This is a genomic window from Pseudomonas sp. SLFW (genome assembly GCF_009905615.1).
GTDB lineage: Bacteria > Pseudomonadota > Gammaproteobacteria > Pseudomonadales > Pseudomonadaceae > Aquipseudomonas > Aquipseudomonas bambusae.
Genome location: NZ_JAAAKW010000005.1, coordinates 281957 through 397299 on the forward strand (window position 1 = coordinate 281957; position 115343 = coordinate 397299).

General features: G+C 61.2%; 103 protein-coding genes (2 of these 103 running past the window's edge). 63 read left to right on the forward strand and 40 right to left on the reverse strand.

Annotated features, from left to right (window positions below; genetic code table 11):
• The 4 genes from GVN17_RS11790 to GVN17_RS11805 all read left to right on the forward strand — a co-directional run.
• On the forward strand, window positions 1-1199 hold the 3' portion of the coding sequence (locus tag GVN17_RS11790; RefSeq protein WP_166595433.1) for an MFS transporter. It extends 133 nt beyond the left edge of the window; 1199 of the gene's 1332 nt are visible here — the last part of the coding sequence; its start codon lies beyond the left edge, outside the window; its stop codon occupies window positions 1197-1199.
• Between the two features lie 18 nt (window positions 1200-1217).
• A complete protein-coding gene (locus GVN17_RS11795) occupies window positions 1218-2039 on the forward strand; it encodes an N-acyl homoserine lactonase family protein (protein WP_166595434.1) in 822 nt (273 codons plus the stop codon).
• Window positions 2040-2092: 53 nt separating this feature from the next.
• Window positions 2093-3397 (forward strand): MFS transporter, encoded by a 1305-nt coding sequence (locus GVN17_RS11800; protein WP_218576171.1) that lies wholly within the window; start codon window positions 2093-2095, stop codon window positions 3395-3397.
• 65 nt (window positions 3398-3462) lie between these two features.
• Window positions 3463-4356: an NAD(P)-dependent oxidoreductase gene (locus GVN17_RS11805; protein ID WP_166595435.1), complete on the forward strand. Its 894-nt coding sequence runs from the start codon at window positions 3463-3465 to the stop codon at window positions 4354-4356.
• A gap of 271 nt (window positions 4357-4627) precedes the next feature.
• Here the strand turns inward: GVN17_RS11805 and GVN17_RS11810 are convergent, their stop codons facing one another.
• Window positions 4628-6367 (reverse strand): dipeptidase, encoded by a 1740-nt coding sequence (locus tag GVN17_RS11810; RefSeq protein WP_166595436.1) that lies wholly within the window; start codon window positions 6365-6367, stop codon window positions 4628-4630.
• 169 nt (window positions 6368-6536) lie between these two features.
• Window positions 6537-7448 carry a LysR family transcriptional regulator gene (locus tag GVN17_RS11815; RefSeq protein WP_166595437.1) on the reverse strand — a complete coding sequence of 304 codons (912 nt, stop codon included), beginning with the start codon at window positions 7446-7448 and terminating at the stop codon, window positions 6537-6539.
• 104 nt (window positions 7449-7552) lie between these two features.
• Here GVN17_RS11815 and GVN17_RS11820 point away from each other — a divergent pair, with 104 nt between their 5' ends.
• From GVN17_RS11820 to GVN17_RS11840, 5 genes are all read left to right on the forward strand, one after another.
• Window positions 7553-8017 (forward strand): MaoC/PaaZ C-terminal domain-containing protein, encoded by a 465-nt coding sequence (locus tag GVN17_RS11820; RefSeq protein ID WP_166595438.1) that lies wholly within the window; start codon window positions 7553-7555, stop codon window positions 8015-8017.
• A gap of 10 nt (window positions 8018-8027) precedes the next feature.
• The gene (locus GVN17_RS11825) at window positions 8028-9170 is read left to right on the forward strand and encodes an acyl-CoA dehydrogenase family protein (RefSeq protein WP_166595439.1); all 1143 of its coding nucleotides are present in this window, start codon (window positions 8028-8030) and stop codon (window positions 9168-9170) included.
• 9 nt (window positions 9171-9179) lie between these two features.
• Complete coding sequence (locus tag GVN17_RS11830) at window positions 9180-10169, forward strand: acyl-CoA dehydrogenase family protein (RefSeq protein WP_166595440.1); 990 nt, start codon at window positions 9180-9182, stop codon at window positions 10167-10169.
• Between the two features lie 70 nt (window positions 10170-10239).
• Window positions 10240-11556, forward strand: a complete 1317-nt coding sequence (locus GVN17_RS11835) for an MFS transporter (RefSeq protein WP_166595441.1) — start codon at window positions 10240-10242, stop codon at window positions 11554-11556.
• A 19-nt stretch (window positions 11557-11575) separates the two neighbouring features.
• Complete coding sequence (locus GVN17_RS11840; protein ID WP_166595442.1) at window positions 11576-12817, forward strand: CaiB/BaiF CoA-transferase family protein; 1242 nt, start codon at window positions 11576-11578, stop codon at window positions 12815-12817.
• Window positions 12818-12827: 10 nt separating this feature from the next.
• On the opposite strand, the gene proP is transcribed toward GVN17_RS11840, so the two are convergent.
• The 3 genes from proP to GVN17_RS11855 all read right to left on the reverse strand — a co-directional run bounded on the left by proP (window position 12828) and on the right by GVN17_RS11855 (window position 16602).
• The gene (gene proP, locus GVN17_RS11845) at window positions 12828-14333 is read right to left on the reverse strand and encodes a glycine betaine/L-proline transporter ProP (protein ID WP_166595443.1); all 1506 of its coding nucleotides are present in this window, start codon (window positions 14331-14333) and stop codon (window positions 12828-12830) included.
• A gap of 524 nt (window positions 14334-14857) precedes the next feature.
• The gene (locus GVN17_RS11850) at window positions 14858-15715 is read right to left on the reverse strand and encodes a transporter substrate-binding domain-containing protein (RefSeq protein WP_166595444.1); all 858 of its coding nucleotides are present in this window, start codon (window positions 15713-15715) and stop codon (window positions 14858-14860) included.
• Between the two features lie 71 nt (window positions 15716-15786).
• A complete protein-coding gene (locus tag GVN17_RS11855) occupies window positions 15787-16602 on the reverse strand; it encodes a 2OG-Fe(II) oxygenase (RefSeq protein ID WP_166595445.1) in 816 nt (271 codons plus the stop codon).
• A 135-nt stretch (window positions 16603-16737) separates the two neighbouring features.
• Here GVN17_RS11855 and GVN17_RS11860 point away from each other — a divergent pair, with 135 nt between their 5' ends.
• The 5 genes from GVN17_RS11860 to greB all read left to right on the forward strand — a co-directional run bounded on the left by GVN17_RS11860 (window position 16738) and on the right by greB (window position 20755).
• Window positions 16738-17634, forward strand: a complete 897-nt coding sequence (locus GVN17_RS11860; RefSeq protein WP_166595446.1) for a LysR substrate-binding domain-containing protein — start codon at window positions 16738-16740, stop codon at window positions 17632-17634.
• Between the two features lie 282 nt (window positions 17635-17916).
• The gene (locus tag GVN17_RS11865) at window positions 17917-18636 is read left to right on the forward strand and encodes an ABC transporter permease (protein ID WP_166595447.1); all 720 of its coding nucleotides are present in this window, start codon (window positions 17917-17919) and stop codon (window positions 18634-18636) included.
• Between the two features lie 13 nt (window positions 18637-18649).
• Window positions 18650-19387: an ABC transporter permease gene (locus tag GVN17_RS11870; protein ID WP_166595448.1), complete on the forward strand. Its 738-nt coding sequence runs from the start codon at window positions 18650-18652 to the stop codon at window positions 19385-19387.
• A 17-nt stretch (window positions 19388-19404) separates the two neighbouring features.
• Window positions 19405-20196 carry an ABC transporter ATP-binding protein gene (locus GVN17_RS11875; protein ID WP_166595449.1) on the forward strand — a complete coding sequence of 264 codons (792 nt, stop codon included), beginning with the start codon at window positions 19405-19407 and terminating at the stop codon, window positions 20194-20196.
• 79 nt (window positions 20197-20275) lie between these two features.
• The gene (gene greB / locus GVN17_RS11880) at window positions 20276-20755 is read left to right on the forward strand and encodes a transcription elongation factor GreB (RefSeq protein ID WP_166595450.1); all 480 of its coding nucleotides are present in this window, start codon (window positions 20276-20278) and stop codon (window positions 20753-20755) included.
• Between the two features lie 275 nt (window positions 20756-21030).
• On the opposite strand, the gene GVN17_RS11885 is transcribed toward greB, so the two are convergent.
• The gene (locus tag GVN17_RS11885) at window positions 21031-21966 is read right to left on the reverse strand and encodes an AraC family transcriptional regulator (protein ID WP_371928536.1); all 936 of its coding nucleotides are present in this window, start codon (window positions 21964-21966) and stop codon (window positions 21031-21033) included.
• An 85-nt stretch (window positions 21967-22051) separates the two neighbouring features.
• On the opposite strand from GVN17_RS11885, the gene GVN17_RS11890 reads away from it, so the two are divergent.
• Window positions 22052-23017: an oxidoreductase gene (locus tag GVN17_RS11890; protein WP_166595451.1), complete on the forward strand. Its 966-nt coding sequence runs from the start codon at window positions 22052-22054 to the stop codon at window positions 23015-23017.
• A gap of 17 nt (window positions 23018-23034) precedes the next feature.
• Here GVN17_RS11890 and GVN17_RS11895 read toward each other — a convergent pair whose 3' ends face one another.
• Window positions 23035-23934, reverse strand: a complete 900-nt coding sequence (locus GVN17_RS11895) for an AraC family transcriptional regulator (RefSeq protein ID WP_166595452.1) — start codon at window positions 23932-23934, stop codon at window positions 23035-23037.
• 132 nt (window positions 23935-24066) lie between these two features.
• Here GVN17_RS11895 and GVN17_RS11900 point away from each other — a divergent pair, with 132 nt between their 5' ends.
• The 8 genes from GVN17_RS11900 to GVN17_RS11935 all read left to right on the forward strand — a co-directional run bounded on the left by GVN17_RS11900 (window position 24067) and on the right by GVN17_RS11935 (window position 30370).
• Window positions 24067-24594 (forward strand): hypothetical protein, encoded by a 528-nt coding sequence (locus GVN17_RS11900; protein WP_166595453.1) that lies wholly within the window; start codon window positions 24067-24069, stop codon window positions 24592-24594.
• A 151-nt stretch (window positions 24595-24745) separates the two neighbouring features.
• Complete coding sequence (locus tag GVN17_RS11905; RefSeq protein WP_218576172.1) at window positions 24746-25522, forward strand: amino acid ABC transporter ATP-binding protein; 777 nt, start codon at window positions 24746-24748, stop codon at window positions 25520-25522.
• A 41-nt stretch (window positions 25523-25563) separates the two neighbouring features.
• Window positions 25564-26373 (forward strand): transporter substrate-binding domain-containing protein, encoded by an 810-nt coding sequence (locus tag GVN17_RS11910; protein WP_166595454.1) that lies wholly within the window; start codon window positions 25564-25566, stop codon window positions 26371-26373.
• 74 nt (window positions 26374-26447) lie between these two features.
• A complete protein-coding gene (locus GVN17_RS11915) occupies window positions 26448-27161 on the forward strand; it encodes an ABC transporter permease subunit (protein ID WP_166595455.1) in 714 nt (237 codons plus the stop codon).
• The gene (locus tag GVN17_RS11920; RefSeq protein WP_166595456.1) at window positions 27161-27865 is read left to right on the forward strand and encodes an ABC transporter permease; all 705 of its coding nucleotides are present in this window, start codon (window positions 27161-27163) and stop codon (window positions 27863-27865) included. The genes GVN17_RS11915 and GVN17_RS11920 overlap by 1 nt, the downstream gene beginning before the upstream one ends.
• Before the next feature lie 66 nt (window positions 27866-27931).
• A complete protein-coding gene (locus tag GVN17_RS11925; protein WP_166595457.1) occupies window positions 27932-29032 on the forward strand; it encodes an FAD-binding oxidoreductase in 1101 nt (366 codons plus the stop codon).
• 52 nt (window positions 29033-29084) lie between these two features.
• Window positions 29085-29438, forward strand: a complete 354-nt coding sequence (locus GVN17_RS11930; RefSeq protein ID WP_166595458.1) for a cupin domain-containing protein — start codon at window positions 29085-29087, stop codon at window positions 29436-29438.
• Between the two features lie 5 nt (window positions 29439-29443).
• A complete protein-coding gene (locus GVN17_RS11935; RefSeq protein ID WP_166595459.1) occupies window positions 29444-30370 on the forward strand; it encodes a glyoxylate/hydroxypyruvate reductase A in 927 nt (308 codons plus the stop codon).
• On the opposite strand, the gene GVN17_RS11940 is transcribed toward GVN17_RS11935, so the two are convergent.
• The gene (locus GVN17_RS11940; RefSeq protein WP_166595460.1) at window positions 30364-31275 is read right to left on the reverse strand and encodes a LysR family transcriptional regulator; all 912 of its coding nucleotides are present in this window, start codon (window positions 31273-31275) and stop codon (window positions 30364-30366) included. The two genes, GVN17_RS11935 and GVN17_RS11940, sit on opposite strands and share 7 nt — an antisense overlap.
• Window positions 31276-31398: 123 nt before the next feature.
• On the opposite strand from GVN17_RS11940, the gene GVN17_RS11945 reads away from it, so the two are divergent.
• From GVN17_RS11945 to GVN17_RS11960, 4 genes are read left to right on the forward strand one after another with little or no spacing between them, the layout of a single operon-like run.
• Window positions 31399-32505, forward strand: a complete 1107-nt coding sequence (locus tag GVN17_RS11945) for an FAD-dependent oxidoreductase (RefSeq protein WP_166595461.1) — start codon at window positions 31399-31401, stop codon at window positions 32503-32505.
• Window positions 32495-32800 (forward strand): (2Fe-2S)-binding protein, encoded by a 306-nt coding sequence (locus GVN17_RS29655; protein WP_166595462.1) that lies wholly within the window; start codon window positions 32495-32497, stop codon window positions 32798-32800. Before GVN17_RS11945 ends, GVN17_RS29655 begins: the two co-directional genes overlap by 11 nt.
• Window positions 32797-34314 (forward strand): FAD/NAD(P)-binding oxidoreductase, encoded by a 1518-nt coding sequence (locus GVN17_RS29810; RefSeq protein WP_166595188.1) that lies wholly within the window; start codon window positions 32797-32799, stop codon window positions 34312-34314. Before GVN17_RS29655 ends, GVN17_RS29810 begins: the two co-directional genes overlap by 4 nt.
• Window positions 34304-34648 carry a RidA family protein gene (locus GVN17_RS11960; protein ID WP_166595463.1) on the forward strand — a complete coding sequence of 115 codons (345 nt, stop codon included), beginning with the start codon at window positions 34304-34306 and terminating at the stop codon, window positions 34646-34648. The genes GVN17_RS29810 and GVN17_RS11960 overlap by 11 nt, the downstream gene beginning before the upstream one ends.
• Before the next feature lie 64 nt (window positions 34649-34712).
• On the opposite strand, the gene GVN17_RS11965 is transcribed toward GVN17_RS11960, so the two are convergent.
• Together GVN17_RS11965 and GVN17_RS11970 are read right to left on the reverse strand one after the other, a co-directional pair.
• Complete coding sequence (locus GVN17_RS11965) at window positions 34713-37223, reverse strand: ABC transporter permease (RefSeq protein WP_166595464.1); 2511 nt, start codon at window positions 37221-37223, stop codon at window positions 34713-34715.
• Window positions 37223-37906, reverse strand: a complete 684-nt coding sequence (locus GVN17_RS11970; protein ID WP_166595465.1) for an ABC transporter ATP-binding protein — start codon at window positions 37904-37906, stop codon at window positions 37223-37225. Before GVN17_RS11970 ends, GVN17_RS11965 begins: the two co-directional genes overlap by 1 nt.
• A 10-nt stretch (window positions 37907-37916) precedes the next feature.
• Between GVN17_RS11970 and GVN17_RS11975 the strand changes: the two genes are divergently transcribed.
• The 3 genes from GVN17_RS11975 to GVN17_RS11985 all read left to right on the forward strand — a co-directional run bounded on the left by GVN17_RS11975 (window position 37917) and on the right by GVN17_RS11985 (window position 40002).
• The gene (locus GVN17_RS11975) at window positions 37917-38522 is read left to right on the forward strand and encodes an arylesterase (RefSeq protein ID WP_166595466.1); all 606 of its coding nucleotides are present in this window, start codon (window positions 37917-37919) and stop codon (window positions 38520-38522) included.
• 114 nt (window positions 38523-38636) lie between these two features.
• Complete coding sequence (locus tag GVN17_RS11980; protein ID WP_166595467.1) at window positions 38637-38930, forward strand: hypothetical protein; 294 nt, start codon at window positions 38637-38639, stop codon at window positions 38928-38930.
• 103 nt (window positions 38931-39033) lie between these two features.
• Window positions 39034-40002 carry a L,D-transpeptidase family protein gene (locus GVN17_RS11985; RefSeq protein WP_166595468.1) on the forward strand — a complete coding sequence of 323 codons (969 nt, stop codon included), beginning with the start codon at window positions 39034-39036 and terminating at the stop codon, window positions 40000-40002.
• Between the two features lie 161 nt (window positions 40003-40163).
• Here GVN17_RS11985 and oprI read toward each other — a convergent pair whose 3' ends face one another.
• Window positions 40164-40415 carry an outer membrane lipoprotei OprI gene (gene oprI, locus GVN17_RS11990; protein ID WP_003199355.1) on the reverse strand — a complete coding sequence of 84 codons (252 nt, stop codon included), beginning with the start codon at window positions 40413-40415 and terminating at the stop codon, window positions 40164-40166.
• A gap of 644 nt (window positions 40416-41059) precedes the next feature.
• Between oprI and GVN17_RS11995 the strand changes: the two genes are divergently transcribed.
• The gene (locus tag GVN17_RS11995) at window positions 41060-41341 is read left to right on the forward strand and encodes a GNAT family N-acetyltransferase (RefSeq protein ID WP_166595469.1); all 282 of its coding nucleotides are present in this window, start codon (window positions 41060-41062) and stop codon (window positions 41339-41341) included.
• A 72-nt stretch (window positions 41342-41413) separates the two neighbouring features.
• Here GVN17_RS11995 and GVN17_RS12000 read toward each other — a convergent pair whose 3' ends face one another.
• Entirely contained in the window at window positions 41414-42490 is a 1077-nt protein-coding gene (locus GVN17_RS12000; protein ID WP_166595470.1) for a 3-deoxy-7-phosphoheptulonate synthase, read from the reverse strand.
• A 213-nt stretch (window positions 42491-42703) separates the two neighbouring features.
• Here GVN17_RS12000 and GVN17_RS12005 point away from each other — a divergent pair, with 213 nt between their 5' ends.
• The 5 genes from GVN17_RS12005 (at window position 42704) to cysB (ending at window position 46751) form a co-directional block, all read left to right on the forward strand.
• Entirely contained in the window at window positions 42704-43039 is a 336-nt protein-coding gene (locus GVN17_RS12005; protein ID WP_178115722.1) for a thioredoxin family protein, read from the forward strand.
• 52 nt (window positions 43040-43091) lie between these two features.
• Window positions 43092-44048, forward strand: a complete 957-nt coding sequence (locus GVN17_RS12010) for a putative 2-dehydropantoate 2-reductase (RefSeq protein WP_166595471.1) — start codon at window positions 43092-43094, stop codon at window positions 44046-44048.
• Window positions 44049-44113: 65 nt separating this feature from the next.
• A complete protein-coding gene (locus GVN17_RS12015) occupies window positions 44114-45034 on the forward strand; it encodes a 5'-nucleotidase (protein ID WP_166595472.1) in 921 nt (306 codons plus the stop codon).
• A gap of 96 nt (window positions 45035-45130) precedes the next feature.
• Window positions 45131-45625 carry a universal stress protein gene (locus GVN17_RS12020; protein ID WP_166595473.1) on the forward strand — a complete coding sequence of 165 codons (495 nt, stop codon included), beginning with the start codon at window positions 45131-45133 and terminating at the stop codon, window positions 45623-45625.
• Between the two features lie 151 nt (window positions 45626-45776).
• On the forward strand, window positions 45777-46751 hold the full coding sequence (gene cysB, locus GVN17_RS12025) for an HTH-type transcriptional regulator CysB (protein WP_081566102.1): 975 nt from the start codon (window positions 45777-45779) through the stop codon (window positions 46749-46751).
• Between the two features lie 115 nt (window positions 46752-46866).
• Here the strand turns inward: cysB and GVN17_RS12030 are convergent, their stop codons facing one another.
• The 5 genes from GVN17_RS12030 to GVN17_RS12050 all read right to left on the reverse strand — a co-directional run bounded on the left by GVN17_RS12030 (window position 46867) and on the right by GVN17_RS12050 (window position 52413).
• Window positions 46867-47601: a phosphoadenylyl-sulfate reductase gene (locus GVN17_RS12030; protein ID WP_166595474.1), complete on the reverse strand. Its 735-nt coding sequence runs from the start codon at window positions 47599-47601 to the stop codon at window positions 46867-46869.
• Between the two features lie 160 nt (window positions 47602-47761).
• Window positions 47762-49105, reverse strand: a complete 1344-nt coding sequence (pabB, locus tag GVN17_RS12035; protein WP_166595475.1) for an aminodeoxychorismate synthase component I — start codon at window positions 49103-49105, stop codon at window positions 47762-47764.
• Window positions 49106-49341: 236 nt separating this feature from the next.
• Complete coding sequence (locus tag GVN17_RS12040; protein ID WP_166595565.1) at window positions 49342-50310, reverse strand: alpha-L-glutamate ligase-like protein; 969 nt, start codon at window positions 50308-50310, stop codon at window positions 49342-49344.
• Window positions 50310-51860, reverse strand: coding sequence for an inactive transglutaminase family protein (locus GVN17_RS12045; protein ID WP_166595476.1), 1551 nt, complete (start codon window positions 51858-51860; stop codon window positions 50310-50312). Before GVN17_RS12045 ends, GVN17_RS12040 begins: the two co-directional genes overlap by 1 nt.
• Before the next feature lie 4 nt (window positions 51861-51864).
• Entirely contained in the window at window positions 51865-52413 is a 549-nt protein-coding gene (locus GVN17_RS12050) for an ATP-dependent zinc protease (RefSeq protein WP_166595477.1), read from the reverse strand.
• 294 nt (window positions 52414-52707) lie between these two features.
• Between GVN17_RS12050 and GVN17_RS12055 the strand changes: the two genes are divergently transcribed.
• The 5 genes from GVN17_RS12055 to prpF all read left to right on the forward strand — a co-directional run bounded on the left by GVN17_RS12055 (window position 52708) and on the right by prpF (window position 59702).
• Window positions 52708-53430: a GntR family transcriptional regulator gene (locus GVN17_RS12055; RefSeq protein ID WP_166595478.1), complete on the forward strand. Its 723-nt coding sequence runs from the start codon at window positions 52708-52710 to the stop codon at window positions 53428-53430.
• The gene (gene prpB / locus GVN17_RS12060; protein ID WP_166595479.1) at window positions 53427-54317 is read left to right on the forward strand and encodes a methylisocitrate lyase; all 891 of its coding nucleotides are present in this window, start codon (window positions 53427-53429) and stop codon (window positions 54315-54317) included. Before GVN17_RS12055 ends, prpB begins: the two co-directional genes overlap by 4 nt.
• 171 nt (window positions 54318-54488) lie before the next feature.
• Window positions 54489-55616, forward strand: a complete 1128-nt coding sequence (gene prpC / locus GVN17_RS12065) for a 2-methylcitrate synthase (protein ID WP_166595480.1) — start codon at window positions 54489-54491, stop codon at window positions 55614-55616.
• Between the two features lie 196 nt (window positions 55617-55812).
• A complete protein-coding gene (gene acnD, locus GVN17_RS12070) occupies window positions 55813-58404 on the forward strand; it encodes a Fe/S-dependent 2-methylisocitrate dehydratase AcnD (RefSeq protein WP_166595481.1) in 2592 nt (863 codons plus the stop codon).
• Window positions 58405-58514: 110 nt separating this feature from the next.
• On the forward strand, window positions 58515-59702 hold the full coding sequence (gene prpF, locus GVN17_RS12075) for a 2-methylaconitate cis-trans isomerase PrpF (RefSeq protein WP_166595482.1): 1188 nt from the start codon (window positions 58515-58517) through the stop codon (window positions 59700-59702).
• A gap of 104 nt (window positions 59703-59806) precedes the next feature.
• On the opposite strand, the gene GVN17_RS12080 is transcribed toward prpF, so the two are convergent.
• Entirely contained in the window at window positions 59807-60625 is an 819-nt protein-coding gene (locus tag GVN17_RS12080) for a pyruvate, water dikinase regulatory protein (protein WP_166595483.1), read from the reverse strand.
• 181 nt (window positions 60626-60806) lie between these two features.
• Here GVN17_RS12080 and ppsA point away from each other — a divergent pair, with 181 nt between their 5' ends.
• The 8 genes from ppsA (at window position 60807) to GVN17_RS12120 (ending at window position 69095) form a co-directional block, all read left to right on the forward strand.
• Complete coding sequence (gene ppsA, locus GVN17_RS12085; RefSeq protein ID WP_166595484.1) at window positions 60807-63182, forward strand: phosphoenolpyruvate synthase; 2376 nt, start codon at window positions 60807-60809, stop codon at window positions 63180-63182.
• Between the two features lie 180 nt (window positions 63183-63362).
• Window positions 63363-64355, forward strand: coding sequence for an alpha/beta fold hydrolase (locus GVN17_RS12090; RefSeq protein WP_166595485.1), 993 nt, complete (start codon window positions 63363-63365; stop codon window positions 64353-64355).
• Between the two features lie 219 nt (window positions 64356-64574).
• Window positions 64575-65063: a ribonuclease E activity regulator RraA gene (gene rraA, locus GVN17_RS12095; RefSeq protein WP_166595486.1), complete on the forward strand. Its 489-nt coding sequence runs from the start codon at window positions 64575-64577 to the stop codon at window positions 65061-65063.
• A 37-nt stretch (window positions 65064-65100) separates the two neighbouring features.
• The gene (locus GVN17_RS12100) at window positions 65101-66096 is read left to right on the forward strand and encodes a zinc transporter ZntB (RefSeq protein ID WP_166595487.1); all 996 of its coding nucleotides are present in this window, start codon (window positions 65101-65103) and stop codon (window positions 66094-66096) included.
• 87 nt (window positions 66097-66183) lie between these two features.
• Window positions 66184-66447 carry a CrfX protein gene (locus tag GVN17_RS12105; RefSeq protein WP_166595488.1) on the forward strand — a complete coding sequence of 88 codons (264 nt, stop codon included), beginning with the start codon at window positions 66184-66186 and terminating at the stop codon, window positions 66445-66447.
• Between the two features lie 2 nt (window positions 66448-66449).
• Window positions 66450-67274, forward strand: coding sequence for a mechanosensitive ion channel domain-containing protein (locus GVN17_RS12110; RefSeq protein ID WP_166595489.1), 825 nt, complete (start codon window positions 66450-66452; stop codon window positions 67272-67274).
• Between the two features lie 88 nt (window positions 67275-67362).
• Window positions 67363-67953 (forward strand): RNA polymerase sigma factor SigX, encoded by a 591-nt coding sequence (gene sigX, locus GVN17_RS12115; protein WP_166595490.1) that lies wholly within the window; start codon window positions 67363-67365, stop codon window positions 67951-67953.
• A gap of 107 nt (window positions 67954-68060) precedes the next feature.
• Window positions 68061-69095 carry an OmpA family protein gene (locus tag GVN17_RS12120; RefSeq protein ID WP_166595491.1) on the forward strand — a complete coding sequence of 345 codons (1035 nt, stop codon included), beginning with the start codon at window positions 68061-68063 and terminating at the stop codon, window positions 69093-69095.
• A 135-nt stretch (window positions 69096-69230) separates the two neighbouring features.
• Here GVN17_RS12120 and GVN17_RS12125 read toward each other — a convergent pair whose 3' ends face one another.
• The 3 genes from GVN17_RS12125 to GVN17_RS12135 all read right to left on the reverse strand — a co-directional run bounded on the left by GVN17_RS12125 (window position 69231) and on the right by GVN17_RS12135 (window position 72646).
• Window positions 69231-69623, reverse strand: a complete 393-nt coding sequence (locus tag GVN17_RS12125; RefSeq protein WP_166595492.1) for an ABC transporter permease subunit — start codon at window positions 69621-69623, stop codon at window positions 69231-69233.
• A 96-nt stretch (window positions 69624-69719) separates the two neighbouring features.
• Window positions 69720-71414: a bifunctional protein-serine/threonine kinase/phosphatase gene (locus tag GVN17_RS12130; protein WP_256665195.1), complete on the reverse strand. Its 1695-nt coding sequence runs from the start codon at window positions 71412-71414 to the stop codon at window positions 69720-69722.
• A gap of 20 nt (window positions 71415-71434) precedes the next feature.
• Window positions 71435-72646: a NarK/NasA family nitrate transporter gene (locus GVN17_RS12135; protein WP_166595493.1), complete on the reverse strand. Its 1212-nt coding sequence runs from the start codon at window positions 72644-72646 to the stop codon at window positions 71435-71437.
• A 441-nt stretch (window positions 72647-73087) separates the two neighbouring features.
• Here GVN17_RS12135 and GVN17_RS12140 point away from each other — a divergent pair, with 441 nt between their 5' ends.
• Entirely contained in the window at window positions 73088-74110 is a 1023-nt protein-coding gene (locus GVN17_RS12140) for a quinone-dependent dihydroorotate dehydrogenase (protein WP_166595494.1), read from the forward strand.
• Between the two features lie 172 nt (window positions 74111-74282).
• Here GVN17_RS12140 and rmf read toward each other — a convergent pair whose 3' ends face one another.
• On the reverse strand, window positions 74283-74498 hold the full coding sequence (rmf, locus tag GVN17_RS12145) for a ribosome modulation factor (protein ID WP_010223328.1): 216 nt from the start codon (window positions 74496-74498) through the stop codon (window positions 74283-74285).
• Between the two features lie 571 nt (window positions 74499-75069).
• Here rmf and rlmKL point away from each other — a divergent pair.
• Window positions 75070-77340 (forward strand): bifunctional 23S rRNA (guanine(2069)-N(7))-methyltransferase RlmK/23S rRNA (guanine(2445)-N(2))-methyltransferase RlmL, encoded by a 2271-nt coding sequence (gene rlmKL / locus GVN17_RS12150; RefSeq protein WP_166595495.1) that lies wholly within the window; start codon window positions 75070-75072, stop codon window positions 77338-77340.
• Between the two features lie 157 nt (window positions 77341-77497).
• Window positions 77498-79507 (forward strand): diguanylate cyclase, encoded by a 2010-nt coding sequence (locus GVN17_RS12155; protein WP_166595496.1) that lies wholly within the window; start codon window positions 77498-77500, stop codon window positions 79505-79507.
• Window positions 79508-79703: 196 nt separating this feature from the next.
• On the opposite strand, the gene GVN17_RS12160 is transcribed toward GVN17_RS12155, so the two are convergent.
• From GVN17_RS12160 to GVN17_RS12175, 4 genes are all read right to left on the reverse strand, one after another.
• Window positions 79704-81938 (reverse strand): xanthine dehydrogenase family protein molybdopterin-binding subunit, encoded by a 2235-nt coding sequence (locus tag GVN17_RS12160; protein WP_166595497.1) that lies wholly within the window; start codon window positions 81936-81938, stop codon window positions 79704-79706.
• 16 nt (window positions 81939-81954) lie between these two features.
• Complete coding sequence (locus GVN17_RS12165) at window positions 81955-82938, reverse strand: xanthine dehydrogenase family protein subunit M (RefSeq protein ID WP_166595498.1); 984 nt, start codon at window positions 82936-82938, stop codon at window positions 81955-81957.
• Window positions 82938-83600 carry a (2Fe-2S)-binding protein gene (locus GVN17_RS12170; RefSeq protein ID WP_166595499.1) on the reverse strand — a complete coding sequence of 221 codons (663 nt, stop codon included), beginning with the start codon at window positions 83598-83600 and terminating at the stop codon, window positions 82938-82940. The genes GVN17_RS12165 and GVN17_RS12170 overlap by 1 nt, the downstream gene beginning before the upstream one ends.
• Before the next feature lie 360 nt (window positions 83601-83960).
• Window positions 83961-85025, reverse strand: coding sequence for an NAD(P)-dependent alcohol dehydrogenase (locus tag GVN17_RS12175; protein ID WP_166595500.1), 1065 nt, complete (start codon window positions 85023-85025; stop codon window positions 83961-83963).
• Window positions 85026-85334: 309 nt separating this feature from the next.
• Between GVN17_RS12175 and GVN17_RS12180 the strand changes: the two genes are divergently transcribed.
• The 3 genes from GVN17_RS12180 to GVN17_RS12190 all read left to right on the forward strand — a co-directional run bounded on the left by GVN17_RS12180 (window position 85335) and on the right by GVN17_RS12190 (window position 89557).
• On the forward strand, window positions 85335-88217 hold the full coding sequence (locus GVN17_RS12180) for an EAL domain-containing protein (protein WP_166595501.1): 2883 nt from the start codon (window positions 85335-85337) through the stop codon (window positions 88215-88217).
• Window positions 88218-88405: 188 nt separating this feature from the next.
• Window positions 88406-88765, forward strand: coding sequence for a helix-turn-helix domain-containing protein (locus GVN17_RS12185; RefSeq protein WP_166595502.1), 360 nt, complete (start codon window positions 88406-88408; stop codon window positions 88763-88765).
• Between the two features lie 180 nt (window positions 88766-88945).
• Window positions 88946-89557, forward strand: a complete 612-nt coding sequence (locus GVN17_RS12190) for a hypothetical protein (RefSeq protein WP_166595503.1) — start codon at window positions 88946-88948, stop codon at window positions 89555-89557.
• Window positions 89558-89655: 98 nt separating this feature from the next.
• Here GVN17_RS12190 and GVN17_RS12195 read toward each other — a convergent pair whose 3' ends face one another.
• From GVN17_RS12195 to GVN17_RS12240, 10 genes are all read right to left on the reverse strand, one after another.
• Window positions 89656-90060, reverse strand: a complete 405-nt coding sequence (locus GVN17_RS12195; protein ID WP_166595504.1) for a type II toxin-antitoxin system HicB family antitoxin — start codon at window positions 90058-90060, stop codon at window positions 89656-89658.
• 20 nt (window positions 90061-90080) lie between these two features.
• Complete coding sequence (locus GVN17_RS12200) at window positions 90081-90278, reverse strand: type II toxin-antitoxin system HicA family toxin (protein WP_166595505.1); 198 nt, start codon at window positions 90276-90278, stop codon at window positions 90081-90083.
• 219 nt (window positions 90279-90497) lie between these two features.
• The gene (locus GVN17_RS12205; protein ID WP_166595506.1) at window positions 90498-91433 is read right to left on the reverse strand and encodes a carbohydrate kinase; all 936 of its coding nucleotides are present in this window, start codon (window positions 91431-91433) and stop codon (window positions 90498-90500) included.
• Window positions 91434-91456: 23 nt separating this feature from the next.
• Window positions 91457-92938, reverse strand: coding sequence for a xylulokinase (xylB, locus tag GVN17_RS12210; protein ID WP_166595507.1), 1482 nt, complete (start codon window positions 92936-92938; stop codon window positions 91457-91459).
• 23 nt (window positions 92939-92961) lie between these two features.
• Window positions 92962-94479, reverse strand: coding sequence for a mannitol dehydrogenase family protein (locus GVN17_RS12215; RefSeq protein ID WP_166595508.1), 1518 nt, complete (start codon window positions 94477-94479; stop codon window positions 92962-92964).
• 33 nt (window positions 94480-94512) lie between these two features.
• Window positions 94513-95616, reverse strand: coding sequence for an ABC transporter ATP-binding protein (locus tag GVN17_RS12220; RefSeq protein ID WP_166595509.1), 1104 nt, complete (start codon window positions 95614-95616; stop codon window positions 94513-94515).
• A 133-nt stretch (window positions 95617-95749) separates the two neighbouring features.
• Entirely contained in the window at window positions 95750-96583 is an 834-nt protein-coding gene (locus GVN17_RS12225; protein ID WP_166595510.1) for a carbohydrate ABC transporter permease, read from the reverse strand.
• Between the two features lie 10 nt (window positions 96584-96593).
• Window positions 96594-97526, reverse strand: coding sequence for a carbohydrate ABC transporter permease (locus tag GVN17_RS12230; protein ID WP_166595511.1), 933 nt, complete (start codon window positions 97524-97526; stop codon window positions 96594-96596).
• A gap of 77 nt (window positions 97527-97603) precedes the next feature.
• Window positions 97604-98929 carry a sugar ABC transporter substrate-binding protein gene (locus GVN17_RS12235; RefSeq protein ID WP_166595512.1) on the reverse strand — a complete coding sequence of 442 codons (1326 nt, stop codon included), beginning with the start codon at window positions 98927-98929 and terminating at the stop codon, window positions 97604-97606.
• A 239-nt stretch (window positions 98930-99168) separates the two neighbouring features.
• A complete protein-coding gene (locus tag GVN17_RS12240) occupies window positions 99169-100074 on the reverse strand; it encodes an AraC family transcriptional regulator (protein WP_166595513.1) in 906 nt (301 codons plus the stop codon).
• 154 nt (window positions 100075-100228) lie between these two features.
• Here GVN17_RS12240 and cobF point away from each other — a divergent pair, with 154 nt between their 5' ends.
• Window positions 100229-100990: a precorrin-6A synthase (deacetylating) gene (gene cobF / locus GVN17_RS12245; protein WP_166595514.1), complete on the forward strand. Its 762-nt coding sequence runs from the start codon at window positions 100229-100231 to the stop codon at window positions 100988-100990.
• A 223-nt stretch (window positions 100991-101213) separates the two neighbouring features.
• Here the strand turns inward: cobF and GVN17_RS12250 are convergent, their stop codons facing one another.
• A complete protein-coding gene (locus GVN17_RS12250) occupies window positions 101214-102416 on the reverse strand; it encodes a glycosyltransferase family 4 protein (protein WP_166595515.1) in 1203 nt (400 codons plus the stop codon).
• 91 nt (window positions 102417-102507) lie between these two features.
• Window positions 102508-102870, reverse strand: coding sequence for a response regulator (locus tag GVN17_RS12255; protein ID WP_166595516.1), 363 nt, complete (start codon window positions 102868-102870; stop codon window positions 102508-102510).
• 272 nt (window positions 102871-103142) lie between these two features.
• On the opposite strand from GVN17_RS12255, the gene GVN17_RS12260 reads away from it, so the two are divergent.
• The 5 genes from GVN17_RS12260 to GVN17_RS12280 all read left to right on the forward strand — a co-directional run bounded on the left by GVN17_RS12260 (window position 103143) and on the right by GVN17_RS12280 (window position 109841).
• Window positions 103143-106637 (forward strand): response regulator, encoded by a 3495-nt coding sequence (locus GVN17_RS12260; RefSeq protein ID WP_166595517.1) that lies wholly within the window; start codon window positions 103143-103145, stop codon window positions 106635-106637.
• 48 nt (window positions 106638-106685) lie between these two features.
• Entirely contained in the window at window positions 106686-107507 is an 822-nt protein-coding gene (locus GVN17_RS12265; RefSeq protein ID WP_166595518.1) for a protein-glutamate O-methyltransferase CheR, read from the forward strand.
• The gene (locus tag GVN17_RS12270) at window positions 107504-108121 is read left to right on the forward strand and encodes a chemotaxis protein CheB (protein WP_166595519.1); all 618 of its coding nucleotides are present in this window, start codon (window positions 107504-107506) and stop codon (window positions 108119-108121) included. Before GVN17_RS12265 ends, GVN17_RS12270 begins: the two co-directional genes overlap by 4 nt.
• Window positions 108115-109296, forward strand: a complete 1182-nt coding sequence (locus GVN17_RS12275) for a hybrid sensor histidine kinase/response regulator (RefSeq protein WP_166595520.1) — start codon at window positions 108115-108117, stop codon at window positions 109294-109296. Before GVN17_RS12270 ends, GVN17_RS12275 begins: the two co-directional genes overlap by 7 nt.
• 167 nt (window positions 109297-109463) lie before the next feature.
• Window positions 109464-109841 carry a response regulator gene (locus tag GVN17_RS12280; RefSeq protein ID WP_166595521.1) on the forward strand — a complete coding sequence of 126 codons (378 nt, stop codon included), beginning with the start codon at window positions 109464-109466 and terminating at the stop codon, window positions 109839-109841.
• Between the two features lie 94 nt (window positions 109842-109935).
• Here the strand turns inward: GVN17_RS12280 and GVN17_RS12285 are convergent, their stop codons facing one another.
• Window positions 109936-111966: a PAS domain-containing hybrid sensor histidine kinase/response regulator gene (locus tag GVN17_RS12285; RefSeq protein ID WP_166595522.1), complete on the reverse strand. Its 2031-nt coding sequence runs from the start codon at window positions 111964-111966 to the stop codon at window positions 109936-109938.
• Window positions 111963-113447, reverse strand: a complete 1485-nt coding sequence (locus GVN17_RS12290) for an ATPase domain-containing protein (RefSeq protein WP_166595523.1) — start codon at window positions 113445-113447, stop codon at window positions 111963-111965. Before GVN17_RS12290 ends, GVN17_RS12285 begins: the two co-directional genes overlap by 4 nt.
• A gap of 297 nt (window positions 113448-113744) precedes the next feature.
• Here GVN17_RS12290 and GVN17_RS12295 point away from each other — a divergent pair, with 297 nt between their 5' ends.
• A complete protein-coding gene (locus GVN17_RS12295; protein WP_166595567.1) occupies window positions 113745-114557 on the forward strand; it encodes a crotonase/enoyl-CoA hydratase family protein in 813 nt (270 codons plus the stop codon).
• A 102-nt stretch (window positions 114558-114659) separates the two neighbouring features.
• Window positions 114660-115343: the 5' portion of an NAD(+) diphosphatase gene (gene nudC / locus GVN17_RS12300; RefSeq protein ID WP_166595524.1), read on the forward strand. It continues 171 nt past the right edge of the window; only the first 684 of its 855 coding nucleotides appear in the window; the start codon lies at window positions 114660-114662; its stop codon lies beyond the right edge, outside the window.

A 115343-nucleotide genomic window follows, 5' to 3' on the forward strand; every position in this document is an offset into this window, starting at 1 on the left:
TGAACCAGGAACTGGGTTTTTCTTCGGCGGTGTACGGGCTGGGGGCGGGGATTTTCTTCCTGACGTATTTCCTGTTCGAAGTGCCGTCGAACCTGATGCTGCACCGCTTCGGCGCCCGTCGCTGGATCGCCCGCATCATGTTCACCTGGGGCATCTTGTCGGGAGCGATGGGGCTGATCCCGCAAATCTCCCACGCCACCGGCCTGAGCACTGAAACCGTGTTCTACACCCTGCGCCTGTTGCTCGGCGCGGCGGAAGCCGGGTTCTTTCCCGGTGTGATTTTCTTCCTCACGCTGTGGTTTCCCAGCGCGTATCGGGCGCGGGTCGTGGGCTATTTCATGACCGCGTTGCCGTTCTCCAGTGTGATCGGCGCGCCGCTGTCCGGCTGGTTGCTGGGCATGGGCAGCCACGACGGGCTGTCGGGCTGGCAGTTGATGTTTCTTCTGGAAGCGATCCCGGCGCTGATCCTCACGGTCGTGGTGCTGAAGTGCCTGACCGATCACCCTCATCAAGCGACCTGGCTCGCCCCTGAACAGCGCGACTGGCTGACTCAGCGTCTGGCCGACGAAGAACGCGCCGGTCCGCAGGACAGCAAACCGGGCGTGTGGAAGACCCTGTCCCACCCGATGGTGCTGCTGCTCGGGCTGGTGTATTTCAGCGTGGTGTACATGAACTACACCCTGGGCTTCTTCCTGCCGACGATCATTCGTGACTTCGGCCTGACCACCTTGCAGACCGGTCTGGTCGCAGCGATCCCACCCATTGTCGGCACCCTGAGCATGGTCTTCTGGGGCCGTCGTTCAGACCGCCATGGCGAGCGCAAATGGCATCTGGTCTTCGCATTGGCCGTCGGCGCCAGTTGCTTCGCGGCAGCGGCGCTGGTGAGTTCGCCGGTGCTGATGATGATCTGCTTCGCCGTCGCCGCGTTCGGCATTTACGGTTGCCAGCCGGTGTTCTGGACCTTGCCGGGCACGTTCCTTTCGGGCGGCGCGGCCGCCGCAGGGATCGCCACCATCAACGCATTGGCCAACCTGTCCGGTTTCATGGGGCCGTCGGTGATGGGCTGGATCAAGACCACGACTGGCGCCTACAGCGGCGGGCTGTTGCTGGCCGCTGGCATGGCGGCACTGGCGACGTTGGTGGTGGCCAGTTTCGGTCGCGAACGCTTCCCCGTGCGCACCGTCGTCACCGGTCAATAAAACAAAAAGGAGCGCTTCATGAAGTGGGAAATCTACGCGTTGCGTTATGGCATGCAGAACCGACAGGCCGGGGACAATTTCTTGCATGCCCCGGACCCCCATGACGCCGACATGCCCCTTGATTATTTCGTCTGGCTGTTGCGCGCCGAGGGGCGGGAGATTCTGGTGGACACCGGGTTCAGCATCGAGACCGCGCAGCAGCGCGCGGCCAAGGCGCCCAACGACCGCCGCACCCGGACTATCCTGCGCCCGGTGGGCGAGGCGTTGCGCGCCATGGATTGCGACCCGGCCTCGATTCGCGACGTGGTGATCACGCACCTGCATTACGACCACGCCGGGAACCTGAACCTGTTCCCCAACGCGCGCTTCCATTTGCAGGACCGTGAGATGCAATTCGCCACGGGCCGGCACATGTGCATGGGCTGCATGCGCGGTGCATTCGACGTCGAGGACGTCGTGACCATGGTCCGCGCCGTGTACGCCGAGCGGGTGGAATTTCACGGCGGCGACGCGACCATCGCCCCCGGCGTCAGCCTGCACCACGTCGGGGGTCATACCGATGGCCTGCAGGTGGTGCGGGTCGAAACGGCGCGTGGCCCGGTGGTGCTGGCCAGTGATGCCGCGCATTTCTACGGCAACCTGGAGCGCAAGGACCCGTTCCCGATCTACTTCGACCTGGGGGCCATGACCCAAGGCTGGCGCGTGGCGCGGGCGCTGGCAGGCGGTGATGACAGCCGGGTGATTCCGGGCCACGACCCGCAGGTGCGGTTGTCGTTTCCACCGTTGCCCGGTTCCGACGGGGAGACCGTGCAGCTGCACTTGCCGCCGCTGAAACCCTGAAGGCTGGCGCTGTAGGGCCTGAGTCCGAATCGACCATAAGAAGGATAAAAACCATGACCACTCTGTCTGCCACGCTGGCCGCCGAGGACAACTCGGCGATGAAGTCGGCGGTGCGCAAGTTCTACCAGCGCATGGTGCCGCTGACCGTGCTAATGCTGCTGATCAACCAGATTGACCGCACGAACCTGGGTTTCGTCCAGGATGCACTCAAGGCCGATCTTGGCGTCGGTGCGGCGGCGTTCGGCCTGGGCGCCGGGCTGTTTTTCATCGGCTACGCGCTGTTCGAAGTGCCGAGCAACCTCTACCTGAAAAAGCTCGGCGCACGAGTGTGGCTGACACGGATCATGATTTCCTGGGGCCTGGTTACGCTGCTCATGGCGTTTACCCAGGGCGAGACCAGCTTCTATGTGCTGCGTTTTCTGCTGGGGGCGATGGAGGCCGGGTTTTTTCCGGGGGTGATTTACTACTTCAGCGTCTGGCTGCCGGACGCCCATCGCGGGCGGGCCGTGGCAATTTTTCTCAGTGCGTCGGCGCTGGCCTACATCGTCACTGGCCCGGTCAGCGGCGCGCTGCTGGAGATGCACGGCTGGCTGAACCTGGCGGGCTGGCGCTGGATGTTTCTGATCGAAGGCGGCGTGTCGATCCTCATCGGGCTGGTGAGTATTTTGTGGCTGGTGTCGAACATCAAGGACGCCAAATGGCTGAGCGCGGAAGAGAAGGACGCCCTGCAAACGGCGGTCGATGCTGATGACGCGGCGCGGGTCACGGAACAGCAGCACCAGTCGCAGCTCAAGCTGCTGATGCAGCCCACGGTGCTGAAACTGTGCGCGATCTACTTCACCTCGACCATGACCGGCTACACCGTGACGTTCTGGCTTCCGGGGATTCTGCGTCAGATCGATGGCATCAATAATTTCCAGGTGGGGCTGCTGTCGGCGGTGCCGTGGATCTTCGCGGTGATCGCGATGTACACCCTCGCCAAGCTCACCGATAACAAGGGCCATCGCAAGTTGCTGGTGGCCGGGGCCTTGCTGCTGATGGCGATCGGCATGCTGCTCGCCACCTTTGGCAGCCCGTGGTTTGCGCTGTTTGCGCTGACCATCGCGGCGGTCGGTTACAAGTCCTGTAACTCGGTGTTCTGGTCCATGACCGCAGTGTCGCTGGAGCCGAAAGCGCTGGCCGCAGGCATCGCGCTGATCAACTCATTGGGCAACCTCGGTGGGTTTGCCGCGCCCGCCACGTTGGGCGCCATCAAGGAACAGACCGGTTCCATTCAGGGCGGCTTGCTGGGCCTGACGGCGTGCTCGTTGATCGGTCTGGCGCTGGTGCTTTCCCTGAAGACGCGCAAGGGCGTCTGACTGTTTTCCCGGCGCCGTCAGGTTCGAACCGGCGCCGATTTTTTTTACATTCGTTGGAGATCGATATGCAAAACGCAGTAGCCGTCTATGGCTTGGGCAACATGGGGTTTTTGATTGCCGAGCGCATCGCCAAGGCGTTCCCGGTGAAAGTCGCCGATCTGGATCAGGGGCTGATCGCTCGCGCCGCCGAGCAGTTTTCCGCCGTGGCCATTGGTGGGCCGGAGACCCTGAGCGAGACGTCGGTGATCGTCTTGTCGCTGCCCAGCCCGAGCATTTCCCAAGCCGTGGTCAAGCAGATCGCGCCGCACCTGAGCGCGGGCACCGTGGTGGTCGAAACCAGCACCGTCAACCCGGAAGACATGCACGCCTTGCAGCGCCTGCTCAAACCCCACGGTATTGAAGTGATCGACGCGTCGGTGCTGGCCGGTGTGGGGCAAATGGCGGCGGGCACGGCCTCGCTCGCCATCGGCGGTTCCGCTCAGGCGGTGGAAGCCGCGAAGCCGGTGCTGGATGCGATTGCCGACAAACAGATTTATTTCGGTGAGACCGGGGCGGGCGCCGCCGCGAAGGTCATCAACAACGCCGTCGCCCACGCGGTGATGGTGGTGATTGCCGAAGCGGGTTCGATGGCCACGGCGGCGGGGGTCGATACGCAAAAACTGATCGCCATGCTGTCCGACGCGCAAATGGGCATCCAGCGCCCGCTGACCCACCGCTATGCCGAGCGCATCGTCGACGGCAATTACAACGGCGGCATGCCACTGGATGCCGCGCGCAAAGACTCGGTCCTCGCCCTGCAACTGGCGCAAAACCTGGGCGTGCCGCTGTTCGCCATTCAGGGTTCACATTCGGTTTACGAGATGGCCGCGAATGCCGGTTACGGGCGTGAAGACTACGCCGCCATCGCCAAGCTCTGGGCCGATTGGGGGCGTCCGGCGGTGCCGGGTTCGAAGGGCTAAGCCCGATTTGCAAATGACATCTGTGGGATTCTGAGGTGTTCACACGTGTTCGGCACGCCACCAATCCCTGTGGGAGCGAATTCATTCGCGAAAGGATTTGGCAGGCAACACATGTGCGTCGGATGTACCATCTTCGTGAATGAATTCGCTCCCACAGGGTGATGTGAATTGCCAGGATTTCGTGACCGACGCCATGCCTCTGTAGCGGCACGGCTTGCCGGCGGTGGCGCACTCAAGATCGCTGCCGCCGGCAAACAGGACGTTTACGGAATCACAACTTCGGCAATTGCCCGATCCGTCCAAACATCTCGGTCACGATCTGTAAGTCCAACAAAAACTGCTCGGTGGTCTTGAACTCGCTGTCGGTGTGGCCGGTGTATTTGACGTCGGGGCGGGCGAGGCCGAATTGCACGCCGTTGGGCAGTTCATGGACCGAGGTCGCGCCCGCCGACGTGCCAAATGTATGCGCCATGTTCAGGTTTTCACTGGCCACGGTCAGCAGCGCTTTGACCCATTCACCTTCCGGATTGCGGTACATCGGCTCGGCAATCGACACGTCGAACGCCGGAGTGATGTGCGCTTTCTCGGTCCAGGCATCGAGCTTTTTACCGATCTCGGCCTTGAGGCTTTCCGGCGACTTGCCCTTCGGCACGCGCAGGTTGACCGCCAGTTTGAACGCTTTGTCGTCCTGCGCCACGTAGGTCAGCGAAGCCGTCAGCGGGCCCATGAAGGCATCCGAAAAACCAATGTCCAACTTCTCGCCCAGATAACCGAGCCCCCAGTTGTCCGTCGCATAACGGGCCGCGTCGGTGATCGCGTTGTGTTTGAGCGCGACCTTGCCGTCGAGGCTGTTGAGGAAACCCAGCATCCGCGCCACCGGATTCACACCCGATTCCGGCTCGGAGGAATGCGCCGACACGCCGGTCACGGTCAGGCTGACACCCTTGCCCTCGACCTTGGCATTGATGTTGAAATTGCCGCCGTTGTGCTGCACGTAATCGATCCCGGCTTTTTGCAGGTCAGCCGCCAGCGCTTCGGGTGTGTCGGTGACGAAGGTGGCCACCGAACGCGACGGAATCTGGTTCGTCGCCATGCCGCCGGTCATCGACGTCACCTCGGCGCCTTGACCTTCAGCAGCACGGCGAGGAAAGGTCGCCATGACCGTCCCGTAACCTTTCTCGGTGATCACCACCGGGTAGCTGCCGTCCAGCGCGAGGTTGTATTCCGGCACCGGGTTGCGCTCGAAATAATAGGGAATCGCGTCGCCTGCGGTTTCTTCCGTGGTGTCCACCAGCAGCTTGAACGTGCGGGCCAGCGGCAGCTTTTCTTCCTTGATAATCTTCATCGCGTACAGCGCCACGACGATGCCGTTCTTGTCGTCCTCGGTGCCCCGGCCGTACATGCGGTCGCCGATCAGCGTGACCTTGAACGGGTCGAGGTGCGTGCCGTCTTCCAGCACCCAGTTCTCCGGGGTCACCGGCACCACGTCGGCGTGGGCGTGAATCCCGACCACTTCCTTGCCCGCGCCTTCGAGGGAAATCTCGTAGACCCGGTTGTCGATGTTACGGAAGTTCAGGTGGAAGGATTCGGCGAGGCTTTTGATCTTCGCCGCGATCTCGATGAACGCCGGGTTCTCGTGCTGTGGCACGCCGTCCTGGCGAACGGTGGGGATTGCCACCAGCTCACGCAACGTCTCGGTCGCCGCCGCGCCGTATTTCACGCGGGCATAGAGGCCGAGCAGACGGTGAATTTCGTTCTGCTGTTCAGCGGTCAGAGGCTTGTTGGCGAGAAACCCAGTGATGGCGGGCGTGAGTGTGTCGGTTTTTGCGAGGTCGCTCTTGCCGACACGGTCGAGGAACTGCCTGAAGTCCTTGACCGATGCATCGTTGAATGAGGAGAGAATCGCAGTGCCCTGTTGGGCGGTGAGATTGGCAAATGCAGCAGGGCTGAATGACGAAAAACTTGCCAGCACCAACGTGGCCGCAGCCAGGTGCTTGAGGGAAACATTCATGAGGTAAGGCATTCCTTTGCAGGCAGTCTTGAGAGATTCCTGATCGTTCGATCAGAACGGCCTGCACGCTAACATCGCGGGGCGGGAGGGGAAACCTTTGTTAAAGGATGTGTCGCGAGGACGAGGGGAAGTGGCGCAGATTTGAAAACCGAGTGCCAGTAGCGAACCCCTAAACGCCTTGCGGGGCCTCTTTGCCCATGACCTCCAGACAGGTTTGCCGGAACGCCAGTGCGATCCGTGTTTCGGTCTGCGCATTGAAGATCAATGACAGGCCGATATCCGGCCCCAGATTCGCATCGGTGAGGCCCAGGAAGTGCGCACCGTCCACGCTTCGTCGCCCATGAAGAGAAGGCACCAGCGCTACGCCCAGTCCTGCGGCGACCAGGCTGATCGTCGCTTGAATCTGAGTGGTTTCCTGCACGACCCTCGGCAGAAATCCTGCTGCCTGGCAGGCGCTGCTCACGGCGTAATGCAAGCCGGTCGCCTCTTCCCGGGAATACGAAACAAACGCGGCATCACGCAGTTCAGCCAACGCCACCTGATCTTGAGACGCGAGCCGGTGGTTGGCGGGGACCACGGCGATCAGGCGATCGGCTTCCAGCAATTCACTGGACACGTGGTAACGGTCGATGATCGGCGACCGGACCAGACCGATGTCGAGCACGCCACGTTCCACTTCTTCGACGATGCGATTGGACGGGTAGTCCCGCAGCACCAACTCGACGCCGGGGTAGCGCTCGCGGAAGTCTGGAAGAATGCGCGGGATGAGCGACAGGGTTGCTGAACCCACGCACCCGACGGTGAGCAGTCCGCGTACCCCGTCCACCGTTTCGCGGGCGTGTCGCTGAGCCTGATCGAGATGAAACAGCGCCTTGCGCACGTCCTCCAGCGCCGCGACGCCCGCTTCGGTCAGCCTGACGTGTCGGGTCGAGCGCTCGAACAGCGCGGTGCCAAAGCTTTCTTCCAGCTTGCGGATGGCCACGGAGAGCGGTGGTTGAGAGATGTGCAGCAGCTCGGCGGCCCTGCGGAAATTAAGGGTTTCTGCGAGCACAACAAACTGACGCAGCTGACGGATATCCATATTGATACCGATTCACTATCAATTGACTGGAAAACAATATTAGAAAAGGAAAGGGTGCATCGCTAGTCTCGTTTCTCAATAAAAACGACATCGAGACGCCACTCATGCATGACGACATACCGTTGCTTGGCCAAGGTCCGTTCTGGCAGGAACTGGACAAGGGCCAACGTTTCCGAACCTTCCGCCGCACGCTGACCGAAGCCGATCTGGTGCATTTCATCGGCGTCACCGGCCAGACCGAAGTGATTTTCATCGACGCCGAATACCCCGGCGCCATCAAAGGCGGGCGGCCGGTTCCCTCTGCGCTGACCTACAGCCTGATCGAAGGCATCCTCATGCAGACGCTGTTGCAGAACGTCGGCCTGGCCCTGCTGGAAGTCCAACAAGTGATCAAGGCACCAGTGTTGGTGGGCGACAGCGTGCATGCCGTGGTGGAAATCACTGATATTCGCCCGACGTCCAAATCACAACGGGCAGTGGTCACGCAGCAGGTCACGGTGATCAACCAGCATGCCGTGGTGGTGATGGAGTATTCGGTCAAGCGTTTGCTGGCCGGTCGCCCGGACTGAGGAATCAGCGATGCTCGAACCTTTGGATTTTTGCGCCGAACCTTCCGTTCACGAGCCGCTGCGGCAAGACGTGCGGCGTTTTTTGCTGGACCGCATGGCGGCGTACCCGACCGATCTGCGCGCTCGCACATGGCAGGGCTTCGATGCCGATTTCAGTCGCGCACTGGCCGCCCGAGGCTGGGTGGGGCTGACGCTGCCCAACGCCTACGGCGGTGCAGAACTGGATGCCTTCGCGCGCTTCGTCGTGGTCGAAGAATTGTTGTGCGCGGGTGCGCCGGTCGCCGCTCATTGGATCGCCGACCGCCAGAGCGGACCGTTGATCGTGCGCTACGGGACCGAGGCGCAGAAAGCGTTTTACCTGCCGCGCATCTGCCAGGGACAGGCGTTCTTCTGTATCGGGATGAGCGAGCCTGGGGCCGGGTCCGACCTCGCCAGCGTGCGCAGCCGTGCCCAGCCGGATGGCGAGGGTTGGCGGCTCAACGGGCAGAAGATCTGGACCACCTACGCCCAGCACAGCGATTTCATGATCGCCCTGGTGCGCACCTCTGGAACGCCTGAGGATCGCCATCGGGGATTGTCCCAAGTGGTCATTGACTTGACGTTGCCCGGCATCGATATCCGACCGATTCGTGACCTCACGGGCAGTTCGCACTTCGCCGAAGTGTTCTTCAACGATGTACATCTGTCGGCCGACGCGTTGATCGGGGCCGAAGGGCAGGGTTGGGAGCAAGTGACGGCGGAACTCGCATTCGAGCGCAGCGGGCCGGAGCGGCTGTATTCCAGTCTGGTGTTGCTGGACGCGTGGCTGGCCTGGCTGCGGGAGCGGGGCAGGCGAGAAGACGCGGTTTTATTGGGGCGTTTTGTCGCCGAACTCACGACCCTGCGGGGTTTGTCTCTGGCGGTCACCGGGCGTCTCGCGGCGGGGCACAGCCCGGTGATCGAGGCCGCGCTGGTCAAGGACTTAGGCACCAGCTTCGAACAGTCGGTGCCGCTGTTGATTGCCGACGCCATCGGTGCCGACACCCAACCCCCACCCGCGTTGCTCAGACGCACGCTGGATTACTTATGCCAGGTGGCTCCCGCGTTTTCACTGCGCGGCGGCACTCGGGAAATCTTGCGCGGCGTGATCGCGCGCGGCCTGGATTTGCGTTAGGAGCCTGACATGAGTATCGATCGTTTTATCACCGATACCTTCGGCGAGTGGCTGGAGGCAACGTTCGACGGCCAGCGGGTACGAGGCATCGAGCAGGGGCAGGGCACTGAAGCCGGTTGGCAAGCGGTGCTCGACAGCGGCTTTGCCGACTTGATGGTCGCTGAATCCCAGGGCGGCGCGGGTGCCGGGCTGGAAACCGTCGCCGAAGTCCTGCAGACCTGCGGCCAGTGTGCCTTGCCGTTGCCCCTGCCCACCACGATGTGGGTGCGGGCGGCCTTGGCCGAGGAAGGGCATGACCTGCCAATGGGCGGCATTGCATTGGCCCGAGGGTATCGCCAAGGGCAATCCGTCAGCTGTCCCAATGTCGCCTTCGGTGACACGGCGGAATCGGCGCTGGTGCTGCTGGACGATGGCGCATGGGTGTTGCCGATCACGGATGCCGAGCGCTCCGGCTCGGGGCTCAGCGTCGACCTGCTGTGGACCTCATTCCCGACCGACGCCCGGAAGCTGGGAGGCGGGCATGACTGGGAGGCCATGGGGGCCGTGATCTTTGCTGCGTTGATCGCCGGTGCGGCCAGCCGTGTCCTGAAACTGTCCTTGGCGTACGCCGCTGAACGCACTCAATTCGGCAAGCCCATCGGGCGATTCCAGGCCGTTCAACAGCAGCTGTCGGTGCTGGCCGAGGAAGTGTATGCCGCGCGGATGGCCGTGCAGTTGGCTCTGCGGGGCAGCGGGTTGGCGGTCGATCCTGACCTGGCGGCGCTGGCCAAGGCGCGGGCGAGCCAGGCGGTGGTGACCCTTGGCGGGATCGGTCACATGGTCCACGGCGCCATCGGCATCACCGAAGAGTACGACCTGCAACTGTACACGCGACGCCTGCATGACTGGCGCCTGCAATTCGGCAGCGAGCGCTATTGGCAACAGCGTTTGGGGCAGCGCCTGCTCGACAGCGACCTGTCGATGCTCGACTTCATGCGCGCACTGACCGGGACCGGCTGACTATCTCGGTGCGCCGCTGCATCCGCTTTATGAAAGACGCCTGATAACAATCACAATTGAGGCTCATCACATGGCACATGACGCATCCACCGTGTTGAACGCGACGGGCGATACCGACGCTCCGTTGACCGTGGCGACCGCCTGGCGACCCATCGTCGCGGGCAGCATCGGCAACACCATCGAGTGGTTCGACTGGTCGATCTACACCGCCTTCGCGCTGTATTTCGGCCCACAGTTTTTTCCTTCCGACAATGAAACAGCGGCGTTGCTGGCCACGTTCGGGGTGTTCGCGGTGGGCTTTGGCATGCGTCCGGTCGGCGGGTTGCTGATCGGCCTGTTCAACGATCGGGTCGGGCGTCGCGCGGCACTCACGCTGACGATTTTGATGATGGCGCTGCCGTCATTGCTGATTGGACTGCTGCCCACCTACGCGAGCATCGGCATCGCGGCGCCGATTCTGATGGTGCTGGCGCGCATGGTTCAGGGCGTCTCGGTGGGCGGGGAATATGGCGCTGCGGCGACCTTTCTCGCTGAATCCGCACCGGCGGCCCGACGGGGTTTCTATTCGGGCTTCATGTTTTTCAGCATCGCGTTGGGGCTGTTGTTCGCTTCGGCATTGGCCTGGTTCCTGACGTCGGTATTGAGCAAGGAGCAGATGATTGATTACGGCTGGCGCATCCCGTTTCTGATCGGTTCCCTTGGCAGCTTCGTCGGGCTCTGGTTGCGTCGCTCGGTCGCGGAGCCTGAGGCTTTCCAACAACAGAAAAAACAGGGACACGTGGTGCGTCACCCACTGCGTACGCTGTGGCGTGAACACCCGCAGGCCCTTCGGCGCATGGTCGGCATCAGCCTGCTGGGGGCGTTCGCATTCTACCTGTTCGTCAGCTACATCCCGGTGCATGCCATCCGCACCTCGGGCGCGGCGCCGACGGTGGCCTACGCCGCCAGCACCCTGGCACTGGCGATCTTCATGCTGTCGCAGCCGCTGTTCGGGCTGCTTTCCGACCGGATCGGCAGACGACCGCAATTGATCCTGTTTGCCCTCGGCTACCTGCTGTTGCTGTACCCGGTGGTGTCGATGATCAACGCGTCGTTCGTCACGATTCTTGCCGTGGAGCTGTTCGGGTTGCTGTTCTACGGCCTGTACTCCGCGATTGCACCGGCAGTGAAAGCCGAGCTGTTCAGCACCGATGTCCGTGCCTTGGGGATTGGGCTGCCGTACAACCTAGTGGTGGCGATTTTCGGCGGCACCACCCCCTATTTGATGACCTGGCTGCAAAGCGTAGGGCATGGCGACTGGTTCCTGTTTTATGTCTCGGCGGCTGCACTGGTCAGCCTCGTCGCGTTCTGGCGCATGCCGGAAACCAAAGGCCAACGCCTGCGCTGAACTTTTCAAGGAAAACATGATGACTGATGCTTCGCTGTTTGCACCGGGTGCCCTTGATGGTTTGCGGGTACTCGATCTGTCCCGCGTGTTGGCGGGTCCGTGGTCCACGCAAATCCTCGGCGACCTGGGCGCCGAGGTGATTAAGGTGGAAAACCCCGCTCGGGGCGACGACACCCGTGGCTGGGGCCCGCCCTTCCTGGAAAGTGGCGACAAGCCGTGGGATGCCGCTTATTACTTCTGCACCAATCGAAACAAGCAGGCCATCGCCGTGGATTTCGCGCAGCCTGAAGGCGCGCAGATCCTTCGCGATCTGGCCGCCAAGGCCGATATCGTCATCGAAAACTTCAAGGTCGGCACGCTCGCCCGGTACGGCCTGGATTATCAGAGCCTCAAGGTGCTCAACCCCCGGTTGATTTACTGTTCCATCACCGGGTTCGGTCAGACCGGACCGTATGCACCTCGGGGCGGCTATGACTTTCTGGTGCAGGGCATGAGCGGGCTGATGAGCGTGATTGGTCGTCGCGATGACGAGCCCGGCGCGGGCCCCTTGAAAGTCGGCATACCGGCCAGCGATCTGTTTTGCGGTCTGTACGCGACGGTCTCGATTTTGGCCGCGGTGCATCACCGAACACGAACCGGGGAGGGTCAAGCGATCGATTGTGCATTGCTCGATTGCCAAGTGTCGTTGCTGGCGAATCAGGGCATGAATTACCTGGTCGGTGGGCAAGTACCCGGTCGATTGGGCAACGCTCATCCCAACGTCGTGCCGTATCGCGACTTTGCCGCCGCTGACGATTACATTCTGGTCGCATGCGGGGGCGACGGGCAATTTCAGGCGTTGTGCCAGCTACTCGAACGCCCCGATCTGGGGGAAGACCCCCGTTACCGCAACAACGCCGGGCGCAGTCAGCATCGCAAGGAGCTGGAACTGCAGTTGGCCCACAGCATCGCGACGTGGCCTGCGGCTGAACTGTTGGCTCGGATGGCCCAGAGCGGGGTGCCGGGTGGGCCGATCAACAGCGTGGCCCAAGCGCTCGCCGACCCGCACGTCCAGGCCCGCGACATGTTGCACACGATGCGTCGCGATGACGGTTCCGAGGTGACAGTGATCGGCTTTCCGGCGAAGCTTTCGGCCACACCGGCGAGTTATCGGCGCGCGCCGCCCGGTTTCGCACGAGACACCCACGATGTGTTACGCCGGACGCTGGAGCTGGATGACCCAACCCTCGCGCGGCTGGCACGCGAGGGGGTCGTGGGCTAGCGGAGGGACTTTACTCGTTGATCCGCGGATGCTGCTGCACCAGCTCTTTACGCTTGGCTTCCAGCTCCGCGATCTGCTGATCGAGGTCTTCGATCTTCTGTTCGATGTTGTCGTGGTAGTCCTCCAGCAGCTCTTTGGCTTCTTCAAGGTTGGAGGCTGCCGGGGCGGCGCCGCGCAGGGGTTTGTTGGCGGTTTCTTTCATGGTCAGGCCGGTCACCAGACCGATCACCGCGACCACCATCAGGTAGTACGCCGGCATGTACAGGTTGTTGGTGGTTTCCACCAGCCAGGCGGCGAGGGTGGGGGTGACGCCCGCGATCAGCACCGAGACGTTGAACGCACTGGCCAGCGCGCTGTAACGGATGTGCGTGGGGAACATCGCGGGAAGGGTGGACGCCATCACGCCGATGAAGAAGTTGAGCACCACAGCAAGGATCAGTAATCCGGCGAAGATGAGGCCGATCTTGCCGCTGATGATCAACATGAACGCTGGAATCGCCAGGATGAACAGCGCGATGCTGCCGACGATGATAAAGGGCTTGCGGCCGATTTTGTCGCTGATGAAACCGATCAGGGGCTGCACGAACAGCATGCCGACCATGATCGCGATGATGATCAGCACACCACGGTTTTCGCTGTAATGCAGGTTGTGGGACAGATAGCTCGGCATGTACGTCAGTAGCATGTAGTACGTAACGTTGGTCGCGACCACGATGCCGATGCAGGTCAACAGGCTACGCCAGTGCTGGACGGCGACTTCCTTGAACGAGACTTTCGGGCCGTGGGACAGGCCTTCGCGATCACCCTGTTCGAGCTTTTCCACATGCTGCTGGAACGCCGGGGTTTCTTCGAGGGCGTTTCGCAGGTACAGGCCGAGCATGCCCAGCGGCAGGGCGAGGAAGAACGGCAGGCGCCAGCCCCATTCCTGGAATTTGTCTTCGCCGATGACGGCGGAAATCATCACCACAATACCCGCGCCCAGCACGAAACCGGCGATGGAACCGAAGTCCAGCCAGCTGCCGAGGAAGCCGCGTTTGCGGTCCGGGGCGTACTCGGCGACGAAGATCGACGCGCCGGTGTATTCACCACCGACCGAGAAGCCCTGGGCCATTTTCGCCAGCAACAGCAGGATCGGCGCCCAGATGCCGATGGAGGCGTAGGAGGGGATCAGGCCGATGGCCGTGGTGCTGAGCGACATGATGACGATGGTCGCGGCAAGGACTTTCTGTCGGCCGTATTTGTCACCCAACGCGCCGAAAAACAGGCCACCCAGTGGACGAATCAGGAAGGGCACCGAGAAGGTCGCCAACGCGGCAACCATTTGCACGCCAGGGGAGGCGCCGGGGAAAAACACTTTGCCGAGCACGTAGGCGACGAAGCCGTACACGCCGAAGTCGAACCATTCCATGGCGTTACCGAGGGCGGCTGCGGTGATCGCCTTACGCATTTTCGCGTCGTCGACAATCGTGATGTCCTGCAGCCCAATCGGTTTGACTTTTTTCTTGCCTAATTTCATACGGGTCACTCAGTTGCGGAATCGGTCTAGCCTGCAGATGCCATCGTAGTGGTGGCACCGCTCTAACCGATCAGATACATGAGGACACGAAATAATTCAGCGGGGGGAGTGAATTCATTCGCCAAAAGGGGCCGTAAAGCCGATACATCCCTGTCGCCTGACCTGCCTTTCGCGAATGAATTCGCTCCCACAGAAGTCCAGCGCCGCCGCGAAGCTTGGGGTCTGACACGGGTTCAAATTGTGGGAGCGAATTCATTCGCGAAGGGGCCGTAAAGCCGATACATCCCTGTCGCCTGACCTACCTTTCGCGAATGAATTCGCTCCCACAGAAGTCCAGCGCCGCCCCGAAGCTTGAGGTCTGATACGGGTTCAACTGTGGGAGCGAATTTATTCGCGAAGAGGGCCGTACAGTCGGTACATCCCTGTTGCCTGATCCATCATTCGTCGGTATGCCGCCCAGAATGAATTCGCTCCCACAGCTTTTTCACGGGACCGGCATCTTGCGCTGCCGGTCCTGCGAAGCCTCAAGGACGAATGTCAGCCTTGAACCACTTCTCGGACAGGCGTTTTACGGTGCCGTCGGCCAGTGCTTCTTTCAGCGCACCGTCGAACTTCTCGCGCAGGTCGTTATCCGCCTTGCGGAAGCCCAACGCTTCGCCCGGGCCCCAGATGTCACCGCCGATTTTCGGGCCGATCATTTTCACGGCGGCGTTATCAGGCGTGTCGAGGGCGGAGGTGAAGAAGGTCACGTCGTCGAACGCGAAGTCGATGCGACCGGCGTTCAGATCGAGCAGGTGCTCGGCGGACTTGGCGTAGGTGCGAATGTCCGCCACGCCGGTGAAGTTGTCTTCGACAAATTTGGTGTACGCCGTGCCCGTCTGGATGCCGAGGGTCTTGCCCTTGAGCATCACTTTCATTTTGTCGATGGCGGCTTTGTCTTTCGTTGGGTCGCCGCTCAGTTTGAGCACTTCGTTGCTCGGCATGCTGGCGATGATCTTCGGATCGGCGCTGACGAACACGGCCTGGGTGTTGGCGTAAGGGATGGAGAACGCGATCTCGTTCTGACGCTCGGGGGTGATGACGATGGCGTCCATCAGCACGTCGAATTTGCCCGCGTTAAGGCCGGCGATCATGCCGTCCCAGTTTTGCGCTTGCAGTTTGCATTCGAGCTTGATACGAGCGCAGACGTCTTTCAGCAACTCAGGCTCGAAACCGGAAATCTCACCGCTGGGCAGGGTGATGTTCCAAGGCTCATAGGCGCCCTCGGTCGCAACGCGAACCGAAGTCCATTCCTTGGCGGAAGCCGCTCCGCCGAAAACCAGGCTGCCGCCCAGTGCTGCACACGCGAGGATTTTTTTAGTGACGTTATAGGTGTGGCCCATGTGTTTCCCCATCTGGTTGAAAGGACTGGCAGGGTCAAGCTAGATCAAAAGCCGCGAATCGTCTGTTTTTATTATGCTGCTGTGGTTTCGGTGTTTGGCTGGGCCGCACGCCCATAAAAACCGATCTGCTCTTCGGCGCTGAACATCACGCCAGGCTTTTCGTAGTAAGAGAACACCGCGACCATCCGTTCGCGTTGACCCTGTACCGGCGTCACCCGGTGCGCGGTATTTTTCCCACGAAACACATTGAGAGTGCCAGCGCTGAGACGCAGTTTCTGCACCTCGGGGTCGTTTCCACGCAACAAGTCGGCCACGCCGTCGTAATTGGGATCGTCCGCCGTGCGCAGGTCGGTGCGGTATTCGAACTCGCCTCCGGCTTCCGGCGCCTGGAGCATCAAAGTGGTGGTGAACTCCGAACGGTCGAAGTGCCAGTTCAGGGTTTCGCCTTCGCGGTAGCTCATCACATTGACCCGCGCCAGAGGGTCGGCCATGACGTACAGCGCCGGTTTTTCCATCACCGCGCTGAGGAATGCCACCAGCGGTGGGTATTCGTAAACCTCGGTGACGACCGTGCTGGCAAGCTGATCGCCGCACAGGGTGTGGCTGACCGTCTCGACCTTTTTCAACGCCGGGTGATCGGCGGGCAATTCCGGGATCTCCGGCTTGAAGTAGATGTTGTGCGAGCGTTTGTGCGTGTGGGATTCGGCGTCCATGGTCGGTTGAATCTGCCGTGCGGCCAGTCCGACGTGTTCGTCCTGAATGAAGCCTTCAAGGCTGAACATGCCGTTGCGGGCCAGTTCGGCGCGGGCCTTGTCGACCAGTGCGTTCCATTCCTCGCTGCCGACGCGGTCGAGCGGGTAGCGCTGAAGATTGATGACAGTGTTCATGTCGGCACTCCTTGTTGAAGGGCGGCCTGTTCACGCGAGGCCGCTGAGGTATGGCCTAAAGCTAACGTGGGGAAATCTTCGCAACAACGGCAAAAATTGTTAGCCTCCCCCTAGAAAAACTTGGGGAAGACGCACATGAAACGATTGCCACCCTTGAATGCCGTGCGCACCTTCGAAGTGGCGGCGCGGTTGGCGAGCTTCGTCGCGGCCGGGAAGGAGCTCGGGGTTTCCGCCGCAGCGGTGAGCCAACAGGTGCGCCATCTGGAGGAATACTTCGGCAAGAAGCTCTTCGTGCGCAGCGGCAATCGCTTGTCGCTGACCGACGCCGGGCTGGCCATTTTCCCGCAGACCTCACGGGCGCTGGATGACATCGCCGCCATGACCGTTCGCCTCCTGGAAGGGGAAATGCGCACACGATTGATCGTCAGCGTGCCGTTCTCCCTGGCCGAAGTGTGGCTGGCGCCGAAGCTCGCGGCCTTGCTCGAAGGCTACCCCCAGTTGTCGGTGGACGTGCGGGTCGAAGACGATCCCGTGGACCTGGCCCGGCACGATGTCGATATCCGTGTCAGCTATGGCGACTATCACTACCCTGGCCTTGAAGCGATTCCCTTGGTGCATGATCACGTCGTGCCGCTGTGTGCACCGGAATGGTGGTATCGCCACGGCAACAGCGAATTCGACCTCACGCGCATTCACGAAAGCCTGTTCATTCACACGCAATGGGGGCCGAATTACGCGTCCCATCCGACGTGGAGCGACTGGTACGCGAGTGAAGTCGGGCAGCCATCGCCGGACCCGGCACTGGGCCGACGCTCCGGGCTGTCGAGCCTGTCGATCACCTTGGCAAAGCTCGGGTGCGGGATTGCGCTGGGGCAAAAGCTCATCGCCCAGCCTGATCTGGCGGCGGGGCGGTTGATCGTGTTGTCTGCGCGTTCTCTGCCGCTGGGGCACCCGTACTGCGCGTTTGTGCCGACCGAGAAACGCAAGCGAGCGAATGTGCAGAGTTTTTTGGGGGTGTTGGGGGAGGGGTGATGGGCCAACCCATCTGTTACACCCCGACGCACTTCAATGGCGCCAGATGTTTCCCACCGCCCCAAACCGATGCGTCCTACGCAGCCGGAAGAAAATACCCACATACCCTGTCATGGAACCTTATCCCCCTTCAAACGCCTGAACAGAGGGGTCGCAGCCCGATCGGCAACGACCCCAAACGATCTGGCAATCAAATTGCATATGCTTGTAAAGACAAGTATGTATGAGTTGGGGGTGTCGCCAGACACCGGACCTTGAACTGTTTGCGGCGGGAATGACGCTATGGATCTCTTACAGCTGCTCAGCTTCGGTAACGGCGGGTGGGGCGCGGCCTTGCTCAAGGCCGCAGGCATGACGGTGGTGCTGACATTGGCGGCGTTGCTGGTGGGGGCGGTGGCCGGGAGTGCCGTTGCGGCGGCCAAGCTCTCGCGCCGTCGCCCGTTGCGTTACCTCGGCGACGCTTATTCGATCCTGTTTCGCGGGATTCCCGAATTGCTGGTCATCTACCTGTTCTACTTCGGCGGCGCCACCGTGATGGGGGCCGTCAACCATTGGTTCGGCGGCGAAGGGTTCGTCGACACGCCACCGTTTCTGGTCGGCGCGCTGGCGGTCGGGCTGATCTCCGGCTCCTATCAGGCGGAAGTCTACCGGGGCGCCTACCTCGCCATTGTGAAGGGCGAACTTGAAGCCGCGCTGGCCATCGGCATGACCAAGGGCATGCGCATCCGTCGCGTGCTGATCCCGCAAGTGTGGCGTTACGCGCTGCCGGGGCTGGGCAACGTCTGGCAGATGACCCTCAAGGATTCGGCGCTGATTTCGGTGATCGGCCTCGTCGAACTGATGCGCGCCAGTCAGGTGGCAGCCGGTTCCACGCGCCAATACTTCACGTTCTACATCGTCGGCGGCGCGTGTTACCTGATCCTCACCGGGCTGTCAGGACGCCTGTTCAACATTGCCGAAAACCGCGTGCAGCGCACCCAGCGCCGCAACCCGAACGCCTGAGAGGGGAACCACGATGATCGATTTTGCCTTTCTCAGTGACACGATGCTCAAGCTGCTGGCGGCGTTGCCCACCACCCTGAGCCTGTTCTTCGCCAGCCTGTCCATCGGCCTGTTGCTCGCCGTGGGCGTGGTCTCGTTGCGCGTCAGCCGCTGGCCATTTCTGAGCTACCCGGCACGCTTTTACATCTGGCTGTTTCGCGGCACGCCGCTGCTGATCCAGATGTTCCTCATCTATTACGGCCTGGGCCAGTTCTCGGCCATCCGCAGCAGCTTCATGTGGGAAATCCTGCGCTCGCCCTATGGTTGCGCGGTGGTCTCGCTGGCGATGTGCACGGCGGGTTACACCGCTGAAATCCTGCGCGGCGGACTGCTCGCCGTGCCTCAGGGCCAGATCGAAGCGGGCAAGGCCGTGGGCATGAGCCGCTGGACCTTGCTGTACCGGGTGATTGGTCCGGTCACCTTGCGTCAGGCCTTGCCGGCCTATTCGACCGAAGCGGTGTTGATGGTCAAATCCACGGCCATTGCCAGCCTGGTGACGGTGTGGGACGTGACCGGCGTCGCGCAGCAAATCATTCAGCGCACCTACCGCACGATGGAAGTGTTCCTCTGCGCGGCGGTGATTTATCTGGTGCTGAACTTCCTCATCGTTCGCTTCATGTCGTGGATCGAGTACCAACTCTCGCCGCACCTGCGCGAACGCCCTGTACAGCCGGTGGCCACCCCGGCCGCTGAAACGCCTCCATCCCTTTGAACACTGCGGAGCCCGTCATGAACTCAACCATCGAGACCGCGCTGTCGGTCACCAACATCTGCAAATCGTTCGGCTCGGTTCAGGTGCTCAAGGGGATTTCGCTGGACGCCCATCGCGGCGACGTGATTTCCATTCTGGGGGCCAGCGGCTCGGGCAAGAGCACTTTCCTGCGCTGCATCAACCTGCTGGAATCTCCTGACGAAGGCCGGATCGTGCTGGGCGGTGAAGTCATCGAGATGAAGCAGAACGGCAGCGGGCGACTGATGCCCAGCAACACCAAGCAGGTCGAGGCGATGCGCAGCAAACTGGGCATGGTCTTTCAGAGCTTCAACCTGTGGTCGCACATGACCGTGATGCAGAACATCATCGAAGGCCCGATGCGCGTGCTCAAACGCTCCCGCGCCGAGTGCGTCGAAGAAGCCGAACAACTGCTGCACAAGGTCGGCCTGTACGATCGCCGCGATTATTACCCGGCGCACCTGTCGGGCGGTCAGCAGCAACGGGTGGCGATCGCCCGCGCGCTGGCGATGAACCCGCAGGTGATGCTGTTTGACGAGCCGACTTCGGCGCTGGATCCTGAACTGGTGGGCGAGGTGTTACGGGTCATGCGCTCGCTGGCGGAAGAGGGCCGCACGATGCTGGTCGTGACCCATGAAATGGGCTTCGCTCGGCACGTGTCGAATCGGGTGGTGTTCATGGCCCAGGGCCTGATTGATGCCCAGGGCACGCCGGATGAATTGTTCGAAGGTTTGCCCACCGAGCGTTTCCGCCAGTTTGTCGCCAGCCACAACCAGCGCGCCGCCGAGTGATCGCTGCCTGGCGCCCCGCGCATTTGCTGGGGCGCCAGGAGCGCCGTAAGCTAGCGCCTTTCCCACGCGAGGCCCGGCCATGGCGACGAACATCATTACCAGAGAAGGCCACACTGCCTTGAAGGCGGAGTTGGACCATCTGTGGCGGGTGCATCGCCCGGAAATCACGCAGAAGGTGGCCTGGGCGGCGTCCCTCGGCGACCGCAGTGAAAACGCCGATTACCAGTACAACAAAAAGCTGCTGCGCGAGATCGACCGCCGCGTGCGCTACCTACGCAAGCGGCTGGAAGACGTTAAGGTCGTGGACTATTCGCCGGAACAGGAAGGGCGGGTGTTCTTCGGCGCGTGGGTCGAGATCGAGAACGACGACGGTGAAGCCAAACGCTTTCGCATCGTCGGGCATGACGAGATTTACGGGCGTCTGGATTACATCTCCATCGACGCGCCCATGGCCCGCGCGTTGTTGAAAAAGGAAGAGGGGGATGAGGTCACGGTTCAGACGCCGAGTGGCGAGGCGATCTGGTATGTGAGTGGGATCAGGTATGGCGCGGAGGGATAAAGCTGCGAACCCTTCTGACCGACTGCAGCTCGATAACGGGTGCGGCCGCGGCTCTTCATCGCCTGACCCACCTTCGCGAATGAATTCGCTCCCACAGAGGTCAGGGTCGTCGCGAAGCTTGAGGTCTAACGCGGACTCAACTGTGGGAGCGAATTCATTCGCGAAGGGAACGGTCCAGTCGATACATCTCCAGCGTCTGACCCCCTTTTCGCGAATGAATTCGCTCCCACAGGACTTAGTGTCGCCGGTGAGTTCTGGGCCTGGCTCCACCAGGTTCAATCTCGGCGCTCAGCCTGCAAAACCTCCCGCCGATACTGCCCCGGCGATTTCCCATGCACTCGCCGAAACGCCACCCCGAATGCCGCGTCGGAAAGGTAACCCAAGGACGCCGCAACGGTGGCGACACTTCCGGTGCCAGCGGCCAATCGTGCAGCGGCCACGCGCATGCGCCAGCGGGTGGCGTATTCCACGGGAGGCTGGCCGACCCGTGCCTTGAACAGGGCCGCGAAGCTCGACCGCGAAAGGCCGGCGATGTCGGCCATCTCGGCCAGTTTCCAGGATTTGTCCGGGGCGTTGTGGATCGCGCGCATGACGTTGGCAACGGCCGGTTCCCGCAACCCTGCGAGCCAGGCCAGATCAGCGACATCGGCGGTGCTGATGTGATGGCGCAGCGCGTGAACGAAGATCAGCCGCAGCAGGTCGTTGCACATCGTGTACGCCCCGGCTAGCGCCGATTGCCACTCCCGGTCCAGTTCATCCAGCAGCCAGGCGAACGAAGATGCTCCCCCCGACTCGGCGCGGATGACGATAGCCGGTGGCAACAGCGCCAGCAAATCGCTCGCGCCGGGGCTGACCAGCGAGACGCTGCCACCTAACAGCTCCACCTCATCCCCGACGCCAAAACTCGCCGACGCACCCGACGGCCCGAAAACCTCGGACGCATTCACGGCTTCAAGTTCGGGGGCGCTCGCCAGCACGAACGGCGTGCGGGACACCACAAAACAATCCCCCGCCTGCAAGCGGCGGGGCGGCTGATCCGGCAGGCACAGCCAGCATTCGCCCCGACGCACCACGTTGAATTTCAGCTCGATGGGCCGGAAGCGCAACGCCCATTTGCCACCGGCTTGCAGCCGCACCGAACACGCGGCGCGCAGGCCCGCCAGGGAAAGGATGTCGGAGAGAGGATCGGATACAGGGCTTTGGATGATCACGACAGAAAACCGGATGATATGAACTGGTTCGTCCCGCCAGCTTAAAGAAGAATTGAACGCTCCGATACACACCAAGGACATACCCATGACGACCCTTCAACAACCGCTCCCTTCACCGTTCAACGCCGCGAGCACTGCCGACGACGTGATGACAGGCATCAACCTGAGCGGGCGCCTTGCCATCGTTACCGGCGGGTATTCCGGCCTGGGCTTGATCACCACGAAAAGTCTCGCGAACGCCGGGGCGCAGGTCATCGTGCCTGCCAGAGACGTCGAACGTGCCCACGCTGCATTGGCGGGCATCACGGGTGTCAGCGTTCAGCCCATGGACCTGATGGCCCCGGCGTCCATTCGGACCTTCTGCGAGCGCATCGTCCAGCAGGGCCACCCGCTTTCTCTGCTGATCAACTGCGCGGGCGTCATGGCATCGCCTCCTGTCCGGGACGCCGACGGCCATGAAAGCCAGTTCGCCACCAATCACCTCGGCCACTTCCGCCTGACCTGCGGCCTCTGGCCGGTGTTGAGGGCAGCAGGTTCGGCGCGGGTGGTGTCCGTTTCATCCCGAGGCCATCAGATCGCGGGCATCGATTTCGAGGACATCGATTTCAACCGTCGCCCGTATGACAAGTGGGTCGCCTACGGCCAGTCAAAAACCGCCAACGCGCTGTTCGCCCTGGCGCTGGATACTCGCGGTCGTGACCTTGGCATTCGCGCGTTTTCGCTGCATCCGGGCCAGATTCTGACCGACCTCGGGCGCCATTTGAGCCGCGCCGAGATCGACGCATTTGACGTATTCGATGAAAACGGCCAGCAGAAAATCGCCCCTGAACGCGGCCTCAAAACCCTTGAACAGGGCGCGGCGACCGGACTGTGGTGCGCGACCAGTCCACTGCTGGACGGCAAGGGGGGTGTGTATTGCGAAGACTGCAACATTGCCCCGGTGAACGATCCCGCGTCAGGCCGCAAAGGCGTTGCGCAATGGGCGGCCGATCCCGAACTCGCGGCGCGCTTGTGGCACGTGTCGGAGCAGTGGACAGGCGTGACGCTCTGACGCCCGACACGCGTACCTCACCGCGATTCCGACGCCCCTCGGCCACTGTCATCCCGAGGCGTGCGGCCGAAGAACGCCTTGTACGCCCGGCTGAACGCGGCTTCGGATTCGTAGCCGATGGCGAAGCCGATTTCCCCGATGCGGCTGTCGTGTCGGGCCAGCATGGTCTTGGCCAGCGTCAGCCGCCATTCGTTCTGATAACGCAGCGGTGAGCGGCCCACCAGCGCGGTGAAGCGGTCGCAGAAACTGGAGCGCGACATACCGGCCACATCGGCGAGCACGTCGATGCGCCACTGTTGGCCGGGTTTTTCGTGAATCGCGCGAAGGGCGCGGGCGATGCGTTCATCCGACAATCCGCCGAGCCAGCCCGACGCCAGGCCTTGTTGAACCCAGGTGCGCAGGATGCGAATGACCACCAGGTCGATCAGGCGCGAGATCATCAGTGCGCCGCCCGGTTGAGTGTCGTTGGCCTCCAGCAGCATGAAATGCAGGATGCCTTCCGACCACGGCGCGGCGTCAGCGTGGCGGATGTGAATCAGCCAGGGCATGGCGAACAGCATCGCCTGAAAGCTGCCCGCGTCGAACCAGAACCGGCAAATGACCAGCGTCGCGGGGCCGTTCGTTGCCGTGATGGTCAACGGCGACGGATCATGGGGCAGCAGCAGAATGTCGCCCTGTTCGACGACGATGGCCTGTCGATCCGTCCCCTCGATGCGCAACTGCCCGGTTTGCAGCACGCAGACGTGGGCACTTTTTTCATCCAGATCCAGATGCTCTCCCTGCGCCACGCTGGACGAATAGACCCGATCCCCGGTGAGGCGAATCTGCGCCAATACCTGAGACAGCAAGTCACCCGCCGCCAACCCCTCCAGTTGCATTTCCGGAAGAATGATCAAATTTCCCAGTAAATCCGTCATGTTCGTTCGACCACGCCTTCAATAACCTGAACGCCGAATCATAACGCTTCAGCGCCGACAAACCGAAACGCTCTCGTCGTCTTTCGGTGTCGAGCCGTTGTGCACATCATCCAATAAAACAGGACGCACCCCATGTTCGGCATTTCTCCCCTCGGCTGGGTACACACCCTCGGCAGCCTGCCCGCCATTCCGTTGGCGGCGTACATGTTCATCAAGCACGGGCGCATCGTGCCGAGGTCAGGACCGGGCCTGGCGTACTTCCTCTTCATGCTGCTCGGCGGCAGCACGGTGTTCCTTGTGGCGAAACAACCCGTCAGCCCGGTGATTGGCGCGATCACGCTGGTGTTGCTGTTCGCGGGGTACGGTGTTGGCTTCGTCAGCGCACTGGGCAGGGCACGTGTGTACCTCGAAACCGTCCTGCTGAGCCTGACCGCGTTTTTCCTCATGGTGCCCAGCGTCTCCGAAACCTTGCGCCGTGTGCCGGACGGCCATCCCATCGTCACCGACCCTGAGTCGCCGCTGCTGAAAGGCGCGCTGGGGTTTATCGCCCTCGCGCTGGTAGTGGGCGTCGTCGGGCAGATGATTCATCTGCGCCGGGAAGGCAAGCGCAATGTCCAGGCTGCTCAGGCCACCCCAGCGGGCGCCACCAAGGTTCTCTAATCGCCTCGCGACACATCGGGCGTACCCCCTGCGCCCGGTGAATAACATTTGGTTATGCACGGCGATATTTCTCTCATTTGACAGTATGGTCGCCACGTTCCAAATTGAGGCCACGACCACCGGCCGCTTCGGCTGACACTGGAGCCTCGATTTGAACGCGCAGCCATCACCCGTAGTGCTCAGAGTCGATGCCCTGCACAAGCAATTTGGCGACGTGGCGGTGCTCAAGGGCATCGACCTGAAAGTCCGCCAGGGCGAAGTGATTTCCCTGATCGGCTCCTCGGGCTCCGGCAAAAGCACGTTTCTGCGCTGCCTCAATTTCCTGGAAATGCCCACCTCGGGCGCCATCGAAGTCAACGGCCGCGGGCTGCACATCGAGACCCGCAGCAACGGCAGCGTGCACCTCAGCAACCCGCGTCTGGTGGATGATTTTCGCGCCGAACTGGGCATGGTGTTTCAGAGCTTCAACCTCTGGCCGCACCGCACGGTGCTGGAGAACGTCACCGAAGCGCTGATCTGGGTCAAGAAGCTGCGCCGCGACGAAGCCCGCGACCGTGCGATGCAGGTGCTGACCCGCGTCGGCATGGCCGAGAAAGCTGCGGCGTTTCCTTCGGCCTTGTCCGGCGGCCAGCAGCAACGGGTCGCCATTGCGCGGGTGTTGGCCATGCAGCCGCGCATCATGCTGTTCGATGAACCGACGTCTGCACTCGACCCCGAACTGGTGGGCGAAGTGCTGAGGGTCATCCGCGAGTTGGCGGAAGAGGGCAACACGATCTTGCTGGTCACCCACGAGATGCGGTTCGCCCGCGAAGTGTCCAGCCGGATCGTTTTTTTGCATAAAGGGGGCATCGAGGACGACGGCACCCCCGAAGAGGTCTTCAATCACTCCACGTCCGAACGTGTCAGGGCTTTCCTGTCACACCCTTGAATCGCTGCTGCCGCCACTGAAATGATCTTAGGTATCTCTCGATGAAGAAGACTTTGCTCGCGTTCGTTTGTGGCTCTGCGTTGATCGGCCTCACCTCCGGTGTCAACGCAGCGGAAGATACCTTGACGGTCGGCACCGAGGGCGATGCCCCGCCGTACAGCATGGCCGACGTCAACGGCAACGTGACCGGCTATGACGCCGACATCGCCAATGCCGTGTGCAGTGAAATGAAGGTCAAATGCCGTTTTGTCGTGCAGTCCTTCAGCACGCTGATTCCCTCCCTGAGCACCGACCGTTTCGACGTGATCGTCTCGGGCCTGGGCATCACCGAAGCGCGCAAGAAACAGATCGATTACTCGATTCCCTACGGTGGCGTGCCGCAGTACTACGTGATCGCCAAGGACTCGCCGATTGCCTCGCTGGGGTCGATCACCGAGATCGAGAAGCAGCTCGACGGCAAGACCGTGGGCGTGGTCAACGGCACCACCTACGCCAAATACGTGCAGAAGCACCTGCCCAAATCCGAGGTGAAAACCTACGACGCCACGACGCAGATGCTGGCCGACCTGGAAGCGGGCCGGATCGATTCCGCCTACAGCGATTCGCCGACCTGGACCGACTTCTTCAAAACCCCCGGCGGCGCGAAGTTCACGCGGGTGAAAGTGGCCGTGCGCCAGGCGGATGACCCGACCGTGCTCGGTTACGGCATGGGCGTGGGCATCCGCAAGGGCAACAGCGCGTTGCAGGCCAAGGTCGACAGCGCATTGTGCGACCTGTCGAAGAAAGGCCAGCTCACTGCGATCAGCAAAAAATGGTTCGACGAAGACTACGCCATCCCCTGCAAACAGTAGAACGCCAAGGGCGACGCTTCACGCGTCTGAGGCATGGGCAGCGTTCGCGCAGTATTGAATGAGTCGGGTGGTCAATGACGGACGTATGGCGGTTTTTATTCGAGCAGGGCTGGGCGGTTTCCTTGCTCAAGGGCAGTGCCGTAACACTGGGGTTGGGCCTGCTGGGCATGTGTGTGGGCCTGATCGTCGCACTGCCGCTGGCCATCGTCCGCTGGCGTGAGGTGTACCTGTTGGGCCGTCTGGTCGAGGCCTACACGATGCTGGTGCGCAGCATTCCGGGGTTGTTGATCATTTACCTGATCTTCTTCGGCTCGGTGCAGGTGGTGGATCAGATCGGCGCGTTCTTCGGGTTTCAGTCGGCGTTGCGCAACGCCTATCCGTTTCTGATGGGGGTGTTGGCGATCAGCATCATTTCCAGCGCGTATTCGGTGGAAGTGTTGCGCGGGGCGCTGGCGACAATTCCGGAAGGGCTGATTGAAGCGTCGAAGTCATTGGCCATGCCGCGCAAGGCGATCTACTTGCGGATCGTCCTGCCGTTGATGCTCAGGAGTGCGTTGTCGGGCCTCAACAACGTCTGGCAGATGACCATCAAGGACACCTCGCTGGTGTCGGTGGTGGGCCTGGGGGAATTGATGCGCACGGCGGCGTTGGCAGCGGGCATCTCCCGCAGTCCGCTGGCGTTCTACCTCATCGCCGGGCTGGTGTTTCTGTTGATCACCTGGCTCAGCCAGCGACTGTTTCGGGTGTGTGAAGTGCACCTGAATCGCGGATTTCGAGGGGCGCGTTGATGGACTTGGACTTGCTGCAAGAGGCCATCCCCTTTCTGCTCAAAGGGGCGGAGGTGACGTTGCTCATCGGCCTCTTCGGGGTGCTGGTGGGGTTGCCGTTCGGGGTGTTGCTGGCGCTGTTGCGCCTGTCGGGCCGCCCTTGGATCGTGGCGTGTTGTTCGGCGTTCAGCGGTTTTTTTCGCGGCACGCCGCTGCTCGTCCAGCTGTTCATTCTCTATTACGGGTTCGGGCAACTGGAGTTCGTGCGGCACACCCCGGTGCTGTGGTGGGTGGTCGGCAGCAGCCTCAACTGCGCGGTGCTGACTGTGGTGCTCAACACGGTGGCCTACACCTCGGAAATCTTTCGCGGAGGGTTTCAGTCAGTTCCCCACGGTCTGGTGGAAGCGGCGCAGGCGTGTGGCATGTCGAAGTGGGTGACCTTCCTGCGAGTGCGCTTTCCGCTGGCCTTGCGTCAGGCACTCCCCGCATACGGCAACGAGATTGCGATCATCGTGAAGGAGTCGAGCCTGGCCTCGACCATCACGGTGCTGGAAATCACAGGCTATGCGAAACGGCTGATGAGCGAAACCTTCGCCATCATCGAGATCTTCGTCATCGCCTCGGTGTTTTACCTGGTGATCAACCTGGTGGCGATGCTGCTGGTGCGCCAGTTCGAGCAGTACCTGTCGGGCGGCGTGAAAGCCACCCGCAAAATTCGGATCTGATTCCCGCGTCCGCGGGATGTCATTAGTGCGCGCGGCGCCTGTCGCGCTCTGCTCAAGGGTCGGTTCATGAAACACATCATTGTCGTCGGCGCTGGCGCCGTCGGGCTTTCCTGCGCGCGTGCCGCACTGAAACGCGGGCATCGCGTCACGGTTCTGGAGCAGGGAGCCTTGCCCAATCCGCAAGCGGCCTCCTACGACCAGCACCGGATGATCCGCTACCAATACGGCGATGCCGAGGGCTACACGCAGATGGTGGGCGAGGCGTTCGGTGCCTGGGAGCGGCTCTGGCAAGACATCGGTGAACAGCATTTCGTGGCCACCGGCACCTTCGGCGTGTCGATGGAAGCGAATGACGAGATTCAACTGACGCTGCCGACCTTCCGCCGTCTGGGCATCCCCCATGAAGTGATGAGCAGCGACGCGGCCGAGCGGCTCTGCCCGCAGCTGATGCTCCCGGCCTCGGCGCAAGGCTTGTATCAGGCCGACGGCGGCGTGCTGTTCGCCGATCGCATCGTGGACAGCCTGTTGGCCTGGGTGCGAACCCACGGCGCAACGCTTCAATCCCACTGCAAAGTCATGCACGTCAACACTGTCGCCAGCCGCGTGACCCTTGACGACGGCGAAGTCGTGCAGGGCGATGCGGTAATCGTGGCGGCCGGTGCCTGGTTGCCGGGCCTGATGCCGCAGATCGACGACCTGCCGATCTGGCGCCAGGCGGTCTGTTACGTCCAGGCCCCACCGGAGCAACAGGTTCATTGGGCCAGCGGTCCTTGCCTCACGGATCTGGGCGTCGGCGACAACTACGCGCTGGCCCCCGCAGGCGGGACCGGCCTGAAGTTCGGTTCGGGCCTGCATCGCCGCGCGGGCTCGCCGGAGCTGACCGGGTTCAAGGCGGACGTGACCGAAGGCTACGACGTCATCGCCCATTTCGCCCCTTACCTGCGCGACGCCGCCGAGTACCGCCCCCTGCGCATGGCGGTGGGGTATTACGTCAAGGACGCCACCGCCAAATTTCGCGTGCAACAGGATGGCCAGGCCGTGGTGGTGACCAATTGCGATGGCCAGATGTTCAAGTTTTCTTCGTTGATGGGCGAGCGCGTGCTGGCCTGTATCGACGGAGAGCTGGCTGCCGATGCGCTGACCCGCTGGGCCGCCGGTGAGCTGTGATGCCGCTTTTAATACCCGAATTTCAATCCATTCAACCGACAGGACACCGACCATGAGCTATCTGACCCATTTCAATTTTTCCGACCTCGGCGAAGGCCGCAAAGGCGAGCCATTGCCGGACCGACTGGTCGAGGGCAACCCGATATTCACCACCTGGGACATCGAAAAAAGCGCGGACGGCCGGGTCCGGACAGGCGTCTGGGAAGTGACCCCCGGTGCCTACTGGTCGATCAAGGGCGAGAGCTGGGAGTATTGTGCGATCCTCTCCGGCGTCTCCGAACTGGTGGAAGAAGGCCAGCCGGTCAAACGCATTCAGGCCGGGGACACCTTTATCATGCGCCCGGGCTTCAAAGGCATCTGGCGCGTGCTCGAAACCACCCGCAAAGTCTGGGTCCAACTGGATTGACGACCATGAGTTTTGTCTACAAGGCCGAGCCGGAACGCGGCGAAGAATGGCGCGCGCTGTTTCGACAGCTCGCACCGGACATGCCGTTTTATGTCTGGCCTGAAACCGGCCCTGCCCACGAGGTGCGCTACCTGGCGGTGTGGGAGCCGCCTGACCGGCTGATGGAACGCTTTCCCAGCCTGGAACTGTTGTTTTCAGTGGGCGCCGGGGTCGATCAATTGGAGGGCGCGGGCATCCCCGAACACATACCGGTGGTGCGCATGACCGAGCCGGGCATCGCTCAGGACATGGCCGAATACGTCACGCTGGCGGTCCTGGCGTTGCATCGGGACTGGCCTGTGTACTTGGAGCGACAGCGGCAGAAGGTCTGGCAGGAACAGCGCAACGTGCCCGCGTCCCGGCGCCGTGTCGGGGTGCTGGGGTTGGGCATGCTGGGCCGTCAGGCGTTGCGACAGTTGCAGCCGTTCGGCTTTCCGCTTGCAGGCTGGAGTCGCTCTGGAGGCGAGATCGAAGGCGTCGAAGTGTTCGCCGGGGAAGCGCAGTTGTCGGCATTTCTGGCGCGCACCGACATTCTTGTGTGCCTGCTGCCGCTGACCGATCAGACGCGAGGCTTGCTCAATCGTCAGCTGTTCGCGCAATTGCCCGAAGGCGCCGCGCTGGTGAACGTGGGGCGAGGCGCGCAGTTGGTCAACGACGACCTGCTGACGGCGCTGGAGGAAGGGCAGTTGCGTGGTGCCGTGCTGGACGTTTGCGACCCCGAGCCGCTGCCCGAGGACCATCCGTTCTGGTACGACCCGCGCATCGTCATCACGCCCCATGTCGCCAGCATGAGCCGGCCCGAAACCGCCGCGGCGACGGTGCTGGAAGTGATCGCCCAACACCGGGCCGGTCTGCCACTGACCGGCCTGGTTGACCGACGCAAGGGCTACTGAGGCGGCGAGAGGTCCAGCCCGGTCTGTGCGATCAGGTCGTTGTGCCAGTCCATGAACTGTTTGCGGAACAGGTCAACGATGGCCGAACGGTTGCGCCCCGACTGACGAAGTTCGGCAAAACTGGCGTCGATGAAGACGCCGAATGGGCGGATGGTGATGCCTTTGTCGAGAAAATCGAGGGTGGCGGTGGGGTCCAGAATAGTGATCCCGGCCCCCGCCGCGACCATGATCAGCGCGGTGTGAGACAGCAATGCTTCGAGCGTGACGGTGCGCGGCACGCCCGCCAGCGCCACTTCGACGCGCATGGCGAACAGGCTGCCCGGCTCCAGCGCAATCATCTTCTCCCCGGCGAGATCGGCGGGGTAAATCACCTGTTTCTGCGCCAGCGGATGCCCGTCGGGCAATGCCACGACGGCGGCAATCGGCTGCATCGCCACGTCAAACCCGGAGCGGTCGATGGGGCCGTCGGCGTATCCCAGATCCGCCTGCCCGGACGCGACGGTTTCGATGACTTGCGGTGAACCGAGGCCCGTGACCGCGACGTACAGGTTCGGCTTGTCGAGCACAAATTGCGCGACGAAACGCGGCAGGATGCCACTGGCTAACGCAGGCATGGCCGAGATGCGCAGCGAGCCTGCGGAGTGACGGCCAATGTCGGCGGCCACTTGGGTCAGCCGGTCCAGCCCGACAAACGAGCGGGTGACTTCCTTGATCAAGGTGAACGCCGCCTGGGTCGGAATGATCTGGTTGCCGTGGCGTTCGAACAGCAGCAAGCGAGTGGCGGCCTCGAAATCGCGAATCAGGCGGCTGACCGCGGGTTGCGTCACCGACATCAATTCAGCGGCGGCGGTCATGCTGCCCGTGGTCATCACCGCCCGAAAGGCTTCGACCTGTCTGAAATTCATCCGGCAGCTCCATCATATTGGCTTATGCACGAGGCGTTTTTCGGCATTTGACGTCATGCTGGGCGAATCGCACATTAACCGCAACCCGCACGTTCGGTGCAGTGAATTCAAACGGGAAGCGGTGTGGAAGAACGCGAAATAGTCATCATCGGCGGCGGCCTCATGGGCGCTGCGCTCGCCTGGGGGCTGGCGGGGCTGGGCCATGACGTGCTCGTACTGGACGGCGGCGACCTCGACCCCCGTGCCTCGCGGGCCAACCTCGGCCTGGTGTGGGTCAGCGACAAGGGGTTGGATCAACCGGCTTATGCGCTGTGGTCCCGGGACGCGGCGTTGCAGTGGCCGGCTTTCGCCAAAACGCTGCAACAGGAAACCGGCATTGACCTGCAATTACAGCAGCCGGGCGGCTACAACTTCGCGTTGTCCGAGCGGGAGTTGACACAGCTCGACGCGAACATGGCGACCATCGCAGCCCAGACCCAAGGCGGTCTTGGGGACTACGAGATGCTGGATCGCGACGAGCTGCACGCCCGCTTGCCACACCTCGGCCCGGAGGTCGTCGGCGCGTCGTTTTGCCGATACGACGGTCACGTCAATTCGCTTCGGCTGTTCAACGCCTTGCACGTGGGCATGGTTAGGCGCGGCGCCGAATACCGCGCTCATTGCCCGGTCGAGCGCGTCGAGCCATTGACCCAAGGCTTCGATGTGGTGGGCAACTGGGGTGCGATTCGGGCGCGCAAGGTCGTGCTGGCGGCCGGACTGGACAACGCGCGTCTTGCGCCGATGCTGGGGATGTTGGCGCCGCTGGTGCGCTCCAAGGGGCAAGTCATCGTCACTGAAAAGTGTCAGCGGTTTTTCGATTCGGTCGCCGGATCGTTGCGCCAGACCGGCGAGGGCAGTGTGTTGATCGGCGAGAGCCAGGAAACCCACACCGGCGCGATGGCGTTGAATCACGGCATCAGCGCGGTGCTCGCCGAACGGGCTGCACAGATTTTCCCGATCATCAGGGACTTGAATGTCGTCCGCATCTGGACCGGGTTTCGGGTCAAGACACCGGACGGCATGCCGCTCTACGAACAGTCATCTGCCTATCCCGGCGCGTTCGTGATGCTGTGCCATTCCGGTGTGACCCTGACCGCGCTGCATGCGCTGCAGATCGCCCCGCAGATTGCAGCGGGAGCGCTGGACGACACCTTGCTGCCTTTTCATTCGCGGAGGTTCCATGTTTCGTAGACTCGCGCCGATTACGCAGGCCCTGTCCTTTGAATTCGAAGGCCGAACCCTCACCGCTGAACAGGGCGAAAGCGTCGCGCTTGCATTGCTCGCCTCGGGCATCGAAAGCTGCCGCGACAGTGTCGTCAACGGCAAGCCCCGTGCGCCGTATTGCCTGATGGGCGCGTGCTTCGAATGCCTGGTGGTGATCGATGGCGTGCCCAGTCGTCAGGGCTGTCAGGTCGAAGTGCGAGAAGGCATGGTGGTCGCCCGACAACGTGGCGCTCGCCCTGTGACGGGAGCGGTGCGTTCATGAGTGCGGTGTCGGTGGAACACGCGAAGGACCTGGCCGGGTTTTATGACGTGATCGTCGTGGGGGCGGGTCCGGCGGGCATGAGCGCTGCCACGCTGCTCGCCGCCGAGGGTGTGTCGGTGCTGGTGCTGGACGAAAACCCGGCGCCCGGTGGACAGATCTATCGGGCCATCACCCGCAACACGCCCGCCCGTCGGGGGTATCTGGGGGAGGCGTACTGGGCGGGCCAGCCGATCGCCGAGGGGTTCCTGCGCAGCCCTTTAACCTACGCGGCGCGCTGCCGTGTCTGGAGCCTCGACAGCGCCAACCCGGAAGCCGATGAACCGTATGCGCGGGTGGGAGTGTCATTGGGTGGCGTGGCCCGGCACATACAGGCGAGAAAAGTGATCCTGGCGACCGGCGCATTGGAGCGCCCGATGCCCCTGCCGGGCTGGACGTTGCCGGGTGTCATGACGGCTGGCGCCGCGCAAATCGCGTTGAAAACGTCGGGGTTGGTGCCCGCGGGGCGGGTGGTGCTGGCGGGGTGCGGACCGCTGCTCTATCAACTGGCGGTGCAGCTGCATGACGCCGGGGCGAACGTCGTCGCGTTGCTCGACACCGGGGCTGGGCTGCGTTCGGCATGGCGCTACTTGCCCGAGTTCGTGTTTTCTCCCTATGCCTTGAAGGGCTTGGCGTTGCTGGCTCGGGCGCGGCGTCATCTGCGGGTGATCGGTGGCGTGACGCGGTTGGACATCATTGGAGAAGACCGCGCCACGGGCATCCGTTACCAGACCGCGAAGACAGCAGATACGCTGGCGGCTGACGTGGTGTTGCTGCATCAAGGCGTGATACCCGACACGGCGCTGGCGAATTCGGCCGGGTGTGCGCTGATGTGGAACGGGGCGATTCGGGCGTTCCAGCCGCGGATCGATGCACAGGGTTGCAGCTCGCTGCCCGATATTTTCATTGCGGGGGACGGGGCTGGAATCGCGGGCGCGCTGGCGTCGGCGGAAGCGGGGCGTGCAGTGGCGTTGGCGGTGTTGCTCGATTCGACACGGGTTGATGCTCGGTCTCTCGAACAACGACGCCAACACAGCCTGGACCTTTGCGGACGCTGGCAACGCGGTCGGCATTTCATCGACGCCGCTTACCTGCCGATGCGCTCGTTTTTAGTGCCACAGGACGATTCGACCCTGGTCTGTCGCTGCGAAGAAGTCACGGCGGGCACTGTTCGCGATGCCGCCCGTCTCGGACTCACGGGGCCTAATCAATTGAAAGTCTTCACCCGCTGCGGCATGGGGCCGTGTCAGGGGCGTTTGTGTGGGCCAACGGTGGTCGAGGTGCTCGCCGACGAGTGGAGCGCCCGGCCCGCTGACGTCGGCACTTACCGCCTGCGTCCGCCGATCAAACCCCTGCGGCTGGGGGAAATCGCCGCGCTGTCTCATACCGAGAACGACACCCATGCGGTCACTGGCCTCTGGCCGGAAAAATCCGATACACCTTCCTACCTCGAACGAGAAACCCTGAATGACCACTAGACACCTGCAAACCCCGATCATGCACCGCGTCGTCGAACACAACGGCGTCGTCTACCTCGGAGGCGTGACCGCCGATGACGAAAGCCTCGACATGGAAGGGCAGACCCGTCAGGTGCTGAGCAAGATCGATGGTTACCTGGCGCAGGCGGGCACAGACAACACACGTTTGCTCAGCGCGACGATCTTCGTCACGGACCTCACGCAGAAACCGGCCATGGACACGGTCTGGAAGACGTGGGTCGAGAGGCAGGATTTGCCCGCACGGGCGACGGTCGGGGTCGCTGATCTGGGCGGAAATGCCTTGATCGAAGTGGTGATCACGGCGGCGATCTGAGGGTGGAAGCAGACCGAAGCGGGACATGATTGACCCTCCTCGGCCTGCGATCCACGAGCGGGATTTAACCCTCGCGCAACACCGTCAACGGACTGGCATTCAGCGCACGCCGGGTGCCGAACACGCCCGCGCCGCCGACCAGCAGGGCGCCGATCAACGGCAACAGCAGCAGCCACGGATGCGGCGACCATTCAAGGCTGAACGCGTAGCGATACAGCACGAAACTCACCAGTTCACACCCCAAGGCGGCCAATACTCCGCTGACTGCACCCAACAGTCCGAACTCGATGCGCCGCGCCTTGATCAGCAACGCGCGATTGGCGCCCAGCGCCCTCAGCAGCGCGCCTTGGCGAATGCGCTCGTCCAGCGTGGCCTGCAACCCCGAGAACAGCACCGACAGACCCGCCGCCAACACGAACAGCAGCACGTACTGCACCGCCAGCGTGACCTGATCGAGGATGCTGCGCAGTTGCTCCAGCAACGCTTCCACTTGCAGGATCGTCACCGCCGGAAAGGCGCGGGACAGCTCGACAATCTGCTGGTCGTGGCCAGGGGCGAGGTAGAAGCTGGTCAGGTAGGTGGTCGGGACGTCCTCCAACGTGCCGGGCTGGAAGATCACGAAGAAATTCGGCTGGAAGGTGTCCCAGTTGATGTCCCGCAGGCTGGTGACTTTCACCTCGTGGGTGGCCCCACCGATGACGAAACTCAGGGTGTCGCCGAGTTTCATGTTCAGGCTCTTGGCCAGTTTCGCCTCCACCGACACGCCGGGAACGACGTCGGCAGCAGGGGTTTGATCATCCCACCACTGGCCTTCGGTGATGCTGTTGCCTTCCGGCAAATGCGCCGACCACGTCAGGTTGAGGTAGCGCTGGGTGGCATTTTCGCCGCGGGAGTCTTTGGTCACGAACTTGCTCACCGGCTCGCCGTTGATGCTCATCAGTCGCCCCGGAATCATCGGGTACAGCGGCGCGCTGTGGGTCGAGAGCTGGCTCATGCGCTGGGCGAAGTTGTCGCGCTCGGTGGGCAGGATGTTCAGCGCGAAATAGTTCGGCGCGTCCTTGGGCAATTGGTTTTGCCACGTGTCGAGCAATTCGCCGCGCAGCAGCGCAATCAGCCCCATCGACAGCAGGATCAGACCGAACGCGAGGGATTGACCGGCCGCCGCCATCGGGTGACGCAGCAGCTGGCCCAATCCCAGCCGCCACGGCAGCGAGGCATTGGCCAGCAAGCGACGCAGGCTTTGCAGCGCCAGCAACAGCACACCGCCGAGGATCGCCGCGGCGATCAGCCCACCGCCGAGCAGGGCGAAAGTCAGTACCAGATCGAGGCTCAGGCGCCACATGATCAGGCCCAGCGCCAGCAGCGCGGCGCCGTAGACCAGCCAGGTGCTGGCGGGGATCGGCAGCATGTCGCGGCGCAACACCCGCAATGGTGGCACGCGGCCCAGCGCCGCCAACGGCGGCAGGGCGAAACCGGCCAACGCGATCAACCCGGTGCTGATCCCCGCCAGCGCGGGCAGCCAGCCACCGGGCGGAACTTGCGCGGGCAGCAGGTTCTCCAGCAGGTAGAACAGGCCGAGTTGGGCGAACCAGCCAAGGAGGGCGCCGGTCACGCTGGCCACGATCCCGAGCATCGCCAATTGCAGGCTGAACAGCACCAGCGCTTCACTGCGCGACAGACCCAGGCAACGCAACAACGCACTGGCGTCGAAGCGCCGAACCGCAAAGCGCGCCGCCGACAACGCCACCGCGACACCGGCCAGCAACACGGCGACCAGGCTCGCCATGTTCAGGTAACGCTCGGCCTTACCCAGCGCGCCACCGATCTGTTGATTGCCGTCACGGGCATCGTCGATTTTCTGGTTCGGTGCCAGGTCAGGTTCGATGGCCTTGCGGTACGCCGCCAGATTCTCGGGCGTGCCGCGCCACAGGTCACGGAAATTGACCCGGCTGCCCGGCTGCACGACTTTGGTGGCTTCTAGGTCGGCCATGTTGATCAGCACCCGAGGCGTCAGGCTATAAAAATTTCCGGCGCGGTCCGGTTCGTAGGTCAGCACGCGAGTGAGTTTCAGTGTCGTGGAGCCGACGTCGATGCTGTCGCCGACCTTGAGATTCAGCGCCGCCAAGATCCGTGATTCAGCCCAGGCTTCACCTGGCTGCGGCTCGCCGCCACTGACTTCAGGCTGATAGGGCGCTTCGGCGCTCTTCAGCTCGCCGCGCAACGGGTAGGCCGCGTCCACCGCCTTGACGCTGGCCAACTGGATGCCGTTGTCGGTGGCGACCACGCTGGAAAAAATTACGATCTGCGAATGATCCAGCTTGAGGGCGGTGCCGGCCTCGATCTGTTCGGGTTTGGCGGGGGTCGAACCGCTGAGAATCAGGTCCGCGCCGAGGAATTCGGTGGCCCGTAACAGCATCGCGCTGTTCAGTCGCGAACCGAAATAACCAATGGCGGTGCTGGCGGCGACCGCGATCACCAGGGCGAAAAACAGCACCCGCAACTCCCCGGCGCGGGTGTCGCGCATCAGTTGGCGGGCCGCGAGGCTCAGCAAACGGGCAAACGGCAAGCGTGCCATCAAGGCTCCATGGGGGTGACCAGTCGGCCACCTTCAAGACGGATCAGGCGCCGGCAGCGATGCGCCAGGCGTTCATCGTGGGTCACCAGCACCAGCGTGGTATTGCGTTCCTGGTTCAGTTCGAACAGCAGGTCGCTGATGCGCTCGCCAGTGTGGCTGTCGAGGTTGCCGGTGGGTTCGTCGGCAAACAGCACGTCGGGGTCGGCGGCAAAAGCGCGGGCGATGGCCACGCGTTGCTGTTCGCCGCCGGACAGCTGTTTCGGTGTGTGGGTCAGACGCTGGCCGAGACCGACCCGCTCCAGCAGGTGCCGCGCGCGTTCGCGGGCGTCTTTGCGGCCTTCGAGCTCCATCGGCAACATGACGTTTTCCAGGGCGTTGAGGCTGTCCAGCAATTGAAAGGACTGAAACACGAACCCGACGTGCTCGGCGCGGACGCGGGCGCGTTGGTCTTCATCCAGTTCGCTGAGGTTGCGCCCGGACAGCGTCACGGCGCCTGCACTGGGCAGGTCGAGACCGGCGAGCAGGCCGAGCAGGGTGGATTTGCCGGAACCGGACGCGCCAACGATGGCCAGGGTGTCGCCCTTGTTCAGTTCCAGAGAAAGTTCGTGCAGGATGGTCAAGTCACCTTCGGTGCTTGGGACCACTTTGCTGAGGTTCCGAGCACTGAGAATACTTTCGCTCATGGAGAATCCGATGCGTGCGTGGTTTTTAAGTGCTGGCCTGGGGTTGCTGCTGTTGTCTCAAGGAGCCATGGCAGGCACGGTGCTGATCGTGGGGGATAGTATCAGCGCGGCTTTCGGCCTGGATACCCGTGTCGGGTGGGTCAGCCTGCTGGAAAAGCGCCTGGCAGAGCAGGGCTACACAGATAAGGTGGTGAACGCGTCGGTCAGCGGCGACACCAGCGCCGGTGGCCAGGCGCGGCTGCCGGCGCTGCTTGCGCAGCACAAACCTGACCTGGTGATCCTCGAACTGGGCGGCAACGACGGCCTGCGCGGGCAGCCACCCGCGCAATTGCAACAGAATCTTTCGTCAATGATCGACAGTTCCCGGGCGGCGGGTGCAAAGGTGCTGCTGCTGGGCATGCAGATTCCGCCGAATTACGGGGCGCGTTACACCGAGGCGTTCAAGGCGGTGTATGGCAATCTCGCGACCGAGAAAAAGGTGGCGCTGGTGCCGTTCATGCTCGAAGGGGTGGGTGGGGTGCCGGAGTTTACCCAGGCCGATGGGCTGCACCCGGCGGCGAATGCGCAGCCGCGGTTGCTGGAGAACGTCTGGGCAGAGTTGAAGCCGCTTTTGTAGTGGGCTCAGGCCCACCTCGAAAATCAACCCGCATCCGCCAAAATTAAAGGCCTCCAGCCCTTTTCCGGACGAGGCCTTTCGGCTAATGTGGCGCCCCCGATTCGGAGCCCCCCGATGCGCCGCCCTGCCTGGTCCCTGTTTGCCTATCAACTGATCGAACCCGATGAGCAACTCGACCTGTTCGCGTGCCAGGAAGTGCGTGTGCACCTGGTCGCCCGGCAACTGGAGCTGGCCGGTTCCGCCGACCGTACCCTCTGCGGCACTTTGCTCCCGGCGCAGCCGCGCTGGTCCGACGTCCAGCAAGGCATTTACCAGGACGAACGTCTATGCCCCCTGTGCCGGGCGATCATCGATGCCCAACGCCGGGGCTGGCACCCGATCTGGCCCGAGCTGGACCAGACTCTGTAAATTTCGCTTCATGTTGCACACCGTCGCGCCTACTCCCGAAGGCCGTGGGGTGGGTGTACAATCGCGGCCATTCAAGCCTCCCGTTTATCCAAGGACTTCCCGGATGTTGTCGCGCATTCCAGCTTTCGCCCGCTGTCTGTCGCTTGCTGCACTGTGTGCGGCCGGCCCTGTCTCCGCTCTGGAGTTTCCGCTGCCGCCGCCCGGTGAAGACATCATCGGCCAGGTGCAAACCGTCACCGCCAAGTACGAAGACACCTTTGCCGATCTCGGCACGAAATACGATCTGGGCTATCTGGAAATGATCGCCGCCAACCCTGGCGTCGATGCGTGGCTGCCGGGCGCGGGCACGCAGGTGATCCTGCCGACCCGCTTCATCCTGCCGCCCGGTCCGCGTGAAGGCATCGTCATCAACCTGGCCGAGTACCGTTTGTACTACTACCCGAAAGGCCGGAACGTCGTGTACACCTTCCCGCTGGGCATTGGCCGCGAGGGCTGGGGCTCGCCGGTGTCGACCACCAAAGTCACCGCCAAAACCCCGAACCCGACCTGGACCCCACCGGCGTCGGTCAAGGCCGAACACGCCGCCGACGGCGACATCCTGCCCAACGTCGTGCCGGCCGGCCCGGACAATCCGCTGGGGCCGTTCAAGTTCGGTCTGGGCTTGCCGGGTTACCTGATCCACGGGTCGAACAAGAAGTTCGGCATCGGCATGCGCACCAGCCACGGCTGCTTCCGCATGTACAACAACAACGTGCTGGAAATGGCGGACATGGTGCCGGTCGGGACCACCGTGCGCATCATGAACGAGCCGTACAAGTTCGGCATCAGTGGTGGCAAGGTCTATCTGGAAGCGCACACGCCGCTGGATGAGAGCGGTAATCCGTCGGTGGTCGACAAGCACACGGCCGTGATCAATGCCTTGCTCAAGCGCGAAGACCTGGCCAACAACCTGCGGATTCAGTGGGATTCGGTGCGTGACGTGGTGGCGGCCGAAGATGGCATGCCGGTCGAGATCGCGGTGCCGGGCGTAGCAGCCCCTGCGGTGAGCCCTGCGCCGGTGACCATGCAGTAAGCCGGAGCGGTCTCTGATACCCGTTCACCGGGCCTCGCAAGGCAGGGTGAACGGGTTTTTTATTGCCTGAAACATCGCCGGTGAGGGCACCTCTAGGGACGTCAGGCAACAAAAAAGCCGATCCGAAACCGGACCGGCTTATCAATAATCCCGAGGGACTATTACTTGCGGCTTGCCTTGTCGAGCATGCGCAGAGCGCGCTCGTTGGCTTCGTCAGCAGTTTGCTGAGCTTTTTGAGCAGCAGCCAGAGCTTCATCAGCCTTGCGGTAGGCTTCGTCAGCACGGGCTTGGGAGCGAGCGGCTGCGTCTTCAGTTGCAGTCAGACGAGCTTCAGTTTCTTTGGATGCGCTGCTGCAACCGGTAGCCAGAACTGCGGCCAGGGCCAGAGCAGAGAATTTCAGAACGTTGTTCATCGTGTTCCCCTTAAAGGACTTCTATCAAAATTAGTCATCTCTCGAAAATGAGAAAATGACCGGCGTACATACTACCCATTGTTTGTAGTAAGTAAACGGACTATGCGCAAGAACCGCATAAAATTCTTTGGTTTGAACGTGTTCCGTGCAACTCCTCACGCTTTTTATACGCAAAAAATCCTTCACCGTCAGACGATTACGGTCGTGGGTGAGACCGGTTAAAACCCTCGAATCGGCGTACGTTCATGCGCGTCAAACAGGACGGGTTACCCTGGAACAACATGACGCCCGTTCGGAATCCCGCGCCTCTCAGCCTTTTTTGTATAGACGATGATTGGCAAGAGTGCTTGTTCTGACGTGCTTTAAGTGACTCAGGCGCACCGTTCGCGTCTCAATGGACATTCGTCGGCGGCGTCAGGTTCAACCCGAGTGGTGTCAGATGTGCGGCAGTGCATATTCTTCCCATTTCCTTGAGCGGATTCAGCAATCGAGCCTACTATCTGGGGGTGCTCATTTGTTTGAGAAGCCAAAGCCTTCTCGGTGTCCAAATCAGGCACGGGGTGGCGTAGAGGGTAGAGGTGTTCCTTCGCCGGACAAACATGGGTAAGGTAGGGGTCAAATTTTAAGACCCGCGAGGAGTAGTGATGAGCGAGGCGTTGTCCATACACCATGACAAGACCGGTCACCAGTTCGAAATCAACATCGACGGTCACCGCGCTTATCTGACGTACATGGATCTGGGGAAACAGACCCTGGACATTTATCGTACGTTTGTGCCGAACGCATTGCGGGGGCGGGGTATCGCTGCGGCGTTGACCGAAGTCGCGCTCGATTATGCCGAGAGCAACGGTTACACCGTCATTCCATCGTGCTCTTATGTCGAGCGCTACATGGAACGCAATCAGCGTCAGGCCGCGAAGATCTGATTGGTCTAAAAAACACAGCTGCAATAGAAAACGCCGAGCAAATGCTCGGCGTTGTCGTTTTCGGCCTTCGGATCAGCCGCGCTTACGGTTCGGCAACACGTCCTTGAGCTTGGCATGCATGCTGCGCAGGGTCTTCTCGGTGGTTTCCCAGTCGATACACGCGTCGGTGATCGACACGCCGTATTCCAGGTCCGCGAGGTCTTTTGGAATCGACTGCGCGCCCCATTTCAAGTGGCTTTCCACCATCAGGCCGATGATCGATTCGTTGCCTTCCAGAATCTGGTTGGCGACGTTTTCCATGACCAGCGGTTGCAGCGCCGGGTCTTTGTTGGAGTTGGCGTGGCTGGCATCGACCATGATGTTCGGCTTGATCTTCGCCTTGTTCAGCGCTTGTTCACACAGCGCGACGCTGACCGAGTCATAGTTCGGCTTGCCGTTGCCGCCGCGCAATACCACGTGGCCGTACGCGTTACCTTTGGTGGTGACGATGGACACGCCACCTTCCTGGTTGATGCCCAGGAAACGGTGCGGGCTGGAGACCGATTGCAGCGCGTTGATCGCCACGGTCAGGCCACCGTCGGTGCCGTTCTTGAAGCCGACTGCCGAGGACAGGCCCGAGGCCATTTCGCGGTGCGTCTGGGATTCGGTGGTGCGTGCGCCGATGGCCGACCAACTGATCAGGTCCTGCAGGTATTGCGGGGAGATCGGGTCCAGCGCTTCGGTCGCGGTCGGCAGGCCTTTCTCAGCCAGGTCCAGCAACAGCTGACGACCGATGTGCAGACCGTCCTGAATCTTGAAGGAGTCGTCCAGGTACGGGTCGTTGATCAGGCCTTTCCAGCCGACGGTGGTGCGCGGTTTTTCGAAATACACGCGCATCACCAGGTAAAGCGTGTCGGACAGCTCGGCCGACAGGGCCTTCAGGCGCTCGGCGTATTCGTGAGCCGCCTTGATGTCATGGATCGAGCACGGCCCGATCACGATGAACAGGCGGTGGTCCTTGCCATCGAGAATGTTGCGGATAACTTCGCGGCCCTTGCTCACGGTCGCCTGCGCAGCAGGGGTGAGGGGAATTTCGCGCTTGAGCTGATCCGGAGTGATCAGTGTCTCGTTGGAGGCAACGTTGAGGTCGTCAATCGGTAAATCAGCCATCGTGTTACTCATCAGGGTCACGGTGCCAGGCGCCAAGTGCGGCGGGCCCGGCAGTATTGAGGGCAGGGGGAGCGGAACCTTAGCGCGTTAACCCGTACTTCGACAATGGGTAAACGAGGCTTTTGTCCAACGGTTCCGGGATTGTGGGCCGGAAGTTTGGAAAGGGGCACGCGGGTGCGGATATAGTGTGCGGCAGACCTGGGGGACATCGGCGTGGATCAACTGCAACTGACGGATTTTGACGTCGATCAGCAACTGCTGGCATTGCCCGGCGTCTCTTTATTGATCTTTACCAGCATCGGCTGCTCCAGCTGCCGCTGGGCGCGGCATCACTTACCTGAACTGTCACTGCCCATCGACCGGCTGTGCTGGATCGACGCGGAAGAAAACGGTGGGGCCGTGCAGCGTTACGGCGTTTTTCATCTGCCGACGCTGTTCGTCATCCGTGACGGCGAGTTCTACGGGACCTTGCGTGGCACGTTGTCCCTCGACGACATCGTTGCCGGTCTCGAACAGGCGCTGGCGCAGGCGCCGGACGATCTGCCCTGAGTGAGTCACGGACAGGGTCAGTCATGAACATGCAGCCATCGACGAGGAAAGCATGAGCGAAATCACACAAAAGCCCCGCATCGGGATCATCGGCACCGGCGCCATCGGCGGTTTCTACGGCGTGATGCTGGCCCGCGCCGGCTTAGACGTGCATTTTTTACTGCGCAGCGAATTCAGCGCCGTGTCAGCAAACGGCCTGCGTATAGACAGCCAAGTGCACGGCCTCCTGACGCTGGACAACGTTCAAGCCTATTCCTCGGCCGCCGACATGCCGCCTTGCGACTGGCTGCTGGTGGGCGCGAAAAGCACCGGCACCCATGGCGTGGCTTCGGCGATCATTGAGGCGGCGGCACCTGGCGCCAAGGTGCTGATGCTGCAAAACGGCCTTGGGGTTGAAGAAGACTTACGGGCCGCGCTCCCGGACAGTCTGCACCTGCTAGGCGGCCTGTGTTTCATCTGCGTTCATCGCACGGCACCGGGCCAGATCGCTCATCAGGCGTTCGGCGCCGTCAACATCGGCTATCACAGCGGTCCAGCGCCCGACGCTAAAGCCAGCCTCGCTATCGTGCAAGAAGGCGCAGCGCTGTTTCACGCTGCCGGGATAGAGTCGGTGCCCATGGACAATCTGCACAAGGCCCGCTGGCAGAAACTGGTGTGGAACGTGCCGTACAACGGTTTGTCGGTCTTGCTCAACGCGAGCACCACCCCATTGATGGCCGATCCCGACAGCCGCGTGCTGATTCAAGGGCTGATGGACGAGGTGGTCGAGGGGGCTCTGGCCTGTGGTCATGTGTTGCCGGAAGGTTACGCGCAGCAGTTGTTCAACGTGACAGGCGGGATGCCGGATTATCGCCCGAGCATGTACCACGATTTCATCGAGAAACGCCCGCTGGAGCTGGACGCGATCTACGCCAACCCGCTGGCTGCGGCGTTGGCGGCAGGGTGCGACATGCCGAAGATTCGGGCGCTGTATCACGCGCTAGGCTTCATTGACCGCGCCAACCGATAGGCTGTTTTGCCTGGCTTCGATCAGGCTAAACACTGGGTAACCTTCGATCACGCTTGGGGAACACGATGACCACCGACCTGACGCTGAAAAACGCGGGCAACAAGCTGGTCCTGGCGATTTCTTCGCGGGCGCTGTTCGACCTTCGGGAAAGCCATGCGATCTACATGACCGACGGGGTCGCCGCGTATCGCAAGTACCAGATCGATCACGAAGACGAAGTGCTGGAGCCTGGCGATGCCTTCCGGCTCGTCGAGAAACTCCTGAGCCTCAATACCCGCCTGACGCAATCGCGGGTCGAGGTGGTGCTGGTGTCGCGCAACAGTGCAGACACCGGCTTGCGCGTCTTCAACTCCATTCAGCATTACGGGCTGGACATCTCGCGGGCCGCGTTTGTCGGCGGCCGCAGCCCGTTTCCCTATCTGGCGGCCTTTGGCAGCCACCTGTTTCTTTCGACCCACGCCGAAGACGTGCGCAGCGCACTCGACGCGGGATTTGCCGCTGCAACCATCCTGTCCGGCGGTGCCCGGCGCGCCGCCAGCGCCGAACTGCGCATCGCGTTCGACGGCGATGCCGTGCTGTTTTCCGACGAGTCCGAGCGCATTTATCAGTCGGGCGGGCTGCAAGCGTTCCAGGCCAGCGAGCGCGAGGCGGCGCGTTTGCCGCTGCCTGGCGGTCCCTTCAAGCCCTTTCTGGCCGCCTTGAATCTGTTGCAGCGGGAATTTCCCGAAGAGTCCTGCCCGATTCGCACGGCACTGGTCACGGCCCGGTCGGCCCCCGCCCATGAGCGGGTCATCCGCACCCTTCGCGAGTGGGACATCCGGCTGGACGAATCACTGTTTCTGGGCGGGCTGGAAAAAGCGGCCTTTCTGGAAGCCTTCGCCGCCGATGTGTTCTTCGACGACCAGCCGGGCCATTGCGATAAGGCGAGGGAGGTGGTCGCCACTGGCCACGTGCCTCACGGCATCAGCAATGAGCTAAAACCGTGAACCTTTAGACCGGAAAGCTGTATAGAACCGGTCGAATTTCTCATGCGCTGCTACGCTGAATCATGTCTCCACCTGTCATGGTCGCCTGGAGGTCACATGATTCGCTCGATGCTGTATGCCACGGATCTCGGTCTTTACGCGCCCTACGTCCTGCAACATGCCTTGTCACTGGCGCGAACGTTTGAGGCGGAGTTGCACGTGATTCACGTCGTTGAGCCCATGGGGCTGTTCGCTGAGTCCGTTCTGCAAAGCTACCTCGCTGAGGACGTGCTCCGGGAATTGCACAGCGAAGGCGTCAACTCTGTGATCGAGGGCATCGAGCTACGGGTGCTGGCCGGTTTTCGTGACGAACTGGGGGAAGACAATCAGGACCTGGCGTTGATTCACAGTGTGCGGGTGGTGCAAGGCGATCCGTCGAACGTCATTCTCGAGCAGGCCCAGCGCCTGGAGGTCGATCTGCTGGTGGTGGGCAGCCATAGTCACGGGGCGGAGGGGGACACGCCGATCGGGCGCACGGCGGCGCGGGTGCTGCAACTGTCCGAAGTGCCGGTGTACATGGTGCCCATGCTGCAAAACCGCTCGGGGAGATGAGCGCGGCGTGAAATTCGTCGCGCCGATGAAAAAGCAGCGTGCCATTACCGAATAAAAGTGATAAAAAGTTCTAGCTTTGCCTTTGGGACCATTAATCCAGTTATATACCGTCGCTGATGCCCGTGGCGTCTTCCGGCTTTGAGGGATACATATGAAGCTTCAACAATTGCGCTACATCTGGGAAGTGGCGCACCACGACCTCAACGTCTCGGCGACGGCGCAGAGCCTGTACACATCGCAACCGGGCATCAGTAAGCAGATCCGGTTGCTGGAAGATGAATTGGGGGTCGAGGTCTTTGCCCGCAGCGGCAAGCACCTGACTCGCGTGACCCCGGCCGGGGAACGGATCATCACCACCGCAGGCGAGATTCTGCGCAAGGTCGAGAGCATCAAGCAGATCGCTCAGGAGTTCTCCAACGAGAAGAAAGGCACGCTGTCCATCGCCACCACCCACACCCAGGCGCGATACGCCTTGCCGCCGGTGATCAGCAATTTCATCAAGCAATACCCGGATGTCGCGCTGCACATGCACCAGGGTTCGCCGATGCAGATCGCCGAGATGGCCGCTGACGGCACCGTCGATTTCGCCATTGCTACCGAAGCGCTTGAGCTGTTCGGCGATCTGGTGATGATGCCGTGCTACACGTGGAACCGCTGCGTGGTCGTGCCGCAAGGCCACCCGCTGACCAAACTGCCGAAGCTGACCCTGGAAATCCTCGCCGAATACCCGATCGTGACCTACGTGTTCGGTTTCACTGGCCGTTCCAAGCTCGACGAAGCCTTCAGCCATCGCGGCCTGACGCCGAAAGTGGTGTTCACTGCCGCCGACGCCGACGTGATCAAAACCTACGTTCGCTTGGGCCTGGGTGTCGGGATCGTCGCCAAGATGGCCGTCGACCCGAAACTGGACAGCGACCTGGTCGTGCTCGACGCCAGCGAATTGTTCGAAGCCAGCATCACCAAAATCGGCTTCCGTCGCGGCACGTTCCTGCGCGGCTTCATGTGCGACTTCATCGAAAAATTCGCCCCGCACCTGACCCGCGACGTCATGGCCAAGGCGATCCAGTGCCACAACAAGCAGGAGCTGGAAGAGCTGTTTGAAGGGGTCGTGCTTCCCGAGCATTGATTGGGCGTTTCCAACCCTGTAGGAGTGAGCTTGCTCGCGATAGCGTCGGATCTGACGCTGCAATGGTGGCTGGACGGCCGCTATCGCGAGCAAGCTCACTCCTACAGGTATTGCGTCAGGCTTTGATAATCAGATTCCCGGAATGCAACCCGCATTCTTTCTGCGTCGCTTCTTCCCACCACCAGCGACCTTCGCGTTCGTGCTGATTCGGCAGGACAGGGCGGGTGCACGGTTCGCAGCCGATGCTGATGAAGCCGCGCTCATGCAGGCTGTTGTACGGCAGTTCGAGCATGCGGATGTAGTTCCAGATGTCTGCGCTGCTCATCTGTGCCAGCGGGTTGAATTTGTAGAGCGGGCGTTCGGCGGTGGAGAAGGCACTGTCGATTTCCACCACCGCCACGCTGTTGCGCGTGCTCGGGCTCTGGTCGCGGCGCTGGCCGGTGGCCCAGGCCTTGAGGTCGGTCAGTTTGCGGCGCAGCGGCTCGATCTTGCGCACGCCGCAGCATTCGCCATGGCCGTCTTTATAAAAGCTGAACAGGCCCTTTTCCTTGACGAACGGCTCCAGTTTTTCCCGGTCCGGCGACACGATGTCGATGGCGATGTTGTACTGCTCGCGTACCTGATCGATGAAACGGTAGGTCTCTGGGTGCAGGCGACCGGTGTCGAGGCTGAATACTTTGACGTTCTTGTTGATCTTCCACGCCATGTCCACCAGCACCACGTCTTCCGCGCCGCTGAAGGAAATCCACAGCTCGTCACCGAAATGCTGGAAGGCGAATTTGAGAATGTCCTGGGCGGACTTGTTGGCGTAGGTCGCGGCGATATCGGCGACGTCGAACGGCTGGCTCATCGGGCGGTTTCCTGATCAGGGAGTGGCGCTAGGGCGCTCTTGATGGCGCGAATGTTACCAAAAAGCACCGCGCAATGGCCTGAAACCTGTGTTTGCGCCGCCCTCTGCACATTGGGTCGTACGCTGTGATAGACGTCAGCGTGGCTTCGGCGGCGCTGAGTCACAGTGTTTCCAGGGTCTGGAGCAGGACCCGCACCTTGGTCATGGATTCCTGATATTCGGCCTCCCAATCCGAGTCGGCCACGATGCCGCCGCCGCCCCAGCAGGAGATCTGGCCATCTTGCGCCAGCAGGCTGCGGATGGCGATGGAGCTATCCATCTCGCCGCGAACGTCGAGGTACAGCAGTGATCCGCAATACAGCGCCCGACGGGTCGGCTCCAGCTCATCAATGATCTGCATCGAGCGAATCTTCGGTGCACCGGTAATCGAACCCCCAGGGAAACTGCCGCCAATCAGGTCCAGCGCGTCCCGGTCGTCCGCTAGCTCGCCAGTGACCGCGCTCACCAAGTGGTGCACGTTCGGGTAGCTTTCGAGGCTGAACAACTCGGGAACCCGCACTGAACCAATGCGGCAGGTGCGGCCCAGATCGTTGCGCAGCAGGTCAACGATCATCAGGTTTTCAGCACGGTCCTTCGGGCTGGCCAGCAATTCTTCGGCGTAGGCCTTATCTTGGGCCGCGTCCTTGCCCCGAGGCCTCGTGCCTTTGATGGGCCGGGTTTCAACCTGACGCCGGCTGACCTTGACGAAGCGCTCAGGGGACAGGCTCAGCACCGCGCTTCCTTCGGGCAGGCTCAGGTAACCGGCGAAGGGCGTGGGGCAAGCAGCGCGCAGCGCTTGATAGGCGGCCCAGGGATCGCCGCTGTACGGGGCGCGGAAACGCTGGGCAAAGTTCACCTGGTAGCAATCCCCGGCCTCGATGTACGCGTGAATGTTGGCGATGGCCTGCCGATACTCGTCTGCGCGGGTGTCGGCGCTGAACGGGCGGGTCAGTCGAAAGAGGGCATGGTCGTTGACCGATGGCTGTTCGAACAGGTCGATCAGACGCTGGCGTTCTTCCGCGTTCAATGACGGGTGAAACACCAGTTGGCTGGTGCGTTGCTGGTGATCGCTGATCAATGCCCAGCCGTAGAGACCCAAGCGCGCCGACGGTAAATAAAGGTCATCGACCGCCAGGCTCGGCAAAGGCTCCAGCAAACGACCAAAATCGTAGGCCAGATAACCGATCAGTCCGCCCGCGAATGGCAATGGACTGTTTTCCGGCAACTGTGCCTCGCCAAGCGCGGCGAGTCTGTCGCGCAAGCGGTGAAGAAACGCCGTTCCGCTTTCGTCCATTTCTGGCGAAAGGGTTTCGACGGGCCAGGCACTCAGGATGTCGAACCGGCCGCGATCCGCTTCGGGGCGCCCGCTGTCGAGCAGTACGGCGCCGGGGGCATGGCGAACGAGGGAAAAATACCCGGCCGGGTTAACGTGATAGGCAAGCGGGTGTACGGAACAGATTGGCATGAGAACAGAAAACAGTCGTGGCACGCGGACGGCGATTGTAGTCCTCCGTTGATCTGGCTCCTAGGGGGGTGTCGGAATTGGATGAGTGCGCGCCGTTGTCATGGCGGCGATCAACCTTTAGGGGCGAATTTATCCGCGAAAGTCGATCAGGCGATGCAGTGTATCGTCTGGAACACCATCGCGAATGAATTCGCTCCCGCAGGAAATCACATTCGGCAGAATGTCATCGGTTGCCGTCAGACGTGTCCGAACAGCTCCTGCACGAACTTGACGCGTTCCTCCGGGCTGTCATGTCGGCCTTCCGCCGCCAGCACTTCCAGTCGTTGCTCCACGGCCTGGGTGCGATGGGTCAGCCCGCAGTCGTTGGCGATCTGGATGTTCAGGCCGGGGCGGGCGTTGAGTTCGAGGATCAACGGGCCGCGATCCTGGTCCAGCACCATGTCCACACCGATGTAGCCCAACCCGCACAGCTCGTAGCATTCCGCCGCCAGGTGCATGAAGCCGTCCCAGTTTGGCAGTTGCACCCCGTCCACGGCGTTGGCGGTGTCAGGGTGTTTGCTGATGATGTTGTTCAGCCAGGTGCCATGCAGGGTCATGCCGGTGGCGAGGTCGACGCCGACGCCAATGGCGCCCTGGTGCAGGTTGGCCTTGCCGCCGGATTGCCGTGTCGGCAGGCGCAGCATGGCCATCACCGGATAGCCCATCAGCACAATGACGCGGATGTCCGGCACGCCTTCATAGCTGATGCTTTTGAAAATCGGGTCCGGCGTGACCCGGTATTCGATCAGCGCCCGGTCGCGATGACCACCCAGGGAATACAGGCCGGTGAGGATGCTGGAAATCTGGTGCTCGATTTCATCGCGACTGATGATGCGCCCCGAAATGGTCCGGAAACGCCCCTCGAAACGGTCGGCAATCACCAGAATGCCGTCACCCCCGGCCCCCTGTGCAGGTTTGATCACGAAGTCGTCGCGGCCGCCAATGATGTCGTCGAGGCGGCTGATTTCCTTTTCGGTGGAAATGATCCCGTACATTTCCGGCACATGAATGCCGGCCGCGACAGCCCGTTCCTTGGTGATGATCTTGTCATCGACGATGGGGTACAGGCTGCGCTTGTTGTACTTGAGCACGTAATCGGCGTTACGCCGGTTGATGCCCATGATCCCTTTGGCTTCGAGGGCCTTCCAGGTTTTCCACCAGCCGATCATTTGGCGTTTTCCCGTTCGGCATCTTCCTTGGTGAAGGCCTTGAAGCGGATCAGCTCGGTGAGGCGATAGCCGCGATAACGACCCATCGCCAGCATGAAGCCCACCAGAATCAGCAGGATCGCCGGAAAGGTGAACACGAAGTAGATGAACTCCGGCACGCTCATGATGATGTGGGCCAGCGACGCAGCGAAGAGCGTGCCGATGGCGACTTTCATGGCGTGGCCGCCGCCGCGTTCTTCCCATGTGATCGATAGCCGTTCGATGGTCATGGTCAGGATCACCATCGGGAACAGTGCAACCGACAGGCCGCGTTCCAGGCCAAGCTTGTGGCTCAGCAGGCTGATCGCGGCGATCAGCACCACGACGAACGTCAGCACCACGGACAACCGGGGCAGCATTTGCAGTTTCAGGTGTTCAAGGTAGGAGCGCAGCGAAAGGCCCAGTGCCGTGATGATCGTGAACAGCACGATGCCGAATCCCAGCTGCGTCTCGCGAAACGCCAGTGCGATCAACACCGGCGTAAATGTGCCGAGTGTCTGCAGGCCAATCAGGTTGCGCAGGATCAGGATCACCAGCACGCCAATCGGGATCATCACCATGATCATGAACGTCTGCTGGGTTTGCAGCGGCAGGCCGTAGAGCGAGTATTCGAGGAAGTCGGCGTCGGTGTTCTCGTCGGTCAGCTTGGCGAGGCGGATGGCATTCATCTCGCTGTTGTTCAGGCTGAAATTCACGGTGGCCTTTTTGCCGCCCTCGACAGTAATCAGGTTGTCATCCCCCACCCACCACAACAGGCGGTCCTGGGGCAGCCCGGCTTCACCGGTTTCCGGGTTGAAATACAGCCAGTCCTTGCCGTTGAAGCTGCGCAGCCAGAGTTCCGGCATCTGCGGCTGATCGGCCACCAGGCGAATGGTGTGGACCTTTTCCACCGGGACGTGGGCGACCGACAGCAGGATTTCGGTGATGCGGGCCTTGTTCTGGACTGACGTGTCACCGGCCAGCAGCAGCTTGACGTTGTCGTCGCTCAGATTGTTGACGCGCCGAATGGCCTCGCTGACGAAGGTTTCGACGTCGGCCGAGTGTTGGCGAATGGGGGCGAGCAGGGCGTCGGCGGCGATCTTTTCCGGGCCTTCCACGGCAATGCTGTCACGGAAGATCGGGCCTTTGACCTTGGCTTTCTCACCGCTGTAGCGCTTGGTCAGCACCAGCCGGTAATACAGCGTCTGATTGCCGGTGGCGCGGCGGGCGGACCAGGTGACCTTGCGGTTGCCGTCGGCGCGGTTGACGTTCACGCCATAATTGTTGGAGATGAAGCTTTCGTTGAGGCTGATGTAGTCCCGCGACAGCGGCGGCACGTACATCTGCACCTTGACCGAGTCTTTCGGGTTGGCGACGAATTCGACCTTGGCGTCGATGTTCCACAGGTCGTCGGTTTCGTCTTCGGTCACCGGGATGCCGAGCACCAATATCTGATAAGCCGTGATGGCGATGCCCAGGGTGACCAGGGTCGCGATCAGGATTTTCAGATGGAGGGTAAGAGAGCGCATGTCATTACTCTGCGGTTTGAGCATCGGTGATGCAGGCGGGTTTGCCCGCTGCATATTTAAGGCTTGGATCGACCAGCGCATCGAAGTGCTTGAGGGCTTCGGAGCCAATCAGAAGCGGGTATTGGAATGCACTTCGGTCGGTCAAGTTCACTTCTATGGTTCGCGATGCGTTACCCATGCACACGTCGAGGCTGATGACGGGGCGTGAGGTGTATTTCTTTTCGTCGTCAGGGTCGACGTCACCCGCCCGGCGCTTGATCTTGCTGAGCCGTGCGAGCGGCCGTTCGATGGGGTGTTCGTGGGCGTCGTCGATGGCCAGGTAAAAGCGCACCCAGGATTCGCCGTCGCGCTTGAAACGCTTGATGTCGCGGGCGCTGAGGGAGGCGGTTTTCGCACCGGTGTCCAGTTTCGCCGCCACTTGCAGGTCGATCCCCGCCAGTTCGGCATACTCGTTCAGGCCATAGACGGTCTTGCCGGCCGCCATGCACAGATCGCTCAGGAACAGCCCCGGCAGGTACAGGCATAAAAGAAAGAGGAGAGGGTGGCGGCTCATAGGTCCTGGCGCGGTGAGGGAAAACAGGAGCGATTTGACGTCGGCTCGGGGTGTGAGTGGATTGCGGGCCGCGGCCAGCAGGGACGTCCGTGTAGCCCGAGACGACGGGCAGATGCGGTCGGCATTCTAGCATGAAGGTTTTATGGCGCCAGCGAAGGGCGCGCCGACAATGATCGTAGGAGCGATCCTCATACCCGTCAGTTATGAGAGGATTGTCGACAGTCTTGAAAATGTCTTTGACGAATAGGGGTTGTTTCGATAGCTTTGGCGTCATTGAGATGAAAGGTGTCGACAATGCTGGATGCCGCTGAAGTGAACATTGCCAGTCCCGTGGATTCGGAAACGCTGTCCGAAAACGTGTTTCGCCGGATTCAGGCCGCGATCGTCAAAGGCGACATCGCCCCCGGCAGCAAGATTTCAGAGCCGGAACTCGCCCGGACGTACGGCATCAGCCGTGGCCCGCTGCGCGAAGCGATCCATCGCCTGGAAGGTCAGCGTCTGTTGGTGCGGGTGCCTCACGTCGGCGCGCGCGTCGTGTCCTTGAGCCATGCCGAGCTGGTCGAACTCTATGAAATCCGAGAATCGCTGGAAGGCATGGCCTGCCGTCTGGCGGCTGAGCGCATGACCGCCGAGGAAGTCGATGAGTTGCGCCGGGTGCTGGAGACCCACGAGCGCGATCCGGCGTTTCAGGCGGGTGTCGGCTATTACCAGCAGGAGGGCGACTTCGACTTCCATTACCGGATCATTCAGGGGGCGCGTAACAGCACGCTGACCCAGATGCTCTGCGGCGAGCTGTATCAACTGGTGCGCATGTACCGCATTCAGTTCTCGACCACGCCCAATCGCCCCCGCCATGCCTTCACCGAACACCACCGCATTCTGGACGCCATCGCCGACCGTGATGGCGAACTGGCCGAACTGTTGATGCGCCGTCACATCGGCGCATCGAAACGCAACATCGAACAGCGTTATCAAGAACACGCTCATCAAGCGACTACTGCCCGAGGTGAACAATGACTTCAAGAACGACTCCCGGCCAACGTTTCCGCGATGCCGTGGCGGACGAGCATCCATTGCAGGTGGTGGGCACGATCAACGCCAACCACGCGCTGCTCGCGCAACGTGCCGGTTTCAAGGCGATTTACTTGTCCGGTGGCGGCGTGGCCGCTGGCTCGCTGGGCGTGCCGGACCTGGGCATCACCGGGCTGGATGATGTGTTGACGGACGTGCGCCGCATCACCGACGTCTGTGACCTGCCGCTGCTGGTTGACGTGGACACCGGTTTCGGCGCCTCGGCGTTCAACGTGGCGCGTACCGTGAAGTCGATGATCAAGTTCGGTGCGGCGGCTATGCACATTGAGGATCAGGTGGGCGCCAAGCGCTGCGGCCATCGTCCGGGCAAGGAAATCGTTTCGCAGCAGGAAATGGTCGATCGCATCAAGGCCGCCGTCGATGCGCGCACCGACGACAGTTTCGTGATCATGGCGCGCACCGATGCGCTGGCCGTCGAAGGCCTGGAATCGGCACTGGATCGCGCCGCCGCGTGCATCGAGGCGGGCGCTGACATGGTGTTCCCGGAAGCCATCACCGAACTGGACATGTACAAGCTCTTCGCCTCCCGCGTGAAAGCGCCGATCCTGGCGAACATTACCGAATTCGGCGCTACGCCGCTGTTCACCACAGACGAGCTGGCCTCCGCCGAAGTGGCGCTGGTGCTGTATCCGCTGTCGGCGTTCCGGGCCATGAACAAGGCGGCGGAAAACGTCTACACCGCGATCCGCCGCGACGGCACGCAGAAAAACGTGGTCGACACCATGCAGACCCGCATGGAGTTGTATGAACGCATCGATTACCACGCTTTCGAACAGAAACTGGATGCACTGTTTGCGCAGAAGAAGGGCTGAATGCATGTCCGCATTCCTGTAGGAGTGAGCTTGCTCGCGATGGCGGTTGTGCAGTTGGCATCCATGTAACCTGCCGGGACCCCATCGCGAGCAAGCTCACTCCTACAAGGGAACGTGGTCATCAAAACGGAATTGCCGATTCCCTTAAAACGACAAGATTTGGAGAGAGCAATGGCTGAAGGAAAAGTATTGAGCGGCGCTGGCCTTCGTGGCCAGGTGGCCGGACAGACTGCCCTGTCCACCGTGGGCCAGGCCGGTGCCGGTCTGACCTACCGTGGTTATGACGTACGCGAACTGGCGGCCGACGCCCGTTTCGAGGAAGTCGCCTACCTGCTGCTGTACGGCGAGCTGCCGACCCAGAGCCAGCTCGACGGCTACCTGAGCAAACTCAAGGGGCTGCGCGATCTGCCCCAGGCGCTGAAAGAAGTGTTGGAGCGCATCCCTGCCGACGCCCATCCGATGGACGTGATGCGCACCGGTTGCTCGATGCTCGGCAACCTGGAACCGGAAACCAGCTTTGAACACCAGGTCGATTCAACTGACCGCTTACTCGCCGCATTTCCGGCGATCATGTGCTACTGGTACCGCTTCAGCCACGAAGGCAAACGCATCGACTGCGTGACCGAAGAGCCTTCCATTGGCGGCCATTTCCTCAAGCTGCTGCTGGACAAGACCCCAAGCGAATTGCATCGCAAGGTCATGGACGTGTCGTTGATCCTCTACGCAGAGCACGAATTCAACGCCTCGACATTCACCGCCCGGGTCTGCGCATCAACTCTGTCGGACCTGTTCTCCTGCATCACCGCCGCCATCGGCACCCTGCGCGGCCCGTTGCACGGCGGCGCCAACGAGGCGGCGATGGACATGATCGAGAAGTTCTCGTCTGCCGAAGACGCGGTTCAGGGCACGTTGGGCATGCTGGCGCGCAAGGACAAGATCATGGGCTTCGGCCACGCAATCTATAAGGACAACGACCCGCGCAACGAGGTGATCAAGGGCTGGTCGAAAAAACTCGCCGATGAAGTGGGAGACACCGTGCTGTTTCCGGTTTCCGAAGCTATCGACAAGACCATGTGGGAACAGAAGAAGCTCTTCCCGAATGCCGACTTCTACCACGCATCGGCGTACCACTTCATGGGCATCCCGACCAAGCTGTTCACGCCGATTTTCGTCTGTTCGCGCCTGACGGGCTGGGCCTCTCACGTGTTCGAACAGCGTGGCAACAACCGCATCATCCGTCCGAGCGCCGAATACATCGGCGTCGAACAGCGCAAGTTCGTGCCAATCGAACAACGCTGAGTGGTGGGAGGACTGTACCGGATCTGGATACACCGCGGGCTCTGTAGGAGTGAGCTTGCTCGCGATGACGATCATCAGGTGACATCTCCGTCGCCTGGGAAAATGCCATCGCGAGCAAGCTCACCCCTACAAGGGCGGTGGGTGTCCGGATTCGGTGGGCCTGCCTCTTGAAACAAACCGTGACCGAGTCCCGACGATGAACACTGAATTCCGCAAATCGCTGCCCGGCACTTCGCTGGATTACTTCGACGCCCGTGAGGCAGTCGATGGGATCAAGCCGGGGGCCTACGCCACGCTGCCGTACACCTCTCGTGTTTTGGCGGAAAACCTGGTGCGCCGCTGCGACCCGGCGACCCTCAAGGCCTCGCTGACGCAACTGATCGAACGCAAGCGCGACCTCGACTTCCCCTGGTTCCCGGCCCGCGTAGTCTGCCACGACATCCTCGGCCAGACCGCGCTGGTCGACCTCGCTGGTCTGCGCGACGCCATCGCCGACATGGGCGGCGACCCGGCGCAAGTCAACCCGGTGGTGCCGGTGCAGTTGATCGTCGACCACTCGCTGGCCGTCGAATGCGGCGGGTATGACCCGGATGCATTCAACAAGAACCGCGCCATCGAAGACCGTCGTAACGAAGACCGCTTTCACTTCATTAACTGGACCAAGCAGGCGTTCAAGAATGTTGAAGTGATCCCGCCGGGCAACGGCATCATGCACCAGATCAACCTGGAGCGGATGTCGCCGGTGATCCAGACGCTGAATGGCGTGGCGTTTCCGGACACCCTGGTGGGCACCGACAGCCACACCCCCCACGTCGACGCGCTGGGTGTGATTGCCATCGGTGTGGGCGGGCTGGAAGCTGAAAACGTGATGCTGGGCCGCGCCTCGTGGATGCGCCTGCCGGACATCATCGGCGTCGAGCTGACCGGCCGGCCGCAGCCCGGCATCACCGCCACCGACGTGGTGCTGGCACTGACCGAATACCTGCGCAAACAGAAAGTCGTCGGCGCGTACCTGGAGTTCTACGGCGAAGGCGCTCGGGCCCTGACCCTGGGTGACCGGGCGACCATTTCCAACATGGCCCCGGAATACGGCGCCACCGCTGCAATGTTCGCCATTGATCAGCAGACCATCGATTACCTGACCCTGACCGGGCGCGACGATCAGCAAGTCAAGCTGGTCGAAACCTTCGCCAGGCACACCGGCCTGTGGGGCGACAGCCTCGCTACCGCCGAATACGAGCGCGTGCTGAGCTTCGATCTGTCGAGCGTCGTGCGCAACATGGCTGGCCCATCGAATCCCCATGCGCGGGTCGCGACGTCCGATCTGGCGGCCAAGGGCATCGCCAGCGCCTGGGAAGAAACCCCCGGCCTGATGCCGGACGGCGCAGTGATCATTGCGGCCATCACCAGTTGTACCAACACCAGCAACCCGCGCAACGTCATCGCGGCGGGGCTACTGGCGCGCAATGCCAACACGCTCGGCCTGACCCGCAAGCCGTGGGTGAAATCCTCGCTGGCCCCCGGTTCCAAAACCGTAGCGCTGTATCTCGACGAAGCGGGTCTGACCTCCGAACTCGAACAACTGGGTTTCGGCGTTGTGGCCTTCGCTTGCACCACCTGCAACGGCATGTCCGGCGCGCTGGACCCGGTGATTCAGCAGGAAATCATTGACCGCGACCTGTACGCCACTGCGGTGCTGTCGGGCAACCGCAACTTCGACGGACGCATCCATCCCTACGCCAAACAGGCCTTTCTCGCCTCGCCGCCGCTGGTCGTGGCCTACGCCATTGCGGGCACCATCCGCTTCGACATCGAGAAAGATGTGCTGGGCGTGGGCCCCAACGGTGAAGACATCCGCCTGAAAGACATCTGGCCGAGCGACGACGAAATCGACGCGGTGGTCAAGGCGTCGGTCAAGCCGGAACAGTTCCGTCAGGTCTACATCCCGATGTTCGCGATCCATGAAGACACCGGCCCCAAAGTCGATCCGCTGTACAACTGGCGCCCGGCGAGCACCTACATTCGTCGTCCACCGTACTGGGAAGGGGCGCTGGCCGGGGAGCGCACGCTCAAGGGCATGCGTCCGCTGGCCGTATTGCCGGACAACATCACCACCGATCACCTGTCGCCGTCCAACGCGATCATGCTCGACAGCGCGGCGGGTGAGTATCTGGCGCGCATGGGCCTGCCGGAAGAAGACTTCAACTCCTACGCCACGCACCGGGGTGACCACCTGACGGCCCAGCGGGCGACGTTCGCCAACCCGAAACTGTTCAACGAAATGGTCCAGGAAAACGGCAAGGTCAAGCAGGGTTCGCTGGCGCGGATCGAGCCGGAAGGCCAGGTGACCCGCATGTGGGAGGCGATCGAAACCTACATGGACCGCAAGCAGCCGCTGATCATCATCGCGGGGGCCGACTACGGTCAGGGTTCGTCCCGCGATTGGGCGGCGAAAGGCGTGCGTCTGGCGGGTGTCGAGGCCATCGTCGCCGAAGGCTTCGAGCGCATTCACCGCACCAACCTGGTGGGCATGGGCGTGTTGCCGTTGGAATTCAAACCCGGCACCGACCGCACCACGCTGAGCATCGACGGCACTGAAACCTTCGACGTGATCGGCGAGCGTACGCCGCGGGCCACGCTGACGCTGGTAATCCAGCGCAAGAATGGCGAACGCGTGGAAGTGCCGGTCACCTGCCGACTCGATACCGGCGAAGAAGCGTCGATCTACGAGGCAGGCGGCGTGTTGCAGCGCTTTGCCCAGGACTTCCTCGAATCCTCGGTGGCGTGAGGTTGACCCTCTGTCGCAGTACGGCTTGCCAGCGGCCGCGGTTTCTAAATCGTCACCGCCGGCAAGCCGTGCTGCAACAGAAGCGACTTATATAGAAGGAAAACGATTTCATGGCTCATTCAGCGCAAATCAAAATCCCCGCGACCTACATGCGCGGCGGCACCAGCAAGGGCGTGTTCTTCCGCCTGCAAGACCTGCCCGAAGCGGCGCAAGTCCCAGGACCGGCCCGCGATTCCCTGCTGCTGCGCGTCATCGGCAGCCCCGATCCTTACGCCAAACAGATTGACGGCATGGGCGGCGCGACGTCGAGCACCAGCAAAACCGTAATTCTGTCGAAAAGCATCAAGGCCGACCACGACGTCGATTACCTCTTCGGCCAGGTGTCCATCGATACGCCGTTCGTGGACTGGAGCGGCAACTGCGGCAACCTGTCAGCGGCGGTCGGTCCGTTTGCGATCAGCAATGGTTTGATTGATGCCAGTCGGGTGCCGCATAACGGCGTGGCAGTGGTGCGCATCTGGCAGGCCAACATCGGCAAGACCATCATTGCCCACGTGCCGATCACCGATGGCGCGGTGCAGGAAACCGGCGACTTCGAACTGGATGGCGTGACCTTTCCCGCCGCAGAAGTGCAGTTGGAGTTCATAGACCCGGCGGCAGAGGAGGAGGGCGCGGGGGGGGCGATGTTCCCCACTGGCAATCTGGTGGACGATCTGGAAGTGCCGGGTGTTGGCACGTTCAAGGCGACCCTGATCAACGCGGGCATCCCGACGATTTTCGTCAATGCCAGCGACATCGGCTACACCGGCACCGAGCTGCAGGACGCCATCAACAGCGATCCGCAGGCGCTCGCCCGCTTTGAAACGATCCGGGCCTACGGTGCCGTGCGCATGGGCTTGATCGCCAACGTCGAAGACGCCGCCAAGCGCCAGCACACCCCCAAGGTCGCTTTTGTCGCAAAACCGAGCGAGTACGTATCGTCCAGCGGCAAGCGCGTGTCGGTGAGCGACACCGATTTGCTGGTCCGGGCGATGTCCATGGGCAAGCTGCACCACGCGATGATGGGCACGGCAGCCGTGGCCATCGGCACGGCGGCGGCGATCCCGGGAACGCTGGTGAACCTGGCGGCGGGCGGTGGCGAGCGCAGTGCTGTCCGGTTCGGGCACCCGTCCGGCACGTTGCGAGTGGGGGCTGAGGCTGAAGTCGTCGGCGGGGAGTGGTCGGTCAAAAAAGCCATCATGAGCCGCAGCGCGCGGGTGCTGATGGAAGGCTTCGTAAGGGTGCCGGGAGAGCTTTAAGCTACAAGCTACAAGCTACAAGCCAGACCGCGTCGTTGCGAACACCGCGATCTGCACTGGCTTGCAGCTTGCAGCTTGCAGCTCAAGGCTTGCCGCTGCTTCCCCTATTTGAAACGCCGTTCGACCCCTTTCTCCACCAGCACTTTCGCCGAGATTTCCTCGACCGAAAAGTGCGTGGAGTTGATGTTGGGAATGTTCTCTTTGCGGAACAGATTCTCGACTTCCCGCACCTCGAACTCACACTGGGCAAAGCTCGAATAGCGGCTGTTGGGCTTGCGTTCGTGGCGAATGGCGGTGAGGCGGTCCGGGTCGATGGTCAGGCCGAACAGCTTGGCCCGGTGCTGTTTCAGTGCTGGAGGCAGAGTCAGCCGCTCCATGTCGTCTTCGGTCAGCGGGTAGTTGGCCGCGCGGATGCCGAATTGCATGGCCATGTATAGACAGGTAGGCGTCTTCCCGCAGCGCGACACCCCCACCAGAATGATGTCGGCCTTGTCGTAGTAATGGGTGCGAGCGCCGTCGTCGTTGTCCAGCGCGAAGTTCACCGCCTCGATCCGCTCCATGTAGTTGGAGTTGTGGCCGATGGAGTGCGATTTGCCCACCGAGTAGGAAGAGTGTGAACTAAGCTCCTGCTCCAGCGGGGCCAGGAAGGTCGAGAAGATGTCGATCATGAACCCGTCGGACGTCGCCAGGATCTCGCGAATGTCCTGGTTGACGATGGTGTCGAAGATGATCGGACGGACCTCGTCCTTCTCGGCCGCCTTGTTGATTTGCGCGACCATGGCCCGGGCTTTCTCGACGCTGTCGATGTAGGGGCGCGTGAACTTGTTGAACGTAATGTTTTCAAATTGCGCTAGCAGGCTCTGGCCAAGGGTTTCGGCAGTGATGCCGGTGCCGTCGGAGATAAAGAAAGCGGATCGTTTCATTTGCGCCTTGGGCCTTAAGCTGGTGACGATTCTTGGATATGATACGCGGGCTTGCGCGCCTTAACTGGCCGCATTCTAACTATTTTCAGGGTCCAGACCACAAGCGCGCAGAATCCGTTTTTCCTGTGGTTCCAGCGCCAACGCTTTTCCCAACAACAAATCGGTTAGTGGAGAGATCACCTTGGTAGAGTACGTAGTTTCCCTCGATAAGCTCGGCAAACATGATGTTGAGCATGTGGGGGGCAAGAACGCATCCCTCGGCGAGATGATCAGCAACCTGGCGGGCGCAGGCGTTTCCGTCCCCGGTGGCTTCGCCACTACAGCTCAGGCCTATCGTGATTTTCTTGAGCAGAGTGGTCTGAACGATCAGATTCACGCGGCACTCGATGCCCTCGACGTCGACGACGTCAACGCACTGGCGAAAACCGGTGCGCAGATTCGTCAGTGGATCATGGAGGCCGAATTCCCCGAGAAACTCAACGCCGAAATCCGCACTGCCTTCGCTGCCCTGTCGGCAGGCAATCCGGACATCGCCGTTGCCGTGCGTTCTTCCGCCACCGCAGAAGACCTGCCTGACGCGTCCTTCGCCGGTCAGCAGGAGACCTTCCTCAACATTCGCGGCGTGGACAACGTGATCCGCGCCGCGAAAGAAGTCTTCGCGTCGCTGTTCAACGACCGCGCCATTTCCTACCGTGTCCACCAGGGTTTCGACCACAAGCTGGTGGCCCTGTCCGCTGGCGTTCAGCGCATGGTGCGCTCCGAAACCGGCACCGCCGGTGTGATGTTCACCCTGGACACCGAGTCCGGTTTCCGTGACGTCGTATTCATCACCGGCGCCTACGGCCTGGGCGAAACCGTCGTACAAGGCGCGGTCAACCCGGACGAGTTCTACGTTCACAAAGGCACCCTCGAAGCCGGTCGCCCTGCGATCCTGCGCCGTAACCTGGGCAGCAAGGCGATCAAGATGATTTACGGCGAGGAAGCCAAGGCCGGGAAATCGGTCAAGGTCATCGACGTCGACGCGGCAGATCGCGCGCGTTTCTGCCTCAGCGATGAAGAAGTCAGCAACCTGGCGCGCCAGGCGATGATCATCGAGAAGCACTACCAGTGCCCGATGGACATCGAATGGGCCAAGGACGGTGACGACGGCAAACTCTACATCGTTCAGGCCCGGCCTGAAACCGTGAAGAGCCGGACCTCGGCCAACGTCATGGAACGCTACCTCCTGAAAGAGAAGGGTACCGTCCTCGCCGAAGGCCGTGCCATCGGTCAGCGCATCGGCGCCGGCAAGGTGCGGATCATCAAGGACGTGTCCGAGATGGACAAGGTTCAGGCAGGTGATGTGCTGGTCTCTGACATGACCGACCCGGACTGGGAACCGGTCATGAAGCGCGCCAGCGCCATCGTCACCAACCGTGGTGGCCGTACCTGCCACGCGGCGATCATCGCCCGAGAGCTGGGCATCCCCGCGGTCGTCGGTTGCGGCAACGCCACCGAACTGTTGAAAGACGGCCAGGGCGTGACCGTTTCCTGCGCCGAGGGCGACACCGGCTACATCTTCGAAGGCGAGCTGGGCTTCGATATCAAGCAAAGCTCCGTCGACGCCATGCCGGAACTGCCGTTCAAAATCATGATGAACGTCGGCAACCCTGATCGTGCCTTCGATTTTGCCCAGCTGCCAAATGCCGGTATCGGTCTGGCGCGTCTGGAATTCATCATCAACCGCATGATTGGCGTGCACCCCAAAGCGCTGCTGAATTACCCGAACCTGCCGCTGGACGTCAAGGAAAGCGTCGACAAGCGCATCGCCGGTTACAGCGATCCGGTCGGTTTTTATGTCGAGAAGTTGGTTGAGGGCATCAGTACGCTGGCGGCGGCTTTCTATCCGAAAAAGGTCATCGTGCGTCTGTCGGACTTCAAGTCCAACGAATATGCCAACCTAATCGGCGGCAAGTTGTACGAGCCGGAAGAAGAAAACCCGATGCTGGGCTTCCGTGGTGCTTCACGTTACATCAGCGAAAACTTCCGCGACTGCTTTGAGCTGGAATGCCGCGCCCTCAAACGCGTGCGCAACGAGATGGGCCTGACCAACGTCGAAATCATGGTGCCGTTCGTGCGCACCTTGGGCGAGGCGAGCCAGGTGGTCGATCTACTGGCCGAGAACGGTCTGGCCCGTGGCGACAATGGCGTCCGTGTGATCATGATGTGCGAGCTTCCATCGAACGCCTTGATGGCGGAGGAATTCCTCGAGTTCTTCGACGGTTTCTCCATCGGTTCCAACGACATGACTCAACTGACGCTGGGTCTGGACCGTGATTCCGGGACTATCGCGCACCTGTTCGACGAGCGTAATCCGGCGGTCAAGAAATTGCTGTCCAATGCCATTCAAGCCTGTCTCAAGGCTGGCAAATACGTCGGCATCTGCGGTCAGGGTCCGTCCGATCACCCCGATTTTGCGCGCTGGCTGATCGAGCAGGGCATTGAAAGCCTGTCACTGAACCCAGACACCGTCCTGGAAACCTGGTTCTTCCTGTCCGAAGAAGAAGCACCAAAATGAGGTAAGATGCGGGCCCGTTTCGGCGGGCCGGTCCAAATGGAAGAAGGGCGGTCTCGATGATTCCGCCCTTTTTTCATGACATTTTTTTCATTCGGGATTCGTCCCGGAACTTCAGCGCCGGGACAGCCTCAGCATGCTATCCCTGATGCGGCGCCATTTTTCGAGTCAAGCAAACGCAATATGCAAAGCAGCAGTCTTCTCTTTCCTGTGGCCTTGATCAGTGCCGAGCGACGTGGCGATCTGATCGAGGACGTGTACCGCCTCAAACCCGGCAACAGCGTGGATTTCACGGTCGAATTGGCCGTGACGCGCCTCGGTCGGGTGGCAACGCCCGATGTGCGCGGCGTGCCGGTCATCCTGCTGCATGGCAGCTTTTCCAACCGCCGCTTCTGGTATTCGCCGAAAGGCATCGGCTTGGGCGCTCATCTGGCTCGCGCCGGGTTCGACGTATGGATTCCGGAAATGCGCGGCCATGGCTTGTCGGCCCGCAACGAGGCATATCGCCACAACCGCGTGGCCGACTACGCTCGCTACGATCTGCCAGCCATCGCCGGGTTCGTCGCCGAACAGAGCGGGCAGGTGCCGCACTGGATCGGGCACTCGCTCGGCGGCACCACGCTGGCCGCAGCCCTCGGCGGCCATTACATGGACAGCAGCCATGCCGCGTCGGTCGCATTGTTCGGCAGCCAGATCACCCGCAGTTACTGGCCGCTCAAGGTCCCGCCGCTGACGTGGAGCGCCCGCTTGCTGCTCAAGCGCTTCGAGCATGTGTCCGGTCCCCGCTTCAAGCGCGGTCCTGAAGACGAGCCCATGGGTGTCATTCTTGAAAGCCTGCGCTGGCACGGTCTTTTCGGCCGCTTTGGCGACAAAAAGGACGACTGGTGGTCAGGCCTTCGTCATGTCGATGTGCCGACCTTGTGCGTCGCCGCCGTGGGTGATCATCAAGACCCCGAGTGGGCCTGCCGCGAGCTGTTCGAGCAGTTCGGTTCAGAAGACAAGGCGTTTCTCCTTCTGGGCCGCGAGCAGGGGTTCACCGAGGACTTCGGCCATGTGCAGATGTTGGTGAGCAAGGCTGCCCAAGCGCAGGTCTGGCCCCGGGTCGTGGAGTGGCTGAATCGTCGAATCGATGCCGTACAGCCTGAATCAACGCTGAACATGTCGGCAACTTCTTGATTAAGGAAGCGTCAGGCATTTCTATGTCGGGCTTGTGGGGCTAAGCTACACGCAGTTGAGTGGATGACAGAGGCGATGCGGTACACAGCACTCGTCGGTCAGGTTTTTGTTCTATATAAGGAAGCATTGTGATGGCGGACGCGGTCAGACGTGCTAGCCATCCGGATCTGCCTCGGCGGGTCACTTTGGTAACGATGCCTTCACTGACAGGAGCTACTCATGCACTACATCACACCGGATTTGTGCGACGCCTACCCTGAGCGGGTTCAGGTGGTCGAGCCGATGTTCAGCAACTTTGGCGGCCGCGACTCTTTCGGGGGCCAAATCGTGACCCTCAAGTGCTTCGAGGATAATTCGCTGGTGCGTGAGCAGGCCGAACAGGATGGCAAAGGCAAGGTGCTGGTGGTCGATGGCGGTGGTTCGCTTCGACGCGCCTTGCTGGGTGATCTGCTGGCAGAAAAAGCCGCGAAAAACGGCTGGGAGGGCATGATCATCTACGGCTGCGTACGTGATGTCGATGTCCTGGCGCAGACCGATCTCGGTGTGCAGGCATTGGCCAGCCACCCGCTGAAGACCGACAAGCGCGGCCTCGGTGATCTGAATGTCGTCGTGAGCTTCGGCGGTGTGACGTTCCGCCCGGGTGAATACGTGTATGCCGATAACAACGGCATCATCGTTTCGCCAAGCCCGCTGAAAATGCCGGACTGATCGAATTTTGGCGCAGTCCACCCACGCAAGGATTGGAATGTTCGACGAAGATAATGCGCAATGGGGGCTGGTACATGCGCTGGTGCTGGACGGGAAGGGCGGTGCGCGTTCAATCGCTCGGACCGATCTGGATGGCCTGCAGTTGGAGCCTCACGAAAGCGTGTGGCTCCACTGGGATCGCAGCCATCCGCAGACTCAGACGTGGTTGCGCACGGCAAGTGGTCTCACGCCGTTTGTATGCGACCTCATGCTTGAAGAGAACACACGGCCGCGACTCCTGCCACTGCCGGACAACGAATTGCTGCTGTTTTTAAGGGGCGTCAACCTGAACCCCGGGGCTGAGCCCGAAGACATGGTGTCGGTGCGCATCTTTGCCGAAGCGCAACGGGTCATTTCCCTGCGCCTTCGGTCATTGCGCGCCACCGACGAATTGATCGACTTGCTCAGAGAAGGGAAGGGGCCGAAGACCGCTTCCGAACTCCTGGTGTATTTGGCTCAGTTACTCACTGACAAGGTGCAAGCGGTGGTGAGCGAGTTGACCGAATTGGTCGACGACATGGAAGAACGCATAGACGCCGACGAACGGTACATGCCCGAACATGGCAACATGGTGCACATCCGCCGAAGGGCTGCGGGCATGCGTCGTTTCCTGGCGCCGCAGCGTGAAATCTACGCGCAGTTGACCCGCAGCAAGATGCCCTGGTTTGTCGAGGACGATGCTGATTACTGGAACGAGTTGAACAACAGCCTGACCCGGTATCTGGAAGAACTCGAATTGACCCGCGAGCGCGTGGGGCTGGTGCTGGAGGCCGAAGATAGACGCCTTAACGAGCGCATGAACCGGACCATGTACCGCTTCGGGATCGTCACCGGGATCTTTTTGCCGATGAGCTTTCTCACCGGTTTGTTGGGGATCAACGTGGGGGGTATTCCCGGGTCGGAGAACCCCCACGGCTTTATGCTGGCATGCGGTCTGATGGTCGTGGTCGCGGTGGGGCAAATGTGGTTGTTCAAGCGTCTGCGCTGGGTATGAGAGGGCAAAAAAAGGCGTTGATCCGGTTTCGTCGTGTGACTCGTGCAAAACTGCCTGCGTCTTCCAGTGACATCACGTGAGGTGCCCATGCACGACCCGTTTGAAGAATCACTGAGAGACATGCTCAATTCTTCGTCCTCCAGCCGGGACGATGACGCGGTGCTGGGGCGAGTCTTGAAGACGGCGAACCGCCAGGTCGGTGCCGGTGACCTGTTCGGCCTGCTCGGCCGTTGCACGCAAGCCCTGATGATTGCCGTGAACAACGGTTCGGCTCACGTTTCACCTGTTTCCCGTCGCAAGGCGACGATTGCCGGCACCCCGTTTGACGGTGCTCAAGACAAGGCTGATTGAATATGGAATTGGATCTCTGGACACAGAGCCTGGTCACCGCAATGACTGCGTTGTGGACCAAAGTCGCGAACTTCATCCCGAACCTGTTCGGGGCTCTGGTGGTTGTTCTGCTGGGTTTCGTGGTCGCCAAGCTGCTCGACACCCTGCTGTCCAAGTTGTTGGCAAAACTGGGGCTTGATCGCCTGATGGGCGGCACTGGCCTCACTAAACTGATCAGTCGCGCAGGGATTCAAGTCCCGATTTCGACGCTGATCGGAAAGATTGTGTATTGGTTCGTGCTGTTGATTTTTCTGGTGTCGGCGGCAGAATCCCTTGGCCTTGAGCGGGTCTCGGCGACACTGGACATGCTGGCGCTGTATCTGCCGAAAGTGTTCGGCGCGGCGCTGGTGTTGCTGGTGGGTGTTCTGCTGGCGCAGTTGGTCAACGGTATCGTCCGGGGCGCAGCGGAAGGCGTCGGTCTGGATTACGCGGCAGGGCTGGGGCGTATCGCCCAATGGCTGGTGATCATCATCAGCATTTCGGTGGCGATCAGCCAGCTGGAGGTGAAAACCGACCTGCTCAACCACGTCATCGTGATCGGATTGATTACCGTTGGTCTGGCCGTTGCGCTGGCCATGGGGCTGGGAAGCCGCGAAATCGCGAGCCAGATCCTGGCAGGAATTTACGTGAGAGAGTTGTATCAGGTAGGGCAACAAGTGTGTGTTGGAGAGGTCGAAGGGCAGATCGAAGAGATTGGCACGGTGAAAACCACGCTGCTGACCGAGGAAGGTGAACTGGTATCGTTGTCGAACCGAATCCTTCTCGAACAGCGGGTGAGCAGCCGCTGAACCGGCAAATCTGCTAATGTATGCCGCCGCAAATTCCCGGAGAACCGAGACGCGGTGCACATTTACCTGACTGTCGGCACGGCTTGTTTTGAATAAACCCCAACCGCTCTCACAGCGATACGACCCCCGCGAGCTCTCCGATGAGGAGCTGGTGGCGCGCTCGCACGCCGAGTTGTTTCACGTGACTCGGGCCTACGAGGAGCTGATGCGGCGCTACCAACGGACACTTTTTAACGTCTGTGCGCGATATTTGGGGAACGATCGCGATGCTGACGATGTCTGTCAGGAGGTGATGCTTAAGGTGTTGTATGGATTGAAAAATTTCGAGGGAAAATCGAAATTCAAAACCTGGCTCTACAGCATCACGTATAACGAATGCATTACGCAGTACAGAAAGGAGCGTCGGAAGCGTCGGTTGATGGACGCTTTGAGTCTCGACCCACTCGAGGAAGCGTCTGAAGACAAGACGCCAAAACCAGAAGAAAAGGGCGGACTCGATCGATGGCTGGTGCACGTGAACCCGATTGACCGGGAAATCCTGGTGCTGCGATTCGTCGCAGAACTGGAATTTCAGGAGATCGCAGACATAATGCACATGGGCCTGAGTGCGACGAAGATGCGCTACAAACGAGCACTTGATAAATTACGCGAGAAATTTGCAGGCGTGACCGAAACTTAACTCGGAGCAAATATCTCTAACGAGCAGGCAAGTTCTGATAGACTTGCCGATGAGTTGTCTCCTGATAAGGGAGACCGCTTTACAATCACCAGATGGGGATTTAACGGATGAAACTGAAAAACACCTTGGGCTTGGCCATTGGTACTATTGTTGCCGCAACTTCGTTCGGCGCGCTGGCACAAGGCCAAGGCGCAGTCGAAATCGAAGGCTTCGCCAAGAAAGAACAGTTCGACAGCGCTCGTAATTTCAAAAATAACGGCAACCTGTTCGGCGGTTCGGTTGGCTACTTCCTGACTGACGACGTTGAATTGCGTCTGGGCTACGACGAAGTGCACAACGTGCGCAGCGACGATGGCAAGAACATCAAGGGCGCGAACACCGCTCTGGACGCTCTGTACCACTTCAACAACCCGGGCGACATGCTGCGTCCATACGTCTCGGCTGGTTTCTCCGATCAGAGCATCGGTCAGAACGGCAGCGGCGGTCGTAACCGTTCCACCTTCGCCAACATCGGCGGCGGTGCCAAGCTGTACTTCACTGACAACTTCTACGCCCGTGCTGGCGTTGAAGCTCAGTACAACATCGACCAGGGTGACACCGAGTGGGCGCCAAGCGTCGGTATCGGTGTGAACTTCGGCGGCGGCTCGAAGAAAGTTGAAGCAGCACCGGCTCCAGTAGCTGAAGTGTGCTCCGACAGCGACAACGACGGCGTGTGCGACAACGTCGACAAGTGCCCAGACACCCCGGCCAACGTTACCGTTGACGCCAACGGTTGCCCGGCAGTTGCTGAAGTCGTACGTGTTGAGCTGGACGTGAAATTCGACTTCGACAAGTCGGTCGTCAAGCCAAACAGCTACGGTGACATCAAAAACCTGGCTGACTTCATGAAGCAGTACCCACAAACCACCACCACTGTTGAGGGTCACACTGACTCCGTTGGTCCTGACGCTTACAACCAGAAACTGTCCGAGCGTCGTGCAAACGCCGTTAAGCAAGTTCTGGTTAACCAGTACGGTGTTGGCGCTAACCGCGTGAACTCGGTTGGCTACGGCGAATCCCGTCCAGTTGCCGACAACGCAACCGAGGCTGGCCGCGCTGTTAACCGTCGCGTAGAAGCTCAAGTCGAAGCTCAAGCTAAGTAATTAGCCCCGCTTTGCAGAAGAACCCGGCCTCGGCCGGGTTTTTCTTTTCTGGGGGTATAAACGGTTTGAGATGTGGCGAATTGTCGCACCCATGTATCGGTATTGAGGCCAATGAACTGCCTGGTTAGTGGCAATTTAATAGCGGGTATTGTTGGCAAACTTCGAAAGACGCCAGAGTGGAAACGGCAGTGTCACCAGCAATAACAACCGCACCCATGCATACACCGCGTCAACGCCATCATTCTGCAAATTGACAAAGCGTTTCACCGGGATACCCTGCGGGAAGTAGGCGAACACCCTCACAATGCCAAACTCGCCAATCACCCGGTCCCAAGCGATACCAAGCCCCGTTGCCAAGGCTCGACGCGCCGTTGGTAAGGTCAGGCGGCAGAACGTTTCCCACCCTGTGCAGCCCAGACTGCGCGCCGCTTCTTCCAGTGTTCGAGGCACGCCTGCAAAGGCAGAAGTGGCCGATAACACGAAACACGCCAAGCCCCCATACTCCTGAGCCAGCACGTCGGCGAGCATCAGGCTGAAGATGATCTTCTGGCCCTGATGATCGACGCCACCACGGCGTCTTGGTACCCGGTTGATTGCTGTCCGTTGAGCGACATTCGATCGCCCTCAATGCTTGATCACCCAGACCCACAGCAGCAGGTTGAGGAGCAGCGAGACGAGCGCGACCCCGCGCCAGACTTTCAATGGCTCGCGTTCCAGCAGGGGTTTGGGGCGAGCGTCCAGCAGGCTCAGTTCTCCCCGTTCAAGTTCCAACAGCCACTGTTCGGCGGTTTCGAAACGTTTGGCTGGATCGGCTTGCAGGGCCTTTTCCAGGTGACGTTCGAGCCACTCGGGGGTGTCAGGACGATAACGGCTTGCCGGGACGGGCTGTCCGAAACGATGGCGCTGAAAGGCTTCGATTTCGCCGTGGGGGTAATGTCCGGTCAGCAGGAAATACAGCGCGACGCTGGCGGCGTACAGGTCCAGAGACGGGGCCGGGGGCGCGCCGTTTAAAGCTTCCGGCGCAATGAAACTCGGCGTGCCGGGCACATCGCCTGCGGCATCGATGGACAGGCCGGGACAGAACGCGAGGCCGAAATCCAGCACCCGCAGCTCCCCGTTCTCATCGATCAGCAGGTTTTCCGGTTTGATGTCGCGATGGAAGATATTGCGCCGATGCAGCAGGCCCAGGGCGCTTATCAAGTCCCGGGCGAGCGTGTGCCACTGCGCCCAGTCCATTGGGCCGTGTTGGGCAAAGGCGTGAGCGAGCGTCTGGCCTGAGTATTCGCGCATCACGTAATACAGGTGCTGGCGTTCGGGCAACGGATGCACGTCGGGAAAGAAGCGCCCGGCGACGCGCCGTAGAAACCACTCCTCAAGCAACAGCGCCTGTGCGGCACCGTGTTCGTCGTGGCGGGAGGTGGGTAACGTTTTCAACAGCCAGGGGCGATCGTGCGCGTCCCTCAGCCGATACAAGAGCGACTGACGCGAGTCACCCAATGCCGCTTCGACGCGCCAGCCCTCGAATGATTGCCCGGCACGCAGACTGGGTGGCAAAGGCCATTGTTGCAGCTGAATCAGCGCATCGCCCAAGGAGTCAGGCCCCAACTGGTCCACCTGAATCAACAGCGCGGTGGCGTTGTCCTGACTGCCGGTCAAATGCGCCGCGGTGACCAACGCGTTGACTGCGGCCTCCAGGTCATCCTGCTCGCTGAGTATCGAGCGGACAGTGCTGTCGCTCAACACCCCCCACACGCCGTCGCTGATCAGCAGCAGCCGCTCTCCCTGCCGCAGTTCGCCGTCGAGATAATCCATGACCACGTACTGGTCCAGCCCCAACGCCCGTTTCAGCACATGCCGCATGTCCGGTTGTTCCCAGACGTGGTCCTCGCTGATCCGTTGCAGCGTGCCGTCGAACCATCGATACACCCGGCAATCGCCGATGTGGGCGAGGGTGAAACGACATCCGCGCAGGACCAGTGCGCTGAGAGTGGTCAGCAGCCCGTTGGCTTGCAACCAGCGGTTCTGCGCCGACAGTAAGCGATCCAGGGCTTGCGCCACGCCCCATGTTTCCGGCGTGGCGTAGTAATCCAGCGCCAGGGCCTGAAGCGTGGAGCGCGAGGCCAGTCCGCCATCGGTGCACTGACTGACGCCATCGGCCACTGCAAAGAGATAGCCCTTGCTGGCGGCCAGTGACGGAACCGGGGTCACCGACCGCGTGGCGTCCTGATTCTCCGCACGAGGGCCGCAAGCGCTGAACTCGGCAAAGCGCAGTTGCAGCCCGGTGGGCACGGCGGGTGGCGGCATCGCGGGCTGATTCATCGTCCGTTCCTTTTAGCCCGTCAAACGCGCGCAGCCGTGACAGCCGCCGACCCCCAGGTGGTTCTCCAGCGGCGTTTGACATTCATCAGTCCGAACCAGGCGAGGACGCCCAACAGTGCGAACAGCCACAGGCCCAATTGGTAATCCCCCGTGTTCTGTTTGATCGCACCCAGGCCCGCTGCCAACAGAAAACCACCGATGCCACCCGCCATGCCGATCAGCCCGGTCATCACGCCGATCTCTTTGCGGAAACGTTGCGGCACCAGTTGGAAGACCGCGCCGTTGCCTGCGCCCAGGCCCAGCATCGCGGCAACGAACAGCCCGAGTGCTGCCCACGAACTTGGCAGGTTGAAGCCCACTGCAGCGATGCAAATGGCTGCCACGGCGTACATGCCGGACAACGTGCGGATGCCGCCGAAACGGTCTGCCAGCGCGCCACCCAGCGGACGCATCAGGCTGCCACCGAACACGCAGGCGGCGGTGTAGTAACCGGCCGTGACCGGGTTCAGGCCGTACTGGTCGTTGAAGTAGCCGGGCAGGGCGCTGGCCAGGCCAATGAACCCGCCGAAAGTGACGCTGTAGAAAAACATGAACCACCAGCTGTCGCGGTCGCCCAGCGCCTTGAAGTAGTCCGCCATGGCTTTGCGCGGTGGACGCTCTGGCGCATTGCGGGCCATAAGGGAGAAGGCCACCAGCGTCAGCACCAGCGGGATGGCCGCAAAGCCGAACACGTTGCTCCAGCCGAAGCTCGCAGCCAATACCGGGGCGATCAGCGCCGCGAAAACAGTCCCGGAGTTGCCAGCGCCGGCGATGCCCATCGCCTTGCCTTGGTGTTGTGGCGGATACCACTGCGATGCCAGCGGCAGGGCGACGGCGAACGACGCGCCCGCCATGCCCAGCGCAATGCCGAGGAGCAGCGCCTGTTCATAGCTATGGATGCCCAGTTGCCAGGCACAGAGCAGGGCAACGATGACGATGACCTGGCCGATGATGCCTGCGGTCTTGGGCGACAGTTGATCCGCCAGCATGCCCATCAGGAAGCGCAGAATCGCCCCGGCGAGAATCGGCGTGGCGACCATGAGTCCGCGCTGTTGGGTGGTCAGGTGCAGGTCAGCGGCGATCTGCACCGCCAACGGCCCCAGCAGATACCAGACCATGAAGCTCAGGTCGAAATAAAGAAACGCTGCAAACAGCGTAGGTTTGTGGCCGGCTTTCCAGAAGCTTGTCGTCATCTCACACCTCATTTGCGGAAATCGTCTTCGGTGCGCTTGTTGTCTGCACCGTTGCGGGTTGGTTGCGGGAGAAGCGTGTCTGGCGCTTCACCGACTTTTTCGGGCCCAAACGAAAAAACGCCGCCACCCTGTCCGCGTTGTGCGAAGGGGTGAGCGACGTCTTTGTCGAGTGTGTGGGCAACCGCCGTTGGCTACCTGTGAGATTGAGATAGCAAAACGTGGGCCATTGCCGTTTCGGTCGGTGTTTCGCGGGAATCGAAGCGGGCGGCGGAGGTTTTTGTTCCGCTTTGGTGCGCTGGCGAGGGTGTCGTGCCTCAGCTGTGATCATTGCGCAGGCTTTTGCGCCGCCCCGCGCAAAGTTCGCGACATGCCTCGCGCTGGCCCCCCGTGGACGTTTATAATCCGCGGCTGACTTCAGCCTCAAACGAGCCGCGCCCACCCATGTATAACCTGGCCCGCCAGTTACTGTTCAAACTCTCCCCGGAAGCTTCCCACGATCTGTCCATCGACCTGATCGGCGCGGGAGGGCGTCTGGGGCTCAATGGCCTGTTCAACAAGGCGCCCGCGCGGTTGCCGGTGACGGTCATGGGCTTGCAGTTCCCTAACCCGGTAGGCCTGGCGGCCGGTCTGGACAAGAACGGTGCCGCCATCGACGGCTTCGCCCAGCTGGGTTTCGGTTTCGTCGAAATCGGTACCGTGACCCCGCGTCCGCAGCCCGGCAACCCGAAGCCAAGGATTTTCCGCCTGCCCCACGCTGAAGCCATCATCAACCGCATGGGCTTCAACAACCTGGGCGTCGACAACCTCGTCAGCCGCGTGCAGGCCGCCAAATACACCGGCGTTCTAGGCATCAACATCGGCAAGAACTTCGATACGCCGGTCGAGCGCGCTGTGGACGATTACCTGATCTGTCTGGACAAGGTTTACGCCCACGCCAGTTACATCACCGTCAACGTCAGTTCGCCGAACACGCCGGGCCTGCGCAGCCTGCAATTCGGCGATTCCCTCAAGCAACTCCTCGAAGCGTTGCGCGTTCGCCAGGACGCACTGACCCAGATTCACGGCAAGCGTGTGCCGTTGGCGATCAAGATCGCGCCGGACATGAGCGATGATGAAACGGTGCTGGTGGCCAGTGCGCTGCTGGAGTCGGGCATGGACGCGGTGATCGCGACCAACACCACGCTGAGCCGTCAGGGTGTCGAGGGGCTGCCACATGGCGACGAGGCGGGCGGGCTGTCCGGCGCGCCGGTGCGCGAAAAGAGCACTCACATCGTCAAGGTGCTGGCCGGTGAGCTGGGCGGGAAGCTGCCGATCATCGCGGCGGGGGGGATCACCGAAGGCAAGCACGCTGCCGAGAAAATCGCAGCCGGGGCGAGTCTGGTGCAGGTCTATTCAGGTTTCATTTATAAAGGCCCGACGCTGATTCGCGAATCGGTGGATGCCATCGCGGCGATGCCTCGCTAAACGTTCGATACAAACCTTTTACCCAATAAAGAGGGGCTCCGTAATGGAGCCCCTCTTGGGCCTGAGCCCGCCGCCCGGATGGGGCGTGCATGGTTAGGTGTTTACGACGCAGATTGTCGATTCTTTCGAAGAAATTCTGATGAGTCGAAGTGTACCTTTGGTAATTTGAGTGTCAGCCGACCGCGTGAAGTTCGTTGAGTCTGTGTATACCCGCAGTGCCGGTCATACCGTCCCAGTTGTCGCCGCGTCCTTCCCGCCAGCCATTGATCCAGGCTTGGCGCACCGACGGTAGAGTAAATGGGCAAAGCTCACGGGATTTACCAGTTACGCCGTATTGATATCCGCGCGAAAAAGCTCTTTCCAACGGATCACGCTTAAGTCTTCTCATAGGGTGTTGCCCTCGTTTGTTGACTGTTATGTCCCTGGAGACCTCATGTCGAGGTCGGGCAGAATCTTCTGCCTTTGCATGCCCGCTGCCGGCGTCGCGGGCGATGGTGCCCTCGTCGTTGCGACGAAGGCCTGAGGTGAGTTCTAACCAATGGTTCGATAGCTGTGAATGACCGTTTTGTCATAAGAACGTAACCGTTGAGGCATTAAGACCATAAGCGCTGAATCGTTTCGAGTGGATTTTTTTTGCCAAGCCCCCTGATCCGAGGGTCTTGATGAAATTTGCGAGTCATTCTCATGGACAGCTGATGGCCGTTTGACGTCAGATTTAAAACGACGAAGGGTCAAGGATGTGACTTTTTATTACTACCGTCGTCGGGCTGAATAGCGGTTTTTTAAGAACAAACATGCCTGTTGGACATTCTGGCGGGCATAACTGCCGTACTCGAAATCATTCGACGCGGCGGAGCGGCACAACCGTGTGCCACCCGGACGTCTCCACGAAAGACGTCTGTTGAATCGGGCCGGACGATGCGTTGTCCCGCCACATAGCCGAAGGCTCTGGAAATCTCATGTCGGACCCATACGAACTCTTCCTCACCTGTCCCAAAGGCCTTGAGGGCCTGCTCGCCGAGGAAGCCACCGCACTTGGCCTCCAGGAAACCCGCGAACACACCTCGACGATTCGGGGCAGCGCCGACATGGAAACCGCCTACCGGCTGTGCCTGTGGTCGCGTCTAGCCAACCGCGTGCTGCTGGTCCTCAAACGCTTCCCGATGAAAGATGCCGAAGACCTGTACCACGGCGTGCATGACATCGAATGGGCCGACCATCTGGAACCGGACGGCACCCTGGCCGTGGAATTCAGTGGGCATGGTTCGGGCATCGACAATACCCACTTTGGCGCGTTGAAGGTCAAGGACGCCATTGTCGACCGGCTGCGCACCCCGGATGGGCTGCGTCCGTCGATCGACAAACTCAACCCTGACCTGCGCGTCCACCTGCGGCTGGACCGTGGCGAAGCGATTCTTTCGCTGGACCTGTCCGGCCACAGCCTGCACCAGCGCGGCTATCGCTTGCAGCAGGGCGCGGCGCCGCTGAAGGAAAACCTCGCGGCCGCCATTCTCATTCGTTCCGGCTGGCCACGTATTGCGGCGGACGGCGGCGCGCTGGCCGACCCCATGTGCGGCGTGGGCACCTTCCTGGTCGAAGCGGCAATGATCGCTGCCGATATTGCACCGAACCTCAAGCGTGAGCGTTGGGGTTTTTCCGCGTGGCTGGGCCATGTCCCGGCGTTGTGGCGCAAGCTGCATGACGAAGCCCAGGCCCGCGCCGAGGCCGGTCTGGCCAAGCCGCCGCTGTGGATTCGCGGCTACGAAGCCGATCCTCGACTGATCCAGCCGGGTCGCAACAACGTCGAGCGAGCCGGACTGTCGGACTGGATCAAAATTTATCAAGGCGAAGTCGCGACCTTTGAGCCGCGTCCGGACCAGAACCAGAAGGGCCTCGTGATCTGCAACCCACCGTATGGCGAACGTCTGGGTGACGAAGCGAGCCTGCTGTACCTCTACCAGAATCTGGGCGAGCGTCTGCGTCAGGCCTGTCTGAACTGGGAAGCGGCTGTGTTCACCGGTGCGCCGGACCTGGGCAAGCGCATGGGCATCCGCAGCCACAAGCAATACGCGTTCTGGAACGGCGCCTTGCCGTGCAAGCTGCTGCTGATCAAGGTGTTGCCGGATCAGTTCGTCACCGGCGAGCGTCGAACCCCCGAGCAGCGTCAGGCCGAGCGCGAACAGGCGGCCTACGACCAGACCCCGGATGAGCCGCAAGAGCGCAAGTTCAACAAAAATGGCAACCCGATCAAGCCGACGCCCGCGCCTGCGCCGGTGATCGAGCAGCCCCGCCTGAGCGAAGGCGGGCAAATGTTCGCCAACCGCCTGCAAAAGAACGTCAAGGCCATGGGCAAATGGGTCAAGCGCGAAGGCATCGACTGCTACCGCGTGTATGACGCCGACATGCCGGAATACGCGATGGCCATCGACCTGTACCACGATTGGGTGCACGTCCAGGAATACGCCGCGCCGAAGTCCATCGACCCGGAAAAAGCCTCGATCCGCATGTTCGATGCCCTGGCCGCGATTCCCCAGGCGCTGAACATCGACAAGAGCCGCGTCATCGTCAAACGCCGTGAGCGTCAGAGCGGGACCAGGCAGTACGAGCGTCAGAGCGCCCAGGGCAAGTTCAACGAGGTCAACGAAGGCGGGGTCAAGCTGCTGGTCAACCTGACCGACTACCTGGACACCGGCCTGTTCCTTGACCACCGCCCGATGCGCATGCGCATCCAGCGCGAAGCCGCGGGCAAGCGTTTCTTGAACCTGTTCTGCTACACCGCGACCGCCAGCGTGCACGCGGCCAAAGGCGGTGCGCGCAGTACCACCAGCGTCGATCTGTCAAAAACCTACCTGGACTGGGCGCGCCGCAACCTGTCGCTCAACGGCTTTTCCGACAAGAACCGTCTGGAACAGGGCGACGTGATGGCCTGGCTGGAAGCGAGTCGCGACGAATACGACCTGATCTTCATTGACCCGCCGACTTTCTCCAACTCCAAGCGCATGGAAGGGGTGTTCGACGTGCAGCGCGATCAGGTGCAGCTGATCGACCTGGCGATGGCGCGTCTGGCCAGCGGCGGCGTGCTGTATTTCTCCAACAACTTCCGCAAGTTCCAGCTGGAAGAAAACCTCGCCGAACGGTACGCGGTCGAGGAAATCACTCAGCAGACCATCGATCCGGACTTCACGCGAAACGGCAAGATCCACCGCGCCTGGAAGATCACCGCGCGCTGAATCGATACCGCGCCGGCTCCGGCACCCGCTGCAACGGCGGGCCTCCGGGGTCGGGAGATGCTGACGGACACGCAGCACTAGGCAAACTAATGGCGAATAGCTATAAGTTAACTCTGGCCACGTGCCACGGCAGCACGTGGCGCCATGAGTTCAGCCTATGTCGTCTAACCGGTCCAGCGCGAAGATCCTTGGCTTCATCAATGAAGACACGTCGTCGTGGGCGGTTGCCGCGCTTGTTTTCTCTGCCGGTGCCGTACTGACCGCGCTTCTGGCGTTGGCCAACGTCGAGGTGTATCAGCGTCAGTTGCGTCAACGCTTCGACTTGCTGGCCGCCGAGCGAGTGAGCCGCATTCAGGACCGTTTAGAGGGGCAACTGCGACGACTGGACAGCCTGCGCCGGTTCTTCGTGTACTCCGATGACGTTTCCGAACAGGAGTACAACGGCTTCGCCCGCCCTCTGTTGACCTTCACCCAAGCGTATTCATGGGCGCCAAAAGTCCTGGACAGTGATCGCGAGGCGTTCGAGAAGAGCGCTCGGGATGCCGGGGTGCGCAACTATTCCATTCGAGAGTTGGATGGGGTCAGCAGCTTGGCGGTCGCGAACAGGCGCCCGGTTTATTACCCGGTGCGTTTCTCTCAAAGCCGAAGCACCCTCGAATTGCCGTTGGGTTTTGACGTGAATTCCGAGCGTGTGCGGCAGGAGACCCTTGAGCGGGCGATCTGGACCGGCGAAATGGCCGCTTCACCGCACATGAACCTGGTAGGTCTCGAAACGGAAAACAGCAAGGGTATTTTGCTGGTGGCCCCCGTTCAGTCCCGCCCGCACCCCGAAAGCTCCTCACTGGGGGCATTGCAGGGATTTTTGGTAGCGGTCATCAGCCTTCATAAAATGATGACCGAAGGCTTGCCGTTGAGTGCCGAAGACAACCTGAACCTCAGGCTCGAAGACATCACGGGAGCGCCGGAATCCGACGTGCTGTATCAGTCAGCCGCCAACGCAGCGGCCAGCGACCTCTCCATCACCAAAACCCTGAATTTTGCGGGCCGCATCTATCAGTTGAAAGTGCGACCGACCTCCGTCTTCATCGGTGCCAACCCTTCGTCCAACGACAGCCTGGTGATCCTCGGCGCGCTGCTCAGTTTCATGCTGAGTGCGTTGCTGTACGTGTTGATCAGCCAGCGTCAGCGCGCCTTGCGGATGGTGGAGCAAAGCACGACGCGGCTGCGCCAGCGCGAACAGCAACTGCGCACCGCCCACAGTCAGTTGCGCAATGTGCTGGACGCGGCCACCCAGGTGGCAATCATTGCCACGGACATGAACGGCCTGATCACCACCTTCAACATCGGCGCCGAAAAAATGCTCGGTTACGACAGCTCGGACATCTGCGGCGTCCGGACCTTGTGTGAGCTGCACCTGCCTTCCGAGCTGGCGGCGCATGTCAATGAATTGAGCCAGCGCTATGACCGGGTGGTCGACACCGTGGAAGTCATGCTGATCGAAGCGGTGCAAGAGCACGCCCATCAGGCCAATGACTGGACGCTGGTGCGCCATGACGGCAGCCATTTGCAGGTCAACATGCAGGTCAGCCCGGTCCTCGACGAGCACGATCAATGGATCGGCTACCTGGCCGTGTGCCTGGACATCACCGAGCGCAAACGAGTAGAGGAAGAACTGCGCACCATGTCCGTGACGGATGCGCTGACGGGCGTCTACAACCGGCGTTATTTTCAGGAGCGGCTACAGGCCGAGGTGTTCCGTGTCGAGCAGTACGGTGGCCTGTTCTCCGTGGTCATGCTGGACATCGACCACTTCAAGGCCATCAACGATCAACTGGGCCATGCTGTCGGCGACCATGTGCTGCAAGCCATCTGCGAGCGGCTGTGTCATCGGCTGCGGCGCAGTGACGTCTTTTGCCGGCTCGGTGGGGAAGAGTTCATGGTCCTGTGCCCCGACACCGATAGCGATCAGGCCTACGGATTGGCGGTGGAGCTGTGGTCCGCCCTGCGCACGCAGCCAGTCGACGGCGTGGGACGGGTCACCGCGAGTTTCGGCATTGCCAGCTGGCGCGAAGGCGAGGGCGCCGACGCGCTGCTGTTGAGGGCGGATTCCGGGGTGTATGCCGCGAAGATGACGGGCCGCGACCGGATACAGCCGGAATTGGGGTGACACCCGTTGCTTTTGATTCTGTTCGCAGGCTGGCCCAAGGCGCTTTGTGATACCGCCGAACCCTGTGGGGGCGAGTTCTTTCGCGGGGCATTCATACATCCGACGCATGTGTGCCGAATGTACGATTTTTCGCGAATGAATTCGCTCCCACAGGAACAGTGGCATCCCAGGTTATTGCGGATGGCACAACCTTGCTTTACGCACTCAGCGTCGGTGGTAACTCCATCAGCTTGTCCAGTGTGATCGGCAAATCACGAATCCGCTTGCCGGTGGCATGGGCCACGGCATTCGCCACCGCAGCGGCCAGGCCCGTGATGCCGATCTCGCCAATCCCCCGCGCCCCGAACTCGTTCAGTTCATAGTCCGGGTAGTCGAGCAGAATCACGTCGATCTCCGGCTGGTCCGCATGCACCGGCACCACGTACTCGGCGTAGTTGTTGTTCACCGGCATGCCGTTGCGCTCATCGAAGTCCGTGCCTTCGAACAGCGCCATGCCGACGCCCATCACAATTGCCCCTTCGACCTGATTGAGCGCAGTCTTGTGGTTGATCACCTTGCCGACGTCGATAGCGCTGACCACCCGCGCCACCCGCAGCCGGGAAATGCCCGGGTCCCAACGCACCTCGACGAAATGCACCCCGAATGACCGAAACGAATGCTTGCTGGTGTCATTCATGCCGGTCTTGGCCTCGCCAAAGGCGCTGGATTGTTTCTGTGCCTTGAGCACGTCAGCAATCGCGAAGGTCTTGTCACCGCTCTTCAACTGACCCTGCTCGAAGCTGACCTGATCGGCCTTGGCCCCGGCAAACACGCCTTTGGGCGCCGTGGAGAGCACCTTCAATTGCTCGACCGCCTGACGCGTCGCTTCAGCAATCGCGGGGAGCACGCTGGCCGTCGCCCAGGAGCCACCGGACACCGGCGCGGGTGGAAACGACGAGTTGCCCAGTTCGACCTCGATCTTGTCCAGCGGGATGCCCGTGATGCTGCTCACCACTTGGGCGACGATGGTGTAGGTGCCGGTGCCGATGTCCTGCACGCCGCAGATCGCATAGGCCGTGCCGTCGGCGCGCAACGACACTTGCGCCTCCGCAGGCGTGCGGTAGGCGTCCCAGTTACAAGCCGCCATGCCGTAGCCGATGATCTCGTGACCGTCTTTCATCGAGCCCGGCTTCGGATCGCGCTTGCTCCAGCCAAAGCGCTCGCCGGCCTGATCAATGCACGCCTGCAAATGGTTGCTCGACCACGGCAAGTTCTGGCTTTCGTCACGCTCGGAGACATTCAGCTTGCGGAAGGCCAGCGGGTCCATGCCGACTTTATCGGCCATCTCGTCCATCGCCGACTCCAGCGCGAACAGACCCGGCGCGGCCCCCGGTGCACGCATCGACGTCGGCGTGCCGCGATTGACCTCAATGATCTTGTGGCTGGTCAGCACGTTGGCGCAGCTGTAGAGGCTTTTGGTCGAGGTCCCGCAGTTTTCCTTGTACGGGTCGGTAAACGACGTGGTGTTGATCGATTCGTGACGCACCGACACCAGCTTGCCCTTGTCATCCGTGGCGAGGCGCAAGCGTTGACGGGTTTCCGGCCGGTGCCCCGTGGTGGTGAACATCTGTTCGCGAGGCACGACCAATTGCACCGGGCGATTGAGCACTTTCGCCGCGCCACTGGCGGCGACGGAGTGGGGCCAGATCCACAGCTTGCTGCCGAAGCCCGAGCCAATGAACGGCGCCCGGACTTCGACCTTTTCCGGGATCAGACCGAAAATTTTCGCCAGCGAATTGCGATGCGCAACGACGCCCTGACTGGCCTCGTAGACGATCAACCGACCGTCTTCCCAACTGGCGACGGTCGCGTGCATTTCCATCGGGTTGTGGGTTTCGACGGGGGTGGTGTAGGTCGCATCAATGCTGTGGGCGGCGCTGTCGAATGCCGCACCCGCGTCGCCACGACTGTGGCCGGGGCTGCCGTCCTGCAGCTTGCCCGCCTTCATGCCCTGTTCGAGGTTGGCCACCGCATCGGTCTTGCTGTAGCTGACCTTGACCTTATAGGCCGCCGCTCGTGCGTGTTCGAAGGTGTCGGCCACCACCAGCGCGACGAACTGCCCGGCGTAGTAAACCGTGTCGTCTTCGAACGGCAGACGGCTTTCGTCGGACTTGGCGGCCTTGAGGATCTGTGCGAACGACATCGGCAATGTCGAGTTGTGGTACAGCTCAGGGAAATTGCCGTGGTGAAAGATGTCCAGCACGCCGGGGGATTTGCGCGCGGCGTCCAGGTCTAGCCCGGTCACCTTGCCACTGGCAATGGTACTGAATACGCCATAGCCGTAGGCCATGTTTTTCAGGTGATGGTCAGAGGCATACATCGCGGTGCCGGTGACCTTGCGTCGGCCGTCGATGCGCCGGGGCGCCGCGCCGATCATGTTTGAATCCGTCATGTCTCGATCCTCCCGATCAGGCCGTCAGCGTGCTGAGGTTGCGCACGATCGCCTGCTGCCCGAGGGCAATCTTGTAGGCGTTGTGGCGGTATGGTTTGGCGCCCTGCAACGCAAGGGCGGCGGCTTTTTCCATGTTTTGCGGGGTCAACGTCGCACCTTTCAAGGCGCGCTCCGCTTCCAGGGCACGCCACGGCTTGGTGCCGACGCCGCCCATCGCGATGCGCGCTTCACGCACGGTGTTGCCGTCCATCACCAGAATCACCGCGCTCGAAGCGAGGGCGAACTGGTACGAGGCGCGGTCACGCAATTTCAGGTAACCGGACTTGCTGTTGGCCAGCGGCGCGTCCAGCACCACGTGGGTGATCAACTCGTCATCCTGCAAGGCGTGTTCTTTCCACGGAGTCGAGCCGGGCAGCAGATGGAAGTCGAGAAAGTCGACGCTGCGTGAACCCTTCGGCCCTTGCACCTCGACCTTCGCGCCAATCGCCGCCATCGCCACGCACATGTCCGACGGGTGGGTCGCGATGCATTGATCGCTGGTGCCCAACACTGCATGCACGCTGCGGTTATGACCGTCGATGGCGGCACAGCCCGAACCGGGCTCGCGTTTATTGCAGGCCGAATGGCCGTCGCGGAAATAATTGCAGCGCACCCGCTGCATGACGTTGCCTGCGGTGGTGGCCTTGTTGCGCAACTGCGTGGTGGCGCCGGACAGCAACGCCTGGGACAGCACCGGGTAGTGCTCGACGATGTAAGGGTGGTGGGCCAGGGTGGCGTTGGTCACCAACGCGCCGACGCGCACGCTGCCGTCTTTCTGCACTTCGACCTGCTTGAGGGACAGGTGATTGACGTCGATGACCTGGTCGGCGGGCATCACGTCCAGTTTCACCAGGTCCAGCAGGGTGGTGCCGCCCGCGAGAAAGAAGGCGGTCTGGCTTTTCGAGTGGGTCGTCACGGCCTGCTCAACGCTGCTGGCGCGCACATAATCGAGGGCTCTCATCAGGTCACCTCCTGCAATTTGATCCGCGCACTTTGAATGGCGGCCAGGATGTTCTTGTAGGCGCCGCATCGGCAGATATTGCCGCTCATGGCTTCGCGTACGCTGTGGTCGTCGCTGCCAATGTTTTTGTCTTGCAACACCGCCACGGCGCTCATGATCTGGCCGCTGGTGCAGTAGCCGCACTGGTAGGCGTCGTGTTCCCAGAACGCTTCCTGCACCGGGTGCAGTTTGCCGTCCTTCGCCAGACCTTCGACGGTGGTGATCTCGTCGCCTTCGTGCATGGCCGCCAGCGACAGGCACGAATTGATGGCCGTGCCGTTGACGTGAACGGTGCACGCACCGCACTGGCCGTGGTCGCAGCCTTTCTTGGTGCCGGTCAGTTGCAGGCGATCACGCAGCACATCCAGCAGTGCGGCGTTGGCCGGGAGGTTGAGCGTATGGGCCTGGCCGTTGACCTTGAGGGTCATACGCCGTTCGTCTTTGGCGGGCGGATCGACGTCGTCGGCCACGGCGGCCTGGGCTTCGAGGGCTTGGGTCCACATCGGAGCCGTGGCTGCCGCGAGGCCGGACACACCAATGGATTTCAGGAAATTTCGTCGCGACGGCACGGTGAAGGCCGTGAGGTCGGACACAGGTTCTTTGTGATCAGGCTGATCGGTCATGGACAGGTTCCTCGTCAGCATTGAGTCAGGCCCGGCGCTGACGGTGAGCAGCGAACGGGCATCTGCGGCAGTGAAAGCGTCAAGTCACCCACGATAAACAATGAGCGAACCAAGCATTCATTCGAATAACTGCATGCACTGTTGAAGATTTCTCGCCAATCCCCCGACGTACTCGTTGCGTTCGGCATCGACGTCTTGCGGAGAAAGCGTTGCCACGGGGGGAGCAGCATCACCCCAGAGTTAATGACCTGAGGCAATGGGGTTGGTTGCGGATAATTTACGGAGGTCGAAACACAGAATGTTACGAAAGCCCCGGGCCGACGGGGTAGGTTTCCCCGACAGCCCGGTGGTCGAAACGCGTCAGGCCGCCGACGCTTCTTCTTTCAGCGTGGCCATGTCGATCACGAAACGGTACTTCACGTCACCCTTGATCATGCGCTCGTAGGCTTCGTTGATGTCTTTCATGTGGATCATTTCGATGTCGGAGACGATGCCGTGCCTGGCACAGAAATCCAGCATTTCCTGGGTCTCCTGAATGCCGCCGATCAGCGAGCCGGCGAGGCTACGACGTTTGAAGATCAGGTTGAACACCGACGGCGACGGGTGCGGGCTGTCAGGTGCGCCCACGAGGGTCATGGTGCCGTCGCGCTTGAGCAGGTTGAGGAAGGCGTCCAGATCGTGAGGTGCCGCTACGGTGTTGAGGATGAAGTCCAGGGAATTGGCTTGCTTGGCCATTTCATCGGCGTTCTTCGACACCACGACTTCGTCGGCGCCCAGTCGCTTGCCGTCTTCGCGCTTGTTTGGCGAGGTGGTGAACAGCACCACGTGAGCGCCCATGGCATGGGCGATCTTCACGGCCATGTGGCCCAGGCCGCCCAGACCCACCACACCGACTTTTTTACCCGGGCCGACTTTCCAGTGGTGCAGCGGCGAGTAGGTGGTGATACCCGCGCACAGCAGCGGTGCGACGGCGGCGAGGTTGTCGCTGTGGGAGATTTTCAGGACGAATTTCTCTTTCACCACGATCTTGTCGGAGTAGCCACCGAAGGTGTTTTCACCGCCGAACACCGGGCCGTTGTAAGTGCCGGTGAAACCGCTTTCACAATATTGCTCTTCACCTTCCGCGCAGGACGCGCAATGCTGACAGCTGTCGACCATGCAGCCGACGCCGGCGAGGTCACCGACCTTGAAGTTTTTCACGTTGGCGCCCACCGCCGTGACCTTGCCCACGATTTCATGGCCCGGCACCGACGGGTAGAGCGTGTTGTGCCATTCGTTGCGGGCCGTGTGCAGGTCGGAGTGGCAGACGCCGCAGAACAGGATGTCGATCTGCACGTCATCAGCCCCCGGCTCACGTCGCTCGATGTGCAGCGGGGCCAGTTTTTCCGAGGCTGATTTTGCGGCATAGCTGTAAGTCTTGATCATTTTTCAATCAACTCCTGAGGACGAGGTAGGTTGGAGACGCAGTAATCAGAGACAGGTAACAACAAGGGAAGGTCCGGGATCGAGACACCATCATTTAATGTGGGTCGATCTGACCAGCGTGCGCGGAAAATCTTTCATTTCAACGGTTGACTGCCGATATAGAACTGAGACTCAGGCAACTGTCACGTGAAATGTCGTGAAATCGCGTTTTTTTCGTCGTTTATAGGCAGCTGGAACGAATATGGCGCTTGCATCCCTCAGTCAGACCCCATGAAGATAGCTCAGTCCCACGCTGGCAATGGAGCGCCTATGAATTCCCACGTCACGAATCCTGTTCAGCGCTCGCCGGCGACCGAGGAAACAGCGTGTCAGGCAGATGATGGTTCGGAAAATGCGACATCGATGATCGACGAAAACTCTCTCGAAGCAGTGCTGAAAGCTGCGACCAGCGCGACCCCCGGATTGAGCTGGGCCGCCTACCGTGCCAACCGGCACATGCATTTGTTGGGGCAGGGCGATGCCGCGACCGAGTGGCCGTCACTCATTCCCCGAGAAGGCTTCGACGCTTTCTGTCGCGATCATGGATTACACCGCTGGGTGACCGGGCATGGCGAAAGCCCGTTGGGCTGGTTGCTGACCCCCGAACGCGAGTCGAGCAATCCGTTTTTACTGGTGTTGGCAAGCAAACTGGGACTGCGGTTACAGACCGATGCCCTGACCCGCGCCCAAGCCACACAACGGGTGCTGTACGAAATCACCTATCTGGCCAGTTCGACCCGTGACCGCCCGGCGTTTCTGCAAGGCGTGCACCGGCAACTGTCGACTCTGATCGACGCCGAGAACTTCTACCTGGCGCTGTACGAAGGGCACAGCGGCAAGATCACCTATCCCTATTACATCGACATCACCGATGTCGACGCGCTGGAAGCCGAGACCCAAGAGTTTCTCGATCCGGAACGGCTGTCCATGACCGGTTATGTGCTGACCACCGAGCAGCCGTTGTTCGTCGACGCGGCCGGAATCGAACGCGCCCAGTCTCAGGAACGGTTCTATTGCGTGGGGCATCGGCCCGAATTCTGGATGGGGGCGCCGCTGAAGAACGCTTCCGACGACGTGTTCGGCATGCTGGCGATGCAGGTTTACGACGTGTCACGGGTTTACAGCGTCGAGGATCAGGAGCTGTTTCTGGTGGTCGCGCGTCACGTGGCGATGGCGCTGGACCGCATCCTGCACCGCGCGCACCTGGAAGAAACCGTGGTGCGCCGCACGCTGGAGCTGTCGCGGCTCAACGACGCCCTGCGTAACGAAGTAGCCGACCGCGAGCGGGCCGAGCATTTGCAGAGCGCGCTGTTCCAGATCACCGAACTGTCCAGCCAGCCGGGGGACATGACCGACCTGTTCAAGAGCCTGCACGGGATTGTCGGCGAACTGCTGTTTGCCCTGAACTTCTACATTGCGCTGTACGACGACGCCACGGACGAGGTGACCTTTCCGTACTACGTCGACGAACGCCTGACCCGCCGCCCGGACCCCCGTCGCGGCGAGCGCGGTTTCACTGAGTACGTGATTCGCCAGCGTCGCCCTTGCCTGATCGACAGTGCCGAGGCGCGACGTCTGGAGGGCAATGGCGAAATCACGATTCAGAACGAGATCAATCGATCCTGTTCCTGGCTGGGCATTCCGCTGTTTGACGGCGACACCGTGCGCGGTGTGCTGGCGGTGCAGAGTTATTCGCCCCATGTCAGTTATTCGCTGCGTGATCAGGATTTGCTGACGTTCGTCTCGCGGCACATCGACACGGCGCTGTCCCGTCGCAGCGCCGCCGAAGCCATTCATACGGCCAACGTCCGGCTGGAAGCCCGAGTGCAGGACCGCACCCGAGAGCTGGACTACGCCAACGCCAAGTTACAGCACGAAAACGCCCACGATTCCCTGACCGGGTTGCCCAATCGCAGCCACTTGCAACAGCGCTTGCAGGGCGCCTGGCAGGCGTTTTGCGCCCATGGTCAGGACCTGGCCGTCATGTTCATCGACCTCGACCGCTTCAAGATGGTCAACGACAGCCTTGGGCATCATTCGGGCGACCTCCTGCTGATTCAGGCGGCTGATCGCTTGCGCAGTTGCATGCGTGACAGCGACCTGCTGGCGCGGCTGGGTGGCGACGAGTTCGCGGTACTGGCGTATGCAGCGCCCCCTGATGTTACGGTCGCCATTGCCGAGCGCATCCTCCTGGCGTTCGATGTGCCGTTCTACATCGACGGACATGCCGTGTTTTCGTCGTGCAGCATTGGGGTGGTCGGCGCTGATCTGCAATTCCACAAAGAGCCCGCCGACCTGTTGCGAGATGCCGACACGGCGATGTACCGGGTCAAGAACGCTGGGCGCGACAGTTACGCCGTGTTCAACCAGGAAGTGCGGCGCGAGGTGTCCGACCAGATGGAGCAAGAGGGTGCGTTGCGTAACGCCCTCAAGCGCACTGACGAATTGCTGCCGTATTTTCAGCCGATCATCGACGTTGCCACGGGCAAAATTCTGGCACTGGAAGCGCTCATCCGCTGGCGTCAGGCCGATGGCCGAGTGATCGCGCCGGGGCTGTTCCTGCCCGCGCTGGAAGGCCTGCGCCTGATTGGACGGCTGGACTATTACATGCTGCAACAGGTGGTGGCGATGTTGGCGCAGCCCAGTCATGCCCATTGGCCGACCGTTCACGTCAACTGTTCGAGCTACAGCATCAGCCGACCGGAATTCGCTGGCGAAGTGCTGGGACTGCTCGCGCAACATGGCGTGGCGCCGTCGCGCATCTGTCTGGAATTGACCGAAGGTGCGCTGGTGGCCGAACCGGAACTGGCGCGTCAGGCCATGAAGCACTTGGCGGACAACGGCGTCTCTACGGTGCTCGACGACTTCGGCGCCGGGTTCTCGTCGCTCAGTTACGTGCACCAGTACCATTTCAGCGGCCTGAAGATCGACAAATCCTTCACCCTCGAACTGACCACCAGCTCCCGCAGCCGCGCCATCGTCCGCGCCATCGTGCGCATGGCCGAATCGCTGGGGCTGACGGTGGTCGCCGAGGGTGTAGAAGACGCCGATACGTTGCAATTGCTGCGTGAAATGGGGGCAGGGCAGGCACAGGGGTATTACTTCTCGATGCCAGTGCCACAGGAGAAACTGGATTTGAGTGAGCTGCTCTGACCCATCGGTTCATGACCTCTGCGGCCGCTCACCGGGGCTGATTGGATTGGGTGAGTCACCTGCAGCAGTCCGGCTTGCCGGCGCTGGCTCTGTAATATCGCCACCGTTGGCAAGCCATGCAGATACGGCGATGGCACACAGTCAACCCAGGCTTTCCAGCCCAATACGCCCTTGCTAGACTCGCGCCCATGTCCGAATCCGATCCCGATACTCGCCCAGCCCTTCCCTACTACGCCTTCTGCCCGGTGATCACCGCGCTCGAGGTGATCGGCGAGCGCTGGGTGATCCTCATTCTGCGCGACCTGCTGCGTAACCCCTCGCGACGCTTTCAGGATTTGCAGGACTCGCTCAAGGGGTGCGCCCCAAGCACGCTGTCCACCCGGCTCAAGGCCCTGGAAGCCAACGGTCTGATCGAGCGTCGTCTTTACGAGCAGCATCCGCCGCGGCTCGAATACCTGCTGACCGCCAAGGGACGTGAAGTCGGGCCCGTGGTGGCTTCGCTGCGTGACTGGGGCCTGCGTTTGCAGGATCAACAGCCACCGCGCTGAGCGGCCAGAGCGGCGAAGGCCTGCCGTTCCCGGCAAGGCAACGCCGACATTGCCGCTTCCTTCGAAACCCTCTATGCCTTGCACCCCGCGTGGGGCGGGCCTTTCAGCGTATGTACCAGCATGTGGCATTGCTTTTGCTGCTATCGGAGGTGCATCGATAACCTGATAAGGAGGTGAAAGATGATCATTGATAACAGTACGATCCAGCACTTCGTGTCGAAGGCCGTGGCTCACACGCACTACGACACGACAGACAAGGATGCGTACACCGCCGCGACGGCCAGCGCTTCCGCGCCGGTTGCCGCACTCGCGGGCAGTACCGACAGCTCCACCCAAAGCAGCGCGGATCAGGGCTACAACGAGTCTTTCGCCAAAATGATGGTGAACCTCAAAGCCTCCCTGGCCAACGCCACGTCCAAGGTGTCGGATGAAGACAAAGCGGCTGCGGCAGCTGCTTTCGCGGCCGCCGGTGACAAACAGATCGCGTCGACAGACAGCGTGAGCAAAACCGTCGATACCGAAATGGCGGCGGTCGATAACAGCGACACCAGCACCAGCAGCAGTTCTTCGGCGAAGGCCGATTTCCTGGCGTACATGAACCAGACCGATGCCGAGAAGGTGCGTCAGCAGCTGACCGGCGTGAGCAAGGAACAGTACGACGCCATGACGCCGGAGCAGCAAGCGGCCGTGGACAAGAAAGTGGCTGACCTGCAGAAACAGAAAACCGAGCTGCAAACCGCTGAGCAAGAGGTCAAGGCCAAGATCGCCATGGCGAAGGCGGAAATGGCCTGAGTCTTGGGTGTTGGCGGTGTGGGGGATGGATGAGGAAGGGGCAGCGGTGATCACCGGCTGCCCCTTTTTTTTGGATTGAATATTTGTCCCGTCAGGGCTTAAAGCCGCGTCAGCTTTTCCAGTGCAGCGTCTGCGAGAAATGACGAGCGGCTCTTGATGTTGTGGTCACGCACATATCGGTCAATGCGTTGGATCACGAAGCCGGGCAACGTGACATTGACCTTTTCCGTTTTGCCTAGATAAGGCGTGATATCGACCTCCAGCATCCCCCAGCCCATTCCTGCATAGTCGGGATGATCATGATGCCGTTTTGCGGAGGTCGGCATGGGTACGGGATGTCCGCCGGTCACCTGCTCTTCAAGCATGATGTGAGCGATTTCGACAGCGGCGTTATAGGCCTCTTCAAACGTGTCACCTGCGGTCACTGCCCCGCAAATATCCGGGATGTGAATGCCAATGGCGGTGGTTTCGTCGCCCCATTCGATGGCGATGGGATATTGCATGATGTGCTCCTGCGAAAGAATCAGGCCTGTTCTGATGGGCCGAGCCATGCGCGCCTCCTGATGCTTTTTACGGTTCCCAAGGGTAAGTCTTTTTTCGGGTGGGGCACCGCGATGGAATAAGGGCTGCGCGGGTGGGTAAACACGTGATGACTGCCACGACTTCGTTGGAACGTCCATCCCGCCGCTTCAAGCTCTGCTATCAGTTCTCTGCTTTTCACCACCCACATCCCTTTGAGGTTCAAGGTCGTCGATGGTCGTCATAGAGCGATGGTAGATCAAGGAAGAAGATGTATCTAGAGGTATAAAAAGTGCAGGCCGTCGCGGGCGCTTTTCCACGCACGTCTTAATGCCAGACGTTAAACGAATGCGAAAAAGAGTATTCGAGAAATAGTAAAAAACCGGCGCCAGGCCGGTTTTTTGATCGGGTAGCGATTCCGTCAAACCACCTGATCCCGATACGGCAAATCCGGCCCCACCCGCGTGCACGTCACCGCCGCCGCAGCCACGGCGAAATTCAGCATGTCGGTCAGTGTCTCGCGGCTCAATCCTGGCAGGCTCGCCGGGGTGTCGAGGTGGCGTTCGGTCAGAAACGTAATGAGCGCGGCCTGGAAGGTGTCACCGGCGCCAACGGTGTCAGCGGTTTTGACGTCGCGGGCCGGGACGGACCAGTGGCCGAGTTCGCGGGTGAAGACGGTGGCGCCTTGACGGCCACGGGTCATGATCACCAGTTGGCAGTTGTGTTGCAGCCAGCCCTTGGCCACGGTTTCCGCGTCGGTGTCAGGGTAGAGCAGATGCAGGTCTTCGTCGCTGACTTTGATGAGGTGCGCGTGTTCGGCGAATTGGGCAACTTGGCTGCGCCACAGCTCGATGCTCGGTGCAGGGTTCAAGCGCACGTTGGGGTCGAAGGTGATCAGGCGCTGGCCGCTTTCGCGTCGCACCAATGCCAGCAGCGCATCGGCTACGGGCTGGACGACCAACGAGAACGATCCCACGTGCAGGCCGCGAACGCTGGTGTCCAGCACCGGGAGTTGAGCGGTCGTCAGCAAACGGTCCGCGCAGCCTTCACCCCGGAAGCTGTATTGCGGCGAGCCATCGGCGCCCACTGCGACCATCGACAGGGTGGTCGGGGCGTCGAAATGAATCAGAAAATCATCCCGCACGCCTTCTTCTTTCAGTACCGCCGCGAGGCGTTTGCCCAGATAGTCGGTGGAAATCCCGGCGAAGAAACCGGCGTCCACGCCTAGTCGGCGCAGGCCGACCGCAACGTTGAACGGCGAGCCGCCGGCGATAGCCTGGTAGCCGATTTTGTTGAGTTGGGCGCTGTCAGGTTGACTGAAAAAGTCGAACAGTGCTTCGCCACAGACCAGATACATAGGTGCTCCGTTAAGGGCAGTCGTCAGATGCCCTGCAATTGATTGCGGTAGTGCTGATAAACCGTATGGTACGCGGCCACGTGTTCAGGCAGCGGTTTCGTTTCGCTGCTGGCGTCGAGGCTGACGCAACGTTCGCACAGCGCCTGCAACGACTCGCTGCCGCCACTGGCATGTGAATGGCACCAGGCCGCCTGAATCGCCGCGCCCAGGGCGGCCGCTTCGGTCCCGGTGGTGCAGACGACCGGGGTGTCCATGATATCGGCGACGATCTGCCGCCAGACCGCGCTTTTCGCGCCGCCGCCGATCAGCCGGATGTTGGCGCTTTTGATCCCGCTCTCACGCAACAGGTCCAGCCCGTAACGCAGGCCGAAGGTGGTGCCCTCGACCACGGCGCGGCACAGGTTGGCCTGGGTCAGGTTGGTGCTGTCCAGACCGAGGATGCTGCCGGTGGCGTGGGGCAGGGCGGGAACGCGTTCGCCGTTGAGGAACGGCAGCATCAGCACGCCTTGGGCACCGATGGGCGACGAGGCGATGGCGGCGTTGAACGCACCGATGTCCAACGCGAACAGCTCGCGAATGGCGCTGGTGGCATTGGTCAGGTTCATGGTGCAGATCAACGGCAGCCAGCCGCCGGAAGACGAGCAGAACGTTGCGACCGAAGGCTGTGCGCTGACGTTGCCCGCCTCGGCGAAGGCGTACACGGTGCCCGACGAGCCGAGGCTCATCGTGATCGAACCCGGCGTGATGTTGCCGGTGCCGATGGCGCCCATCATGTTGTCACCGCCACCGCTGGAAACGATGGCCTCAGGGTTGAGGCCCAGACGTTCAGCGATGGCGGGCAAGATCTTGCCCACGGGTTCATGGGCGTCGAGCAGGGTCGGCAGCGCCTTGACCAACCGGCCCGTCGGGTCGATGTGGTTGAGGATGTCGACGTCCCATTCCCGGGTGCGCACGTTGAAATAGCCAGTGCCGGACGCATCGCCGAATTCGCTGCAGCAGCGCCCGGTCAGCCAGTAATTGAGGAAGTCGTGGGGCAGCAGGATCTTGTCGATCCGGGCGAACAGCTCCGGGAACTGCTCTTTGGTCCAGAGCAGCTTGGAGACGGTGTAGCCCGGCGCGATGGCGATACCCAGGCGTTCCAGTGAGCCGGATTCGCCCCCCAGATACGCCAGCAGACGATCGTTCTCGGGCGCCGATTCGGTATCGCACCAGAGCTTGGCCGGGCGCAACACGTGGCCCAGTTCGTCGATCATCACCAGCCCGTGCTGCTGACCGGACACGCCGATGCCTTGAATCTCGGCACCGCTGATCCCCGCTTGCGCCAGTGCCGCAGCCGTTGCCTCTTCGAAGGCGGTCAGCCATTCCTGCACGTCCTGTTCCCGACGCCCGTTGGCGCCGCTGATCATGTGGTGCGCGCCTGAGCCTTCGCCCAGAACCTTGCCGCTGGCCGCATCAAGCACGATGGCCTTGGTGCCTTGGGTGCCGCAATCGATGCCGAGAAACATGTTCACCTCTTTACCTCTGACGATCAGAGGGTTTTCGCCAACAGGTTTTCCAGGGTTTTGCTGACGCCGAGCTGCTTGAGGCTGTTCAGGTTTTTCTCGAACGAGGCCACGAATTCAGCGGATTTCGGAATCGCTGCGCCAAAGATTTCCTCGACTTCCAGCAGGCGTTGCGTCACCAGCACGTCATCGGCCACCAGCGCTTTGCAGAAGTCAGCGCGTGGATCGACAACCTTGTACTCGACGCCGTTTTCACCCTTGAAATCGCCGGTTCTGTTGCCTTGCAGGTACAAGGCCCACGCCGCGACCACCAGAGAGGCGCGGTCCATGTTGCCGTTGTCAACGATCAGGCGGTTGATGGTTGGCACCGTGAATTTCGGGAATTTCGACGAGCCATCCGAGCACACACGCTCCAGTTGGTCAGCGATGGCCTGATTGGAAAAGCGGTCGATCAGCGTCTGTTTGTAATCAGTCAGATCGATGCCAGGCACGGGCGCCAGTTGTGGCGTGACGTCCAGGTCCATGTAAGTGCGGATGTAATCGACGAACAGCGGATCGTTCATGGTTTCGTGAACGAAGCGGTAGCCTTTCAGCGCGCCGAGGTAGGTCAGGGCCAAATGGCTACCGTTAAGCAGCTTGATCTTCATTTCTTCGTACGGCGTAACGTCGTCGGTGAACTGCACGCCGACTTTTTCCCACGCCGGACGGCCGTTGACGAACTTGTCTTCCAGCACCCACTGCACAAACGGCTCGCAGACCACCGGCCAGGCGTCATCAATCCCTTTTGCATCGTGCAATTGCAGGCGGTGGGCGGTGCTGGTCATTGGCGTGATGCGGTCGACCATGGCGTTGGGGAAGCTGACGTTGGCGGCGATCCAGTCGTGCAGTTCGGCGTCGCGCAGTTTGGCGAACGCCAGCAGCGCTTTGCGGGTCACGGCGCCGTTGTGCGGCAGGTTATCGCACGACATCAGGGTGAACGCAGGCGTGCCCTCGGCGCGGCGTTTGGCCAGCGCGGCGCACAGGTAACCAAACACGGTCTTCGGCGTGGCGGGGTGCGCGAGGTCGTGCTGGATCTGCGGCAGGTGGCTCGTGAACTCGCCGGTGCTGTCGTCGATGCAATAGCCGCCTTCGGTGATGGTCAGCGAGACGATGCGAATCTCGGGGCTGGCGAGCTTGTCGATCAGCGCGAGGTCGTTGTCGGTGGACATCAGCATCTGGCTCATGGCGCCGATGATGCGGGTCTCGGTGTCGGGCGTGTCGCCCAGTTCGAACAGGGTGTAGAGGAAGTCCTGGTCTTTGAGCGCTTCGAAATTGTTACGGTCTTCTTCACGCAGGCTGACGCCGCAGATGGCCCAGTCCAGGCCTTCGCCGCTTTGGTCCTTGGCACCGAGAGACATCAGAGCGTCGGTGTAGAACGCCTGGTGCGCGCGGTGAAAGCCGCCGACGCCAATGTGGGCGATGCCCTGACGGCGGTCTTCGAGGGCGTAGGCGGGCAGGTTGACGCCATCACCCAGGTTCGACAGGTTCTGTTTGTTCAGTTTCATGACTGCATTCCCGATTCTGTGAGGGCCGCCTGCTCAGGCAGCGGCCTGCAAGGCTTTACGGATGACCTGGCCCTGTGCGTCGAACAGGTGGCAGTGGGCGCTGTCCAGGTGCAGGTTCAGGGTTTCGCCGTACTGGCTGGCGAGGTCCCCGCGAATACGCATGGTCAGCGCTTCGCCGGATTGCGTGCGGACGTGGCAATAGGTGTCGCTGCCCAGGCGTTCGCTGACGTCGGCGACGACTTGCAACTGGCAGTCACCCGCATTGGCCAGCTCCAGATGCTCCGGACGAATGCCCAGGGTCACGGCGTCGCCCACACTTTGTTGGGCGTTGGTGAACGGCAGATTGATCTTCGTCCCGGCATCGAGGGTGACTTCACAGCCGCTGGCATCCACGCGGCTGACCTTGCCCTTGAGGAAGCCCATTTTCGGCGTGCCGAGAAAGCCTGCCACGAACAGGTTGGCGGGGTGGTGATACAGCTCAAGAGGGGAGCCGACCTGTTCCACGCGGCCGCCGTTCAACACGACCACCTTGTCGGCCAGGGTCATGGCTTCGACCTGATCGTGGGTCACGTAGATCATGGTCGCTTCCAACTCTTTGTGCAGGCGCGACAACTCCAGGCGGGTCTGCACGCGCAGCGCGGCGTCGAGGTTGGAGAGCGGTTCGTCGAACAGGAAGATTTTCGGGTTGCGCACGATGGCGCGACCGATGGCCACACGCTGGCGCTGACCGCCGGACAGTTGCTTGGGTTTGCGTTCCAGCAGCGGCCCGAGTTCCAGGATGCGTGCAGCTTCGGCGACTTTCTTCTCGACTTCGGCTTTTGGCGTACCGGCCAGGTCCAGCGCGAATGAGAGGTTCTTGCCCACGGTCATGTGCGGGTACAGGGCGTAGGTCTGGAACACCATCGCCAGGTCGCGCTTGGCAGGGGTGACTTGGGTGATCTCGCGGCCATCGAGTTCGATGCTGCCGCTGGTGACGTCTTCGAGACCGGCGATCAGGCGCAGCAGGGTGGATTTGCCGCAGCCCGACGGGCCGACGAACACCACGAATTCGCGGTCTTTGACGTCCAGGTCGATGCCTTTGATGATCTGGTGGCCGTCGAAGCCTTTTTGTAGATTTCTGATTGTCAGGTTAGCCATGTGGGGCTCCAGTTTTATTCTTCAAATTCATCAGTTGTAGGAGTGAGCTTGCTCGCGATTGCGTGATGTCAGGCGATATATTCGTTTCAGATATACCGCGATCGCGAGCAAGCTCACTCCTACAGGGGTCTTGTTACTTGACTGCACCAAACGACAAACCACGGACCAGTTGTTTCTGGCTGATCCAGCCGAAGATCAGGATTGGCGCGCAGGCCAGGGTCGAGACCGCAGACAACTTGGCCCAGAACAGCCCCTCGGGACTTGAGTACGAGGCGATCAGCGCGGTCAGCGGGGCGGCGTTCGATGAGGTCAGGTTCAGCGACCAGAATGCCTCGTTCCAGCACAGGATCAGCGACAGCAGCGCCGTCGAGGCCAGGCCCCCTTTGCAGATCGGGATCAGCACCTTGAAGATTTCCTGGCGTGTGGTGGCGCCGTCCAGCCGCGAGGCTTCGAGGATTTCGCCCGGAATGTCTTTGAAGTAGGTGTAAATCATCCAGACCACGATCGGTAGGTTGATCAGCGTGTAGATCGCTATCAGTGCCAGGCGCGAATCCAGCAGGCCGAACGTCTTGGCCAGCAGGTAAATCGGCATCAGCACGCCCACCGGCGGCAGCATCTTGGTGGAGAGCATCCACAGCAGCGTGCTCTTGGTGCGTTTGGTCTCGAAGAACGCCATGGAGTAGGCGGCCGGGACCGAAATCAGCAGGCAGAGAATCGTCGCGCTAAAGGAAATCAGGATCGAGTTCCAGGCGAAGTGGAAGTAGTCGCTGCGCTCCTGGATGTGCAGATAATTTTCCAGCGTCGGCGTGAAAAAGAACTGCGGCGGGGTGGCGAACGCGTCGATCTCGGTCTTGAAGCTGGTGAGCACCATCCAGAAGATCGGGAAGAAAATCAGCGCCGCGATCGCCCATGACAAGGTGCCGAGGAGCACGCTTTGCAGGCGACGGGATTGTTTGAGCGTCATCATGACCTTGCCCTCAAGACTTGTCGGTGAGGTTTTTGCCGATCATCCGGATCAGGATGATGGCGGCAATGTTGGCAATCACCACGGCAATCAAGCCGCCCGCCGATGCCATGCCCACGTCGAATTGCAACAGCGCCTGGTTGTAGATCAGGTACGCGAGGTTGGTCGAAGCGAAGCCCGGACCGCCGTTGGTGGTGGTGAAGATTTCCGCGAACACCGACAGCAGGAAGATCGTTTCGATCATCACGACGACAGCGATGGGGCGCGCCAGGTGGGGCAGGGTCAGGTGCCAGAAGATCGCGATGGGGCCCGCGCCGTCGAGACGCGCGGCTTCTTTCTGTTCCTGGTCCAGCGACTGCATGGCGGTCATCAGGATCAGGATGGCGAACGGCAGCCACTGCCACGATACGATGATGATGATCGACAGCATCGGGTAATTGGCGAGCCAGTCCACAGGCTGCGCGCCGAACAGCTTCCAGACGGCGGCGAGAATCCCCGAGACCGGGTGGAAAATCAGGTTCTTCCAGATCAGCGCACTGACGGTGGGCATGATGAAGAACGGCGAGATCAGCAGCACACGCACGATGCCGCGACCGAGGAATTCAGTGGCTTCCAGCAGCGCGGAAATCAGCACGCCGAGGATCACGCTGATGGCCAGCACACTGCCGACCAGCAACAGGGTGTTCATCGCACCGGGGAAAAAGCCCGAGTCGGTGACGAAGTACTGAAAGTTCTCAAGACCGACGAATTCGTTCTCGCCGGGGTTGAGCAGGTTGTAGCGGATCAGCGAGAAATAGATGGTCATGCCCAGCGGGACGATCATCCAGACCAGCAGCAACAGCACCGATGGGCTGACCAGAAACCAGCCAGGCTTGGTAACGCTGCCTTTCTGTTGGTCTTTATCGCCAGCCGTGGCCGTGCGAGGGGGAAGGGTTGAGGTGTTCATGATGACTCCGAACCGGGGCAGTAGCTAAGCGGGGCAGCAGGGAGAAAATCCCCGCTGCTGCCTTGAAACAGACGGGATCAACCCTTTTTCGGGTAGCCCGCGCGTTTCATGTCACGCTCGGTCGCGCTTTGTGCCTGGGTCAGCGCAGCGTCCACGGTGGTCGAACCCACCAGTGCCGCCGAGAATTGCTGACCGACGTTGGTGCCGATCTGCTGGAACTCGGGGATGGTCACCAGTTGAATGCCCACGTACGGAACCGGCTTCAGGGTCGGCGTTTTTGGCGTCACGGCCTTGAGGGATTCCAGGGTGATGTTGGCGAACGGCGCCGCTTTCTTGTACTCGTCGGTGTAGGTCGAGGCGCGAGTGCCTGGCGGTACGTTGGACACGCCGTCGGTTTTCGCGACGAGGGCCGCGTACTCTTTCGACGTTGCCCATTCGGTAAACGCGCGGGCGTCCTTGTCGTTCTTGGCGCTGGTCGGAATCGCCAGGGCCCACGAGTACAGCCATGCCGAGCCTTTGTCGGTGACTTCGTGCGGCGCGTAAGTGAAGCCGACGCTGTCCGCGACCTTGCTCTGGGATTTGTCGGTCACGAAGGAACCGGCGACGCTGGCGTCGACCCAGATGGCGCACTTGCCGCTGTTGAACAGCGCCAGGTTTTCGTTGAAACCGTTGCTGGAGGCGCCGGGAGGGCCGTCTTTCTTCATCACGTTGGTGTAGAAGGTCAGCGCGTTTTTCCACTCGGGCTGGTCGAACTGTGGCTTCCACTGCTCGTCGAACCAACGCGCGCCAAAGGAGTTGGCGACGGTGCTGATCAGCGCCATGTTCTCACCCCAGCCCGCCTTGCCACGCAGGCAGATGCCGTACTGTTCTTTCGATTTGTCGGTGAGTTTGTCGGCGAATTCGGAAATCTGGGTCCAGGTCGGACGCTCCGGCATGGTCAGGCCAGCGGCCTGAAACAGGTCTTTGCGGTAGTAGGTGATCGAGCTTTCGGCGTAGAACGGCAGGGCGAACAGCTTGCCATCGACCGACAGACCGTCACGCACCGATGGGAATACGTCATCCAGCGCGTAGGACGCTGGCAGATCATTCATCTCTTTGAGCCAGCCCTTGGCACCCCAGAGTGAGGCTTCGTACATGCCGATGGTCAACACGTCGAACTGGCCGCCCTTGGTGGCGATGTCTGTGGTCAAGCGTTGACGCAGCACGTTCTCTTCGAGGACGACCCATTTCAGTTTGATGTCGGGATGCTGTTCTTCGAAAGTATTGGACAGCCGCTGCATGCGGATCATGTCGCTGTTGTTGACGGTGGCGATGGTGACGTCGCCCGCCGCTGCGCTGTTGCAGAGGGTCAAGCCGAGAGTGAGACAGGTGCCAGCGAGCAGAACGTTTGCAGAGGTCTTCATGTATCTCTCCTCTTCTGCGCCCAATGAACGACAGAAGCCTGGTTATTGTTGTTGTTCCTTCCGGAGTCTGGAGGAAGTCAGTTGATTACAACGGTCCGCACGGCCAATGACAAATCCTGCGGCGCACTTGAACTGATACTTTCTTGCACTGAGAGTTCAGGCAGCAATACACCAAAACTGCGTTCCGGCAGGGTGCGGCGCAGTTCCAGCGTAGTCGACGGGGGCGTAGAGGGGGCGAATCAGTACAGGTTTTGTTCGGTCAGGCGCTGCACGGCCAAACAGCGATAGTGCGACGGCGTCATGCCTTTGAGCTGCTGAAAGCGTCGGTTGAAGTTGGAAATGTTGTTGAAACCAGACTCGAAACACACGTCGGTGACCGGCTTGTCGCCGTCCGCCAGCAGCTCGCAAGACTTGCTGATCCGCAGCCGATTGACGAACTCGACGAACGTCCGCCCCGTGGCCTGTTTGAACACGCGAGAAAAATAGGTGGGTTTCATGCCGAGGTAGTCCGCTACTTCTTCCAGGGTCAGTTCCCGGGCGTAGTGGGTAAAAATGTAGTCCACGGCCTTGTTGGTGCGCTCGACGGCATGGTCGTCTGACAGTTGGGATGCCGTCGTTCCAGACAGCAGCTGGAAATCATCACTGGCCGCCAGCAGCTCGAACAGAATGAAGAAGTGGCCTAGCCGGGTCATGCCGCTGGAATCGGCAATCTTCTGCATCAGCTTCATCGCCTGACGGATCGTGCGCTTGTCACGAAACTCGATCCCGTACTGCGCGCGCTCCAGCAGCGGCGTCAGGGTTTTCAGCTCGGCAAACACCTGATTGCCGGTCTCCAGCAACTCTTCCGTGAAGTTCACCAGCATGTCGCGCTTGGGCACGACTTCGTCTTCTTCGACCTGGCTGATCCAGTTGTGCGGAAGATTGGGACCGGTGAGAAACAGCGTGCCGGGGTAAAAATTGCCGATGTAATCACCGACGAACACCTTGCCGGAACTTGCCACAATCAGGTGCAGCTCGTATTCCTTGTGAAAATGCCAGCGCACCAGCGGGCACGGAAAACCATGCTCGCGGTAGATGATCGACAGGCCATTGTGATCGTCCATCAACTCATAGGACGGATCGGTGATTCTTGTTGTTTTGGTCATGCGGTTGCCGGGGTTCGGGGACGTGCGTGGGGGTAATGTGCACTATTTGCCCTCAGGAATACAGCCATGAGCACAGGCCGCGCTTTGCAACGACAGCCCAGGCCGGTCACTATCCTGAGCCACAGCCTCTAGCGCCAATCCGGACTGTTACCCCATGAAAAAAATTCTCGTCATCGGCATCGGCGCGGGCAATCCCGAGCACATCACGGTTCAGGCGATCAAGGCGTTGAACCGGGCGGCGGTGTTTTTCATTCTCGACAAGGGCTATGCCGATGACGAGTTGCTGCGCCTGCGGCGGGAGATTTGCGAGCGCTATATCGAGGGTGACGCGTATCGACTGGTGCAGGTGCAGGACCCTCGGCGTGAGGACGATCCTGTTTCGTATCAGAACGGCATCGAGCATTGGCATGAGCAGCGCGCGGCGTTGTTCGAGCGCTTGATCGCTGATGAGGTGAAGGCGGGCGAGACCGGTGGGTTTCTGGTGTGGGGCGACCCTGGGCTGTACGACAGCACGCTGCGGATTCTCGACCGGGTGCTGGCGCGGGGGAACGAGGTGTTCGATGTTGAGGTGATTCCGGGGATCACCAGCGTGCAGACCCTGGTGGCGCAGCATGGGATTCCCTTGAACCGGATCGGCGAACCCATTCAGATCACCACAGGGCGGCGGCTGGCCCAGGCATCAGGTGATGACATTGATAACGTGGTGGTGATGCTCGATGCCCACTGCACGTTCGAGCGCTTCGTCGCGCAGGACCTTTATATCTACTGGGGCGCGTACCTTGGGACCGAGGACGAGGTCCTGATTTCGGGGCCGTTGAGAGACGTGAGCGAGCGGATCAGGCAGACGCGGGAAGCGGCGAGGGCGAGGAAGGGGTGGATCATGGACACCTATCTGCTGCGGCGTCACATGCGCTGACTTTGCCACGGGCACAGTTCTAACGTGGGAGCGAATTCATTCGCGAACAGATCGTGCAGGCGACAGGGATGTATCGTCTGTTCTCTTGATTCGCGAATGAATTCGCTCCCCCAGTCAATCTCTGGGGTGCATCCAGACCCGGCACGCCGCAGGAAGAGCCCAAGCGAGATCCACTCTGATCGAAGGCTTGCGCGTAACAACTTGCGCGTAACAAGGGGGTGTCTCACTCCCTGCGATTCTTCGCCTCGATCCACTGCGACATGTACTGCGTGCTTTTGTGCTGATGGTGCCGGAGCATCGCGCCAGTGAAGTTGGCGGCACGGTGGGCTGGCAGATCGCCCAGCAACTGTTGGATGCGCTCAATCAGCGTCTTGCAGTGCTCCTCGAACCGAAAGCGCGACTGCAGCACCTGCCAGCCCGCTGACTGCGCCTGATCCCAGGCGGCCCGATCGGTATACAGTCGAACGGCTTCAGCGGCCAACCCTTGAGCATCCCACGCCACGGCACCGGGAAACGGCAGCTCGCCATGCATACCCTCGGCCCCGATGGGGGTGGTCACCGTCGGCGTGCCGCAGGCCATCGCATCCATCACCTTGCCCTTGATGCCGGCTCCAAACCGCAGCGGAGCGAGGGACACCCGCGCCGCTGACATCACCTCAAACGCATCCTCGGCCCAATCCTTGATGTGAAACCCTTGCGCCGCATTGTGCAATGCCGTGGCCTTGGGCGGCGTGTACGCGCCATACACATGCAGCTGCGCGCTTGGCAGGCGTTGGCGAATCAGCGGCCAGATCGCGTTTTTCAGCCACAAAACGGCATCCCAGTTGGGGGCATGGCGGAAGTTGCCGATGGTCAGGAAGTGTTCGCGCTCGTCATGACCCCGGCCATGGGAGGGCACGTCGCGGAGCATCAACGGGCAGAGGTGGAGCAATTCGGCGGGCACCCGGAAATGCCGGGTCAGCAGATCGATTTCGACCTCGGACACCACCAGATTCAGGTCGCAGCGATAAAACGAGGCAACTTCCCGCTGGGCCAGATCGGACACCGCCATGCGCTTGAACATTTCGGCGTCAGGCTCGGCCAACAGCGCGTCGGAACAGTCCTCGCCCGCCTTGATCACGTCCTTGAGCATCTGGTGCCGGGCATGGCGCAAACTCTGCACATCGCAGGTTTCCATCACGCGCAGCGCGTTGGGCGCGTGTTTCTCGACTCGCCAGCCGAACTGCTCCTCCATCAGGAACTGATCGAACAGCACCACTTCAGGTTGAAGTTCGGCGACGAAGCTGTCGAAGCGGCTGTCGTTCACGGCGATGGGCACTTCATCGATGCCCAGGCTCGCCAGGTCAGCGCGGCGTTCACCTTCGGTCGCCGCGCTGGCAAACGTGATGCGCCAGCCCTGTTCGAGAAAGCAGTCGATCAGTTGCATGACATGGCCGCTGGCGGCCGAGGAGCGTGGCTCCGGCCACACGTAACCGATGATCAGGACATGTAGGGCGCGCGTGGCCGGGGAGGGAAGGTCACTTGCCAAGGATGCCGTTGACCTTGTCGCGCAGTTGATCGATGGAGAACGGCTTGCCGATCAGGTGCATCCCAGGCGGCACGTCGATGTTTTCGGCATAGCCACTGGCGAACAGCACCGGCAGCGTCGGGCGCAGCACGGCCGCCTGCTTTGCCAGTTCGGTGCCATCCATGTCCGGCAGGCCCTTGTCCGTCATCATCAAATCAATGACGTTGCCGCTGTCCTTCAGAAAGGCCAACGCTTCGCTGCCATCGGCCGCTTCGAGCACGATGTACTCAAGCTCTTCGAGAACGTCGACGATCAACATCCGGACGATGTCATCATCTTCAACCACCAGAATCGTGCTGGTTGGGTCGGACATGAAAATTTCCTTCAAATGGCGAGAGACGGACCGGGCGACTTTCACCCGGTCTGCTAAAAAATAAAGCCAGTGATTGTGACAAGTTCCAGGCGCCAAAAACACAATTCAGTTGAGTGTGATAGCGCGAGGGAATCACTCGAACGTATAGTACGCCGACTTTTGCCTTCTGACTAAAGTCAGAAAATTCAGCCGTGTATGTCAGAAACTGGAGTCTTTTTCTGAACATTGCGGCAAACTCCGTGGTTTAGCCGAATCCGCCCTGGGCCCTTGCGATGATCCAAACCTCTGCAGTCGATGAGCAACGTTTCCGCAAACTTTTAAGCCGCAACGTCAGTTTACCCCTGGCCGTCGGGGTCCTTAGCGCCGCTTTCTTCGTCATTCTGATCACTTATCTGCTTTCGGTCATCCAGTGGGTCGAGCACACGGACCGAGTGATCAACAACATCAACCGTTCGTTGAAGCTGTCGGTAGACATGGAAACCGGCATGCGCGGCTTCCTCCTGACCGGTGATGAGCGCTTCCTCGACCCCTACGAGGTCGCCAAGCCCAGCATCATCTCCGAGCTGAATGGCCTGGAAGAACTGGTCGCTGACAACCCTGATCAGGTCGACCGGTTCAAACGGCTCGCAGCCATGCAGGAGTCCTGGAACCAGTTCGCCCAAGAGATGATCACCCTGCGGCGCAACGGTGGCGATTACGCGACGCCGATCCAGAACCGGCGCGGCAAGCGGCTGACCGATGAGATTCGTGATCAATACGATCAAGCGGCAAACATCGAGCACCAACTTCGCCTGACTCGTAACACCGACGTGACCCACACGACCATCCTGTCGGTCTCGCTGTACATCGCGTTCATTCTGATCGTCAGCGGTGTTCTGGCGTGGGTCGGTCGTCGCGACATGACGGCGCTGTCCTCCACGTACGCCGCCAACCTCAAGGCCCAACAGGAGGACGCCGAGCGCCTGGCCCACGTGGCCTGGCTGCGCAACGGTCAGAGCGAGCTGGCCGAGCAGGTGATTGGCCAACTGACCCTTAACCTGTTGGGGCGCAACGTGTTGCAATTCTTCGCTCAATACCTGGGCGCGGTGGTGGCGGCGGTTTACGTGCGTCAGGAGCACGGTGGACTGGTCCGCGTGGCGTCTCATGGCTTCTCTCGCCAGCAAGAATTGCAGGAACAATCGATTTACAGCGGCGAAGGCGTTGTCGGCAAGTCCGCCGAACAGGATGAGATCATCACCCTCAACGACGTGCCGATGGACTATTTCAAGGTCTCGTCGGGTCTGGGCGAAGGCTCGCCACGCAGCGTGATCGTTGTGCCAACCAGCAACGATGATCAGGTCAACGGCGTGATCGAACTGGGCTTCTTGCGTGAGCTGACCGAGCGCGACGTCGAGTTCCTCGAACTGGTGGCCGACAACGTCGGCACGTCCATCGAGGCCGCGCGTTATCGCCAGCGTCTGCAGGAAGTGCTGGCCGAGACCCAACAGCTGAACGAAGAACTGCAAGTGCAGCAAGAAGAGCTGCGCACCGCCAACGAAGAGCTGGAAGAGCAGTCGCGGATTCTGAAGGAGTCCCAGGCGCACCTTGAAACCCAGCAAGCCGAACTGGAGCAGACCAACGAGCAACTGGCTGAGCAGGGCAAGGCTCTTGCCGAGCAACGTGACGCGCTGGACCGTAACAACGAGGAGCTGAATATCGCGCAGGTCGAGCTGGAAGCCCGCGCCGATGAATTGCAGCGTTCGAGCAAGTACAAATCCGAATTCCTCGCCAACATGTCCCACGAACTGCGCACGCCGCTGAACAGTTCGTTGATTCTGGCGAAGCTGCTGGCCGAGAACCCCCAAGACAACCTGACCGACGAGCAAGTGACCTTCGCCGAGTCGATCTACTCGGCGGGCAACGATCTGCTGAACCTGATCAACGACATCCTCGACATCTCCAAGGTCGAAGCCGGCAAGCTCGACATGCGCCCGGAAAACAGCAGCGTCAGCCGCCTGGTGGACAGCCTGCGCATGACCTTCCAGCCAATTGCTGCCGACAAACAGCTGCAATTCACTGTTGAGGTTCAGCCGGGGGCGCCGGTGTCGCTGTACACCGACCGCCAGCGTCTGGAGCAGATCCTCAAGAACCTGCTGTCCAACGCCATCAAGTTCACTGAAACCGGATCGGTCAGCCTGACCGTGTCCCGTCAGCCAGGCGAAGGCATTGCCTTCACGGTGCGCGATTCCGGCATCGGCATCGCCCCGGATCAGCAGGAAAGCATCTTCGAGGCCTTCCGTCAGGCGGACGGCACCACCAACCGGCGCTACGGCGGCACCGGCCTGGGGCTGTCGATTTCCCGGGATCTGGCGCGCCTGTTGGGCGGTTCGATTTCGGTCACCAGTGAGCCGGGGCAAGGCAGTATTTTCACCCTGGTGCTGCCGGAGGAATACGTCGAGCACGCGCAATTCGTCGAAGAGCCGCCAGCCGCTGCCCACGCCGCACCGGCTTCCGTGCCCGCGCCCACGATTGCCGCCAAGTCCGCACCGCCTGCCGAGGCCGTGCCACGCTTCGCCGACGACCGCGACAAAGCGCCGTTCAGCAAACGCTGCATTCTGGTCATCGAGGACGAAGTGCGCTTCGCCCATATCCTCTACGACCTGGCCCATGAACTGGGCTACCACTGCCTGGTCGCTCACGCTGCCGACGAAGGTTTCGACCTGGCGTCGAGTTATCTGCCGGACGCCATCCTGCTGGACATGCGCCTGCCAGACCATTCGGGTCTGACCGTGCTGCAGCGCCTGAAAGAGATGCCGACGACCCGCCACATTCCGGTCCACGTGATTTCCGTCGAAGACCGACAGGAAGCGGCGTTGCAAATGGGCGCCATCGGTTACGCCGTCAAGCCGACCACCCGCGAAGAGTTGAAAGATGTGTTCGCCCGCCTGGAAGCCAAGCTCACCCAGAAAGTGAAGCGTGTGCTGCTGGTGGAAGACGACGCCCTACAACGCGACAGCATTGCCCGTCTGATCGGCGACGACGACATCGAAATCACCGCCGTCGGCTTTGCCCAGGACGCGCTGGAACTGCTGCGCGATAACGCCTACGACTGCATGATCATCGACCTGAAACTGCCGGACATGCTGGGCAACGACCTGCTCAAGCGCATGTCCACCGATGAAATCTGTGCGTTCCCGCCGGTCATCGTCTACACCGGGCGCAACCTGACCCGGGACGAAGAAGCCGAGCTGCTCAAGTACTCGCGCACCATCATCATCAAGGGTGCGCGCTCCCCTGAGCGCCTGCTGGACGAAGTCACGCTGTTCCTGCACAAGGTCGAGTCGCAGCTGTCGAACGAACGGCAGAAGATGCTCAAGACCGCGCGCAGCCGCGACCGGGTGTTCGAAGGCCGCAAGATCCTGGTGGTAGACGACGACGTGCGCAACATCTTCGCCCTGACCAGTGCCCTGGAACACAAGGGCGCCATCGTCGAAGTGGGCCGCAATGGCTTCGAGGCGATCGAAAAGCTCAACACGGTGGATGACATCGACCTGGTGTTGATGGACGTGATGATGCCCGAGATGGATGGCTTCGAGGCCACTACGCAGATTCGCAAGGATCCGCGCTGGCGCAAGCTGCCCATCATCGCCGTGACCGCCAAGGCTATGAAGGACGATCAGGAGCGCTGCCTGCAAGCGGGCTCCAACGACTACCTGGCCAAACCGATCGACCTTGATCGCCTGTTCTCGTTGATTCGCGTGTGGCTGCCGAAAATGGAACGTATCTGAATGGATCGGATCAATTGACCACGCCCGTAGAAAGACCAGGTTTGACCGATGGCCCATGAGCGAAACACCGAGATCGAGCTGCGTTTGCTCATCGAGGCGATTTACCTGAAGTACAGCTATGATTTTCGCGATTACTCGGGCGCGTCGGTCAAACGACGCGTCGCTCATGCGTTGCGTCATTTTGAGTTGAACACCATTTCCGCGTTGCAGGAGCGCGTGCTGCATGACCCGTCGGCGTTCATGCAGCTGCTGCAATTCCTGACGATCCCGGTCAGCGAGATGTTTCGTGACCCGTCGCACTTTCTGGCAATCCGTCAGGAAGTCGTGCCGCTGCTCAAGACCTATCCCTCGCTGAAAATCTGGATTGCCGGGTGCAGCACGGGGGAAGAGGTGTATTCGATGGCGATCCTGCTGCGCGAAGAAGGCTTGCTGGACCGCACGATCATCTACGCCACCGACATCAACCCTCGCTCGCTGGAAAAGGCCAAGCAGGGGATTTTCTCCATGGAGAACGTTCGCGGCTACAACGAGAATTACCTGAAAGCGGGCGGCAAGCGGCTGTTTTCCGAGTACTACACGGCCGCCTACGATTACGCGATTTTCGACAAGACCCTGCGGGAGAACGTGACCTTCGCCGACCACAGCCTGGCCACTGACAGCGTGTTTTCCGAGACGCACCTGATCTCCTGCCGCAATGTGCTGATCTACTTCAACAAGAAGCTGCAAGACCGAGCGTTCGGCCTGTTTCACGAATCCCTGTGTCATCGCGGCTTTCTGGTGCTGGGCAGCAAGGAAACCCTGGAGTTTTCCGGTTTCAAGGATCAATTCGAACCCTTGGTCAAACAAGAGCGGATTTATCGAAAATCATGAGAACGACGTTTTTGGGCGCCCAGTCGGACTGGCCAGCGTTACCCAGGGTCGATGCCATTGTCATCGGCGCTTCCGCGGGTGGGGTCGAGGCGCTGTTGAAGATATTCAGGCCGCTGCGTAAGGGCTTCAAGCTGCCCATCGTTGCGGTGCTGCATTTGCCCGATGAGCGCCGCAGCCTGTTGGCCGAAGTGTTCGCGGCGCAATTGGCGATTCCGGTCAAGGAAGCCGATGACAAGGAAAGCATCGCGCCCGGCACGCTTTACTTCGCCGGGCCCGGTTATCACCTGTCGGTGGAAGCGGACAAGACGTTTTCGTTCAGCCAGGAAGAACGGGTGTATCACTCACGCCCCAGCATCGACATTCTCTTCGAATCCGCTGCGGACGCTTATGATGCGCGGCTTGCCGGGGTGTTGTTGACCGGTGCCAACAACGATGGTGCCAAGGGAATGGCACGAATCAAGGAATACGGTGGTCTTACCGTGGTCCAGGACCCTGCCGACGCGTTGGCGCGAACGATGCCCGACGCTGCGCTGGCCCTGCACACACCGGACTTTCTCCTGCCTTTGCCCGACATTGGCCTGTTGCTTGTCGAGCTGGAACGAATTGCATGCTGAGTGAAATAAAAGCCAAGTTGCTGATCGTCGACGATCTGCCGGAAAACCTCCTGGCGCTCGAAGCATTGATCAAGCGCGAAGACCGCCAGGTGTTCAAGGCGCTGTCCGCCGACGAAGCGTTGTCGCTGTTGTTGGAGCATGAATTCGCCATGGCGATCCTCGACGTGCAGATGCCGGGCATGAACGGGTTCGAGCTGGCCGAGATGATGCGCGGCACCGAAAAGACCAAAAGCATTCCCATCGTGTTCGTCAGCGCCGCCGGCCGTGAACTGAACTACGCGTTCAAGGGGTACGAGAGCGGCGCGGTGGACTTCCTGCACAAGCCGCTGGATATCCACGCGGTGAAGAGCAAGGTCAACGTCTTCGTCGACCTGTATCGCCAGCGCAAGGCGATGAAACAGCAGGTCGAGGAGCTGGAGCGCAGCCGACAGGAGCAGGAAGCGCTGCTGCGCGAACTGAAGTCCACCCAGAATGAGCTGGAACACGCGATTCGCATGCGCGACGACTTCATGTCGATCGTGTCCCACGAAGTGCGCACGCCGCTCAACGGGCTGATCCTGGAAACCCAGCTGCGCAAGTTGCACTTGGCCAAGGACAACGCGTCGGCGTTCACCATGGACAAGCTCAAAGCCATGGTCGAGCGTGACGAGCGGCAGATTCAGAGCCTCATCCGCTTGATCGAAGACATGCTCGACGTGTCGCGCATTCGCACCGGCAAACTGTCGATCCGCACCAGCGCGTTCGACCTGTCCGAGCTGGTGGTCAATCTGGTGGAAAGCTACTCGGCGCAGATCGCGGCGGCGGAAAGCGTGGTTACGCTGCACGCCGCCACACCGGTGATCGGCATCTGGGACGAATTCCGCATCGAGCAGGTGATGGCCAATCTGCTCACCAACGCCCTGCGTTACGGCGCGCACAAGCCCATCGAAGTTCGGGTGTACAGCGAGGGCGGCGAGGCGCGGGTTGAGGTCAAGGATCAGGGCATCGGCATCAGCGTTGAAAACCAGAAGCGCATCTTTCAGCAGTTCGAGCGCGTCTCGGCCAGCCACGCGGTCAATGGGCTGGGGTTGGGCCTGTTCATTTCCGATCAGATCGTCGCGGCCCACAACGGTACGATCACGGTGGAAAGCGAAGAGGGCTGCGGCTCGACCTTCCGCGTCAGCCTGCCGTTGTAAACGCCCGTTCGGCCCGCCAGCCGCGGGCCAGAGCGATGTGTTGAGGGATGTTGACGCTTGCGTTGAAAGCGCGACGACCGTCCGGGTAAATATCTGATTTTTCTGCGCAACCTCCAGAGCGGGCCATGGTCGTAATGGCAGCTATTTATAAGATTGAAGGCGTTCCAATGAGCTCTGATGCTGAAAATGTCGTACTGATCGTCGAAGACGAGCCGCTGATCCTGATGCTGCTGTCCGACTATCTGTCAGGGGAGGGTTATCGGGTGTTGCAGGCGGAAAACGGCGAACAGGCCTTCGAAATCCTCGCCACCAAGCCGCACCTGGACCTGATGATCACCGACTACCGCCTGCCAGGCGGTGTGTCCGGGGTGATGATCGCCGAGCCTGCGGTCAAGCTGCGACCGGAGCTGAAAGTCATTTTCATCAGCGGCTACCCGGCGGAAATCATCGAGACCGGCAGCCCCATCGTCGGCAAGGTGCCGATCCTGGCGAAGCCGTTCACCATGGAAACGCTGCACTCGAAGATTCAGAGTTTGTTGAATTGAGCGGGGCGCGCCTTTCGTAGCATTCCGGCTTGCTGGCGCTGGCGAGTCCATTGTCGCCACTGCTCGCAAGCGGTGCTGCTACAGGCGTGACCGATCACCCCTCGATCATCTCCCGCACCTTCGCCGTCAACTGATCAAACGCAAACGGCTTGGTGATCATCTGCATCCCGTCTTCCAGAAACCCGGCTCGCGTGCCGGCGTTTTCCGCATAACCGGTGATGAACAGCACCCTGAGCTCAGGCCGCAACTGCCGTCCAATGTCCGCCAATTGACGGCCATTCATGCCAGGCAGGCCGACGTCGCTGATCATCAGGTCGATGCGCTGGCCAGATTCGAGAATCGGCACGGCGCCCACCGCATCCGCGGCTTCCAGATACCCGTAGCCCAATTCACTCAGCACCTGGCTGACCAGCGCGCGCACGGCGGGGTCGTCTTCCACGATGAGAATGGTCTCGCCTTCGCGGGCTTCCACGGCCTTCTGATCGTCGTTCAGGTCTTCCGCGTCTTTGTCGCCATGAAAGCGTGGCAGAAACAGTTGCACGGTAGTGCCGTGGCCCACCTGGCTTTCGATGGACACATGACCGCGAGACTGCTTGGTGAATCCGTAGATCATCGACAGGCCCAGCCCGGTGCCCTGACCGATCGGCTTGGTGGTGAAGAACGGGTCGAACGCCCGGTTGATCACGTTTTCGGGCATGCCACAGCCGGTGTCGGTCACGCTGAGGACCACGTAATCACCGGGCAGCAGGTTTTCGTAGGCGTTGGTGAAGGTGCGGTCGAGCTTGCGGTTGAAGGTCTCGATCATCAGCACGCCGCCGTTGGGCATGGCATCCCGGGCGTTGAGCACCAGATTGAGCAGCGCGCTTTCGAGCTGGTTGGGGTCGGCCTCGGCGGTCCAGAGGGCCGGGTCAAGGCACATGTCCAGACGCACGCTTTCGTTGACGCTGCGGTGCAGCAACTCGCCCATGGAGTGGACCAGCTCGTTCATCTCCACCGGCTTCGAATCCAGTGACTGGCGACGGGAGAATGCCAGAAGACGATGGGTCAGGGCGGCGGCGCGGTTGGCCGAGGTCACGCCCAGGTCGATCAGTCCGTCGAGGTCGTCGATCCGGCCCTTGGCGATGCGGCGCCGCAACAATTCAAGGCTGCCGATGATGCCGGTGAGCATGTTGTTGAAGTCGTGGGCAATGCCGCCGGTGAGCTGGCCAACGGCCTCCATCTTCTGCGATTGGCGCAACACCTCCTCGTTGTGGCGCAGCTGGGAGGTGCGTTCTTCGACTTGCTGTTCGAGGGTTTCATTGAGCTGGCGCAGCTGGGTCTCGGCGAGCTTGCGCTCGGTAATGTCCGACGTCACGCCTGCCAGCAGGCTGACCCGGCCGTTGCGTGCGCGAAGGGCGCGGGCCCGCACATCGACCCAGTGAAGCGAGTCGTCGGGCCAGACGTTACGGTATTCGATAATGAAGTCGTCGCCGGTGTCCAGGCTGCGCTGCAATGCTGACTGCATGCGCGGCTGGTCGGCGGCGTACACCGACTCCAGCCACTCGTGATACGAGAAGGGCGCGTGTTCGTCGCGCCCAAAGTGACTTTTGCTGATGTCCGAACAATCCAGTTCGAGAAACTCGGCTTCCAGTTGCCACGAGCCCAGGCGTCCGGCCTTGAGCGCGTGTTGCAAGCGTTGCTCGCTTTCGAGCAAGTCTTCCATGCGGCTGCGGGCGTCGTACTGGCGACGGCGTCCGCGCACAGCGGTGGTCACCAGACTGACCAGCGTCGCCGGGTGAAACGGACGCTCCAGAAACGTGACGTTGCCGAGCAGCTTGCCGAGGCGCGAAGAGGGGTTTTGTTCCGGCCCGCCGTGGTGGGTGAGCAGCACGATGGGCAGGTCCGACCACGGCGCCTGATTGCTCAACAGGCTCAGCAAGGGGTTCAGGTCGACCCCGCGCAGCGCCTCATCGGCGACGATGGCCAGGCCCGCGCCGGAAATCATTTCCTTGCACAGACCGGCCAGGTCATGGGTGATGAGCGCCGGGAACCCTGCTTCTTGCAGGATTCTCAAGGCGATCTGACTGTCCCGGCCCCGAGGGGCCAGGATGATGGCGCGTTCCGACAGCTGTCCCGGTGTACTCACACGTCCTCGTCCCGTAACAGCGGATTGCTCTCGCCATAGTAATGGGGCACGCCGCGCAGCACGCCTTGAAAGGCTTCCAGCGGTGCGCCGATGGTCATGCCAGAGCCACTGATGCGGTATTCGCGAATGGTCGACTCATGGGTGCCGGTGCGTTTCTTGATGATCGAAATGGCGCGACGGACTTTGCCAAGCGCTTCGAAATAACGCAACAAAATCACGGTGTCGGCGAGGTAGGTAATGTCTACCGGCGCACGCATGTCACCCACCAGACCGTGTTGGGCCACCGTCATGAACGTCGAGGCGCCTTGACGATTGAGGTAGAGCAGCAACTCGTGCATGTGCAGCACCAGCGCATTTTCTTCCGGCATCGCGGCCTGATAGCCGTTGAGGCTGTCGATTACCACCGTGCGGATGCCTTTCTCGTCCACGCTGCGGCGCACCCGGTGGGAGAACTCGCCCGGGGAGAGTTCGGCGGCGTCCACCTGCTCGATCAGCAGGTTCCCGGTCGCTTGCAAGGCCTTCAGATCGATGCCCATCTTTCTCATGCGTTCGAACAGCAGGCCCATTTCTTCATCGAAAATGAACAGCCCGACCTTTTCACCACGGGCCACGGCGGCTGCTGCGAACACCAGCGCGATCAGCGATTTGCCGGTCCCGGCCGGCCCAAGAATCAACGTGCTGGAGCCACTGTCGATGCCGCCGCCCAGCAAGGCGTCCAGTTCGGGAATGTCGCTGCTCAGCTGCGAACTCAAGTAGCTGTTGCGGTGTTCGGCCGCGACCAGGCGCGGGAAGACGTGGATGCCGTCGGCCATGATGTTGAAGTCGTGATAGCCACCGCGGTACTTCTGCCCGCGATACTTGACCACCCGCAGGCGGCGGCGCTCGGCGCCGTAGGACGGGGTCAGTTCTTCCAGGCGAATGACACCGTGGGCCACGCTGTGCACGGTCTTGTCCAGGGATTCGGTGGTCAAGTCGTCGAGCAGGATCACCGTCGCGTCGTAGCGGGCGAAGTAGTGCTTGATCGCCAGAATCTGCCGACGGTAACGCAACGAGCTTTGCGCCAGCAGACGGATTTCAGACAGGCTGTCGATGACCACCCGCGACGGCCGGACGCGCTCGACCACTTCGAAAATCTGCTTGGTGGCTTCGCCCAGCTCAAGGTCTGACGAGTACAGCAGGCTCTGCTGATGCTCGGCGTTGAGCAGGTCTTCCGGAGGTGTGAGCTCGAACACCTCAATGTGTTCATCAAGTTCCCAGGCGTGGGAGCGGGCGCCTTCGCGCAATTCACGCTCGGTCTCGGACAGCGTGATGTAAAGACAGCGTTCACCCGCCGTTGCGCCTGCCAACAGAAATTGCAGCGCCACGGTGGTCTTGCCGGTTCCGGGTTCTCCTTCGAGAAGAAAGACATGGCTGCGCGAAAGACCACCCGAAAGGATGTCGTCCAGGCCCACGATGCCGGTTGCCGCTTTTGATGTAGTCAAGAATCGCCCTCTTGCGACCTAAAAAAGAGTGGGGGTTGATCAGTGATCGATGACCCGTGGCAACGGCAAACACTGCGTGATTGCGGTGCTTGGCTGCCATGTCTCTGGACCATGGCTGTACTTGGCGGTTCACTTTTTCTGGATGGCAGGATGATGTTGCGCAACGCCGGGGAACCCACGCCGCCCGCTTTCGAGTCCGGCAAATGGCGCAACCGAAGCCTGTTGCGTCCTGATCGTCTTGATATAGTCCGGCGTCTGGAGCTTTCACCCATCGCAGGCCATTCAAGGATCATCGCCGTGTCCGACTACAGCGCTTTCAAGGTCGAGTTGACCGACCATATCGCCCACGTGCAAATCAATCGCCCGGAAAAGATCAACGCCATGAATGCGGCATTCTGGAGCGAAATCATCGACATTTTCCAGTGGGTCGAAGACACCGATGACGTGCGCGTGGTGGTCCTCAGTGGCGCGGGCAAGCATTTCTCGTCGGGCATCGATTTGATGATGCTCGCCTCGGTCGCCAACGAGTTGGGCAAGGACGTGGGTCGCAACGCGCGCTTGCTGCGGCGCAAGATTCTGCAGATGCAGGAATCCTTCAGTGTGGTGGACCGTTGCAGCAAGCCGGTGCTGGCGGCCGTTCAGGGTTACTGCATCGGTGGCGCCATCGACCTGATCAGCGCCTGTGACATGCGCTATGCGGCTGACGACGCGCTGTTCTCCATTCGCGAGATCGACATGGGCATGGCCGCGGACGTCGGCACCCTGCAACGCCTGCCGCGTCTGATCGGCGACGGCATGATGCGGGAAATGGCCTACACCGGACGCAACGTCAACGCCGACGAAGCGCTGCGCATCGGCCTGGTCAATCGCACGTACGTCGATCAGGCGCAATTATTGGACGGTGTGTTCACCATCGCCCGCGAAATCGCCGCCAAATCTCCGATTGCCGTCAGCGGCAGCAAGCGCATGATCGGCTATATGCGCGATCACAGTGTCGATGACGGGCTTGAATACGTTGCCACCTGGAACGCTGCCATGTTGCAATCGGCAGACTTGAAGCTGGCGATGGTCGCCCACATGGGCAAGCAGAAGCCGGTTTTCGACAATTGACCGTGATTTTCAACAGGCAGGCACCTGCCGCCTCTGGGCCCTGATTCTTTACGCTGAATCGGGCTGCGGGTGGCGCAGGTCGCTGGCCAGAGGAGTGTTTTCATGACGCGCCCCAGGCGTTGGACCACCGCTGTGCTCGATACTCAGGCAGCCGGCGGGTGGGCCGTGATCCACAGTGATCAGGGTTTTCTGCTCGACGACAACGGTGCGATGTTTCCCCGAGAATGGCTCAAGCGCCAGGAACTGCCATTGATCAGCGAGCACGGTATCGGCCATTTTGATGGCGAGCCGGTCTACGTTTACGTGCTTGAACACCCGGTTGAGTGGGAAGGCACGCGTTGGCAGACGCTGCGCCAATTCATGCTGGGCGACGATGCTGACCTGTTTCAGGTGCTGGGCTATGCGGCGCAAATCAGCACTTGGGCCAAAGAACATCGCTTTTGCGGAAACTGCGGCAGCCCGAACGTGCAGATTCCCGGCGAGCGTGCGATGCACTGCACCCAGTGCGATTTGCGCGCCTATCCACGCATTTCGCCGAGCATGATCGTGCTGATCACCCGGGGCGACGAAGTTCTGCTCGCCCGTTCGCCGCGCTTCGTGACGGGGGTCTACAGCACTTTGGCGGGGTTTGCGGAGCCCGGTGAGTCGGCCGAAGATTGCGTGCGTCGTGAAGTCATGGAAGAGGTGCAGATCAAGGTCAAGAACATCGAGTACAAGGGCAGCCAATGCTGGCCGTTCCCGCACTCGATGATGCTGGGCTTCCACGCCGAATACGACAGCGGCGAG

Bases quoted from the DNA above. Each gene is read 5' to 3' on its own strand.
- GVN17_RS11795 (WP_166595434.1), top strand. From the start codon at position 1,218: ATGAAGTGGGAAATCTACGCGTTGCGTTATGGCATGCAGAACCGACAG.
- GVN17_RS11800 (WP_218576171.1), top strand. From the start codon at position 2,093: ATGACCACTCTGTCTGCCACGCTGGCCGCCGAGGACAACTCGGCGATG.
- GVN17_RS11805 (WP_166595435.1), top strand. From the start codon at position 3,463: ATGCAAAACGCAGTAGCCGTCTATGGCTTGGGCAACATGGGGTTTTTG.
- GVN17_RS11810 (WP_166595436.1), bottom strand. From the start codon at position 6,367: ATGAATGTTTCCCTCAAGCACCTGGCTGCGGCCACGTTGGTGCTGGCA.
- GVN17_RS11815 (WP_166595437.1), bottom strand. From the start codon at position 7,448: ATGGATATCCGTCAGCTGCGTCAGTTTGTTGTGCTCGCAGAAACCCTT.
- GVN17_RS11820 (WP_166595438.1), top strand. From the start codon at position 7,553: ATGCATGACGACATACCGTTGCTTGGCCAAGGTCCGTTCTGGCAGGAA.
- GVN17_RS11825 (WP_166595439.1), top strand. From the start codon at position 8,028: ATGCTCGAACCTTTGGATTTTTGCGCCGAACCTTCCGTTCACGAGCCG.
- GVN17_RS11830 (WP_166595440.1), top strand. From the start codon at position 9,180: ATGAGTATCGATCGTTTTATCACCGATACCTTCGGCGAGTGGCTGGAG.
- GVN17_RS11835 (WP_166595441.1), top strand. From the start codon at position 10,240: ATGGCACATGACGCATCCACCGTGTTGAACGCGACGGGCGATACCGAC.
- GVN17_RS11840 (WP_166595442.1), top strand. From the start codon at position 11,576: ATGACTGATGCTTCGCTGTTTGCACCGGGTGCCCTTGATGGTTTGCGG.
- proP (WP_166595443.1), bottom strand. From the start codon at position 14,333: ATGAAATTAGGCAAGAAAAAAGTCAAACCGATTGGGCTGCAGGACATC.
- GVN17_RS11850 (WP_166595444.1), bottom strand. From the start codon at position 15,715: ATGGGCCACACCTATAACGTCACTAAAAAAATCCTCGCGTGTGCAGCA.
- GVN17_RS11855 (WP_166595445.1), bottom strand. From the start codon at position 16,602: ATGAACACTGTCATCAATCTTCAGCGCTACCCGCTCGACCGCGTCGGC.
- GVN17_RS11860 (WP_166595446.1), top strand. From the start codon at position 16,738: ATGAAACGATTGCCACCCTTGAATGCCGTGCGCACCTTCGAAGTGGCG.
- GVN17_RS11865 (WP_166595447.1), top strand. From the start codon at position 17,917: ATGGATCTCTTACAGCTGCTCAGCTTCGGTAACGGCGGGTGGGGCGCG.
- GVN17_RS11870 (WP_166595448.1), top strand. From the start codon at position 18,650: ATGATCGATTTTGCCTTTCTCAGTGACACGATGCTCAAGCTGCTGGCG.
- GVN17_RS11875 (WP_166595449.1), top strand. From the start codon at position 19,405: ATGAACTCAACCATCGAGACCGCGCTGTCGGTCACCAACATCTGCAAA.
- greB (WP_166595450.1), top strand. From the start codon at position 20,276: ATGGCGACGAACATCATTACCAGAGAAGGCCACACTGCCTTGAAGGCG.
- GVN17_RS11890 (WP_166595451.1), top strand. From the start codon at position 22,052: ATGACGACCCTTCAACAACCGCTCCCTTCACCGTTCAACGCCGCGAGC.
- GVN17_RS11895 (WP_166595452.1), bottom strand. From the start codon at position 23,934: ATGACGGATTTACTGGGAAATTTGATCATTCTTCCGGAAATGCAACTG.
- GVN17_RS11900 (WP_166595453.1), top strand. From the start codon at position 24,067: ATGTTCGGCATTTCTCCCCTCGGCTGGGTACACACCCTCGGCAGCCTG.
- GVN17_RS11910 (WP_166595454.1), top strand. From the start codon at position 25,564: ATGAAGAAGACTTTGCTCGCGTTCGTTTGTGGCTCTGCGTTGATCGGC.
- GVN17_RS11915 (WP_166595455.1), top strand. From the start codon at position 26,448: ATGACGGACGTATGGCGGTTTTTATTCGAGCAGGGCTGGGCGGTTTCC.
- GVN17_RS11920 (WP_166595456.1), top strand. From the start codon at position 27,161: ATGGACTTGGACTTGCTGCAAGAGGCCATCCCCTTTCTGCTCAAAGGG.
- GVN17_RS11925 (WP_166595457.1), top strand. From the start codon at position 27,932: ATGAAACACATCATTGTCGTCGGCGCTGGCGCCGTCGGGCTTTCCTGC.
- GVN17_RS11930 (WP_166595458.1), top strand. From the start codon at position 29,085: ATGAGCTATCTGACCCATTTCAATTTTTCCGACCTCGGCGAAGGCCGC.
- GVN17_RS11935 (WP_166595459.1), top strand. From the start codon at position 29,444: ATGAGTTTTGTCTACAAGGCCGAGCCGGAACGCGGCGAAGAATGGCGC.
- GVN17_RS11940 (WP_166595460.1), bottom strand. From the start codon at position 31,275: ATGAATTTCAGACAGGTCGAAGCCTTTCGGGCGGTGATGACCACGGGC.
- GVN17_RS29655 (WP_166595462.1), top strand. From the start codon at position 32,495: ATGTTTCGTAGACTCGCGCCGATTACGCAGGCCCTGTCCTTTGAATTC.
- GVN17_RS29810 (WP_166595188.1), top strand. From the start codon at position 32,797: ATGAGTGCGGTGTCGGTGGAACACGCGAAGGACCTGGCCGGGTTTTAT.
- GVN17_RS11960 (WP_166595463.1), top strand. From the start codon at position 34,304: ATGACCACTAGACACCTGCAAACCCCGATCATGCACCGCGTCGTCGAA.
- GVN17_RS11965 (WP_166595464.1), bottom strand. From the start codon at position 37,223: ATGGCACGCTTGCCGTTTGCCCGTTTGCTGAGCCTCGCGGCCCGCCAA.
- GVN17_RS11970 (WP_166595465.1), bottom strand. From the start codon at position 37,906: ATGAGCGAAAGTATTCTCAGTGCTCGGAACCTCAGCAAAGTGGTCCCA.
- GVN17_RS11975 (WP_166595466.1), top strand. From the start codon at position 37,917: ATGCGTGCGTGGTTTTTAAGTGCTGGCCTGGGGTTGCTGCTGTTGTCT.
- GVN17_RS11980 (WP_166595467.1), top strand. From the start codon at position 38,637: ATGCGCCGCCCTGCCTGGTCCCTGTTTGCCTATCAACTGATCGAACCC.
- GVN17_RS11985 (WP_166595468.1), top strand. From the start codon at position 39,034: ATGTTGTCGCGCATTCCAGCTTTCGCCCGCTGTCTGTCGCTTGCTGCA.
- oprI (WP_003199355.1), bottom strand. From the start codon at position 40,415: ATGAACAACGTTCTGAAATTCTCTGCTCTGGCCCTGGCCGCAGTTCTG.
- GVN17_RS11995 (WP_166595469.1), top strand. From the start codon at position 41,060: ATGAGCGAGGCGTTGTCCATACACCATGACAAGACCGGTCACCAGTTC.
- GVN17_RS12000 (WP_166595470.1), bottom strand. From the start codon at position 42,490: ATGGCTGATTTACCGATTGACGACCTCAACGTTGCCTCCAACGAGACA.
- GVN17_RS12010 (WP_166595471.1), top strand. From the start codon at position 43,092: ATGAGCGAAATCACACAAAAGCCCCGCATCGGGATCATCGGCACCGGC.
- GVN17_RS12015 (WP_166595472.1), top strand. From the start codon at position 44,114: ATGACCACCGACCTGACGCTGAAAAACGCGGGCAACAAGCTGGTCCTG.
- GVN17_RS12020 (WP_166595473.1), top strand. From the start codon at position 45,131: ATGATTCGCTCGATGCTGTATGCCACGGATCTCGGTCTTTACGCGCCC.
- cysB (WP_081566102.1), top strand. From the start codon at position 45,777: ATGAAGCTTCAACAATTGCGCTACATCTGGGAAGTGGCGCACCACGAC.
- GVN17_RS12030 (WP_166595474.1), bottom strand. From the start codon at position 47,601: ATGAGCCAGCCGTTCGACGTCGCCGATATCGCCGCGACCTACGCCAAC.
- pabB (WP_166595475.1), bottom strand. From the start codon at position 49,105: ATGCCAATCTGTTCCGTACACCCGCTTGCCTATCACGTTAACCCGGCC.
- GVN17_RS12045 (WP_166595476.1), bottom strand. From the start codon at position 51,860: ATGCGCTCTCTTACCCTCCATCTGAAAATCCTGATCGCGACCCTGGTC.
- GVN17_RS12050 (WP_166595477.1), bottom strand. From the start codon at position 52,413: ATGAGCCGCCACCCTCTCCTCTTTCTTTTATGCCTGTACCTGCCGGGG.
- GVN17_RS12055 (WP_166595478.1), top strand. From the start codon at position 52,708: ATGCTGGATGCCGCTGAAGTGAACATTGCCAGTCCCGTGGATTCGGAA.
- prpB (WP_166595479.1), top strand. From the start codon at position 53,427: ATGACTTCAAGAACGACTCCCGGCCAACGTTTCCGCGATGCCGTGGCG.
- prpC (WP_166595480.1), top strand. From the start codon at position 54,489: ATGGCTGAAGGAAAAGTATTGAGCGGCGCTGGCCTTCGTGGCCAGGTG.
- acnD (WP_166595481.1), top strand. From the start codon at position 55,813: ATGAACACTGAATTCCGCAAATCGCTGCCCGGCACTTCGCTGGATTAC.
- prpF (WP_166595482.1), top strand. From the start codon at position 58,515: ATGGCTCATTCAGCGCAAATCAAAATCCCCGCGACCTACATGCGCGGC.
- GVN17_RS12080 (WP_166595483.1), bottom strand. From the start codon at position 60,625: ATGAAACGATCCGCTTTCTTTATCTCCGACGGCACCGGCATCACTGCC.
- GVN17_RS12090 (WP_166595485.1), top strand. From the start codon at position 63,363: ATGCAAAGCAGCAGTCTTCTCTTTCCTGTGGCCTTGATCAGTGCCGAG.
- rraA (WP_166595486.1), top strand. From the start codon at position 64,575: ATGCACTACATCACACCGGATTTGTGCGACGCCTACCCTGAGCGGGTT.
- GVN17_RS12100 (WP_166595487.1), top strand. From the start codon at position 65,101: ATGTTCGACGAAGATAATGCGCAATGGGGGCTGGTACATGCGCTGGTG.
- GVN17_RS12105 (WP_166595488.1), top strand. From the start codon at position 66,184: ATGCACGACCCGTTTGAAGAATCACTGAGAGACATGCTCAATTCTTCG.
- GVN17_RS12110 (WP_166595489.1), top strand. From the start codon at position 66,450: ATGGAATTGGATCTCTGGACACAGAGCCTGGTCACCGCAATGACTGCG.
- GVN17_RS12120 (WP_166595491.1), top strand. From the start codon at position 68,061: ATGAAACTGAAAAACACCTTGGGCTTGGCCATTGGTACTATTGTTGCC.
- GVN17_RS12125 (WP_166595492.1), bottom strand. From the start codon at position 69,623: ATGCTCGCCGACGTGCTGGCTCAGGAGTATGGGGGCTTGGCGTGTTTC.
- GVN17_RS12130 (WP_256665195.1), bottom strand. From the start codon at position 71,414: ATGAATCAGCCCGCGATGCCGCCACCCGCCGTGCCCACCGGGCTGCAA.
- GVN17_RS12135 (WP_166595493.1), bottom strand. From the start codon at position 72,646: ATGACGACAAGCTTCTGGAAAGCCGGCCACAAACCTACGCTGTTTGCA.
- GVN17_RS12140 (WP_166595494.1), top strand. From the start codon at position 73,088: ATGTATAACCTGGCCCGCCAGTTACTGTTCAAACTCTCCCCGGAAGCT.
- rmf (WP_010223328.1), bottom strand. From the start codon at position 74,498: ATGAGAAGACTTAAGCGTGATCCGTTGGAAAGAGCTTTTTCGCGCGGA.
- rlmKL (WP_166595495.1), top strand. From the start codon at position 75,070: ATGTCGGACCCATACGAACTCTTCCTCACCTGTCCCAAAGGCCTTGAG.
- GVN17_RS12155 (WP_166595496.1), top strand. From the start codon at position 77,498: ATGTCGTCTAACCGGTCCAGCGCGAAGATCCTTGGCTTCATCAATGAA.
- GVN17_RS12160 (WP_166595497.1), bottom strand. From the start codon at position 81,938: ATGACGGATTCAAACATGATCGGCGCGGCGCCCCGGCGCATCGACGGC.
- GVN17_RS12165 (WP_166595498.1), bottom strand. From the start codon at position 82,938: ATGAGAGCCCTCGATTATGTGCGCGCCAGCAGCGTTGAGCAGGCCGTG.
- GVN17_RS12170 (WP_166595499.1), bottom strand. From the start codon at position 83,600: ATGACCGATCAGCCTGATCACAAAGAACCTGTGTCCGACCTCACGGCC.
- GVN17_RS12175 (WP_166595500.1), bottom strand. From the start codon at position 85,025: ATGATCAAGACTTACAGCTATGCCGCAAAATCAGCCTCGGAAAAACTG.
- GVN17_RS12180 (WP_166595501.1), top strand. From the start codon at position 85,335: ATGAATTCCCACGTCACGAATCCTGTTCAGCGCTCGCCGGCGACCGAG.
- GVN17_RS12185 (WP_166595502.1), top strand. From the start codon at position 88,406: ATGTCCGAATCCGATCCCGATACTCGCCCAGCCCTTCCCTACTACGCC.
- GVN17_RS12190 (WP_166595503.1), top strand. From the start codon at position 88,946: ATGATCATTGATAACAGTACGATCCAGCACTTCGTGTCGAAGGCCGTG.
- GVN17_RS12195 (WP_166595504.1), bottom strand. From the start codon at position 90,060: ATGCAATATCCCATCGCCATCGAATGGGGCGACGAAACCACCGCCATT.
- GVN17_RS12205 (WP_166595506.1), bottom strand. From the start codon at position 91,433: ATGTATCTGGTCTGTGGCGAAGCACTGTTCGACTTTTTCAGTCAACCT.
- xylB (WP_166595507.1), bottom strand. From the start codon at position 92,938: ATGTTTCTCGGCATCGATTGCGGCACCCAAGGCACCAAGGCCATCGTG.
- GVN17_RS12215 (WP_166595508.1), bottom strand. From the start codon at position 94,479: ATGAAACTGAACAAACAGAACCTGTCGAACCTGGGTGATGGCGTCAAC.
- GVN17_RS12220 (WP_166595509.1), bottom strand. From the start codon at position 95,616: ATGGCTAACCTGACAATCAGAAATCTACAAAAAGGCTTCGACGGCCAC.
- GVN17_RS12225 (WP_166595510.1), bottom strand. From the start codon at position 96,583: ATGATGACGCTCAAACAATCCCGTCGCCTGCAAAGCGTGCTCCTCGGC.
- GVN17_RS12230 (WP_166595511.1), bottom strand. From the start codon at position 97,526: ATGAACACCTCAACCCTTCCCCCTCGCACGGCCACGGCTGGCGATAAA.
- GVN17_RS12235 (WP_166595512.1), bottom strand. From the start codon at position 98,929: ATGAAGACCTCTGCAAACGTTCTGCTCGCTGGCACCTGTCTCACTCTC.
- GVN17_RS12240 (WP_166595513.1), bottom strand. From the start codon at position 100,074: ATGACCAAAACAACAAGAATCACCGATCCGTCCTATGAGTTGATGGAC.
- cobF (WP_166595514.1), top strand. From the start codon at position 100,229: ATGAAAAAAATTCTCGTCATCGGCATCGGCGCGGGCAATCCCGAGCAC.
- GVN17_RS12250 (WP_166595515.1), bottom strand. From the start codon at position 102,416: ATGCAACTGATCGACTGCTTTCTCGAACAGGGCTGGCGCATCACGTTT.
- GVN17_RS12255 (WP_166595516.1), bottom strand. From the start codon at position 102,870: ATGTCCGACCCAACCAGCACGATTCTGGTGGTTGAAGATGATGACATC.
- GVN17_RS12260 (WP_166595517.1), top strand. From the start codon at position 103,143: ATGATCCAAACCTCTGCAGTCGATGAGCAACGTTTCCGCAAACTTTTA.
- GVN17_RS12265 (WP_166595518.1), top strand. From the start codon at position 106,686: ATGGCCCATGAGCGAAACACCGAGATCGAGCTGCGTTTGCTCATCGAG.
- GVN17_RS12270 (WP_166595519.1), top strand. From the start codon at position 107,504: ATGAGAACGACGTTTTTGGGCGCCCAGTCGGACTGGCCAGCGTTACCC.
- GVN17_RS12275 (WP_166595520.1), top strand. From the start codon at position 108,115: ATGCTGAGTGAAATAAAAGCCAAGTTGCTGATCGTCGACGATCTGCCG.
- GVN17_RS12280 (WP_166595521.1), top strand. From the start codon at position 109,464: ATGAGCTCTGATGCTGAAAATGTCGTACTGATCGTCGAAGACGAGCCG.